General features: G+C 63.1%; 92 protein-coding genes and 1 riboswitch (1 of these 93 running past the window's edge). Of the genes, 32 read left to right on the top strand and 60 right to left on the bottom strand.

Translation table 11 applies throughout. The features are described 5' to 3' along the window. The 5 genes from GT019_RS15705 to GT019_RS15680 all read right to left on the bottom strand — a co-directional run. A partial coding sequence (locus GT019_RS15705) for a glycosyltransferase (RefSeq protein ID WP_161744128.1) occupies window positions 1-1750 on the bottom strand: 1750 nt, incomplete at its 3' end. A 6-nt stretch (window positions 1751-1756) separates the two neighbouring features. Beyond that, complete coding sequence (locus GT019_RS15700) at window positions 1757-3679, bottom strand: glycosyltransferase (protein ID WP_161744127.1); 1923 nt, start codon at window positions 3677-3679, stop codon at window positions 1757-1759. Beyond that, window positions 3636-5912: a glycosyltransferase family 2 protein gene (locus tag GT019_RS15695; RefSeq protein ID WP_161744126.1), complete on the bottom strand. Its 2277-nt coding sequence runs from the start codon at window positions 5910-5912 to the stop codon at window positions 3636-3638. Before GT019_RS15695 ends, GT019_RS15700 begins: the two co-directional genes overlap by 44 nt. A gap of 17 nt (window positions 5913-5929) precedes the next feature. After that, entirely contained in the window at window positions 5930-7294 is a 1365-nt protein-coding gene (locus GT019_RS15690) for a DUF6385 domain-containing protein (protein ID WP_235948238.1), read from the bottom strand. A gap of 53 nt (window positions 7295-7347) precedes the next feature. Next, on the bottom strand, window positions 7348-7788 hold the full coding sequence (locus tag GT019_RS15680; RefSeq protein WP_161744125.1) for a DUF6385 domain-containing protein: 441 nt from the start codon (window positions 7786-7788) through the stop codon (window positions 7348-7350). 198 nt (window positions 7789-7986) lie between these two features. On the opposite strand from GT019_RS15680, the gene GT019_RS15675 reads away from it, so the two are divergent. Further along, the gene (locus GT019_RS15675; protein WP_161744124.1) at window positions 7987-8520 is read left to right on the top strand and encodes a hypothetical protein; all 534 of its coding nucleotides are present in this window, start codon (window positions 7987-7989) and stop codon (window positions 8518-8520) included. A 4-nt stretch (window positions 8521-8524) separates the two neighbouring features. Then, window positions 8525-9106, top strand: a complete 582-nt coding sequence (locus GT019_RS15670; protein ID WP_161744123.1) for a hypothetical protein — start codon at window positions 8525-8527, stop codon at window positions 9104-9106. Between the two features lie 113 nt (window positions 9107-9219). On the opposite strand, the gene GT019_RS15665 is transcribed toward GT019_RS15670, so the two are convergent. From GT019_RS15665 to GT019_RS15650, 4 genes are all read right to left on the bottom strand, one after another. Continuing rightward, on the bottom strand, window positions 9220-9675 hold the full coding sequence (locus GT019_RS15665) for a MarR family winged helix-turn-helix transcriptional regulator (RefSeq protein ID WP_161744122.1): 456 nt from the start codon (window positions 9673-9675) through the stop codon (window positions 9220-9222). Between the two features lie 101 nt (window positions 9676-9776). After that, window positions 9777-10283: a CcdC family protein gene (locus tag GT019_RS15660; RefSeq protein WP_235948234.1), complete on the bottom strand. Its 507-nt coding sequence runs from the start codon at window positions 10281-10283 to the stop codon at window positions 9777-9779. A gap of 97 nt (window positions 10284-10380) precedes the next feature. Then, window positions 10381-10860, bottom strand: a complete 480-nt coding sequence (locus GT019_RS15655) for a YhcH/YjgK/YiaL family protein (RefSeq protein WP_161744121.1) — start codon at window positions 10858-10860, stop codon at window positions 10381-10383. Window positions 10861-10865: 5 nt separating this feature from the next. Further along, on the bottom strand, window positions 10866-11075 hold the full coding sequence (locus tag GT019_RS15650) for a YwbE family protein (protein ID WP_161744120.1): 210 nt from the start codon (window positions 11073-11075) through the stop codon (window positions 10866-10868). Between the two features lie 172 nt (window positions 11076-11247). On the opposite strand from GT019_RS15650, the gene GT019_RS15645 reads away from it, so the two are divergent. Continuing rightward, complete coding sequence (locus GT019_RS15645; RefSeq protein WP_161744119.1) at window positions 11248-11472, top strand: DUF1450 domain-containing protein; 225 nt, start codon at window positions 11248-11250, stop codon at window positions 11470-11472. 112 nt (window positions 11473-11584) lie between these two features. Continuing rightward, entirely contained in the window at window positions 11585-12091 is a 507-nt protein-coding gene (locus GT019_RS15640; RefSeq protein ID WP_161744140.1) for a ferritin, read from the top strand. A gap of 124 nt (window positions 12092-12215) precedes the next feature. On the opposite strand, the gene GT019_RS15635 is transcribed toward GT019_RS15640, so the two are convergent. Beyond that, a complete protein-coding gene (locus GT019_RS15635; protein WP_161744118.1) occupies window positions 12216-12956 on the bottom strand; it encodes a WecB/TagA/CpsF family glycosyltransferase in 741 nt (246 codons plus the stop codon). Window positions 12957-13070: 114 nt separating this feature from the next. Continuing rightward, window positions 13071-13595: a hypothetical protein gene (locus GT019_RS15630; protein WP_161744117.1), complete on the bottom strand. Its 525-nt coding sequence runs from the start codon at window positions 13593-13595 to the stop codon at window positions 13071-13073. A 161-nt stretch (window positions 13596-13756) separates the two neighbouring features. On the opposite strand from GT019_RS15630, the gene GT019_RS15625 reads away from it, so the two are divergent. After that, the gene (locus tag GT019_RS15625) at window positions 13757-14599 is read left to right on the top strand and encodes a Gmad2 immunoglobulin-like domain-containing protein (protein ID WP_161744116.1); all 843 of its coding nucleotides are present in this window, start codon (window positions 13757-13759) and stop codon (window positions 14597-14599) included. A gap of 153 nt (window positions 14600-14752) precedes the next feature. On the opposite strand, the gene GT019_RS15620 is transcribed toward GT019_RS15625, so the two are convergent. Together GT019_RS15620 and GT019_RS15615 are read right to left on the bottom strand one after the other, a co-directional pair. Continuing rightward, window positions 14753-15121: a DUF4180 domain-containing protein gene (locus GT019_RS15620; protein ID WP_161744115.1), complete on the bottom strand. Its 369-nt coding sequence runs from the start codon at window positions 15119-15121 to the stop codon at window positions 14753-14755. Between the two features lie 359 nt (window positions 15122-15480). Further along, entirely contained in the window at window positions 15481-16248 is a 768-nt protein-coding gene (locus GT019_RS15615; RefSeq protein ID WP_161744114.1) for a sugar phosphate isomerase/epimerase family protein, read from the bottom strand. Window positions 16249-16756: 508 nt separating this feature from the next. On the opposite strand from GT019_RS15615, the gene GT019_RS15610 reads away from it, so the two are divergent. After that, window positions 16757-18319, top strand: coding sequence for a copper amine oxidase N-terminal domain-containing protein (locus tag GT019_RS15610; RefSeq protein WP_161744113.1), 1563 nt, complete (start codon window positions 16757-16759; stop codon window positions 18317-18319). A gap of 177 nt (window positions 18320-18496) precedes the next feature. Here GT019_RS15610 and GT019_RS15605 read toward each other — a convergent pair whose 3' ends face one another. The 4 genes from GT019_RS15605 to GT019_RS15590 all read right to left on the bottom strand — a co-directional run bounded on the left by GT019_RS15605 (window position 18497) and on the right by GT019_RS15590 (window position 23324). After that, window positions 18497-18895 carry a VOC family protein gene (locus tag GT019_RS15605; protein ID WP_161744112.1) on the bottom strand — a complete coding sequence of 133 codons (399 nt, stop codon included), beginning with the start codon at window positions 18893-18895 and terminating at the stop codon, window positions 18497-18499. 176 nt (window positions 18896-19071) lie between these two features. Further along, a complete protein-coding gene (locus tag GT019_RS15600; protein WP_161744111.1) occupies window positions 19072-19629 on the bottom strand; it encodes a GNAT family N-acetyltransferase in 558 nt (185 codons plus the stop codon). Between the two features lie 69 nt (window positions 19630-19698). After that, entirely contained in the window at window positions 19699-21747 is a 2049-nt protein-coding gene (locus tag GT019_RS15595) for a DEAD/DEAH box helicase (RefSeq protein WP_161744110.1), read from the bottom strand. Window positions 21748-22205: 458 nt separating this feature from the next. Then, window positions 22206-23324, bottom strand: a complete 1119-nt coding sequence (locus tag GT019_RS15590; RefSeq protein ID WP_235948231.1) for a nitric oxide synthase oxygenase — start codon at window positions 23322-23324, stop codon at window positions 22206-22208. A gap of 188 nt (window positions 23325-23512) precedes the next feature. On the opposite strand from GT019_RS15590, the gene GT019_RS15585 reads away from it, so the two are divergent. Further along, window positions 23513-24562, top strand: coding sequence for an NADH:flavin oxidoreductase/NADH oxidase (locus tag GT019_RS15585; RefSeq protein WP_161744109.1), 1050 nt, complete (start codon window positions 23513-23515; stop codon window positions 24560-24562). Between the two features lie 392 nt (window positions 24563-24954). Here the strand turns inward: GT019_RS15585 and GT019_RS15580 are convergent, their stop codons facing one another. Beyond that, window positions 24955-25941, bottom strand: coding sequence for a helix-turn-helix transcriptional regulator (locus tag GT019_RS15580; protein ID WP_161744108.1), 987 nt, complete (start codon window positions 25939-25941; stop codon window positions 24955-24957). A 150-nt stretch (window positions 25942-26091) separates the two neighbouring features. Between GT019_RS15580 and GT019_RS15575 the strand changes: the two genes are divergently transcribed. Together GT019_RS15575 and GT019_RS15570 are read left to right on the top strand one after the other, a co-directional pair. Further along, on the top strand, window positions 26092-26967 hold the full coding sequence (locus tag GT019_RS15575; RefSeq protein WP_161744107.1) for an SDR family oxidoreductase: 876 nt from the start codon (window positions 26092-26094) through the stop codon (window positions 26965-26967). A gap of 163 nt (window positions 26968-27130) precedes the next feature. Then, entirely contained in the window at window positions 27131-27919 is a 789-nt protein-coding gene (locus tag GT019_RS15570) for a hypothetical protein (RefSeq protein ID WP_161744106.1), read from the top strand. Window positions 27920-28094: 175 nt separating this feature from the next. Here the strand turns inward: GT019_RS15570 and GT019_RS15565 are convergent, their stop codons facing one another. Continuing rightward, the gene (locus GT019_RS15565; RefSeq protein WP_161744105.1) at window positions 28095-30098 is read right to left on the bottom strand and encodes a GTP-binding protein; all 2004 of its coding nucleotides are present in this window, start codon (window positions 30096-30098) and stop codon (window positions 28095-28097) included. Then, window positions 30082-30594, bottom strand: coding sequence for a metallophosphoesterase family protein (locus tag GT019_RS15560; RefSeq protein ID WP_161744104.1), 513 nt, complete (start codon window positions 30592-30594; stop codon window positions 30082-30084). The genes GT019_RS15565 and GT019_RS15560 overlap by 17 nt, the downstream gene beginning before the upstream one ends. A gap of 278 nt (window positions 30595-30872) precedes the next feature. On the opposite strand from GT019_RS15560, the gene GT019_RS15555 reads away from it, so the two are divergent. After that, window positions 30873-31343: a GNAT family N-acetyltransferase gene (locus GT019_RS15555; protein WP_161744103.1), complete on the top strand. Its 471-nt coding sequence runs from the start codon at window positions 30873-30875 to the stop codon at window positions 31341-31343. A 23-nt stretch (window positions 31344-31366) separates the two neighbouring features. Here GT019_RS15555 and GT019_RS31980 read toward each other — a convergent pair whose 3' ends face one another. The 6 genes from GT019_RS31980 to add all read right to left on the bottom strand — a co-directional run bounded on the left by GT019_RS31980 (window position 31367) and on the right by add (window position 42341). Beyond that, window positions 31367-34072 (bottom strand): helicase C-terminal domain-containing protein, encoded by a 2706-nt coding sequence (locus tag GT019_RS31980; protein WP_235948227.1) that lies wholly within the window; start codon window positions 34070-34072, stop codon window positions 31367-31369. A gap of 128 nt (window positions 34073-34200) precedes the next feature. Further along, entirely contained in the window at window positions 34201-37959 is a 3759-nt protein-coding gene (locus GT019_RS15540; RefSeq protein WP_161744102.1) for a response regulator, read from the bottom strand. 230 nt (window positions 37960-38189) lie between these two features. After that, on the bottom strand, window positions 38190-39275 hold the full coding sequence (locus tag GT019_RS15535) for an AI-2E family transporter (RefSeq protein WP_161744101.1): 1086 nt from the start codon (window positions 39273-39275) through the stop codon (window positions 38190-38192). A gap of 203 nt (window positions 39276-39478) precedes the next feature. Next, window positions 39479-39679, bottom strand: a complete 201-nt coding sequence (locus GT019_RS15530; RefSeq protein WP_025692494.1) for a cold-shock protein — start codon at window positions 39677-39679, stop codon at window positions 39479-39481. 298 nt (window positions 39680-39977) lie between these two features. Next, the gene (locus GT019_RS15525; RefSeq protein ID WP_161744137.1) at window positions 39978-41042 is read right to left on the bottom strand and encodes a ThiF family adenylyltransferase; all 1065 of its coding nucleotides are present in this window, start codon (window positions 41040-41042) and stop codon (window positions 39978-39980) included. Between the two features lie 276 nt (window positions 41043-41318). Then, a complete protein-coding gene (add, locus tag GT019_RS15520) occupies window positions 41319-42341 on the bottom strand; it encodes an adenosine deaminase (protein ID WP_161744100.1) in 1023 nt (340 codons plus the stop codon). Between the two features lie 232 nt (window positions 42342-42573). Here add and GT019_RS15515 point away from each other — a divergent pair, with 232 nt between their 5' ends. Then, complete coding sequence (locus GT019_RS15515) at window positions 42574-44886, top strand: bifunctional diguanylate cyclase/phosphodiesterase (protein ID WP_161744099.1); 2313 nt, start codon at window positions 42574-42576, stop codon at window positions 44884-44886. Between the two features lie 134 nt (window positions 44887-45020). Here GT019_RS15515 and GT019_RS15510 read toward each other — a convergent pair whose 3' ends face one another. Beyond that, the gene (locus tag GT019_RS15510) at window positions 45021-45911 is read right to left on the bottom strand and encodes a LysR family transcriptional regulator (protein ID WP_161744098.1); all 891 of its coding nucleotides are present in this window, start codon (window positions 45909-45911) and stop codon (window positions 45021-45023) included. 156 nt (window positions 45912-46067) lie between these two features. Between GT019_RS15510 and GT019_RS15505 the strand changes: the two genes are divergently transcribed. Together GT019_RS15505 and GT019_RS15500 are read left to right on the top strand one after the other, a co-directional pair. Continuing rightward, the gene (locus GT019_RS15505) at window positions 46068-46235 is read left to right on the top strand and encodes a hypothetical protein (RefSeq protein ID WP_161744097.1); all 168 of its coding nucleotides are present in this window, start codon (window positions 46068-46070) and stop codon (window positions 46233-46235) included. Window positions 46236-46508: 273 nt separating this feature from the next. Continuing rightward, on the top strand, window positions 46509-47873 hold the full coding sequence (locus tag GT019_RS15500; RefSeq protein WP_161744096.1) for an outer membrane protein assembly factor BamB family protein: 1365 nt from the start codon (window positions 46509-46511) through the stop codon (window positions 47871-47873). 306 nt (window positions 47874-48179) lie between these two features. On the opposite strand, the gene GT019_RS15495 is transcribed toward GT019_RS15500, so the two are convergent. From GT019_RS15495 to GT019_RS15460, 8 genes are all read right to left on the bottom strand, one after another. Then, window positions 48180-49205, bottom strand: a complete 1026-nt coding sequence (locus GT019_RS15495) for a LacI family DNA-binding transcriptional regulator (protein ID WP_161744095.1) — start codon at window positions 49203-49205, stop codon at window positions 48180-48182. 60 nt (window positions 49206-49265) lie between these two features. After that, window positions 49266-50717, bottom strand: a complete 1452-nt coding sequence (locus GT019_RS15490) for a CoA-acylating methylmalonate-semialdehyde dehydrogenase (protein WP_161744094.1) — start codon at window positions 50715-50717, stop codon at window positions 49266-49268. 49 nt (window positions 50718-50766) lie between these two features. Continuing rightward, on the bottom strand, window positions 50767-51768 hold the full coding sequence (gene iolC / locus GT019_RS15485) for a 5-dehydro-2-deoxygluconokinase (protein WP_161744093.1): 1002 nt from the start codon (window positions 51766-51768) through the stop codon (window positions 50767-50769). A gap of 3 nt (window positions 51769-51771) precedes the next feature. Further along, window positions 51772-52593, bottom strand: a complete 822-nt coding sequence (gene iolB / locus GT019_RS15480; protein WP_161744092.1) for a 5-deoxy-glucuronate isomerase — start codon at window positions 52591-52593, stop codon at window positions 51772-51774. After that, on the bottom strand, window positions 52590-53498 hold the full coding sequence (gene iolE, locus GT019_RS15475; protein ID WP_161744091.1) for a myo-inosose-2 dehydratase: 909 nt from the start codon (window positions 53496-53498) through the stop codon (window positions 52590-52592). The genes iolB and iolE overlap by 4 nt, the downstream gene beginning before the upstream one ends. 217 nt (window positions 53499-53715) lie before the next feature. Then, a complete protein-coding gene (gene iolD / locus GT019_RS15470; RefSeq protein WP_161744090.1) occupies window positions 53716-55575 on the bottom strand; it encodes a 3D-(3,5/4)-trihydroxycyclohexane-1,2-dione acylhydrolase (decyclizing) in 1860 nt (619 codons plus the stop codon). Next, window positions 55572-56609: an inositol 2-dehydrogenase gene (iolG, locus tag GT019_RS15465; RefSeq protein WP_161744089.1), complete on the bottom strand. Its 1038-nt coding sequence runs from the start codon at window positions 56607-56609 to the stop codon at window positions 55572-55574. Before iolG ends, iolD begins: the two co-directional genes overlap by 4 nt. A 55-nt stretch (window positions 56610-56664) precedes the next feature. Continuing rightward, window positions 56665-59253, bottom strand: a complete 2589-nt coding sequence (locus tag GT019_RS15460) for a DUF5054 domain-containing protein (RefSeq protein ID WP_235948277.1) — start codon at window positions 59251-59253, stop codon at window positions 56665-56667. Between the two features lie 574 nt (window positions 59254-59827). Between GT019_RS15460 and GT019_RS15455 the strand changes: the two genes are divergently transcribed. Then, on the top strand, window positions 59828-60031 hold the full coding sequence (locus GT019_RS15455; RefSeq protein ID WP_161744087.1) for a hypothetical protein: 204 nt from the start codon (window positions 59828-59830) through the stop codon (window positions 60029-60031). 56 nt (window positions 60032-60087) lie between these two features. On the opposite strand, the gene GT019_RS15450 is transcribed toward GT019_RS15455, so the two are convergent. The 3 genes from GT019_RS15450 to GT019_RS15440 all read right to left on the bottom strand — a co-directional run bounded on the left by GT019_RS15450 (window position 60088) and on the right by GT019_RS15440 (window position 62547). After that, on the bottom strand, window positions 60088-60840 hold the full coding sequence (locus tag GT019_RS15450; RefSeq protein ID WP_161744086.1) for an amino acid ABC transporter ATP-binding protein: 753 nt from the start codon (window positions 60838-60840) through the stop codon (window positions 60088-60090). 135 nt (window positions 60841-60975) lie between these two features. Continuing rightward, window positions 60976-61653, bottom strand: coding sequence for an amino acid ABC transporter permease (locus GT019_RS15445; protein ID WP_161744085.1), 678 nt, complete (start codon window positions 61651-61653; stop codon window positions 60976-60978). Between the two features lie 18 nt (window positions 61654-61671). After that, window positions 61672-62547 (bottom strand): amino acid ABC transporter substrate-binding protein, encoded by an 876-nt coding sequence (locus GT019_RS15440; RefSeq protein WP_161744136.1) that lies wholly within the window; start codon window positions 62545-62547, stop codon window positions 61672-61674. Window positions 62548-62883: 336 nt separating this feature from the next. Between GT019_RS15440 and GT019_RS15435 the strand changes: the two genes are divergently transcribed. Together GT019_RS15435 and GT019_RS15430 are read left to right on the top strand one after the other, a co-directional pair. Then, a complete protein-coding gene (locus GT019_RS15435; RefSeq protein ID WP_161744084.1) occupies window positions 62884-64131 on the top strand; it encodes a multidrug effflux MFS transporter in 1248 nt (415 codons plus the stop codon). A 192-nt stretch (window positions 64132-64323) separates the two neighbouring features. After that, complete coding sequence (locus tag GT019_RS15430; RefSeq protein WP_161744135.1) at window positions 64324-64749, top strand: VOC family protein; 426 nt, start codon at window positions 64324-64326, stop codon at window positions 64747-64749. Between the two features lie 186 nt (window positions 64750-64935). On the opposite strand, the gene GT019_RS15425 is transcribed toward GT019_RS15430, so the two are convergent. The 7 genes from GT019_RS15425 to GT019_RS15395 all read right to left on the bottom strand — a co-directional run bounded on the left by GT019_RS15425 (window position 64936) and on the right by GT019_RS15395 (window position 70937). After that, window positions 64936-66075, bottom strand: a complete 1140-nt coding sequence (locus tag GT019_RS15425) for a glycosyltransferase WbsX family protein (RefSeq protein ID WP_161744083.1) — start codon at window positions 66073-66075, stop codon at window positions 64936-64938. A 167-nt stretch (window positions 66076-66242) separates the two neighbouring features. Beyond that, window positions 66243-67160: a helix-turn-helix transcriptional regulator gene (locus GT019_RS15420; protein ID WP_161744082.1), complete on the bottom strand. Its 918-nt coding sequence runs from the start codon at window positions 67158-67160 to the stop codon at window positions 66243-66245. A 16-nt stretch (window positions 67161-67176) separates the two neighbouring features. Beyond that, window positions 67177-67965: a sulfite exporter TauE/SafE family protein gene (locus GT019_RS15415; protein ID WP_235948274.1), complete on the bottom strand. Its 789-nt coding sequence runs from the start codon at window positions 67963-67965 to the stop codon at window positions 67177-67179. A gap of 291 nt (window positions 67966-68256) precedes the next feature. Further along, complete coding sequence (locus GT019_RS15410) at window positions 68257-68562, bottom strand: hypothetical protein (protein WP_161744081.1); 306 nt, start codon at window positions 68560-68562, stop codon at window positions 68257-68259. A 393-nt stretch (window positions 68563-68955) separates the two neighbouring features. Further along, the gene (locus GT019_RS15405; RefSeq protein WP_161744080.1) at window positions 68956-69234 is read right to left on the bottom strand and encodes a hypothetical protein; all 279 of its coding nucleotides are present in this window, start codon (window positions 69232-69234) and stop codon (window positions 68956-68958) included. Window positions 69235-69307: 73 nt separating this feature from the next. Beyond that, a complete protein-coding gene (locus tag GT019_RS15400) occupies window positions 69308-70303 on the bottom strand; it encodes a quinone oxidoreductase family protein (RefSeq protein ID WP_161744133.1) in 996 nt (331 codons plus the stop codon). Window positions 70304-70376: 73 nt separating this feature from the next. Further along, entirely contained in the window at window positions 70377-70937 is a 561-nt protein-coding gene (locus tag GT019_RS15395; protein ID WP_161744079.1) for a glutathione peroxidase, read from the bottom strand. Between the two features lie 318 nt (window positions 70938-71255). Here GT019_RS15395 and GT019_RS15390 point away from each other — a divergent pair, with 318 nt between their 5' ends. Together GT019_RS15390 and GT019_RS15385 are read left to right on the top strand one after the other, a co-directional pair. After that, entirely contained in the window at window positions 71256-72092 is an 837-nt protein-coding gene (locus GT019_RS15390; RefSeq protein WP_161744132.1) for a futalosine hydrolase, read from the top strand. Continuing rightward, window positions 72092-72925, top strand: coding sequence for a 1,4-dihydroxy-6-naphthoate synthase (locus tag GT019_RS15385; protein ID WP_161744078.1), 834 nt, complete (start codon window positions 72092-72094; stop codon window positions 72923-72925). The genes GT019_RS15390 and GT019_RS15385 overlap by 1 nt, the downstream gene beginning before the upstream one ends. 349 nt (window positions 72926-73274) lie before the next feature. Here the strand turns inward: GT019_RS15385 and GT019_RS15380 are convergent, their stop codons facing one another. Continuing rightward, a complete protein-coding gene (locus tag GT019_RS15380; RefSeq protein ID WP_161744077.1) occupies window positions 73275-74114 on the bottom strand; it encodes an MBL fold metallo-hydrolase in 840 nt (279 codons plus the stop codon). Between the two features lie 279 nt (window positions 74115-74393). On the opposite strand from GT019_RS15380, the gene GT019_RS15375 reads away from it, so the two are divergent. Beyond that, entirely contained in the window at window positions 74394-75371 is a 978-nt protein-coding gene (locus tag GT019_RS15375; RefSeq protein WP_235948218.1) for an NAD(P)/FAD-dependent oxidoreductase, read from the top strand. Between the two features lie 140 nt (window positions 75372-75511). On the opposite strand, the gene GT019_RS15370 is transcribed toward GT019_RS15375, so the two are convergent. The 10 genes from GT019_RS15370 to GT019_RS15325 all read right to left on the bottom strand — a co-directional run bounded on the left by GT019_RS15370 (window position 75512) and on the right by GT019_RS15325 (window position 87108). After that, window positions 75512-76213: an SDR family oxidoreductase gene (locus GT019_RS15370; RefSeq protein ID WP_161744076.1), complete on the bottom strand. Its 702-nt coding sequence runs from the start codon at window positions 76211-76213 to the stop codon at window positions 75512-75514. A 415-nt stretch (window positions 76214-76628) separates the two neighbouring features. Beyond that, window positions 76629-78086, bottom strand: coding sequence for a DEAD/DEAH box helicase (locus GT019_RS15365; RefSeq protein WP_161744075.1), 1458 nt, complete (start codon window positions 78084-78086; stop codon window positions 76629-76631). A 164-nt stretch (window positions 78087-78250) separates the two neighbouring features. Further along, window positions 78251-79036 (bottom strand): GNAT family N-acetyltransferase, encoded by a 786-nt coding sequence (locus tag GT019_RS15360; RefSeq protein WP_161744074.1) that lies wholly within the window; start codon window positions 79034-79036, stop codon window positions 78251-78253. A gap of 216 nt (window positions 79037-79252) precedes the next feature. Continuing rightward, on the bottom strand, window positions 79253-82273 hold the full coding sequence (locus tag GT019_RS15355; protein ID WP_161744073.1) for an alpha-mannosidase: 3021 nt from the start codon (window positions 82271-82273) through the stop codon (window positions 79253-79255). Window positions 82274-82429: 156 nt separating this feature from the next. After that, window positions 82430-83677 carry a GntR family transcriptional regulator gene (locus GT019_RS15350; protein ID WP_161744072.1) on the bottom strand — a complete coding sequence of 416 codons (1248 nt, stop codon included), beginning with the start codon at window positions 83675-83677 and terminating at the stop codon, window positions 82430-82432. 32 nt (window positions 83678-83709) lie between these two features. Beyond that, the gene (locus GT019_RS15345; protein ID WP_161744071.1) at window positions 83710-84081 is read right to left on the bottom strand and encodes a hypothetical protein; all 372 of its coding nucleotides are present in this window, start codon (window positions 84079-84081) and stop codon (window positions 83710-83712) included. A gap of 186 nt (window positions 84082-84267) precedes the next feature. Next, the gene (gene greA, locus GT019_RS15340) at window positions 84268-84735 is read right to left on the bottom strand and encodes a transcription elongation factor GreA (protein ID WP_161744070.1); all 468 of its coding nucleotides are present in this window, start codon (window positions 84733-84735) and stop codon (window positions 84268-84270) included. A gap of 200 nt (window positions 84736-84935) precedes the next feature. Further along, window positions 84936-85205, bottom strand: coding sequence for a hypothetical protein (locus GT019_RS15335; RefSeq protein WP_161744069.1), 270 nt, complete (start codon window positions 85203-85205; stop codon window positions 84936-84938). 79 nt (window positions 85206-85284) lie between these two features. Next, entirely contained in the window at window positions 85285-86346 is a 1062-nt protein-coding gene (rlmN, locus tag GT019_RS15330; protein ID WP_161744130.1) for a 23S rRNA (adenine(2503)-C(2))-methyltransferase RlmN, read from the bottom strand. Between the two features lie 183 nt (window positions 86347-86529). Further along, on the bottom strand, window positions 86530-87108 hold the full coding sequence (locus GT019_RS15325; protein WP_161744068.1) for a DJ-1/PfpI family protein: 579 nt from the start codon (window positions 87106-87108) through the stop codon (window positions 86530-86532). A gap of 226 nt (window positions 87109-87334) precedes the next feature. Between GT019_RS15325 and GT019_RS15320 the strand changes: the two genes are divergently transcribed. Both GT019_RS15320 and sigJ read left to right on the top strand, forming a co-directional pair. Then, the gene (locus GT019_RS15320) at window positions 87335-88651 is read left to right on the top strand and encodes a phytoene desaturase family protein (RefSeq protein WP_161744067.1); all 1317 of its coding nucleotides are present in this window, start codon (window positions 87335-87337) and stop codon (window positions 88649-88651) included. Between the two features lie 56 nt (window positions 88652-88707). Further along, window positions 88708-89655 (top strand): RNA polymerase sigma factor SigJ, encoded by a 948-nt coding sequence (sigJ, locus tag GT019_RS15315; protein WP_161744066.1) that lies wholly within the window; start codon window positions 88708-88710, stop codon window positions 89653-89655. Between the two features lie 347 nt (window positions 89656-90002). Here the strand turns inward: sigJ and GT019_RS15310 are convergent, their stop codons facing one another. Both GT019_RS15310 and GT019_RS15305 read right to left on the bottom strand, forming a co-directional pair. Continuing rightward, the gene (locus GT019_RS15310; RefSeq protein WP_161744065.1) at window positions 90003-91784 is read right to left on the bottom strand and encodes a methyl-accepting chemotaxis protein; all 1782 of its coding nucleotides are present in this window, start codon (window positions 91782-91784) and stop codon (window positions 90003-90005) included. 254 nt (window positions 91785-92038) lie between these two features. Beyond that, the gene (locus GT019_RS15305; protein WP_161744064.1) at window positions 92039-92920 is read right to left on the bottom strand and encodes a hypothetical protein; all 882 of its coding nucleotides are present in this window, start codon (window positions 92918-92920) and stop codon (window positions 92039-92041) included. Window positions 92921-93133: 213 nt separating this feature from the next. Here GT019_RS15305 and GT019_RS15300 point away from each other — a divergent pair, with 213 nt between their 5' ends. Beyond that, entirely contained in the window at window positions 93134-93640 is a 507-nt protein-coding gene (locus tag GT019_RS15300; protein WP_161744063.1) for a Crp/Fnr family transcriptional regulator, read from the top strand. Window positions 93641-93717: 77 nt separating this feature from the next. Here the strand turns inward: GT019_RS15300 and hmpA are convergent, their stop codons facing one another. Beyond that, on the bottom strand, window positions 93718-94935 hold the full coding sequence (hmpA, locus tag GT019_RS15295) for an NO-inducible flavohemoprotein (RefSeq protein WP_161744062.1): 1218 nt from the start codon (window positions 94933-94935) through the stop codon (window positions 93718-93720). Window positions 94936-95173: 238 nt separating this feature from the next. Here hmpA and GT019_RS15290 point away from each other — a divergent pair, with 238 nt between their 5' ends. From GT019_RS15290 to thiE, 7 genes are all read left to right on the top strand, one after another. Then, entirely contained in the window at window positions 95174-96172 is a 999-nt protein-coding gene (locus GT019_RS15290; RefSeq protein ID WP_161744061.1) for a globin-coupled sensor protein, read from the top strand. Between the two features lie 189 nt (window positions 96173-96361). Then, window positions 96362-96465, top strand: a riboswitch (TPP riboswitch). A gap of 94 nt (window positions 96466-96559) precedes the next feature. Continuing rightward, on the top strand, window positions 96560-97342 hold the full coding sequence (locus tag GT019_RS15285; RefSeq protein ID WP_161744060.1) for an ABC transporter ATP-binding protein: 783 nt from the start codon (window positions 96560-96562) through the stop codon (window positions 97340-97342). Next, window positions 97317-98108: an ABC transporter permease gene (locus tag GT019_RS15280; RefSeq protein ID WP_161744059.1), complete on the top strand. Its 792-nt coding sequence runs from the start codon at window positions 97317-97319 to the stop codon at window positions 98106-98108. Before GT019_RS15285 ends, GT019_RS15280 begins: the two co-directional genes overlap by 26 nt. Before the next feature lie 91 nt (window positions 98109-98199). Then, window positions 98200-99240, top strand: a complete 1041-nt coding sequence (locus tag GT019_RS15275; RefSeq protein ID WP_161744058.1) for an ABC transporter substrate-binding protein — start codon at window positions 98200-98202, stop codon at window positions 99238-99240. A gap of 13 nt (window positions 99241-99253) precedes the next feature. Then, entirely contained in the window at window positions 99254-100057 is an 804-nt protein-coding gene (gene thiM / locus GT019_RS15270) for a hydroxyethylthiazole kinase (RefSeq protein WP_161744057.1), read from the top strand. 99 nt (window positions 100058-100156) lie between these two features. Then, window positions 100157-100990: a bifunctional hydroxymethylpyrimidine kinase/phosphomethylpyrimidine kinase gene (thiD, locus tag GT019_RS15265; RefSeq protein WP_161744056.1), complete on the top strand. Its 834-nt coding sequence runs from the start codon at window positions 100157-100159 to the stop codon at window positions 100988-100990. After that, entirely contained in the window at window positions 100974-101663 is a 690-nt protein-coding gene (thiE, locus tag GT019_RS15260) for a thiamine phosphate synthase (protein ID WP_161744129.1), read from the top strand. The genes thiD and thiE overlap by 17 nt, the downstream gene beginning before the upstream one ends. 658 nt (window positions 101664-102321) lie before the next feature. On the opposite strand, the gene GT019_RS15255 is transcribed toward thiE, so the two are convergent. Continuing rightward, a complete protein-coding gene (locus GT019_RS15255; protein WP_161744055.1) occupies window positions 102322-103371 on the bottom strand; it encodes an NAD(P)/FAD-dependent oxidoreductase in 1050 nt (349 codons plus the stop codon). A 192-nt stretch (window positions 103372-103563) separates the two neighbouring features. Here GT019_RS15255 and GT019_RS15250 point away from each other — a divergent pair, with 192 nt between their 5' ends. The 3 genes in view from GT019_RS15250 to GT019_RS15240 are tightly spaced (at most 4 nt apart) and all read left to right on the top strand, a layout consistent with a single transcriptional unit that may run on beyond the window. Further along, window positions 103564-104568 (top strand): iron-hydroxamate ABC transporter substrate-binding protein, encoded by a 1005-nt coding sequence (locus GT019_RS15250; RefSeq protein WP_161744054.1) that lies wholly within the window; start codon window positions 103564-103566, stop codon window positions 104566-104568. Between the two features lie 4 nt (window positions 104569-104572). Further along, window positions 104573-105583: a FecCD family ABC transporter permease gene (locus GT019_RS15245; RefSeq protein WP_161744053.1), complete on the top strand. Its 1011-nt coding sequence runs from the start codon at window positions 104573-104575 to the stop codon at window positions 105581-105583. Next, window positions 105580-105685: the 5' end (the start) of a FecCD family ABC transporter permease gene (locus GT019_RS15240; RefSeq protein ID WP_161744052.1), read on the top strand. 905 nt of this gene lie beyond the right edge of the window; only the first 106 of its 1011 coding nucleotides appear in the window; it begins with the start codon at window positions 105580-105582; its stop codon lies beyond the right edge, outside the window. Before GT019_RS15245 ends, GT019_RS15240 begins: the two co-directional genes overlap by 4 nt.

Below are 105685 nucleotides of genomic sequence, written 5' to 3'. Positions count from 1 at the left end.
CGCCCAGCAGCAGCGCCGCGAGCCGCAGCGGCGGCACGGCGCGGAGGATCGGCCGCGCCGAAGCCCCGGTCGTGCCCGCATGGAGGCGCAGCCATGCGCGCACGGCCCCGAGGCGAAGCAGCGCCGCCGCGAGGGCGCTGCCGGCCGCGTCCAGCGGCAAGGCAGGCTCCGCGCCGCCGTCGCCTGCCGCGAGCGCCGCCCGGGCGGCGTCCGCTTCGGCGCCCCCCATCCGCGCCGCCAAGAAGCGCGCGCGATCCGTCTCCCCATCGCGCAGCGCCAAGGCAAATGCATACACCGCGAGCCGTTCCGTATCGGTATCGCCTGTTTCGCAAGCAGACTCCCAGAGCCGCCGCCCCGCCTCCGTTTCGCCCCGCTGGACAAGCCATAACCCGGACGCCAGCGGTCCCGACGAGCGCCCGCCCGCCGCGCCGCCCGCAAGCGACCAGACCGTCTCGGCTTCCGCCGGCAACCGCAGATCGCACAGCCAATCCGCCAGCTCGCGCTCCAGCAACGACGGCCGCGCTGCGGTCGCCAAGCCCGCGCCGCGCAAGCAACGACCTAACGTCTCCGCCGCATCCCGCCACGACGGACGAAACGACGCATCCAGCTGCCCCAGCAGCAGCAGCCGCTGCCAAGCCGGCGCGTAATCCGGCCGATGCCCGATCGCGGAACCGTACGCCGCCGCCGCCTCGTCGAACCGGTACATCCGCTCTAACGCGGAACCGGCCAATCCGAACGACCGGTATGTCCCCGCTCCCTCGGCGGTGGAATAACAGTCCGGCGCCGGGCCGGCCGCCAGCGCGTCGGCTGCGCTTCGCAGCGCGGACAAGGGCTCGTCAAGCGCCAGCAGCGCTTCGCCGCGCGCCTCGTGCAGATCCGCGAAATCCCCGTAGCGCAGGGCGGCCCTGGCGGCGTAACGAACCGCGTCCGCCAGCCGACCTTCCGCCCGGCAGGCATGAACGATTTTGAGCATGGCATCCGAACCGTAGCCGGGATCGCGTTCCATCGCGGCCAGCGGCTCCAGCCAGGTCAGCGCCGCCGCGTATTCGCCGGACGCGAACAGCTCCGCCCCCGCGGCGTACCGCAGCGCCGGATCCTCCGGGGCGATCGCCAGCGCCCGCTCCAGCAGACGACGGTTGCGCGCGAACTTATCCCGTTCCGCGATGACGTTGTCCCGATAGCCTTCATGCGCGATTTCCATCCCTTTCGCGTAGCCGACCGCCCCGTCCCCGAAAGCCTCGTAGACGGCGGAGGCCGCCTCCTCGTGCACCAGTCCGCGAAACCGCACCCGCGCGTCGTTGCGGAACAAGCGGCACACCGCGTCCGACACCGTTTCCCCGCCGCTTCCGACCCGGCTGTTCACTTTGACGAAATAGCCCCCTTTCGCGCCGTCTGCGAGCAGAGCCGACCATGCCTCCGCGCTCGCGACAACCAGCCGTTCATCAGCGTCGAGCACCAGGATCCACGGCTGGACGGCAGAGGCAAGCGATAGGTTCCGGGCCGCGGCAAAATCTTCCTCCCAGGCCGCATGGATCACCTTCGCCCCGCAGGCTACGCCGATCGCGGCCGTATCGTCCGTCGATCCCGTGTCGACGACGATCATCTCCGCGACAAAGGGAGCCGCGGACCGCAAACAATCCGCGAGGAACCGGCTTTCGTTCCGCACGATCATGCAAAGCGACACCGGCAGCGGTGAACCACCGGGACCGTTGGACCCGCTCTCTGTCTCGCTATGTCCGGCCGCCGTCATTCGCATTCACCCCCTGCCGGAGAACGGCAGCGACAGTCGAATGCCTTGGACGGCCAACGCAAGTCCGCTCGCGCCTTGAACCTGCGCCAAATGCCGATCCGCGAGCGCGTACAGCGCCTTTGCGCCGACGAGGATCCCCTCGCGGGCCGATTGATGCGCGGCCGCATCCTCCGAAGGGCGGCCGTCGAGCAGGGTGCCGACGACCGCTCTGACCCGCTGCGCGGCAGCCGTCGCGTCCGAACTCCGTCCGGACAGGAGCAGCGGCAGCCAGTCCCGCGACGCAGGAGGCAGCGCTTCGTCCCCGTTCCCGCCTAGCCATTGCTCGGTCCGCCGCAATGCCTCGAGCCGTATTGCGCCCGGATGATCCGCTCCATCCGTATTCGCCGTCTCCGTCCGATCGCCGGAAGCCGCATCGCTCGCTGCGAGGCCTATCCCTCCCTCTCCTGTTAATGCCGTATCCATCATGAACCCATCGCCATCCGCCGATTCTAAAGCGTCCTCGCCCACCGTAAGGCCCATCCCCGCAAACCCGGACGATGCCGCATCCTTCGTCAAGTCAGCGGCTCCCCTGCCGACTTCGTGCGACTCCGTCTTTCCGGCAGACCCGGACAGGCGGGCGCAAGCATCCGCAAGCTCCAGCCATGGCCGCAGCTTCGCGCGCTCCCCGTCTCCCGCCTGCCGCAGCCGCTCCTCCAGCCACAGGCTCAGCGCCTCGTAGCAGCCGCAGTCGAGCAGGATGCCGGCGAGCTTCTCCGCCGCCTCCGGCGACTCCAGGGCGAAGCGCGACCCGATGAACCCGGCCAGCGCTTCCGGCCGCGCGGAGACGTTCATCATGCGGCAAAGCCGGTACAGCGGCGCGAGCAGGCTCCCCCGGTATCGCACCGCTTCCGCATACCAATGCGCCGCCGTGTCCGCGTCCATTTCCGCTTCGTGCATCATGCCGAGCCAATACGCCGACTGGTACGTGCCCATGCCGTCCTCCGTATGATACAGCGCGGGCGCCCGCCCGATCGCGATCGCGGAGGCAAACGCCCCGGCCGCCTGTCTCCTTCGTCCGAGCGCGGCCAGGCTGACGCCTTTGGCATGCCACAAATCCGGATATTCCGCATACCACGCAAGTCCCGCCTCGGCGCTTTCCAGCGCTTCCTCCCAGCGGCGAAGCACCTGCAGGCAGCTCGTTTCATGCTTCACCAACAGATGCGCGTAGCTGACCGCCGCATAGTCGATGCCCTCCCGCGCCTTTCGGAAGGCCGCAAGCGCCTCCTCCACCTCGCCTGCCCGGAAATGCTCGACACCCAAGTTATAATAGTTGAACCGATTCCCGGGCTCCTCGCGAATGGCCTGCTCCAGCAGCGTCCGGTTGCGGTTCACCTTGTCCTTGGCGGCCACGACCTCCCGCCGGTAGCCGTAATGATGGACAATGACGTCGCTGAGATGAAACCGCGCCTCCGGCGTATGGCGCATGATCGGCGCCGCGATCTGCTCGTGAATCCGCCCCTCGAACCGATATCGCCGGTCGTTGCGGAACATCCGCAGCACGGGATTGATCGTCGCCCCTTCGCCCCCGTCCCCGGAATAATTCCACACGTTCAGGAAGAAGCCCGTGATCTCCCGGTGCAGCGCCATCGTCCGCAGCTGGTCCCGCGTGCCGGCATCCAGCTCCTCGTCGGCATCGAGAAACAAGATCCACTCGCCCTCCGCGTGGACGAGCCCTTTGTTCCGGGCGCCGGCGAAATCCCCGTTCCATTCGCTGCGCAGGACCGCCGCCCCGAAGCTGCGCGCGGCCTCCACGGTGCCGTCGGTCGAGCCGGTATCCACGACGACGATTTGGTCCACGACGCCTTTAACGCTTCGCAGGCATCGCGGCAGGTCGCGGATTTCGTTTTTAACGATCATGCAGAGCGTGATCAGCTTCGTGTTCGCCAACATTCATGCGCCTCCTTTGCACGGCCGTCCACGGCGTCCGCCAGCCCGTCGCTTCCGTGCGGATGATCGCCAGCTGCAGCTGTTCCAAATCGGCCAACGGCCAGCCGCCCCCGAATTCGGCCGTCGCGCGTTCCGCCCATGGCAGCAGCGCTTCCCGGGCCAGCGCGAGCGAGCAGAAGGCCGCCCCAAGCTTGGCGCGCGCGCCCACCCCTTCATCCGGCATCGCGGCCTCGAACATCGACAACGCCTCGCCGTACAGCCCTTTCAGCAGCAAGATCTCGCCGAAAGCAAAGCTTTCCTCCGCCCCCGGCGCCCGCTGCTCCATTCCGCGAAGCAGTCGTCCGGCCGCAGCCTGCGCGTAGCCGTGCCGATACAGCGTTACCCCGTAACGTTCGTTCAGCGCGGGAGCCGCCTGCGCGAGCCTGCCCGCGAGCCGCGGCAGCCCCAGTTCCAATGCCCGTTCCAGCAGCAGCCCGACGAACGGCAGCCACTCTGGCAGCCCCGCATCCGCGCCCGGCGTCCGCGCCGAACGAACCGCCACGTAAGGCGCGGCATACCGCTCCACCGCAGATAACCGCTCCGCCAGCTCGCCATGCGCACTCGCCAGCATTTCGCGCAGCGTTCCGCCGAGCGGCATGCCCGCCTCCCAGCCGCAGAGCGCGGCGTCCGCGCAAAGCGCGGCGAACAGCGGATGTTGCTGGCGCGCAGTCGCAGGTGCCTGCGTTTGCATCTGCGTAACCTTCTCCGCCATGGCTCCGGCTGCCAATTGCTGCGCGATGTCCGCCGCTACCCCTTCGCGAGCATGCTCGAAGCCTGCATCCGTCTGCCTCCGATTTGCAGCCGTTCCTTCGACTGCCGCCGCTGTTTCGGTCTCGGCTGCTCCGACTGACTTCGCTGACCGTGGCGCTTCAAGCCACCCCAGCAGCAGCGCCCGGGCGGCGCCCGCATCCCCCGCGCCGGCAAGCGCCGCCGCATAGGCGCGAATCTCCGCCGGCGCGAGCGGCTTCGCCTCGCGCCACAGCGGCAGCGCGGCGGCATAGGCGCCGATGCCGCCAAGCACCCGGGCGAGCAGCGCCGCATCCCCCGGCGCCGCTTCGCCCAAGCTCGAAGCCAGCGCGGCGCGGATGGCTTCGTCGTTCTCGCCCACGGCCTGCAGCTGCTCCGCCCAGCCGGCCAGGGCCGGCCCGTAGCGCGGCGCCTCCGCGGCCGCCGCCGCATAGGCGCGCAGCGCGTGCTCGGCGCGGCCGAGGGCGGCCTCCGCCGCCGCGATCCCGCAGCGGGCGCGGAAGCTGCCCGCGCCCGCCTCGCGCACGGAGCCGCCGGCGGCCGCGCCTGCCGCCAGCGCGGCTTCGTACGCGCCGCGCGCTTCCAAAGCGCGGCGCTGCGCCATCAAGCTGTCGCCGTACGCCAGCTGCACGTCCGGACAGTCCGCGTAGCGGTCGACTTCCCGGTGCAGCATGGCCGCGGCGCCGTCCGCATCGCCGATCGCCAGCAGCGCCTTAGCCCGGTCGCGGACGAGCGACGCCCGGTACGGCGCATCCGCCGGCGCAAACAAAGAAGCCAAAGCAAACGCCGCGCAGGCATCCTTTGGCTTGTTCAACTGGCAGAGCGTAACGCCCCTATTGTACAGGTGAAACGGATGGTCCGGCTCCTCACGCAGCGCCTTGCCGATCAGCCGAAGATTGCGCTCGGCCTTTGCCTTTCGCGCCATCATCTCCGGCAAATATCCGTCGTGCCGCAGCCGCAGTCCGCACAGCGGCCCATCGACCGCAATCTTCCTTGCGCCCGGACGGACAAGCTGTTCATGGATCGCGCCCGCGTAGCGCAGCCCGCAATCCGCGCGGAAAAGACGCATCGCTTCATGCGATAGCGTCTCGTTCGCTTCGTGGCCGTACCGGCTCTCCATCCGCACGGAGAAGCCGTCCTCCTGCGCCTCGCGCAGCATGCGCCGCAGGCTGGTCCGGTCATAACCGGCCTCCAGCCATTCGTCCGCGTCCAGCACGAGCACCCATACCGTACGCGCCGCTTCCAATCCCGCATTGCGGGCAGCGGCAAAATCATCCTCCCACGCCGCCCGGACGATCCGTGCCCCGTACGCTTTTGCAATGTCCACGGTCCTGTCGCCGGACCCGGTATCCGTCACGACGATTTCGTCCGCAAGCCCCCGTACGCTCTGCAAGCAGCGACCAAGGACATCCTCTTCGTTGCAGGCCAGGACATGTATGCCGAGCAGCATGGAATCACGCTCCCAAATTAAGTGCCTTGCGCGTTAAAGTACACGTCGACGGTCGTCGAGTTTCCCGCGGCGGACGATCTGTAGGCCAGCCGGGTGTATTTCAGGAACCGCTGCGGTACGAGAACATCCACGCTGCCGGCGGAAATCCCCGTCGACGTATCCACGTCCGCGTACCAGTTGGTGCCGTCCGCGCTGATTTCTACGCGGGCGTCCGCTTTGTTCGTGCCCGGTCCCCGGTTGTAGACGAAGAAGGAATACGTGCCGAGCACGCTCGTCGTCACCGGATTAAGCGCCGTAAACGCATTGGCCGTCACAAGCGCCGTATTCGCCTGCTCGACAAAGCTTTTCTGCGAGATCGACGTCAAGCTGCTGAGCGTTCCCCCCGTGATCGTCGCGCCAAGCACGCTCGTGATCGTGCCGTTCAGCAGATTCGTCAGCGTTCCTGCCGTGATCGTCGCGCCAAGCACGCTCGTCAACGTTCCATTGAGCAGGTTGTCGATCGTCCCTACGCTCACCGTTCCGCCCGAGATCGCTACCGTACCGGCGGTGATCGTCGCGCCCATCACGCTCGTAATCGTACCGTTCAGCAGGTTCGTCAACGTTCCTGCCGTGATTGTCGCACCAAGCACGCTGGTCAAAGTACCAGCCGTAATCGTCGCACCCATCACGCTCGTCAACGTTCCATCCAGCAGGTTGTCGATCGTCCCTACGCTCACCGTTCCGCCCGAGATCGCTACCGTACCGGCGGTGATCGTAGCACCCATCACGCTCGTAATCGTACCGTTCAGCAGGTTCGTCAACGTTCCTGCCGTGATTGTCGCACCAAGCACGCTTGTCAGCGTTCCATTCAGCAAGTTCGTCAGCGTTCCCGCCGTGATCGTTGCGCCCATCACGCTCGTGAGCGTGCCATCCAGCAAGTTATCGATCGTACCAGCCGTGATCGTCGCACCCATCACGCTCGTCAATGTTCCGTCCAGCAGATTGTCGATCGTGCCGACGCTCACCGTTCCGCCCGAGATCGCCACCGTACCGGCGGTGATCGTCGCGCCCATCACGCTGGTGATCGTACCGTTCAGCAGGTTCGTCAGCGTGCCCGCCGTAATCGTTGCGCCGAGCACGCTTGTCAACGTTCCCGCCGTGATCGTTGCGCCCATCACGCTCGTAATCGTTCCGTTCAACAGGTTGCCGATCGTGCCGACGGACACCGTACCGCCCGTAATCGTCACGCCGGAGATGCTGCTGATCGTACCATCCAGAATAATATTCAGTATATGGCCGGCCGTATCCGTTGCTACCGGCTGCGGCGTCAGCGTATCGTCCTGACCGAATATTAACGTGCGCAGTTTGTCTGGATTCGGGTTAAAAGAAGAAAAATTCGGCATCGTTCCTCACTCTACTTTCACTAGATAGTTCGCTCACTTCCGGTTCTCATGATTTAGGTGATCCTTTGCGACTGAAAATAAACGGTGACTCCCGTCGGCTTGCCCTCGTGCATGGATTTCACGAGCAGCCGGGTAAACGCTTGAAAGCGTACCGGCACGACCACGGCCGTTTGCCCATTCGGCACGATTTCCTCCACGTCCACCGTGTAATCCCTGCCGTTGGGGCCGATTTCCACCTGCGCTAGCGCAGGCTCGCTTCCCCGATTGACGACGGCATACGAATACACGGATTTATTCGAGGTATCCTGTGCGGGCAGCGCGACGAAATCGTCCGTCGTGGAGACCTCCAGAAAAACCTGTTCCGAATAGATGCTGCTTGCCGGCCGGCTTTTCTTTCTTTTGCAAGGATGCTTCGATGCGCCGTTCTTGTTGCAACGCAGGGGAAAGATGCTGCTTCTCTCCTGCTGGTGACAGCGCCGGGACTTTTTTTTCATATCATCTTCCCCTTAGCGTAACGCTTCTCTACTTTATGTTTTCAACTCTTCCACGGAAACGGCAGCTGTCCGCGGGTTGAGAGGCCCCTTTTTGTCGAATTCCATATTTCCCCATGTCGGTAAAGGGAGCATGCCCCATATACTGCATAAGAATACCTTGCCACGCGGCAGGCCGACTTGACGAGAAAGAGGTGCTGCATGAACAATTACAACGTGTTTAATACCGAACATAATCCCGTCTATATGCAGCAAAACAACGTCTTTACCGCGCCCGGCATCAACGGCCCCCCTGAACTCGACGCCGCCAAGAGCGGCTTTCTCTTCCTATTGAATACCGGGAGCGTCGCCGTCGGCGCCGGCAACTCGCTGATGCTTCAGGCGACCAATCCTTCGGGCAGCGGAAAAAGGCTCTATATCTCCCGTATATCCGGCGGCACGACCGCCGCGGCGACGCTGGCGATCGCCTCCGGCGGCACGATCACGGGCGGCACGACGCCTGTCCCGTTCAACGCTTTATTCGGCAGCGCCACGACGAGCGTTGCCACGACCCGACAGAATACGGGCACGCTCGGCGGCGCGCCCACGACGGCCATGGTCATGCAGATTACGGCAGGGATGTACTTAATCGACTTCGCGGGCGGTCTCGTCGTGCAGGCGAACCAGACGATTTCCATGACGCTCGGCACCGTCGCGCTGACCGGCTCGATCAATCTCACCTGGTGGGAGGCGTAGCGGCGTGCCGAACCATTTTATATTCGACCAAAGCAACAGCAATTTCTTCGGACGGTTGGTCAATACGTACGCCGCGCCGGGCGTGGTCGCCCCGCCCGACAACAACGCGACCGTCAACGCGCGGGAATACATCTCCAGCTTCTCCACCTCGTCTTCGCTGGGACTGCTCGGCGGCTCCGTCGTCGCGGCCATGCAGGTCTCGAATCCCGCCGGCAGCGGCCGGAACCTCTACGTCTCTCGCATCACGGGCGGCGTCGGCATCTCGCTCAGCCTGCTCTCTTCCTTCAGCGGATCGCTGACGCTCACGCGCGCCGGAACGATCGCGTCCCCGTCGACGCTGACGCCGTTCAATACGCAGTTCGGCAGCGCCGCGACAAGCGTCGTGACGGCGAGATCCTCCACGAGCGCGATCACGGCCGGCACGAACTTCCTCGAATTCCCGCTCAACCCGGGCATGTTCAGCTTCGATTACGGCGGAGGCCTCATCGTCCCGCCGAACCAGAACATCTCCATCACGGTCAGCGCGGCGCTCAGCGTAGCCGGCGTGCTCGCCTCCTTTACCAACATGATATGGTGGGAAGGCTGACGTCATTGGCCGCAGGATACAAGTTTCGAAACGAGCGCAAACAAACAGCGGCTGCCCCGTCGAAAACGGAAGCAGCCGCTGTTTGTTTGCCATATGCGATTGACGGCCGAAGCCTATAGCCCGGCGTCGCAGGATTGCGTGTGCGCTTCGACCGTCAACTTGCGCAGCTGATCGCGCAGCGATTCGATCCCCTCCGGGGTGAGGCTCGTCTGGCAGAAGACGCGCTCCGGAATCTCCGCGGCCCGCTCCTTCAGCGCCCGCCCTTCGGGCGTCAGACGGACGATGACGCTGCGCTCGTCCTGCGGGTCGCGCTCGCGCCTGAGCAGCTTCAGCCCTTCGAGCTTCTTGAGCAGCGGCGTCAGCGTGCCCGAATCCAGGTACAGCCTGCGCCCAAGCTCCTTCACGGCCACTTCGTCCTTCTCCCACAGCGCGAGCAGGGTGACATACTGCGTATACGTGATGCCAAGCTCATCCAGGAATGGACGATACAGCTTCGTTACCTCGCGCGAACAGGCATAGAGGGCAAAACAGAGCTGATTGTCCAGCTCAAGCAGCGCGCTCTTATCCATCTTGTCTATCCCTCTTTCCGCAGCATTCGTCTATCGGCTTGTGAATGCAATTTAATTGCATGCAATTTATGTGGTTAGAATATCAGCTGACGGTAGGACTGTCAACTGTATTCCGCGGCGGTTTCCCGCTTCAATTTCATGAATTCCCGCAGCATGGCCACGCGCCATACGACGATCATGCCGAACGCCAGCACGAAGAACAGCGCCCCCGTCTGCGGAATCGACACCTTGGACTCCACCGCGTCATGGACCAGCAGTCGGACGATCAATAGTCCGAGCAGGATGAACACGAACATTTTGGACCGTTTCAGCACGATCTCGTCCCCGATCCGCTCCAGCTTGGACGTCCGGATCAGCGGATAGGCGAAGACCGTGGCGCCCGCGGCGAACGCGATCAGCGCCCACGTCCACGGCACGTGCGTCATCGGCGCGACGAACATGAGAAACCCAGTGGACATGCCGAGCGGCGGGATGATGATTTTGCGCATCGTCGTGGGACGATTGCTCGCGCGAAGCCGCAGGAACATGACCGCGACGCCGGAAAGCAGCGTGACGACGATCGACGCGACATGGCCGAACGATACGGAGTTCGGAAGAAAGCTCATCATGGGCGCACTCCTTTAGAGCAATGGCTTGGTCGATTCGACAACTTCTCTCTTATCCTACCTATTTTGCGCCGCCGTTGCAAACGCCGCCAATCGCGGATCAATCGCCGGCGAGCGCGTCCCGGTGAATTTTCACGACCGCCTTGCGGATCGGCATGTCTTCTTCCGCCGAGCAGTTCGGGCGGTGGATATCCGTCGGGAACAACACGACGAAATCGCCCGGCCGCAGATAGAGCGCGTTCTCGCCCAGCACCTCGTCGTAGAACGCGATATCCTGCGCGTCGTAACGGTTGTCCGTGACGATCTGATCCTCGGATACTTTGGCGACGCGCATCTGCTCGCGGCCCTGCAGCAGCAGTTGGATATCCGTATGCAGCAGATGCGTCTCCGGCTTGACTTCCCGCCACGGCCGCGTCTCCGGTTCATTGATCAGCAGATGCATGCCCGGTTCGCCGAACTCGTGCCGCCCTGCGGGCAGCGCGTCCAGATCCGTGCTTTGCAGCCGCTCGATCGCGCGCCTGACGGCCGCGGGAAACGTATGCTTTTCCCGTTCCCAATTGTTCATATCGCTGAAAATCATCGCATTTAGCCTCCCTCGGGAATGATCGCCTTGACCCTGCCTACGTCGCCGCTCTGCAGGCGTACCTTGATGCCGTGCGGATGGTTCGGCGAATTCGTCAAAATGTCCTTGACGACGCCGCGGGTCAGACGGCCCGTCGCCTGGTCTTGCTTCAGTACGATATCGACCGTCAAGCCCGGTCTAATGTTGGCGCGTTGTTGTCCGTTTAAGCTCATGCGGAGAGTACTCCTTCTCGTTTGCGTTTTTCTGCTCCCCATCATAAGCCAGCGGGCAAGGGAAGTAAAGGATGGGCAGGCGCGCCGATTTTTCGATTGACAGTGAGAATGAGAATTACTATCATTAGAAATAGAAAAGCGCGCTTCAAGCAGAGAGGCAGGTTCCGGACGCATGAAGAAAATCAAATACTGCTGCCGCAACTTCAAGCATGGCTCCAAATCCGTGTTCAAGTCGCTGAAGCAGGAGTTCCCCGATTTGAAGCAGAAGAAGAAGGACTGTCTCGGCAACTGCAGGCTGTGCGCCAAGCAATGCATGGTTCTGATCGGCAAGACCGAAGTCGTCGTCGCCCCGACCGCGGACGTTCTGTATGCGAAGCTGAAGCATCGGATAGGCTAATATGGAATAGTATGGTACGATAGGAGAAGAAGCGCCGGATCGCCAGGATCCGACGACCTTCTTCTCTTTGCGTTTACCTGCGACCATATTGAAAAGGGAGGTGCGGCCGATGATGAACGAAACGCTCAGCGAGGCTTTGAACGAGCAGCTGAACTTCGAGTTTTATTCCGCGCACGTGTATCTGGCGATTGCCGCCTATTGCTCCGGCGAAAGCCTGGACGGCTTCGCGAATTTCTTTATCGTGCAAGCCGAGGAAGAACGTTTCCACGCGATGAAAATGTACAAGTATCTCAATGACCGCGGCAAGCGCGTCAAGCTGGACGGCATGGGCACACCCAACAATGACTATAGCTCCGTTCTCGAGGCGTTCGAGCACGCCTATCACCACGAGCAAGAAGTCACCAAGCGCATCTATCATCTGTCGGATCTCGCCATGAACGACCGCGAGCATGCGACCATCCAGTTTCTGAAATGGTTCATCGACGAGCAGGTCGAGGAAGAAGCGATGTTCGACAGCATCATCAACAAGCTGAAGCGCATCGACACGGACAGCAACGCGTTCTTCATGCTCGACACGGAGTTCGCGGGACGGACGTTCGTGCCGCCGACCAACGCGTAACGCTTCGAATCCAATGCCAAACGCACGAAAGGACAGCCCCCGGGGGCTGTCCTTTTTGCATGCCGTTAGACTTCTTCCCGGCCACGGTCTGCCGTCCTCAAAATCCGCATCTATCCTGCAACGATCAGCGGCGGCGGGTCATCAGAATGGTAAGCGCGAACTTCGGCAGCACCAGCTGGCGGCGCCAGCGCGAAGGCTGCTTCAGCAGCCGGTACAGCCACTCGACGTTCAGCTTCTGCCAGATGACGGGCGCGCGCTTCACCTTGCCCGCGATGACGTCGAGGCTGCCGCCGACGCCGAAGGCGACCTTCGCCGACAACCGGCTCTTGTGCTTGTAGATCCAGCGTTCGGCATTCGGCGCGCCGAGCGCGACGATCAAGAGATCCGGCCGCTTCCGTTCGATATCCGCCACGAGCTCCTCTTCCTGGGCACCCTTGAAGTAGCCGTTCTGCCGGCCGACGATCTCCACGCCGGGGTACTTCGCCTCGATGATGCCGACGGCCTTCGCGTTCGTCTCCTCGTCCGCGCCGACGACGTACAGCGAGAAGCCGCGCGTCGCCGCGCCTTCCAATAGACGAATCAGCAAATCATAGCCCGTCACGCGCTCCGGGATCTGCGTGCCCTGCCACTTGGCCGCGAGCACGACGCCGATGCCGTCCGGCGTAATCAGGTCCGCCGCGTCGACGATCCGCCGCAGCTCCGGCTGCTGCTTTGCCGCCATCACGATCTCGGGATTGGCCGTAATCAGATGGAACGGTCCCGGCTGCGACCTATGTTCGCCCGCGAGCTCCCCCTGCAGCAGCTTCACCGTATCCGAAAGCGTCATTTTCGAGAATGGAACGCCCAGAATCTTGACGCTATCCATGCCTTCACCTTCCTCTTCACACTCATGCTGTCCCTTATTGTAGCATAAAGGCGGGCGGGCTCGCATGCCGGCGCCCGTTCGCGCGCAGTTCCGATCGTGCGTGCCGGAATAGCCCTATTGGAACTTATCCGCCAGCCAGCGGATGAAATCCCCGACGATCGGCACGAGGCCGAAACCGTGATCGCCGATGGCGACCAAGCCGTAGACGCGCTCGCCGATCGCCACGGCACCGATGACATGCTCCCCGATGGCTACCGCGCCTAACGCGTTCTCGCCGATGGCGACGGCCCCAAGCGCGGACTGTCCGATGGCCACCGCGCCGAGGGCCAGGTCGCCGATCGCTACCGCCCCGCCGGCAAAGCCGCCCGAGAGCGCGACGGCCCCAAGCGCCAGCATGGCGCCGATCGCCACCGCGCCGAACGACAGGATGCCCACCGCTACCGCGCCGCCGGCGACAAGCCCGACCGCGATATCGCCGAGCGCGACGAGGCCGAAGGCGACTTTCGGTTTTCCCCTTCCCGCGCTGGTGCGGATGCTGATGACGGGAAACTTGGAGCTTGGCCATTGATAGTCGATCTCGTGACGTCCATTATTCCCCAAATAGCGGTTGAATCGAAGCAGCCGGCTCCACTCGAACATGACGCGCCATCACTCCCTCTCGGTCCCATGGGTGATTCAAACCTTTCTTTCAAGCGTATACTAAATGCAAGAGCGCAGGCAACCGTAAGAGCCTGTCGATGAGAGATTTATTTCGCCGCGGGTACGCGGATTCGCATTCCAGAAAGGCAGGTGGATGCTAGATGACAAGAAAACTTGCATTTCCGATCGGAGCAATCGTCCTCGTGCTGGCTTTGACCGTTCTCGCGGGTTGCTCCGGCAAGCCGCGCAACGTCGCCGACACCTCGGGCAGGGAGCCTGCGGTCATTCAAGCAAGCGGCGCCGAAGCGGCGACGGCCGCGCCCGATTCTTCGATCGCGGGGAACGCCGGCGGCTCGGTCGATAGAACAGGACCGGAAATCGGCGGGCCGATCGATAAATCAGACAAGGGAAACGGCGGGCCGATCGCTTCGCCGCCCGAACAGTCGGATGGTAGCGGAGCTACCGGAGTTGGATCTAACGCCGGCGCGGGCACGAAAGCCGGAACGGGTGACGCAACGAATGCAGAGAAGAAACCGGACACGAAGCCGGTTGATGGCGGAGCTGTCGGAGTCGGATCTAACGCCGGTGCGAGCACGAAAGCCGGAACGGGTGACGCAACGAATGCAGAGAAGAAGCCGGATACGAAGCCGAAGATCGCCGCGGCAAACGAGGCATTTCGCATCTACGCGCCTACGGAGGACAGCGTGGTCGGCAAATCGTTTACCGTGAAGGGAGAGGCGCGCGTATTCGAAGCGGCCTTCGGCTACACCTTCGAGGACGGGCACAACGTGCTGGCCGAAGGTCATGCGATGGCCGACCAGGGCGCGCCGGAATGGGGGAATTTCGAGCTCAAGATTGCGCTGAACGACCTGCCGACCAGTCCGACCGGCGTGCTGACGATCTATGAATCAAGCGCCAAAGACGGCGCCCATGTCCATGAACTGCATATTGCCTATACCTTCGAGAAAGGGATATTGAATCTCGGAGCGTATGACGCGGCCTGACGGTGCAGACGAAGCTTTCCCGCCGCCGCTTCGCAGCTCCCTCCGATCTGCTTGATTAACTGCCCGCATCCTCGCCGCAGGTCGGCATCGGAACAACGACAAAGGCGGCTGCCATCCGGCAGCCGCCTCATTGCCGTCCGCGCATCGGCGCAGCTAATCGGCGCCATGCAGCGCGTCGAGCGCCTCCGCGGTGTCAGCCAGGAAAAAGAACTGCTTCCCCTGGTTGCACTCGTAAATGAAATCCCGCAGGCTCTTGCTCTCGTACCCGCCGAAATCGCCGACGACCGCGAGCTTGACGCGGTAATTGGTATACTTCTGCAAAATCTCCCCGGCAAGCTTCGTCCGAAGCTCGAAGAAGTCCTCCGCGATATTCTCTTTGCGGATAAGCAGCTTATGAGCGCCTTCGGCATAGTTGACCGAAGCCATCATATCTAGCGCGTCCTGCACGTCGCCGATGACGATGCCGTCGCTTGCGATGACGGCGACTTTGGACGCGCCCCTTTGATCGATCGTAATGTTCATATTGCGCCTCCTGTCCGTGAACGTAATGGACCTGCCGGTCCGATTGCATACCCCTGCTCCTCGTCCCTGCGAGCTTAGTTCTATCATAGCGTCGGCGTCCGCCGGATGAAAGCCGTATTTTCGTCCCGCGGTTTCGCGAGCCGGCGATCCGGCTTTCGATATCGGCCTTTGCGGCGGCGCGCCGTTCGTGCCTATCCGCCATATGGCCGATGGAAAACAAAGACCGGCGATCGCTCGCCGGCCCTTTATCGTTGATTTGCTGCCGCGATTCCGACATTCGCGCTTCGGACGATCGCATTCCGCTTGCACGGCTTCGTTGCGCGCTTCGGCACGGACGCTTCTCCGCTGACGTTCGAACATCAGCCGCCGAGCAGCCCCGCTTCCTTCAAATTCAAATAGCTGGCCATGATCGTTTCGACCGGCGACAAGTTGCGCAGCCGATCCTGCTCGACGATCATCCATTCCACTCCGATCTCGCGGGCTTTTTGAATCGCGGGCGCGATGCGGACGATGCCGGTACCGACGGCCGTCCAGCGGTCCGGCTCTTGGATCGTCGTCACGTCCTTCACGTGGATGGCGGGCACGCGGCCGGCCATGCTGCCCAGCACGCGCACGGGATCGGCCCCGCCCATCGTGATCCAGGCGATATCGAGCTCGAAATGGACCGCTTTCGGATCGGTGTTCTCGGCCAACATCTCCATCGCGCATATGCCGTTCCACGACGTCTTGAACTCATGGGCGTGGTTGTGATAACAGAGCTTGATGCCTTCCGCGGCCAGCCTGGCCCCCGCCGCGTTGTACAGCCCTGCATCGCGCAGCAGCTCCTCCTCGGAGTCGCACGGCCCCCACCAGACGGAAACATGGGAGGTTTGGATCGCCGCCGCATTCGCGATCAGCTTGTCCAGCTCCCCGCGCAGCGATTCGCGGCTCGCGCTGAGCGTGACCGCATGCAGCCCGAGCGCCCGGAACCGCCGCATATTGCTGCCGACGTCGCCTTCAAGCAGCCACCGTTCGGCGCCTTCGATCCCCTGGTAGCCGATCGCGGCCGCCGTGCTCATCGCGCCCCAGAAGTCGGCCTTCGCCTCCTCGGTCAAGATCCCGATCAACCCAAGCTTCGGGTTCGTCATTACGTCATTCACGCTCCTTGCCCCGCTTTCGGCGCGGAGTGGCCGGCTTCCGAATGCCGACAAAACGGTTTGTCCGGCAGGGCCGCGTCGCGGGGCAACGCTCTATTCCCGCCGATGCAGGCCTCGCAATCGATCGACAAATTCTCAGCCCCTCCGCATCATTCATGCAAGCGTACCACAGGATCGGGCAATGCCGGGATAGACGGATGTACGCATGATGTAAGAATTTTGTACGATACGGCCAAGCGGGTATGTCGCAACGGTCGCGGTGCCGGCCGAGCACCGTTCGGAAACGCCTGCAATCGCGCGGGCGTCACGGGCGCGGGGCATAGGCCATCAGCCATGCGCCGCAATCATCCGGCGGCAGCGGCGTTGCCAGCCCGAACGCGGAATGCCTGCACGGCGAATCGTGCGGAAATATGGAAAACTTTCGCGAACGCATTGAAACTTTCATCTTGTCTATGTAGTCTAAATAGGTACATGGATGGCGCTACGAGGAGGTTTTCGCGTGAAATTGCAATCGTTAATCGCGGCAGGGCTGACGGTCCTGACGACATTCGGCATCGGCGGAGCTCCCGCAGGGGCGACCGCGGCCATACCGCTCGCGCATACGGTCTCGGCCACGCCGGCCGCGACCGACGCGGAGTCGGACGAAGCCGCCGTGCCGGCTGCGCCTGCCCTGCCCTCCGGCGGCATCGCGGCCGCCGACATCGCGCAGGTGCATTTCCAGCAGGCGGATGAGCTCTTCGTCCCGCTGTTCCGTTCGCGCGAGGCGGATTCGGCCGCCATCGCGAAGACGGCGGCGGTCGTGAACCGGTTGATCGGGAAAGCGGAGCTCACGAAAGAGCGGCTGGACGGCGACCAGCATTTCTTCGCCATGAGCGCGGACATCCAGCTGGACGGCGGCATGGACGTGTCGCTGGAATTCATGGACAAACAGAACGTGCTCTTGTATTACGGGCCGGACGTATATCTGGCTACGGACGGCATGGCCATGGATGAGCTGAAGAAGCTGATGATACTCCCGCCGCGCACGACGATCAACACCTTGCGGCCCGCCATCGGGAGCATGGTCGCCATCAAGGGCAGCGACGGATACGGGCAGAGCGGCATCGTCAACGTGTTCGTCGAGACGGCCGGTTCATCCGGCGGCTACTCGACCCCGAAAGGCACGTATTTCCCCTCCAAACGGGCGCTGCTCGTCTATTCCGCGCCGCTCAGCGAGGCGCGGTACGATTTTCATTTCGTCATGCCGGCCTACGGAGAGGCCATCGACGGCACTTTCAAGCCGATCGCGCCGGGCCAATACGACCTGGACTTGATCTCCGACACGGGCGGTCCTACGTTCGACATCGACGTGGCGGTCCCGGCGTCGCCGCAGCTCGCCATCAACGGCGTGCCCGTCGCCAGTCCGGCCTTGAAACCGATCATGCAAAACGGCGTCATGCTGCTGCCGATGCGCGCGCTCGCGGAAGCGTTCGCCTGGAACGTGACCTGGGACGCGGCGCATAAAGCGGCGATGATGACGTCGCTGCCGAAGACGCCGGCCGTTCATCTTGACGGAGGCAGCTCTCTCGCGATCTGGGTCGACGGCAAGCGCCTGACCGGCGAGAACGCGGCTCCCGTTATCGTAAAAGGCAGCGTCTATCTGCCGCTGCGCGCGACGGCGCAAGCCTTCGGATTCCAGCTGACGTGGACGCCGAGCGTCAACAGCGCGCTGCTCGCGTTCGAGCCGCGTCTGCTCGACGAAAACGAATATGCCGGCGACGCGAAGAAGCTGGCTGCCGCGAAGCTCATCAACGACTACGTCGGCGCGCTGAACGGGCGCGACGGAGCGGCGCTCGAGAAGCTGTTCGCCAAGGAAAGCGTGCCGTCTCCCCCGTTCGGCGCGATCGGACAGCGGCTGATCACGGGCATCCGCTCCGTGACGTTCCAGGACCGCCCCGGCGGCGCGCTGCTCGCGAATACGACCTTCTCGTATCTGTTCGATCCAAGCGGCAATCGGACGGGCGGCGCCGGGATCGTGCTGACGCAGGAGAACGGCAGCTGGAAAATCGCCGACGTGGATTAGGCAGCGGATTCCGAGAAGCCGAGAGAGTCCGCGCGCATCTGTTCGGCGTAGCGAACTGACAAAAAACGACAGCCCTGGATGCGCGTGTCCGGGGCTGCCGCTTTGTTTTGATGACGTCGACGATTAGGCAGCGCATTCCTCACCTGCAAGGAGATGGCGTTGCTTGGCCCTTCGCGGCTATTGCCCCTCCGGCGCCGTGGCGATCTGCCAGCGCACCCCGTACGGGTCGATCAGCCGCCCGAACATGCTGCCCCAGAACATCCGCTCGAACGGCATAAGCACCTCGCCTCCCGCCGCCAAGTTGTCGAACGCCCGCTCCGCGGCTTCCGCCGTCTCGAACTCCAAGGTAAGATCCAGCCCGTTGCCGCGCTCGACCGGCCCGGCATCGGCCAAGAAGAAGGTCAATCCCGCCGCTTGCAGAACCAGATGCATCACGCGAGCATTATCTGCCGGGTTGCCGCCCGGCATCTCGCCGAAGGTTTGCACGCTCACGATCTCGCCGCCAAGCGCCTTGACGTAGAATTCCGCTTGCCGGCGGGCATTGCCGCTATACAGATAAGGGGTTAACTTGGCCATCGCGATTCGCTCCTTGTCTCTACCGATTCATCCTGCGACTTGCTTGGCGTCGGTTGCGCCGATGCCGGGGTATGCGGCTTGTCCGTGTCGAAGCTGGCATCTCGTCCTGCGGCTGCGCGGTTAAAGCCGTCCGCCTCCCGGATTCCGGCATCGGGAGATCCGCCCGCAGCGCCGGTTTACGGCTCCCGTCGAATCCGGAAACGCTTGACGACATTGCCGTTCCCTTCGGTGAATTCGGAGTCGAACTGCCCGCCATTGCCGCGGATCGTCCGCTCGGAGCCGATATTGCCGAGGTCGCAGACGACCAGCACTTCCCGAAGGCCGAGTCGGTCCGTATGCTGAAGCGCCTGGGCGAGAATGGTTTTGGCATAGCCCCTGCGTCTCTGCGAAGGCACGATGCCGTAGCCGATATGTCCGCCGCTCTCCTCCAGCTTCCGGTTCAGACGGTGACGGATATTGACCGCCCCGACGATTCGCCCCGCTTCGTCCGCGAGCCAATACGTCGAGTGCGGCACCCAGCCTTCCTGCATGTGCGCCTCTTCCTCCGCCTCCAGCAGGAAAGCGACGTAAGCCGGAAAATCGGACGGGTCCTTCTCGACGACCCAAGGCACGATGTCCTCGCCGCTTGCGATCCATTCCTCGTAAAAAGCCATATAGGCGGGCCGCCACCCAACCTCCGGCCTCACTAGACGCACGCCGGCACTGCCGGCTGCCGTTTCCGATCTGTCTGTCATGCCTGCTCATCCTCCCCGAAAAAAAGGCAAGGCATCAGTACGTTCGCTGCTGCCTTGCCTTGGTTGCTTTTAACGCGTGCGGCTGCGCTGCGGCCTGCCGCCGGCGCCTTGCTTGCCGCCCGGGCGGCCGCCCTTGAAGCCGCCGGACGAACGGCCGCCGGAAGCCGAGCGGCCGGAACCGCCGCTGCGCGGAGCAGAAGCCCCGCGGCCGCGCGTTTCGCCGCCGCCGCGCGCGCCGTACTCCGCGCCCTGCCCGGCGCCGCCGCGGCTCTTATCGCCGCTGCCGGGGAACTGCGGCGCGCCTGCGCGCCCCGCTCCGCCGCGCGCGGGAGCCGACGCTCCGCGGCCGCGAGCCTCACTGCCGCCGCTGCGCGCGCCATATCCCGCTTCACGGCCCGCTCCGCCGCGCGCGGAACCCGATGCTCCGCGGCCGCGAGCCTCACTGCCGCCGCTGCGCGCGCCATATCCCGCTTCGCGGCCCGCTCCGCCGCGCGCGGAAGCCGATGCTCCGCGGCCGCGAGCCTCATCGCCGCCGCTGCGCGCGCCATACCCCGCTTCGCGGCCTGCTCCGCCGCGCGCGGAACCCGATGCTCCGCGGCCGCGAGCCTCACTGCCGCCGCTGCGCGCGCCATACCCCGCTTCGCGGCCCGCTCCGCCGCGCGCGGAACCCGATGCCCCGCGGCCGCGCGCTTCACCGGCAGCCTCGCCCGCCGGCGTGCTGTACCGCGTGCGCCCGCCCCGCGGCGCGTCCGCGCGGCCGGCGCCCCATTGCGGCTCATCCGTGCCCGAGCCGCGTTTTGCCGCGGCCGCATACGCGCCGGCCGCCCTGCCGCCGCCTGCGGCGGTACGTCCGCCGCGGCCGGCTTGCCCGCTGCGGCCGCCCTGCGCGCCGCGCCCGAACCCGCCGCCGGAGGTCGCACCGCGGCGACCCGCGCCGCGGCCGCCGCTTGGACGGTCGGTATCCGTCCGTCCGCCCGATTCGCGCGTCGCCCGCGCCGGCGCGCCGCCCGCGCGTCCTTCGCGCGGGATCGACATCTGGATGCCCCGTTCGATGGCAGCCAGCTCCAGACGGTCATGCGGCGAGACGAGCGTGATCGCGAGGCCCGATTCGCCCGCGCGGCCCGTCCGTCCGATGCGGTGGATGTAGCTCTCCGCGTTCTCGGGAATGTCGTAGTTGAACACATGCGTCACGCCTTCGACGTCAAGCCCGCGCGCCGCCACGTCCGTCGCCACGAGCAGATGCAGCTTCGCGTCGCGGAACCGCTTCATGACCTGCTCCCGCTTCGCCTGCGACAGGTCGCCGTGCAGTTCGTCGCTGTTGAAGCCGTTCTCCTGCAAATACTCGTTCAGCGCGCTCGCGCGCTTCTTCGTCCGGCAGAAGATCACGCCCAAGTAAGGGTTATGTTCCTCCAGCAGCCGTTTCAGCTGCTCCTGCTTGTTCTTCGCGTCGACCTCGACCGACAGCTGGCGAATGCCCTTCACCGTCACCTGCGGCGCGCGTACCGTAATGTCCTTCGGCTCGATCATGAACCGCGCCGCGAGCGAGCGGACGCCTGACGGCATCGTCGCCGAGAACAGCATCGTCTGCTTGCGGTACGGCATCTGCGTCAGAATCTCCTCGACCTCGGTCAGGAAGCCCATGTGCAGCATTTGATCCGCTTCGTCGAGCACGAGCATCTTCACCGCGCCGAGCGCGATCGTGCCTCTGCGGATGTGATCGAGCAGCCGTCCCGGCGTCGCCACGACGAGATGCACCCCGCGCTTCAGCTTGCGCAGCTGCGACTCGACGTCCTGCCCGCCGTATACCGCGAGCACGCTGAACTCTTCCTTGTCCGCGAGCCGGTTTTTCAGCTCCGTCGTAATTTGCAGCGCGAGCTCCCGCGTCGGCGTCAAAATCAGCCCTTGTACGTTGTCCCGGTCCGCGCGCGTCTTCTCGAGCATCGGCAGCAAGAACGCAAGCGTCTTCCCCGTCCCCGTCTGCGCCTGGCAGATCACGTCGCTGCCCTGCATGATGACCGGTATCGCGCCTTCCTGGATCGGCGTCGCTTCCGTGATGCCCTCGTTCCGGAGCGATTCCGCCCGTTCCTTCGCGATCCCTAACTGTTCAAAACTTGCCAATTGTTCCACCTCATTCAATTATAAAAGCCATCCCGTCTCTTCAACCGGTATTCTTATACTACCACATTCGCGCGCCTCTCATGTACCGAATGTTCCCAGCCGCCCCGCGGGGTGGGGATGTCGACCCGTTCTCTACCTCTTCTATCGGCCTTCGCGCACATTCGCTATACGCTTATTTTAACCAGATTATCGCATGATTAAGTAGACAAGCCGCAGGAAAGCGGAAAATAGCCCAAAAGGGCATTCGATGCCGCGTACTTTCATCCCGTTCGTTCTCGTTGCCCGGTCCATAAGATCGAAGCCGCCGATTCTCGCAAGCGAACCAAAGAAAGCCGCCGAACCGGTCATCTTGCCCTGACCGGCGGCAGCTCCTGCTGGACTCGCGCGCATATCCGATTCGCAATATAGGTTGCATCCGCCGCGGATCGCTTAGATCGGCAGCATCGCTTCAATCCGACTCAACCTCCCAAGGGCGCCGGCTGGTAGAAATAATTCGGCTTCTTCTCCGTATCGTCGTAACGCGTATGGAAGACTCCCGTCGTCGCCGGCGACAGCGGCGGAATCAGCCACGACCAGCGGCCCGTCGGCGTGCGGCCGCGCTGCCGCTCCTTCTCCGCGAACAACGCGAATTGCTTGCTCGCCGTATGGTGGTCGACGATCGTCACGCCCTTCGCCTTGAACGAATGCAGCACCGCGACGTTCATCTCCACGAGCGCCCTATCCCGCCATAACGTGGCTTCGCGCGACGTGTCCAAGCCCATCAGCGCGGCCAGCTTCGGCAGCATGTCGTAGCGGAAAGGGTCCGCCAGATTGCGCGCGCCGATCTCCGTGCCCATGTACCAGCCGTTGAACGGCGCCGCGGTATAATGCAGGCCGCCGATCTCGAGCCGCATCCCGGACACGAACGGCACGGCATACCAACGCAGTCCCAGTTCGCCGAAGGAAGGGAGATCCGGATGGACGAGCGGCACCTCGAGCACGCTGTCCCGGGGCACCTCGAACCAGCGCGGCGGGCGGCCGTCCGCCTGAATTACGAGCGGAAGCACGTCGAAGGCCGTGCCTGCCCCGCGCCAGCCCAGCCCTTCGCAGGTCGCCGTCAGCTCCGCCGAGACCGGGTCTCCGATGACGGTGCCATCCGCTTGGCGATAGCCGGCGTACCGGATCAGCTGCTCGTTCCAGATCCGGATCCGCGGCCGCTCCGCATCGGCCGAAGGCGCGAAGATCGTGATCGTCGGCAATATTTTCCCGCCGTTGGTGGCGTAGTCGATATGGCGAAATACGGCGTCCGCGATCTCTTCTTCCGTCGCCGCCGCGCGCGCGTCCTGCACGATCAGCGACTCCCAGAACAGCCGCCCGATGCAGCGATTGCTGTTGCGCCAAGCCAGCTTGGCGCCGTACGCCAGCTCCTCGGACGTATGCGTATACGTCCCGGTTGCTTCGAGCTCGGCCTTGACCTGCGCGATCCGCGCTTCGAGCTCGGCGCTCGGAACGCCGAGCTCGCCGCCGTACTGATAGATAAAATTTTCGGCCTCTTGCAGCAGCGCGCGGCAGCTGACGGCCATCGATTGATTTCGCATAGTTGTAATCCCTGCCCGCTTCGTTGATCATATGATCTATTATACCGGATTCGCCGGATGATTTCTCGGTAAGTAAGCGATTTAATTATTTATACTTTAAATTCGTAAGTAACAAGGTTTATAATACCGGATAGATGGCCCTTTCAGCCATGCGAATACAAATCGGGACGATAAAGGAGTGACGCGGCTTGAATCGAAACCGGCTTTACACCCCCTATGAACTGAAAGGTTTGTCGCTGCGCAATCGAATCGTGATGGCCCCTATGTGCCAGTACGCGGTCGAAGCTGAGGACGGCATTCCGAACGAATGGCATTACGTGCACTATGTTTCCCGCGCCGTCGGCGGCGCCGGCCTTATTCTAATAGAAATGACGGACATCGAGCCGGACGGCCGCATCACGGACAACTGTCTCGGCTTGTGGTCGGACGCGCATACGCCGGCTTTCGCCCGCATCGTCTCGGAGGTCCACAAGCATGGCGCGAAAGTCGGCATTCAGATCGCGCATGCCGGACGCAAGGCCCAGGATGCGCCGCAGCCGGTCGGCCCGTCCGACATCCCGTTCAGCGCGTCTTCTCCCAAGCCCCGAGCGCTGAGCACGGAGGAAGTCCGCGCCATGGTCGGCAAGTTTAGAGACGCCGCCCGCCGCGCGGTGGAAGCCGGCGTCGATACGATCGAGCTGCACGGCGCCCACGGCTATCTCATCCACCAATTCCATTCGCCGCTCGTCAATAACCGCGCGGACGAATACGGCCGGGACCTCGCGCTGTTCGGCAGCGAAGTCATCCAAGCGGTCAAGAGCGTCATGCCGCCGGATATGCCCCTCATCATTCGCGTCTCCGCGGCGGAATACGCCGAGGGCGGCTACGACCTGGCCCGCGGCCTTGAAATTTTCCGCCGCTACCGGGATGCCGGCGCCGATCTGTTCCATGTCTCGAGCGGCGGGGAAGGACCGGTCGGCGCTCAAGGGTCGGCGGTATATCCCGGCTATCAGGTACCGCTCGCCCGCGGACTGAAGGCCGCGCTGGACGTGCCGGTCATCGCCGTCGGTCAGCTCGACGACGCGAAGCTCGCCGACGCCACGGTGGCCCACGGCGACGCGGATCTCGTCGCCGTCGCACGCGGCATGCTGCGCGACCCTTATTGGCCGCTGCATGCCATCCAGGCGGTCGCGGCGGACAAAGAAGCCGCTGCGGGATCGGCCGAGCTTATTCCTCGCGCCTACAAGCGCGGGTATTAATCGCGCTGGCAGCTGCCCCCGCAACTGACAAACGGAACGAAGCGGATATCCTCCGCCTCGTCCCGTTTTTTTTGAGTTGCCGCTTTCATGCGGCCCTCTCGGTGCATCCGGCCTCGCCGACAACCACCTTCAGGTAGTAGACGAGCGCGGACTAGGATTTTCCGCGCGCTTCTCCCGGCGTGCTTTATGGCACCGAAGAGCCGTGCGGCAACGCGCGGAACGCTGGCGACGATCCCGAGAGTTGCCCGTTCGGTCAGCTTCGGCCGGAACGCTGACGCCGCGGTCGCGGACATGATCATCCCGGGCGAAATGTTCAGTATCATTCGCGATCTGTCATGGCCGCATAGCTTGCCGCGTCGCGGACATGATCGTCCCGGGCGATATGTTCAGGATCATTCCCGACCTGTCATCGCCGCATAGCTCGCCGCGACCGCCCGGGCTTCTTCGGCGATTCGCTCCCGCAGCTCCTGCGGCGCGAGCGCTTGCGACTGCCTCCCGTACCCGAGCATAATCTGGACGGCCGATTCCAGCGTATGGAATGCCGCCGCGGCTTCCACCCAATCGTCCCCTACGTCCGCATGGAATTCAATCGTAACGTACCTTTCTTGGCTGAACCGGTTCCACGCGGTGGCCGCGATACGCACGTTCGCCTCGTAACGGGGAAGCCTGTCGCGAAAACGAACCAGCGATGCGTCCCACGCGGCGGCAAGGTCAAAGCTCCGCGGACGCTCGAACGATTCGGGCGACAGCCGCGCCTCCCGCATCCGGGAAACCCGGTACGTCCGCATCTCTTCCTCCGGCCCGGATAGCGCCATGACATACCAGACGCCCGACTTCACGACGAGGCCAAGCGGATGGATAAGCTTATCCGTGCCGGGTCCCCCGTCGTTCGGCCGATAGACCATGTGCAGCTTTCTTGCCGCCCAGACCGCCTCCTGCACGACGGCCAGATGCGCGCTTCCGGTATCTCGCGGCCCCGTATTCCGCCAACCCGCGCCGTCGACATGGATGCGCTCGCGGGCGATTTCCGCATCGCGGCGAATATCGGGCGGCAGCGCGGACATGAGCTTGTTCATCGCCGTGCGCGTGCTGTCCGCCAGCCCGAGATCCTGCACGACGCTCGTCGTTTGCATGAACAGCAGCGACGATATTTCCCCCGCCGTCATCCCCGTCAGCCGGCTGCGATACCCCTCCGGCAGCGACCAGCCCCCGCCGTTCCCGCGGTCCGCGATCACCGGTATGCCGGCTATGCCGAGCGCCTGCATATCCCGATGGATCGTCCGTTCGGATACCTCGAGTTCCTCCGCGATTTCCTTCGACGACATTTTGCCGTGCGCTTGAAGCAATGCCAATACCGCCAACAGCCGATCCGCGCGCATGCTCCGCCTCCTTTCCGATTGTTTTTCATTGTAGCATGCGAATAAGACAATAGCTGTCATGTTTGAAGGCTATACTGGAAACGTCTTGAATATGTCATGCATGCGGCAACGATTCATCAAAATTCATTGTTCCAAGGAGGCAGCCTAACCATGAAACCATTAGCAGGCAAAGTCGCCGTCGTCGCGGGCGCGACGCGCGGCGCCGGAAGGGCGATCGCCATGATGCTGGGCGCCGCGGGCGCGACCGTATACGCCACGGGCAGGAGCGTGCGCGGCAATCCGTCCGATCTCGGGCGCGGGGAGACGATCGACGAAACGGCGGAGCTCGTGACGCAGCAGGGCGGACGCGGCATCGCGGTACGGGTCGACCATACCGTCCCGGAGGACGTGAAGGCGCTGTTCGAACGGGTGGACGCGGAGCAAGGCGGACGGCTGGATATTCTCGTCAACGACGTGTGGGGCGGCGAATCGCTGACCGAGTGGGGAACGCCTTTCTGGGAGGGCTCGCTGGACAAAGCGCTGCTGATGCAGCGGCGGGCCGTGCATTCCCACATGATTACCAGCCGTTACGGCGTACCGCTGATGGTCCGGCGCGAATCGGGGCTGGTCTTGGAAATCACGGACGGCTTCGACTACCGGTACCGCGGCAACCTGCCGTACAGCCTGGCCAAAATATCGGTTATCCACTTGGCCGTGGCCCAAGCGGCGGAGCTGCGCCCGCACGGGGTTGCGGCCGCGGCGGTCACGCCGGGCTTCCTGCGCTCGGAGGAGATGCTGGATCATTTCGGCGTTACCGAAGCGAATTGGCGGGACGCGGCGGCCCAGGACCCGCATTTTCTCCAATCGGAGACCCCGTTCTTCGTCGGGCGGGGCATCGCCGCTTTGGCCGCGGACCCCGATCTGATGGGCAAATCGGGCCGGATCTTCACCTCCTGGGGCTTGTCCGACGACTACGGCATCGAAGACGTCGACGGACGCAAGCCACATTGGGGCCGCTACGCGGAAGAACAGGGATTTTATAAATAAGGCGCGCCTGAAGGCTCCGCGGTCATTTCAATCATGACCGGGGAGCCTTTTTCATCTCTTGGAGCGATTCTCTTTGCCTCGGTCCTCCCGCCGACATTCGCATTGCCGGCAAAACATGATAAACTGGTGCTAATCACATCGAATCGGAAAGGCTGGGTATCGGATGGAACACAACTTTACGATCGAGCCGGGCGCCTTCGACGCTTTCGCGGACGAAGCGGCGCTGATCGAGCAATGCAAGGTATGGGGACTGCTGTCCGACAAGGCGGTCAAATCCAAGGCGTTCGTCTATAAACGGGGCAGCGGCAGCATGCCCTGCGCCATTATCGGCCTCGTCGATTTCATGACGGCGGTCATCGAATTCGAGAACAAGCAGCGGCACCTCATCCACCCTTCGCTGCTGAAAGAAATGCAGGCGTCCACCTACGGGCAGCGCACGTCCTCGGCGACGGATCAGCGCAGCGCCGAGCCGGATGAGTCCGGCCCGATTTCGGAAGGAACGGCCGCGAGCGCGGACGGAGATGCCTCGAGCGAAGCTGGCGCCCCCGCGGCTGCGGTCGCGGCGGCTCCGGCGGAGACCGCGCCGGCGGACAAGCCCCGCGCGGCCGCTCAGCCCGCGTCGCCCGCGGACAAGCCCGCCAAGAAAAAGTCCTCCAAGCCGCAGCTCCCGGAGGAGAAGGTCAAGCTGACCGCGGTCGTCAAGGAATTCACCACGGTGCCGAACCATTTCGCCGAGGAAGACGACGAAGTCATCATTTACGGGAACGTCGCGATGGCGGAGCCGGAGCTCGAGCTTGGCGACGCATGGTCCAGCTACAGCAACACGCTCAAGAAATTCGAGCTGGAGGTCGGCGACACGCTCACGTTCGAAGCCAAGATCGTCGCGAAGAAGCTGACCAAGCATCCGGTGCCGTATAAGATCAATAACCCGAGCAAGATCGCGAAGGTTTGACAGGAGCTCGGCGCGGCCGCCATACGCGACCGAATCGTACACGAAAAAGCGACAGCCAAGGATGCCAGTTCATCCATTGCCGTCGCTTTTTCGTTGGTTCTGCGAACACGCCTCCGCGAAGATGCTTGCTTAACCTACGGCATTCGTTCGCGTAACCCCGGCGCTGCCGGAACCCTTACCCGCTCATCGCATTGCGCACCGCCAAAATGTACTTCGCTTGGTCCAGCGGGTTGACGCCGCGCCGTTGGCGCGAGACGTCGACGTCCGGCGGGCACTCGCGGTAGCCGGCGAAGAAGGTCGTAAGCGTGCCGCGGCCTTTCGTCATGGCCCCGAGCCGCGCCGGGAAATCCAGCGTCGTCGCGACGGGCAGCAGGCCTTCCAGCTCCATCCGTTCCTGGCGCAGCACCGGCGCCTCGAACTCGCCGCGCAGGACGACGAGCTCGTTCATGATCTTGCCGCCGAATTCCTCCGGCACCGACATGCGGAAGCGGAGCATCGGCTCCAGCAGCTTCGTGCCGACGTTCGCGAGCCCGTTCATGATGCCCATCGGCGTCGCGATGACGAAGTCGAGCGGGTGGGTGTGCCAGACGTGGTGCTCGCCCTCCGCGAGCGTCACGGACAGATCCGTCACCTCCCAGCCCCGCAGTCCCTGCTGCAGCGCCTCCGGCACGCGCCGCGCCACCTCGTTCTGGTAGCTCTCCAGCAAACGCTCGTTCCGCTCGAGCGACTTGTACACGAGGCCGCTGCCCCGTTCGCCGGGTTCGATGACGAACCGCAGGATCGCCCAGCACGGCTTCGGCGCCAAGTACGCGACGAACCCTTCGCCCGCCGAGGCCGGCGTTTCCTTATAGATGACCGACGGCGCGCCGAAGGACACCGCGAGCTTGAAGCGGCTCAGCAGAATCGAGGTCAGCACCTCCATCTGGATCGGCCCCATCACCTTCAGATGCAGCTCCCGCTCGTCCTGCAGCCACTGCAGATCCAGCAGCGGATCCTCGTCCGCCAGCTCCTGGAAGGCCGCGACGACGGCAGGATAATCCGCCTCGCTGGCCCACTGCACCTGCACGGTCAACAGCGGCACCGCGAGCCGCTTCTCTCCGGGCACGCCCTCCGGCGAGCCCAGCACGTCGCCGATGCGCGCGCGGCTCAGCCCGTACACGGCCGCGATGTCGCCCGCTGCCAGCACGCCGATATCCTCCGACTTCTGCCCGTGCACCCGGCGAATCTGCGTAACCTTGTCCTGCGCGTCGCGCGAATGGTTATGCAGGATATCGCGGTTGCGGATAATGCCTTCGTACAGGCGCACGTACGCGATTTTGCCCATGACGGGATCCCGCTCCATCTTGAAAATGACGCCCGCGACCGGCGCCGACTCCGATCCGGAAGGCGCAGGCAGGTACGTCACGACCGCATCCATCAACTCCCGCACCCCGATGCCGCGATTGGAGGCGCCGAACAGCGCCGGGAACAACGACGAACCGCGCGCCCCCGCCGCGAGCGCCTCCGCGATCCGCCCGTTATCCAGAGGACGGCCCTCCAGGTAAGCTTCAAGGAGCGCTTCGTCCTGTTCCGCCGCCGCTTCCAACGCTTCTTGCCGATAGGAATCCGCCCAAGGATTCGCGGCAACCGCCTGCAGATCCAGCAGATCGATCGTCCCCGCAAATTCCGCTTCCGCGCCGATCGGCGCCGCGACCGGCACGATCCCCGGCGACAGCAGCCGGCGCAGCTCGGCGAGCACGCGCGCGGCGTCCGCGCCGATGCGGTCCATTTTGTTCACGTAGATCAAGGTCGGAATGCCCAGCTCGCGCAGCGCCTGCCAGATGATCTCCGTCTGCGCCTGCACGCCCTCCACCGCCGAGACGATGAGCACCGCGCCGTCCATCACGCGCAGCGAACGTTCCACCTCGGACAGAAAATCGACATGCCCCGGCGTATCCACCAGATTGATCGGCGTGTCCTTCCAAGCAAAACGCGTCACCGCCGCGCGCACCGAGATGCCCCGCTCCCGTTCCACGTCCATCCAATCCGTTTGCGCCGTGCCCGCGTCGACGCTGCCGAGCGCCCGGATATGCCCGCTCTGGTACAGCATCTGCTCGGTCGTCGTCGTCTTGCCCGCGTCGACATGGGCGAAGATGCCCACGTTGCGCAGCATTCCCGCATGTTCAGCTTTTATCGTCATAGTAGATGTGTTCCGCTTGAACCAGCCGGCCTCCCGTTATCGTAAAAATGCCGAAGGAATACTTCGGCTGCCTGCGCTTGTCCGCCGCCGACCCCGGATTGAACATCAGCACCCCGTCCCGCTCGCGTTTGACCGGCACGTGGGAATGGCCGAAGACGATGACGTCGACGCTCCCGCGGGGAAACGATTTGAACGCGTTCGTCTCCGTATCCTCGCGCTTTCCCGTCCCGACATGCCCGTGAACGAGGCCGATCCGCACGCCGCCGAGCGTGACGACCTTGCGGTGGCCGAACTTTTTCTCGATATCCGCCCCGTCGTTGTTGCCTGTCACGCCGTCCGTGTCCGCGTAAGCGCGGAGCATGTCCCAGACCGCCATCGTCATCCAATCGCCCGCGTGCAAGATGGCATCCGCGTCCGCCAGCTCCCGAACGAGCCGATCGGGCAGCTTCTTGGCCATCCGCGTCATATGCGTATCGGACACCACGACAACCTTCATGGCAGCTCAACTCCTTCGCCGTTTCGCCGTGAAGCGCCGTCCTTATCCGACCGGCGCCCATGGCGCTTATTAGCTTCATTATTGTGCAAAAACGTCCCCGGTTCAATAGAAACCGTTCTCATGGACAAGACCTGACACGAATTTACCATCATTAGCGAACCGAACGCTTTTCAACCACCTGCATACGGAAAAATCATTCCCTCACGCGGAAGTATATGTTAGATTATATTACATAATATCGTATTCACCCATTCCGGCACAGTGAAGGAGAGATTGCGATGCTGAAAATCCGCCGCTACTCCACCGCGGACCACGACGACCTCTGGAGACTGCATCTGCTCGTGATCGCCGCCGCGGGCGTCGAGCCGACGCATCAGCATTACCACGATATCTTCCATATCGAGGAGCAGTATTTATCCGGCGGCGGCGAATTTCTCGTCGGCACGACGCAGAACGGCATGGTCGTCGCCATGGGCGGCCTCAAGAAGCTCGACTTCGATACCGCCGAGATCAAGCGGCTGCGCGTTCATCCCGATTTCCAGCAGCGCGGCCACGGCCAGCAGCTTCTCTCCAAGCTGGAGGAACGGGCAGGCGAGCTCGGCTTCCGCCACATTTACCTGGATGCGCTGACCAACCAGCTCGGCGCCAAGAAGCTGTTCCTGAACAACGGCTACGCCCACAAAGGCGCCTCCGTCATCGACGGCTTCTGGGTCAACGTCTACGAGAAGTCGCTGGCCGAAAGCGAGTAGCGGCTGCATGCTGCGCGCCGCCCTTATACGATCGTGTAATCCAGCCATTCCTGCGGAAGCAGCCGCTTGTACGGGGTCTGCAGGTAGCGGTCGTCGATCAGCAGCAGGACGCCCCGGTCCCGCTCCGAGCGAATGAGACGCCCGCCCGCCTGCAGCACCTTGTTCATGCCGGGAAACAGAAACGCATAATCGAAGCCGTTGCGCCCCGTCCCGTCGAAATACGCCTTCATGATATCCCGCTCGAACCCGACCTGCGGCAGCCCGACGCCGACCACGGCGACGCCCGTCAGCCGGTCCCCGACCAGATCGATCCCCTCGGCGAATATGCCGCCCATCACCGCGAATCCGATCACCCGCTGGCTGGAGCCGCTTTGGAAGGCGGCCAGAAACCCTTCCCGTTCTTCTTCCGTCATGCGCGCGGCCTGAAGGATGACCTTCGTTCCTTTGCCGTCCTCGGCTTCCGGCCGCAGCGCCATGAACCGCCCGTAAGCATCCTCCATGTACGCGTAAGAGGGAAAAAACAATAAATAGTTGCCCGCCCGCTCCGCCGTGATCCGGCCGAGCAGCGACACGATCGGCTCCTTCGTCCGCTCCCGGTCCTGGTACCGCGTCGACATCGGGCTGATGAACACGTCCAGCTGCTCACGCGAGAACGGCGACGGAATGACGACGGAATAATCCGCCTCGCCGTCGCTTCCGAGCATGTCCATGTAATAGGGCAGCGGGGTCAGCGTCGCCGAGAAAAACACCGTCGAGCGGTAGCCTTTGCCCATCGTCCGCAGCAGATGCGACGGATCCAGGCAGAACAGCTTGACCCGCACCTCGCTTCGCGCGCATTCGATATACGTCACGTACCGCTCGTCGTACAGCTTCGACGCGCGGACGAAATTTTGGCTGGCGAAGTACAGCTCCAGCAGCTCCGGACCGCCCGGGACGGGGCTTGCGCCGATGCCGACGGCGAGTTCCGCATGGTCCGCTTCCTCTCCCCCGCTTGAACCGTCCGCCTCCCCGGAGCTCCCGCCTGCGCGAACCGGGGTACCGCCGCGATCGACGGCGCCTGCCGCTTCGGCCCGGACATGACTCGCATCGTCCGATTCACGGACGAACTGGCTTGCATCGTCCGGTTGGCGGACGAGGAAGCCCTCGGAGCGCGAGCCGCGGGCACCGGCCTCCCCTGCCCGACGACCGCCGCGCTCAAGCCCGTCGCCACCGGCGGCATCGCCGGCCTCCGAAAGGCTCACGCTCTCCTCCGTTTCCAGCAGATCGCCTTGACTCATCGTCCCCTGATACCGCTGCTCGGATGAAGCGATCCCGGCCGGCCCCGCGCCTCCCGATCCCGTCAGCACGCGCTCCGCCTCGGCGACGAACGCCTCCACCAGCGCCGCGAGCTCCGCCGGCTGCTCCGCGACCGCTTCCCGCTGCGGTTCGCCGATCCGCTTGCGCTGCGCGAGCAAGTAATCGTTCACGGCCTTGGCCGAACGATGAACGCCGGCATGCACGCCTTTGCTCGCGCGCTGCACCTCCAGAAATGCGCGTTTCTCCAGCTCGGCGGAATACATGTCCCTCGCCCGGTCGACCAGGTTATGCGCCTCGTCGACGAGCACCGCCGTACGCCGCTTCTGCTCGTCGAACATGCGCTTCAGATTCACGCGCGGATCGAAGACGTAATTGTAATCGCAGATGATCGCGTCCGCTCCGTAAGCCGCGTCCAGCGAGAATTCGAAGGGGCATACCCGATGCTTGCGCGCATAGGTCTCGATCACGCCCCGCGTGATCAAGGTCTCGTTGGCGCGCAAATCGAGCAGCGCCGCGTTGATCCGGTCGTAATACCCGTCGGCGAACGGACAGTGCTCCTTGCTGCACCGGACCTCCTCGCGGAAGCAGATCTTCTCCTTGGCCGTCAGCGTGACGACCTGCAGGCGCAGCCCTTTGTCCTGCAGCAGCGCATAAGCGTCCTCCGCCGCCGCGCGGGCGATCGTCTTCGCCGTAAGGTACAAGACGCGCTGGAGCAGCCCTTCCCCGATGGCCTTGACCGCGGGGAAGATCGTCGAGATCGTCTTGCCGATGCCCGTCGGCGCCTTCGCGAACAGCTTATGCCCGTCCGCGATGCTCTGGTACACCGCGCCCGCCAGCTTGCGCTGTCCCTCGCGGTACGCGTCGAACGGAAACGGCAGCTCCTTGATGCTGCGGTCCCTCGCCTCGGCATGGCGCGCCTGCTGCAGCGCGCTGGCGTAATAGGCGCGGAGCATCTCGTCCAGGAAGCGCTCCAGCTCCTCCCGCGTCCAATCCTGGCGGAAGCGGCGCTCTTCCTCGCTCTGCACCTGCACGTACGTCAGCTGCACGGTGACGGCATCCAGCCCGCGATCCGCCGCGATCATATACGCATAACATTTGGCCTGCGCCCAATGGACGGGATACGTCTCCGCCATCCCGTCCGGCAGCCGGCCGGAGGTGGACTTGATCTCGTCGACGACGACCGCGCCTTCCTCGCCGCCCGCGAGCAGCCCGTCGCAGCGGCCGTCCACGACAAAGAGGAGATCGTCCATGACGATCTCCGCGCTGACGTATACTTCCCGCTCGTCCTGCTCGCCGTACTGCTTCTGCACGCGCTGATGCGCCTTCGTGCCTTCGGTCAGCGCCGTGACCGCCCGGAAGCCGGATTCGATGTCGCCGCTCCGGTACGCGTATTCCACCAGCGCGCGCACCGAGAGCTGGATTCTAGGATTCATCGCGCGCCTCCACCTCCCGCCGGAACATTCGTTCCTCTATTGTACCAGCAATCGCGTCCGGGATGAAGTCCCGCCGTAGCCCGCCGCGAGTTCGCTTGGCGTGCAATCGTTTCGGCGGAGGCCGCGGTTTACGTGTACAGCCATACCTTAAGCAGGGAAAGCAGCTTCTCGATCTCGATCGGCTTGCTGATGTAATCGGAAGCGCCGGCATCCAGGCAGCGCTGGCGGTCTTCCTTCATCGCTTTCGCGGTCAGCGCGATGATCGGCAGCTTCTCGAAGCGCGGCATGGCGCGAATCGCCCTCATCGCCTCGTAGCCATCCATGTCGGGCATCATGATATCCATCAGAATCAGATCGAAATCCGGCTCCCGCTCCAGCAGCTCGAGCGCCTCGCGGCCGCTCTCGGCGAATGAAATCCGCATGTTGTACGATTCAAGGACGTTGGACAAGGCGAAAATATTCCGGATGTCGTCCTCTACCAGCAATAGCTTCTTGCCTTCGAAAGCCGTCTCGTTGTCGTACAGCCGCTCCAGGATTTGCCGGCGGTCCTCCGGCATGTTCGCCTTGACCCGGTGCAGGAACAGCGCCGTCTCGTCGAAGAGCCGCTCCTGCGACCGGACGTTCTTGATGATGATGCTCTCCGCGTACTTCTTGAGCTCCAGCTCCTCGCGCATGTCCAGCTCTTTGCCGGTATAGATGATGATCGGCAGCTGCTTCAGATGCTCCGACTTGCGGATGGTGTCGAGCAGCTCGAAGCCCGAGATGTCGGACAAGCCCAGATCCAGCACCATGCAGTCGAAATGCTCCCGCCCCAGCTCCGCGAGCGCCTTCGCGCCGGTCGCCACGGCGGTAATCAGCACGTCGTCATGTCCGATGAGCTCGACCATGCTGTTCCGCAGCACGTCGTCGTCCTCGACGATGAGCAGCCGTTTCAAATCGCGGTCCATGAACGATTCCACCCGGGAGAGCGCCTGTTCGATATGCGTCTTGTTCACCGGCTTCTTCAGGAACGCCAGCGCGCCCATCGTCAGCCCCTTCTGCGGCTCGTCGACGACGGTGATGACATGAACCGGAATATGCCGCAGCTCGGAATGCTGCTTCAGCCGCTCCAGGATGGACCAGCCGTCGATGACCGGCACTTGGATATCGAGCAGGATGGCATCCGGCTTGTACGCGTTGGCGAGCGCGAGGCCCTTGTCGCCTTCCAATGCGACCAATGCCTTGAAATGCCGCGCGCGGGCCATCTCGAGCAGGATCTTCGCGAACCGCACGTCATCCTCGATGATCAGCAGCACGCGGTCCCCGGTTTGAATGGCATCGCGGTCGTCTTCCAGCGAGGATGGCATCAGCAGGTCGGGGCTCGTCCATTCGATGCTCGGCGCGAGCAGTTCTTCCTTCTTGGCGGCTTCCGGCTTGACGGCCGCCTCTCGCGTCTCGGCCGCGGCTCCGGCTTCCGCCAGCTCCGGACGAACGCCAACCTCCGATTCGCCGAATCGTTCGGGCAGGTACAGCGTAAATGCGCTGCCCGCCCCTTCCTCGCTCTCGATCGCGATATGCCCGCCGATCAGCGCGGACAATTCGCGGCTGATCGTCAGCCCAAGTCCCGTCCCGCCGTATTTGCGGCTCGTCGAGCCGTCGGCCTGCTGGAACGCCTCGAAGATGATTTCTTTCTTCCCGGCGGGAATGCCGATCCCGCTGTCGATCACGGAGAAGGCGACCACGCCGCCCGTTTCGTCCGAACCGTCCGGTCCGCTCGGCCGGAACGCAGCATCCGGACCGGCTATTCCCAAGGCGCCTTCCGTGCCGCCGACGGCAGACGCCGGCGTACCGTGCGATTGCGGCCGGTGCATCCGCAGCGTGACATGGCCCCGATGCGTGAATTTGAACGCGTTGGACAGCAGGTTCTTGAGAATTTGCTGCAGGCGGTGTCCGTCCGTGAAGACCGACGCCGGCAAATCGCGCTGGATGTCCACTTGGAAGGCGATGCCTTTCTTGGCGGCCAGCGGCTCGTAAGCGCGCCGCATGCTTTCCCGGATATCGCTCAGGTACACCTGCTCCATCTCGATCTTCATCTGTCCGGCTTCCACCTTGGACAGATCGAGGATCTCGTCGATCAGGCGAAGCAGGTCGGTGCCGGAGGAATGAATCGTATGCGCGAATTCCACCTGTTTCGGCAGCAGATTGCCCGGCTTGTTGTCCGCCAGCATCTGGGACAGGATGAGCAGGCTGTTGAGCGGCGTCCGAAGCTCGTGCGACATGTTGGCCAGGAACTCCGATTTGTACCGGGATGCCGTCGCCAGCTCGTTCGCCTGCTTGGCCAACGTCGAGTTCTGCTCCTCGATCTGGACGTTGAACGCCTCGGCACGGCGCATCTGCGCCTCCAGGCGCCGCGAACGCCTCGCCAGCTCCGTGTTGCTTTCCTCGAGCTCTTCCTGCTGGCGCTGCATCCGCTCCTCCGAGCGCTTCAGCGCGTCGTTCGAGGCGCGCAGCTCTTCCTGCTGCGCGAACATTTCCTCGGACTGCGTCTGCAGCTCCTCCGACTGCTGCTGCAGCTCTTCCGTCTGCGCCTGCAGCTCCTCGGTGAGCATCTGCGATTCTCGCAGCAGCCGCGCCACTTCCATCTGCGCCTTGACGTTGTTCAGCGCCGTGCCGACGTTTCCCCTGCTCCGTTCGATCAGCTGCACGTGCAGCGGCGAGAACGGATGCAGCGAAGCGAGCTCCACCACGCCCTCGACCCGTCCGTCGAATTCGATCGGAAAGACGAGAATGCTCGCCGGCTCGGAGTCGCCGAGTCCCGTCGTAATCCGGACATGGCGTTCGGGCAACCCGTCCAGCAGGAACACCCGGTTCTCGAACGCGCTTTGGCCGACGACGCCTTCGCCCATGGCAAATTGTTCGGCGCCGAGCGGCGAGCCGTCCGCGGCGTACGAGGCGCCGCGGATCAGCTTGTCGCCCTCGCGAACGTAGAAGACGCCGTAGCTTGCGCCCAGCAGCAGCGCCGTCCGCGCCATGAACGCCTGCGCCAGCTCGTTCACGTGCGAGGCGCCTTGGCTGGCGACGGCAATCTCGGCGATGCCGGATTGAAGCCAGTTCGCTTTCTCCTGCGTCTCCAGCAGCCCGTTCGTCGCCTCGCACAGATCCCGTACTTCGTCGCGCGTCCTGACCTCGATCCGGTTAAGCTTCTGCCTGCTGTCGGAGGCCGCGATATCGTTGATCGCCTTGATGACCTGCTTGATGCTCCGCACGATCGTGCCCGATATCACGAGGGAGACGACGACTGCCAGCACGGTGACGATGAACAGCACGATATACAGGCCGATCTTGAAGCTGCGGTTCTTCTCGTCCAGGTCGTCGATCCGCTGCTGCGTCAGCCCCTTCTCGACGTTCAGGAAATCGCCCAGCTGAAAGCGCAGCGTATCGATGATCTTCTTGCCCTCGTCCAGCTTGAAAAATTGCGCGACCTGCGCCGTGTCGCCTTCCTTCTTCGCCGCGATGACGGGGTCGCCGGCGACCTCGATCCATTTCTCCACGTTCGCCCTGATCGCCCGCAAATTCGCCTGCTGGCCCGGGTTATCGGCGACCAGCTGGTACAGCTGGCTGTAAATCTCCATCCACTCCGCGCGGGACGTCGTGTACGGATCGAGATAGGACTCGTCTCCCGTGATGACATACCCGCGCTGCCCCGTCTCCATGTCCAGCACGCGGCTGTCGATCTGATTCGCCAGATCATGCACCGCCATGTCGTGGCTGTTGATGAAATCGATCTCCCTGTCCATCGAGTTCATGCGGCCGTCCAATATGGCAATCGATATCCCCACGCTGATCAACACGACGAGATATCCGAGAATGATTTTGGATCTTACCGTGAATCTAACTTTGTTCCGCATTACCTTCGCCCTCCAGCGTCTTCACTGCAATTAGCATGGCTATTGTTTGTATGCTATCAATTCTAGCACAATCGATTCTAGCGGAATACACGCCGGTTGAAGGCTTGCGAACGCGCTCAATAGGCAGCCGATCCATGCACGAATCGCGCTGCCGCCTCTACGGCTCCGCTCCGCTCCGCGCGCAAAAAAAGCAACGGTCCATCGTACCATGAACCGTCGCTTCAAAGCCGCTAATCGACCAACTCTTCTACCTTCTCCGCCAGAAACAGCCGATAGACGCGCACCACGATGATCTTGACGACCATATACGCCGGGATCGCCAAAATGATGCCGAGAAAGCCGGCGATCTCGCCCGCCACCAAGAGCAGCACGATCGTCGTCAGCGGATGGATGTCGAGCCGTCTGCCGTAGATGCTCGGCGACAGCACGTTTCCTTCGATCTGCTGCGCGATCAGCGTCACCACGACGACCCAGAACACCATCGTCGGCGACACGGTGAAGGCGACGATGATCGTCGGGATCGCGCCCAAGAACTGCCCGATGTACGGAATGATGTTGAGGAAGAACGCCGCGATCGCCAGCAGCAGCGAATACGGCAGCCCGATGATCAGAAATCCGACGTACAGCATGATCGCGAGCAGGCACGTAATGATGACGCGCCCGACGATGAAACCGCTGAGCGCCGAGTCGATATCCGCCAGCACGTCCTTCCCGTCCTTTCGGTACCGCCGCGGAATGACATGGAGGATCGAAGTGGGGATATGGTCGCTTTCCTTCAGCATATAGTAGAGGATGATCGGCACCGTCGCGATGATGATGAAAAAATTGGTCACGATCGACACGATGTTCGACACGTAATTGGAAGCCGCCGTGATCGCGTCGTTCAAATATTCCGACAGCTTCGCGCTGACGTCCGTGTCCTTGTCGACGAACGAGGAGAGCATGCGGTTGTCCTGCAAACGGTCCAACTGCCGCTGGAAGCTCTCGATCAGATCCGGCGCGCCTTTCACGAAATTCTCCACCTGCGTCTGCAGCGTCGGCCACACGACCGCGACGAACAATCCCAGGATCGCGGCGACCAGCACGTAGATCAGCAATATCGAGAATACTTTGTTCAAGCGCCGCCGCACCATCGCGTTCACGATCGGGCGCAGCAAATAATAACAAAAGCCCGCCAGCATGAACGGCACGATCAGGATGTTGAAGATGGTCAGCAGCGGGTGAAAGATAAAACTGATCTTCGCCGTCAAATATACGATGAGCAGCAGGGCGATAATCCCCAGGCATACCCGGAAAAACCCTTTCTGAACCGACATGGCCAAACCTCCCGGCATCTATCCCCACGGACTGCAATGCATTACCCCTTTATTAAACGCTTAAGCGATGGATTGAAACAGGTATCGGCCATTCGTCGATTTCTTTGTGGAGTTTCATTCTATGCGGTTTCGATTCGGCTCATGTCCGGGCAAAACAAAAAGCCCTGCGCAAGCGCAGGGCTTTCTGAAAGAAAACGGTAAAACTACAGTTTTACAACGTTTTCTGCTTGTGGTCCACGGTTGCCTTGAACAACGTTGAACTCAACGCGTTGGCCTTCGTCAAGCGTTTTGAAACCGTCGCCTACGATTGCGGAGAAATGTACGAATACATCGTTGCCGCCTTCAACTTCGATGAAACCGAAGCCTTTTTCTGCGTTAAACCATTTAACTGTTCCTGTTTGCATGGGGAATTACCTCCAAAATTAAATTAACATGTACTTTTTATTCGTGTTTGCGAAATAAAAAAATCACACATTGAAAAAGGTACCATTCACAAAATGACAACCCTTTTCAATATGTGAATTCAGGTTCTTTTATGACTAAGGCCATAGTATCATATCTAATTTTGAATTGCAATGAGCTTACAAGACTTTACATAAATTTGATGTTTCTTCCGTTATTCGCACGGAAGCCAACGACCGCTTGCTTCTGCTATTATACACGACCGTTGGCATTTATATACACCATTCGCCAAAATTTGAATCACGAGCCGACGTAACGATCGTACAGCGACTGCGCGCGCGCCAGATCCTCCGTGCCCTGCACGAGCACGCGCCCGTCGGGGAAGATCACGAGCCGCTCGCCTTCGGGCAGCTCCGCCCTCAGCAGGTACGGATTCGATGTCAGCGCGCAGGAACGCGCCAGCTTCTCCTTCAGTACATCCAGATCAAGCCCCCGGCGCCCGCCGATCTGCACCGTCTCCCGGCCGCACAGCGTGACGGGCAGCGCGGCGTCCGCGGCGTTCAGGGACGGATACTGCTTGAGCCCGCACGTCGGGCAGGTCGGGCTCGGCGAAGGCAGCTTCATGTCGAGCGTGCCGTTCCGCCAGATGTCCATGGACAGCAGGCCCTGCCGCCTCGCGGAGCCGGCGCCGACGAGAAGCTTCAGCGCCTCCACCGCCTGCAGCGAGGCGACGATGTCGACGATCGGCGAGATCACGCCCGCCGTGTCGCACGTATCCCCGGCGCTGTCGCCGCTGCCGAGCAGGCAGCGCAGACAGGAGGTCTCGCCGGGAACGAATACCGCGCTCATCCCGTTCGAGCTGACGGCCCCGCCGTAGATGAACGGAATTCCGTGCTTGAAGCAGACGTCGTTCAGCAGCAGGCGCGTGCCGAAGTTGTCGGTGCCGTCCAGGACGAGATCGGCGCCGTCCAGCAGTTCCTCGGCGTTGGCGGCCGTTAGATGCGAGACGATCGGTTCGACGGCGATGCCGCCGTTGATCCGCTTCAGCCTCCGCTCCGCGGCGATGACCTTGGGCCGAACCTCCAAGACGTCGTCCTCGTCGTACAGCATTTGCCGCTGCAGATTGCTCCGCTCGACGTAATCCCGGTCGATGATCCGCAGCCGCCCTACGCCCGCCCGGGCCAAATGATTGGCGATGACGGTGCCGAGCGCGCCCATGCCCACGATCGCGACCTGCGCGGCTTCGATCCTGCGCTGCCCGCTCTCGCCGATCGGCGCGAACAGCATTTGCCGCGAATAGCGTTCCCGGCGCGCCCGATCCGCCTGCTCCTCGCTTTCCCGCAGCTCCGCAGCGGATGTATCCATGCTCATCTTTCCCGCAGCTCCTCTCCCTCGCCCGGCCGGACGATCCGGCCAAACCGAATGGTTCTTTTCCGTAAGTATAAAGGAGAAACGCACTCGAAGTCGACCGGACGGCCCCTGCTTGCCAAGGAAGTTTCCAGCGCCGGCACTCTCAGATCCTTGGCAGCGCCGCGAATCGAAGAGGTTGCGATTAACGTTGCGATGGTGATGGTCAAAAGCTGCGTTCTTGGTTGCCTACGGTTAGCGTTACGGTTGCGCGGCGCGCCATGCCGCTTCTTGCTATAGATTCAATGCCGCCAGCTCCGCGTCGATGCGCCGAACCAGCGCTTTCTTCTCCGAGTCCTCCAGGAACGCCGCTCCCGCTCCGTTGCGGATCAGGACGGCCAGCTCCCGGTCGGTGAAACCGAACTTCTCGGCGACGATGCGGTATTCCCGCGTGATATCCGTCCCGGAGACGCTCGGATTGTCCGTGTTCAGCGTAATCGACAGACCTTGCTCGAAGTATTCCCGGATCGGATAGGCATCCCAGCCCGACACCGCCTTCGTCTGGATGTTGCTGACCGGGCACATCTCGAGCGGGATGCGCCGCTCCAGCACCATACGCAGCACGTCCGGGTTCTCCCGCAGTCGAACGCCGTGGCCGATGCGCGACGCGCCCAGGTGCTCGACCGCCTCGTAGACGTTGGCCGCTCCGCCCGCTTCGCCCGCATGGATGGTGACGGGCAGCCCGCGCTTATGCGCGAGCGCGAAGACGTCGCGGAACAGCTCCGGCGGATACGACGACTCGTCGCCCGCCAGGTCCACCGCCGCCAAGCCGCGTCCGGCGTATCGGGCCGCCGCTTCGATCACGGCCAAATTATCCGCGCGGTCGTGGTTGCGCATGCAGATCGCGATCGCCCGTCCCTGAATATCGAACTGCCGCTCCGCGCGCTTCAGCCCTTCGATGACGTGATGGATGGCTTCTTCCGCGTGCAGCCCATTAAGCCGGTGCAGCTGAGGGGCGAAGCGCACCTCGATATAACGGCAGTTGTGCGCGGCCGCCTGCTCCAGCGTCTCGAACGCCACGCGCTCCAGCGCCGCGCCGGACTGCAGGAAACGGGTCGTAAACGCGAATTTGCTCAAATACTCCGGCAGGCTGCGGCATTCCTCGTCCACCTGCATGTAGGGAATGAGCTCCGCCTCGGTCGAGACCGGCAGCCCGATGCCTTCGGCCTCGGCGATCGCGAGGACCGTATCCGGCCGCAGGCTTCCGTCGAGGTGAACGTGAAGGTCGACTTTGGGCAGCAAATGCCACTGATTCATTGGCGGCTCACTCCTTTATTCGCGAAGATTATCTCTTCTATTCGCCCGCGGGAAGGCGGAAACCTGCCGGGAATCTTTTCCGGCCGCAGCCGTTAGCGTAGTCTTGGCCGGCTTTTTCAACTCGCGCTTGCCGAATCTAGCAATCCTTGGAGGAATTTGTCGATTTATGCCGAAATAGTACCAAGAGCCGATCATTTCCAGAACTTTCCGTTTGTTTGAAAGGAGCCCGCACATGCACGGTTGGCCCAAGGCGTCCCAAGCACGCTTCACGCATCCCCGCAAAATCCGATTGATTTTGCTCGTTGTCACGCTCGTCGTCGGCGTCTGTTTCTGGTGGATTACGGACGCCTATAACCATATGCTGCGCAAGGAGGTCCGGCAAGAGACCTCCGCCATGCTGAATACGCATGCCGCCTCGCTCAAGCTTACCTTGGAACGCCGCCTGCTCCTCGCGGACGGCCTCAAGGCATACGTCAACGCCACGCTCGCGGAAGGACGGACCTTGGATCAAGCCTGCTTCGATACTTTTGCCGGCAGCTTCATCGGCTCGACGACCGGCGTGCGGTATTTGGCCATGTATCCGGACGGCATCGCGAAGTTCATCTACCCGCTCGGATCGAACGAATCGGTGCTCGGCATGAACCTGTTCGCGAGCCCGGACCCCGCCATCCGGCAGAACGCGGACCAGACCAAGGCAAGCGGCGGCCCGTCGGTACTCGGCCCCATGACATTGAAGAACGGCGGTCTCGGCATGATTTCCCGCCAGGCCGTCTTCGACGAGGGCCGGTTCTGGGGCTTCGTCTCCGTCGTGCTGGACATCCCGCCGATGCTGGGCGACGCAGGCCTTGCAGGAGACGGCGGCATCGACATGGCCGTCCGAGCAGGAGACCGACAGATCTTCGGGCGGAGCGATCTATTTGCCGATTCGTCCGTGCATGCGGCGATCGAAGTGGCCGGCAGCCGCTGGGAGCTCGCCGCGCGGCCGGGCAAGGCCAAGCTGAACGCCATCGATGCGCGCGTGCGGATTACCGCGCTGAGCGGTTTGCTCGTGCTCGTATTGCTGAATTACTTGCTGTATGTGCTGCTGACCAAGCGCCAGAACCTGCAGCGGATGGTCAAGGACCGCACCGTCCACCTCACCGAGGCCAATCAGCGGTTGGAGGCCACTTACGGGGCGCTGATCGCGACGGAGGACGAGCTTCGCCAACAGAACACGCTGCTGGAGCACAGCGAACGGAAGCTTCGGCAGGTCGCTTACCGCGATGCGGTGACGGGGCTGTACAACCGGACGTACTTTCAGGAGCGGCTGGAGGAGACGATCGCGCTGGCCCGCAGCCAAGGCCAATCGTTCGCGTTGCTGTTCCTCGACCTGGATCAATTCAAGCTGATCAACGACACGCTCGGCCATGCCTGCGGCGATTTGCTGCTGCAGGAGGTCGGCTGCCGGCTGTCTGGCCTGCTGCACGAGGACGAGCTGTTCTCGCGCATCGGCGGCGATGAATTCACGATCATTCTGCCGGCGATCGCGGACGCCGCCCAGCTGCAGGAGGCCGCGCAGCAGGTCGTCGACCTGTTTCAGCAGCCTTTCGTCCTGAACGATATCGACTACTTCGTCACGGCCAGCATCGGCGTCACGCTTTTCCCCGACCACGGGGATGACGCCGCCCAGCTGATGAAATACGCGGATGCCGCGATGTACCGGGCCAAAGAGGAAGGCAAAAACAATTTTCGCCTCTACGACGACTCGCTGATCGCGAACGCCGACGAGAAGATCTACATCAAGAACAGCCTGCGGCGCGCGCTCGACAACGGCGAATTCGAGGTCCACTACCAGCCGCAGATCGAGATCGAGAGCAAACGCATCGTCGGCCTCGAGGCGCTCATCCGCTGGAACCATCCCAAGCGCGGCAGCATCCCGCCGTCGCTGTTCATCCCGATCGCCGAGGAAAGCGGGCTTATGGAGCCGATCGGCGAATGGGTGCTCCGCAGCGTATGCCACCAGAACAAAGCGTGGCAGGACGCCGGGCTGCCGCCCGTGCGGACCGCGGTCAACCTGTCCGCGCGCCAGTTCGGCCAGCGCAACCGGCTGTCCGACCAGATCAAGGGGATTCTCGCCGAGAGCGGACTCGATCCCGCTTATCTGGAGCTGGAGATCACGGAGAACACCGCGATGCGCGACGACAACTCACTGACGCTGCAGGAGCTGCGCAATTTGGCGATCACGATCTCCATCGACGACTTCGGCACCCACTACTCGTCGCTTAACTACCTGAAGCGGCTGCCCGTCGACAAAATCAAGATCGACCGCTCGTTCGTGAACGGCATCCGCAAGGAACCGAAGGACGAGGCGATCATTCTCGCCATGCTGCTGATGGCGAGCCATCTGAACCTGACCATCGTCGCGGAAGGCGTCGAGACGCAGGAGCAGCTCGATTTCCTGCAGGACAACCGCTGCAACGACATTCAAGGCTACCTGTACTATCCGCCCCAGCCGGCAGCCGCGATGGCGCGGATTTTGCGGGAGCACGGGCCGAACGCGGCGTAAGGACGGCATCCCCGGCAAAGCGAAAGGGTTCCTCCCCGGACGTTGGCCGACTTGTTGACATTGAATAGAAGCAGCTTCGGCAAGAACAAGAAACCGCCCTCCGTGGGGCGGTTTCTTCATGCGAACGCGCAGGCTTAGGCCAGCTGCGTCTGCGGGCTTTCCGTCAGCAGCTGGATGAGGTATTTCATGGACGGCGTCATGTATTTGCGCTTGTGATAGACCAGCTGCGTGTAGAAGGAAAGGTTCTCCATGCGGAGCGGCAGCGTGCAGAGCAGGTCTTTCTCCAGTTCGGCCAACACGGCGATTCTCGGGATCAACGCGATTCCGAGCCCATAATAGACGCACTGCTTGATGGCTTCCATGCTGCCGAGCTCGAAGGCGCGCCGGTACGGAATCTGCCTCGTCCTGAGCTCCCGCTCGAACGTGTCGCGATAGGTGCAGTCTTGCTCCGTCATGACGAACGACTCTCCGCTTAGATGCCCCCACTCCACAACGTCCCGCCCCGCGAGCGGATGGTCTTTGTTCGCCACGACGACCATCTCTTCCCGACGAATGATGATGCTGTCCAGTTCCGGGTCCGACAACGGTTCATTGAGAAGGATGCCCATGTCCGCCTCGCCATCCCGGATCGACTGCTTGACGCGCTCCTCCTGGGCCGGTTCAAGCATAACCTGAATATTGGGAAACACCTGCCGAAACCGGTGCAAATACTTCGGAAGCAAGAAGGCGGCCATCGTTTCGATGGTCGACAGGCATAACATGCCGCCCTCCTGCTTGCCGATAACCGACTTGGACTCCCGGAACAAATCGGAGATTTGGTTGGCATAAACCAGCATTTGCTCGCCGGATTGGGTCAAGCGCATCCGCCGCCCGAACCGCTCGAACAGGACGACGCCGTACTCCTGCTCCAGCTTCTGAATCTGCGTCGTCACGCTTGATTGCGCATAGCCGAGCTGCTCGGCCGCTTTCGTGAAATTCTGCCATTTGGCCACCTCGCGGAACGTAAGGAAATGCTGAATGTCCATGCCCGTCAACTCCGTTTCTAGCATCGGAAAAACCGATTGCAATCATCGATTATTATAGATAACTGCTATGCCGAAGTACATGATAATATTTCTTTGGCAGTGAAAGACAATGAGTTCCAGATCTGCAATAAAACTTTCTGTGGAGCGTGAACCGCAATGATGAACCATTACGTGCATCAAAACCTGGCCGACATGAAGGAAAAACAACTTCAAAAATTGGCCGCCGAGCAATGGAAACTGGAAACCCCGAGCAAGACCAGAGCAATCAGTCATAAAGGCATGATCAAGCGCATGCAAGCCTTAATGACGGCATTGTTCGCATGAGCAGCCGCCGAAGCCAAAGCATCGACCGACGCCGACAACGCCGCTTAGTATCAGATGAATAACGCCGCTTTCCTGTACGGGACGTACACGGGAAGCGGCGTTTTCTGCGTTTTCAGGGCCATGGCGCCATGACGCCCGAATACGGATGCGCTCTGCGGATGAACGATTTCCCTTTTCTTGCAACATATTACAACAGCGTACCGTCTATATAAGCATTTCCGGGCTACCGGCCCTCTCCCATAATGCCAAAACTTATAAAATGGATGGTGCATGATGCGAAAAAAACGACGATCAACCCCGATAACGGCCGCCGCGCTTAGCGTCGCCGCGGCCATTGCCTTCGCCTTCCCACCGGCCGGCCCGACGGTCGCGCATGCGGAACGACCGGTCTTGAGCAGCTCCACGCCGATCTACGGAGCATCCGTCCCCGCGCCAGCGGTAAAGCCGCTGTGGCAGGTACGGCTGGCCCAATTCGAACAGGACGGCAGACCCTTCACGTCGGCGATCGCCGAGGAAGGCCGCGTGTTCGCGCTCGCGGACGGCGGGCAGCTCGCCGCCTACGACGGCGCGAGCGGACGGAAGCTGTGGACCTACGGCGCCGCGCTCAAGCCGCTGCTCGCCTACGGGCAAGGCGTCCTCTACGGCCTGACGAAGGACGGCGCCGTCTATGCGGTCGGCACGAACGGCGGCAAGAAATGGACGGCGCCCATCCGCGCGGACAAGGCGGAGAGCATCGCTCCCGTCGGCGATACGGTCTACGTGACGCAGAACCTGACGCTCTTCGCGCTGGACCGGGCGACCGGCAAGCTGCTCTGGAAAACGATGGAGACCGCTCCCCAATACGAAGGCGGCTTGAACGGCGTGACGGAGACGGACGGCGTCGTGCTCCGCAGTTACGCGGTGCAGGGCGCGCTGTCTTCGACGCAGATCAACGCCTACGACAAGAAGACCGGCAAGCAGCTGTGGACCTCGTTCCGACAGCTCGCGCCCCTCGCCGTCAGGGACGGGCTAGTCTATTCCGTCATTGATGAATATATGGTCGGCGACAACGATCCTGCCAACAAGCGGCTGCGCATCGCCGCGCTGAGTTTGAAGTCCGGCGCCAAGAAGGGCGAGCGCGTGTACGCATGGACGAACACGCTCGCTACGCCCGGCCAATACCAGTTCGGCGGCGCAAGCGGCTCCGCGTTCTTGTACGGCAACGACCTCTATATCTATCAGGATCAAGCCGTTGCCAAATACGACTTCGCGGCCTACAGCGCGAACGGCAAACCCGCGCAGCGCTGGGCTTCCCCGAACGCGCGGGATTATCAGCCGCTCTATGCGGTCGACGGCGGACGGCTGCTGTATCAGAATATCCACGATAACGGCATCGGCGTGCTCAAGACGGCGAACGGCCAATTCGCGGAATTCCCGAACGGCGTCCAACCGGTGCAGACCGACCTGTACGGCAAAGGCCTCTACGTCGCCCGCGCCGACGGCACGCTGGACGCCTACGATTTCGCGTCGTTCAAGCCGGTCTTCAGCGTCAAGCTCGGCTCGCGCGCGTTCGAAGCCACGCTGCAATCCGGCGGGATGATTTATATCCGCTCCGGCGGGACGCTGTACGGCGTGAAGCTGCCGGCGAGCTTGAAGTAATCCGGCAGGGGCTGCTGCGGCTGAGCATGCCTTGCTAACCCGCCTGGGCGCTTCAATCGCTCTATGCGGACACAAATTCCGTTATTTCGGCCGATTAGGCGGCTTGCCGTATTGAGCGGCCACAGTAAACCCCTCGGTCTTGCCAGAGCGCGGCCGAGCGCGCATTTCATGCCAAAGAAGACCCTCCGCGTGCCGCCTGCCGGCGGCCATGGAGGGTCTTCTCGTCTTTCGGCGCGAATCGGGCCGCTCTTCAGCCATTCGCGACACAGCAAAGGCGTTCAAGGGCCGATTGCGCCTGCAGCGTCGTTACTTAACGGCGCTCGTCCGTTCGAGCGGCGGCTGCGTCGACGCCCGCACGACCAGCTCGGGCAGCAGCACGACCCGCTGGCGGGCTGGCTCCTCCCCGCTCATCTGCTTGTGCAGCAGATCCACCGCCTGGCGTCCGAGCTCGCGGATCGGCTGGCCGACCGTCGTGAGCGCGGGATCGATGATGCCGCACAGGAACGTATTGTCGAAGCCGACGACGGACAGCTCGCCGGGCACCGGAATGCCGCGAGAACGGGCGGCCTGGATCGTGCCGATGGCCAGCAGGTCGTTGCAGGCGAACACCGCCGTCGGGCGGTCCGGCGCGTCCAGGATGCCGCCGGCGATTTCCATCCCCGAGGCGACCGTGAAGTCGCTGACCGCGACCCGCTCGGCGTGGAACGCGCAATTATGCTCCTCCAGCGCCGCCCGGTAGCCCTTCAGCCGCTGGCGGGAGCTTTCAAGATCCATGCTCTCGACGATGATCGCGATCTCCCGGTGGCCGAGCTCCAGCAGATGCGACGTCGCCAGGAAGCCGCCCATGAAATCGTCGACGAGCACGGTGTTCACCGGCGTACGCGGCACTTCGCGGGCGATGACGGTGATCGGCAGCTGCCGGTCCGTGACCAGGCCGAGCGACTCCGGGTGGGCAAGCCCGGTCGCGAGCAGGATGCCGTCGACCCCTTTCTGCTGGAGAAAGGTCAAGTATTCGCGTTCCTTGTCCACGTGATTGTCGGTGTTGCAGATCACGATATTGTAACTCAGCTCATGCGCCCGGTCTTCGATATTGCGCGCGAGCTCGGCGAAATAAGGGTTCGATATGTCCGGAAGCAGCAGGCCGATCATGAACGTCTTCTTGCTCGATAGCGCCGTCGCCACGAGGTTGGGCGCGTAGCCCATCCCTTCCATGACGGCCGCGACGCGTTCTCTCGTTTTCTCGCTGATTTTGCCGGTCCGATTGATGACCTTGGACACTGTGGCGATGGATACGCCCGCCTCCCGGGCAACGTCGTAAATCGTCGGCTTCATGCTCATGTCTCCCGCTTTTTTATGCCCATCGTATCATAACCCGAATACGGTCTGCTACGACTAGTAACGGGCCACGATCATTTTCTTGCGCGTGTAGAACTCGACGCCGTCCTTGCCGTTCGCGTGCAGGTCGCCGTAGAACGACTTCTTGAAGCCGGAGAACGGGAAGAACGCCATCGGCGCCGGCACGCCGACGTTGATGCCGAGCATGCCCGCGTCGATCGTCTCGCGGAACTGGCGCACCGCGGAGCCGCTGCCCGTGAACAGGCAGGCGCCGTTCGCGAATTCGGACGCGTTCGCCCAGGCGATCGCCTCCTCCAGCGTATCGACGCGCACGATCTGAAGCACCGGCGCGAAGATCTCGTCCTGCCAGATCGCCATGTCCTTCGTCACGCCGTCGAAAATCGTCGGCCCGACGAAATAGCCCGCGCCCTGCGCCGCGGCGGCTTCCCGGCCGTCCAGCACGAGGCTCGCGCCCTGCTCGATGCCTTTCTGGATATAACCGAGCGTCCGGTCCTTATGCGCGCCGCGGATGACCGGGCCGAGGAAGACGCCTTCGTCCAGGCCGTTGCCGATGCTGAGGCTCTCGGCGCGTTCCTTCAGCTTGGCGACGAGCGCGTCGCCCGCGCCGCCGACGGCCACGACGACGGAGCACGCCATGCAGCGTTCCCCGGCGGAGCCGAACGCGGCGTTCGTGATTTCCTTGACCGTCAGGTCCAGATCCGCGTCCGGAAGGACGATGGAATGGTTCTTCGCGCCGCCGAGCGCCTGCACGCGCTTGCCGTGGGCGGCGGCGGTTTTGTACACGTATTCCGCGACGGGCTGGGAGCCGACGAAGGAAATCGCTTTGACGTCCGCATGCTCCAGCAGTCCGTTCACGACGTCATGCGCGCCGTGGACGACGTTGAAGACGCCGTCCGGCAGGCCGGCTTCCGTGAACAGCTCCGCCAACCGGTTCGCCGTGAGCGGCGTGCGCTCGGACGGCTTCAGCACGAACGTGTTGCCGCAGGCGATCGCGAGCGGGAACATCCAGGACGGCACCATCATCGGGAAGTTGAACGGCGCGATGCCGCCGATGACGCCGATCGGATAGCGGTACATCGCGGATTCGATGCCCGTCGCGATGTCCGGCAGCACGCTGCCCATCATGAGCGTCGGCGCGCCCGCCGCGAATTCCACGCATTCGATGCCGCGCTGCACTTCGCCGTACGCCTCGCCGTAGCTTTTGCCGTTCTCGAGCGTGACCAGCTTCGCCAGCTCTTCCCAATGCTCCACGAGCAGCTGCTGGTATTTGAACAGGATGCGCGCCCGGCGCGGCACCGGCGTTTGGCTCCAGGCCGGATAGGCCGCCTGCGCCGCTTGCACCGCCGCTTCGAGATCGCCGCGGGTCGACAGCGGCACCTTCACGAGCGTCTCGCCCGTCGCCGGGTTCGGCACGTCCTCCGTGCGTTCGGATTGGGACGGGACGAAGCGCCCGCCGATGAAGTTGGATACCGTTTGAATGTCAGCCATTAGTCTTCACTCCTAGTTTCGGGATGTCGTTCATGCATGATGTATGAGGTCAGGCTTCCAAAGCGCCGACCGACCGCAGGACGTCCTCGACCTGCGCCCGCGTCGGCATGGCGTCCGAGCAGCTGTGGCTCGATACGACGATATGCGCGGCCGCCGCGCCGTAATCCTGGCAGCGGGGCACGTCCCAGCCTTGCAGCAGGCCGTACAGGAACGCGCCGGCGAAGGAATCGCCCGCGCCGAACGTCTTGACGACGTTCGCGGGGAACGTGCGGCCCGGATACGCGGAGCCGTCCGCGGTATAGGCGACCGAGCCGTCGCCGCCGCGTTTCACGACGACCAGCTGCGCCTTGCGGCCGAGCCAGCGGGCGGCGACCGCCGCTTCGTCGAACGGCGCGTCCGTCTTCGGCTCGAGCAGCGAGAACTCCTCGATGCCGCCGAAGATCACGTCCGCCTGCTCCGCCGCGAGCGCGCAGTACACCTGGATCTCGTCGCGGTTCGCCCACGTATACGGACGGTAATCGATATCGTAGATGATCTTCGCGCCATGCTTGCGGGCATAGCCGATGGCGGCGAACACCGCTTCGCGGGAAGGGCTCGCGGCCAGCGCCGTGCCCGACACGACGAGCGCCTTGGCGGAGGCGATCAACGATTCGCTGACCTCGCCGGGCTCGAGCTTCAGGTCCGCGACGTTGTCGCGGTACATCAGGATGCTGCAATCCGTCGGCGACTTGATCTCCGTGAAGGCAAGCCCGGTCACCGCGCCCGTCGCGTCGTCCACGACCGATGTCGCGTCGATGCCCGTTTCTTCCAGATAGCGCCGAATGAAGCGGCCGAAGCCGTCGTTCGCGATTTTTCCGATAAAGCCCGTCTTCGCGCCCAGCCTCGCCAGCGCGACCGTGATGTTCGCGGGCGAGCCGCCCAAGTAGCGGGTAAACGTAACCGTCTCCTCGAGCGGACGATGAATCTCGTTGGCGTTCAAATCGATGCACAGCCGTCCGATGCTGACGAAATCCAGCGCGCGATCGGCCGGGAAGTTCACTCCGTTGCCCATGGTTTACGCCTCCTCCTTCGGTTTCGGAAACAGCCATTCATGCGCCGGATCGTTGTGGAACTTCCATGTCCGGACCGGACCGGCCATGACGTTCAGGTAGTAGCTGTCGTAACCCGGCGCCGCGGATACGGGATGGTAGCCCCGCGGCACGAGGACCGCTTGCCCGTCGCGCACCGTCAGCGTCTCGTCAAGCGAGAGGTCGTCGGTATAGACGCGCTGCACGGCGAAGCCTTTGCCGGGGTTGACCCGGTGATAGTAGGTTTCTTCGAGGTACGACTCCGCCGGCAGGTTGTTCTCGTCATGCTTATGCGGCGGGTAGCTGGACCAGTTGCCGGCCGGCGTGAACACTTCCACGACCAAGAGGCTGTCCGCGGCTTCCCCTTCCGGCAAAATGTTCTGCACCCGGCGCGTCATGCTGCCGTAGCCGCGAGGCTCGACGCCGACTTGTTCCGGCGCGATCAGCCGGGCTGGATGCCCGCCGCCGAGTCCCGGGGCCAGGCATACCGCCAGCTCCACGTCCGTCAGCGCCGTGATGCGGTAGCTTTGTTGTTCGGGCACGTACACCGAATACGGCGGGGTGCCTTCGAAGACGTCCATGCGTCCGCCGATGCGGCTCCAGCTGGAGCCGCCCGCTTCCGCGTCGGCCAGACCGCTCAGGAGCACGAGGCATGCCTCCATACCCTCCGTCTGCCGCTCCAGCGTTTGTCCCGGCTTCAAGCGGTACACTTCAAACCCGACGTATTGCCAACCCGCGGATTCCGGCGTGATGCGCAGCACGTTGCCTTCTTCATCCGGTTGCCCCGGACGTACGATCAAGTCGCTCATGCCGGCACGCCTCCTTCGCCGAACAGGGCCAGCAAATGCGCCTTGCCCTTGGCCGCGTAGCCGACGGGCTCGGCCACGGACGGATCCTGCTCCGCTTCGAGAATCATCCAGCCTTCGTAGCCGTTCTCGTCCAGCTGCCCGAGCACCGCGGCAAAGTCGACGCAGCCGTCGCCCGGCACCGTGAACACGCCTTGCTTGACACGCGTCAGGAAGTCCCAGTTCTCGCGGCGCGCCTGCTCGAGCACGTCCATGCGAACGTCCTTCAGATGCACGTAGGCGATGCGGTCCTTGAACTGCTTCGCATAGACCGCCGGATCGCCGCCGCCGTATACGGCATGCCCCGTATCGAGCAGCAGGTGCACGAGCGACGGATCCGTCAGCGCCATCAGGCGTTCGATCTCCTGCGGGCCTTCCACGACCGTGCCCGCATGGTAATGGTAGACGAGCTTCATGCCGAGCTCGCGGGCGATCTCGCCGGCGGCGTTCAAGCCTTCGGCCAGATGGCCCCATTGCTCGTCGCTCAGGATGACCCGTTCCTTGAATGCGGGATCCGCATGCGGCGCGCCCCAAACTTCGCAGGTCACGATGTGGCTCGCGCCCGCTTCCTTCAGAAACTCCGCGTGGCTGCGGTACGCCGCGAGCTCTTCCTCGCGGTAAGCCGGGTCCGCGAACCGGACGCCGCGCCACCAGGACCCCAGCTGCAGGCCGTGCGAGCCCAACGCCTCGCGGACGCCGGATGCCGTTTGCGGAAATTTGCGGCACATCTCCGTGCCCTCGAAGCCGAGCGACGTGAAGTCGCGCATCAAATCCTCGAATGTGTAATGGTCGCCAAGCTCGTGCATATCCTCGTTCACCCAATTGATGGCGGAAATGCCGAGCCGTACCCGTTCTGCGATCGGACGCATGTATCCCTCTCCCTTGTCGTATGCGGAATGTAAGCGCCGCGGCCGCGGCCGTGAAGGCGCGGCGCGGCGAATGGACGGTTAGCTTCGCGCGGCTCCCGAAGCGAGACGCTTGGGGGGCGCGTGATTGCGATGCTGCCGACTGCGATGGACGGCAGGCTTGTATGGAAATCTCGACGTTTCCAGCCACACGGCGCACAGCCCCAAGCCGCAGCGAGCCTTAGATCGGCCGCGCGGTTCCGCGGATTTGCGCGTTGGCCTTAGCCGCTTCGACGACCTTCGGGCTGACGGACACCGTCGCGCCGTCGACGCGCCACCACGATTCGTAGCCGTCCGTGTTCGTGCCCGGCAGCACCGCGATATGCACGAGCGACGAGCGCTCCTCCGCCGCGGCCTTTCCGAGCGCCTCGCGGAGCGACTCCGCGTCCGTCGCGGAGAAGGACGCGCAGCCGAGGCTCGCGGCCAGCCCGCGGAAATCGATCGGCAGCGAATCGCCGGCGAGGACGCCGTCCTGCTTGTAGCGGAATTCATTGCCGAAGCCGTCGCTGCCATGGCCGCGCTGCAGGTTATGAATGCACTGGAAGCCGTGGTTGTCGAACAGCAGCACGGTGATCTTGCGGCGCTCCTGCAGGCTCGTCACGAGCTCGGAATGCAGCATCAGGAAGCTGCCGTCGCCGACCAGCGCGTAGACTTCGCCTTCCGCGCGGGCGAGCTTCACGCCGAACGCGCCGGATACCTCGTAGCCCATGCAGGAGAAGCCGTATTCCATATGGTAGGTTTGCGGCTTGCCGGGACGCCACAGGCGGTGCAGGTCGCCGGGAAGGCTGCCCGCCGCGCACACGACGACGTCGTCCTCGCCGATGAAATCGTTGATGACGCCGAGCACGCGGGTCTGCGTCAGACCGTCCTCGCGCTCCAGCGCGTACAGCGCATCCACTTCCGCGTTCCATTCCGCTTTGCGCGCGGCGAGTCCCGTGCTGTCGTGGTCGGCGCGATAGCCTTGCTGCGCGAGCACCCCGGTCAAGCTCTCGAGCGCGAGCTTGGCGTCGGCGAGCAGCGGCGCGCCTTCGAGCTTATGGGCGTCGAGCGCCGCGACGTTGATGCAGAGCAGCTCCGCTTCCGGATTCGCGAACGCCGTCTTGGACGCGGTCGTGAAATCCGATAGCCGCGTGCCGACCGCGATGACGAGATCGGCTTCGGCGACGGTGCGATTCGCGGCGAGCGTGCCGGTGACGCCAACGGCGCCCAGGTTCAGCGGGTGATTCCACGGCAGGGCGCTCTTGCCGGCCTGCGTCTCCGTCACCGGGATGCCGAACTGCTCGGCGAACTTGCGCAGCGTATCCGTCGCGAGGGAATAATGAACGCCGCCGCCGGCGACGATGACCGGGCGTTTCTTGCCCGCGATCAGCTTCGCGGCCCGCGCCAGCGCCGAGGCTGCCGGCGGACGGCGGTCGATGCTGTGCACCCGCTTGCGGAAGAAGGCTTCCGGGTAGTCGTACGCTTCGGCCTGCACGTCCTGCGGCAGCGCGATCGTGACCGCGCCCGTGTCGGCGGGGTCCGTCAGCACGCGCATCGCCTGCGCCATGGCGCTCATCAGCTGCTCGGGACGGGTAATCCGGTCCCAATACCGGCTGACCGGCTTGAAGGCGTCGTTGGCCGAGATCGTGTAATCCATCGGATGCTCCAGCTGCTGCAGCACGGGATCCGGCTGGCGGTCGGCGAAGATATCGCCCGGCAGCAGCAGCAGCGGAATCCGGTTGACCGTCGCCGTCGCGGCGGCCGTGATCATGTTGAGCGCGCCCGGTCCGATGGACGAGGTGCAGGCGTAGATCGCGAGCCGGCCGCTCTGCTTGGCATAAGCCGCGGCGGCATGCGCCATGCCCTGCTCGCTCTTGCCTTGAATGAAATCGAGCGAGCCGCGGCCGCGCTCCAGCGCTTCGCCGATGCCCGTCACGTTGCCATGGCCGAAGATGCCCATGACGCCCGTGACGAATTTGCGTACTTCTCCGTCGATCTCCACGTACTGGGCGTCCAGGTAGCGCAGCAGCGCTTGCGCCATCGTCAAACGAATCGTGCTCATTGGGCAGAAGCCTCCTTCAGGGATTCGGTCACTTCCGAGATCTTCACCGGACGGCCTTCCAGCAGGGAGATGCGCGCGGCGCGCGCCGCCAGCTCCGCCTGCAGCCCGTCGCGTCCTTGAACGGGCACTTCGCGTTCGCCGCGGACCGCGGCGATGAAGTCTTCGATTTCCTGTACGTAAGAGGCGCTGTAGCGCTCCAGGAAGAAATATTTCGGTTTCTCGCTGTGAATGCCCGTGCCGTCGGAAACCCGGACGTTGTTCGGGTATTCGTTATCCGCCGTCAGACTGCCGCCGGCGCCGAACACTTCCACGCGCTGGTCGTAGCCGTAGCAGGCCTTGCGGCTGTTGTCGATGCTGCCGAACGCGCCGTTCGCGAACTTCAGGGAAATCATCGCGGTGTCGATGTCGCCCATCTCGCCGATCGCCGGATCGATGAGCACGCCTCCCATCGCGTATACTTCCGTGATCTCGCTGCCGCTCAGGTAGCGGGCCATGTCGAAATCGTGAATCGCCATGTCGAGGAACAGCCCGCCGGACGTCTTGACGTAATCCGGGGTCGGCGGGTTCGGGTCGCGGGACGTAATCTTGACGGAGTGGACGTCGCCGATGCGGCCTTCTTCGATAAAGTCCTTCACTTTGCGGAAGTTCGGGTCGAATCGGCGGTTGAAGCCGATCTGCAGCGGCACGCCCGCGCGTTCCGCCGCTTCGATGGCCGCGTAGGTGCGCTCCAGCTCCAGCGATACGGGCTTCTCGCAGAAGATCGCCTTGCCGGCCTGCGCCGCTTCCGTGATGATGTCCACGTGCGTGCCCGTCGGCGAACAGATCAGCACCGCGTCGATCGACGCGTCCTGCAGCAGCTCGCGGTAATCGCCGCTTACCTTGGGAATGCCGATGGAGGCCGCCCATTCTCTTGCCGGCTCCGGGAACAAATCCGAGATCGCCGCGATCCGGACGCCGTTCATCCGAACCAGATTTTCCGCGTGCAGGCGGCCGATGCGCCCTGCGCCGATAATGCCGATTTCAATCGGTTTCATGTTGTTTACCGCACCTCTCATTAAGTAGTGTCGCGAGCGCGCTCGCGTTCGGCCCTTAGGACCGGCAAAGCTTCAACGTGACGATTTCGTAAGGCCGCATCGCAAGCGTCACGCGGCCGTCGCGCACCTCCAAGGGCGCGATCTCCCGCTCGACGCCGCTGCAGCGGATGACCGCCGCGTAGTCGCCGTTCAGCGCCAGCGTCGTCTCCCGGCGCTCGTCGGTCGCGTTCATCCAGCGGATCACGACCGCGTCCTCGCCGCTCTCGGCGGTCTTGACCGCGAGCCAGCGCACGTCGCGAAGCGGCTCGCGCAGCAGCGGCCGGTTCGCCGCGGCTTCCCCGCGCGCCGCGATCAGCGGACGTCGCAGCTCCTCCGCGGCCGCTTCGAGGCCGGCCGCTTTCCAGTCGCCCGCGTGGGGCTGCAGGCGGAAGCGGTATGCCAGATCGCCGCCGATCCACTGCGGGAAGTTCGTGCCCCACTGGTTATTGAACAAATTGAAGAACAGGACGGGCTCCTCGGGCACGTATGCTTCGTCGTATTGGAAGATGCCGGGCTCGCCGATGGAGCAGAGCGGCGTATCCAGCGGGAACACCGCGAGGCCGCTGCCGTCTTCTCCGGTCACGTCGACCCACTGGTCGACGCAGTGCAGCCGCGTGTTCGCGCCGCGGGCGATGTCCCGGACGGGATCGACGACCGCGCCCAGCTTCTGCAGCCGGTACTGCGGACCTCCGACGTTCAGCGGCAGCACGAAGTACCCCGCCTCCGCGAAAGCCGTCTCCCGCTTGCCGGCGAGCTTCCACTCGAAATCGGCGTGGGACGCTTCGCCGTCCAGCGTCACGACGAGCTCGGCCGTCGCCGCGTTGCCGAATTCGCCGCGGCTCTCGGGATCCGTGCCGTAGAGAATCCGGATCTGCTGCCGGCCGCCCTCGCGGATCAGCTCCGTGCGCGCGTCGCCGTTCTCGAACAGGCGTCCGCCGATGCGCGGATAGCCCGGCTTGCCGAAGTCGTTGACGTACCAATCGCGCAGGTCGTACGCGTAGCGCTTCACGAAACGCAAAATATCCGTTTTCCCGAATACCTCGTACTGATACTCGCCGAAGCCGCCTTCGGCCGCCCACTCCTTGCCGGCGCGCTTATCGTAGAAGCTGACGATACGGCCGCTCGCGCCATCCGCGCGGATGCGCAGCGACCCGTTCTCGATGAGCGCTTCGGCCGCCCCGACGCGCTCGCGGAACGCCGTATCGCATGCCGAAAGCTTGGCTTCGCCGGAAGCTCCCGCCTGCCACAGCAGCGCGCGCGTCTCGAGCGGCGCGATCTCGTCGATGACCGCGCGGCCCGCGGCGTCGACCGGGTACCGCTTCTCCGTCGCCGGATCGACCAGCCGGCCGCCGGCCAGCGCCTCGCCCAAGTCGACGACAGCAAACTGCCGGGCCCGCGGCAGCGGATTATGCACGGTTACCGCCATGCCGTCCGCCGCATCCGCGCCGGGAGCCGGCACCGCCGCGGCCAGCTCGCGCCGGGCCGTCCGCACGTAGTCCCGCTGCTCCTCCCAGGATTGCTCCGCTTTCCGATAGCTGTCCGGGAACGCCGCCCGGTCCTTCGCGATGTCCCTCGTCCAGAACGCGCGGCCGTCGGGACGGCCGGGCAGCAGATTGGATTTCACGTCGATGCCCCAGGTGTGCTCGCCGAAGAGCAGGGTCTGCTCGTAGCCCTTGGCGATGTGCCGCATGGCTTCCGCGTCGTCCGGCTTCGGCTGCGTCGCGAGCAGGCTCTCGGCCGACGCCAGGTCGTACCGGAGGCCGCGCACCTGCGCGACCTCCGGCGGATACGTGCCGACGCCGTGTATCCACGAATCCGCCAGATCCTTGGCGATGACCGGAATGTCGTCGTAGCCCCGCGCGATGAAGTCGCGGGCGAAATCGTCCATCGTGCCGATATGAACCTCGGCATCGGGGTATTTCGCGGCGACGTCGTCCAGCAGCTCCTGCACGACGACGCTGCTTTGCGGCCCGAAGTTGTCGTGGGTCTGCAGGAGCGCGAACCAGATCGGATACTCCCAATCGTCCGGCGGCAGCAGGCTCGTGCCGTATTCGCCGGCCGAATACCACGTGAGGACGCGGCTGCCGTCCGGCCCTTCCCACCAGAACAGGCGGGGCAGCTCGACCGGCGCCGAGCATGCGTTGACGCCCAGGTGAAGGAACCGGACGCCCGCCTGGGCGAGCAGCGACGGCAGCATCCAAGCGTGGCCCGGCACGTCCGTCATCTTGGCCGCGATGACCTCCCTGCCGTACTTCCGGTTCAGCTCTTCGCTCATGTACAGGCCGCGCATGTATTCCTCCACGCCGCAAAATTCCGTATGCGTGGTGAAAGGCAGCGCATGCCAGATCAGCTGGCCGGCTTGAACGAGCTGCTCGAGGCGCGCGCGGCGCTCCGCGTCCGGTTCGTCCAGGCATTGCTGCAGCATCCAGGCGGGCAGCGTCCACACGTAGCGATGGCCGGGCGGATTGGCCGCGGTCGCCTCGCAGACGTTCAGCACGTCCTCCATCATGCGTTCCTTGTACTGGCGGACGACCCCGCTCGGCAGGTCCGTAAAGCCCAGATCGACATGCGTTTTGAACACGACGTAAATTTTCTCGGGTTTCATCGTCAACGAAGTTCCTCCCCGGGCGCGGATCCCACGCCCCAGATGATGCGATACTAAGAGAAAACGGTTTCCTTCTTAATGCCATAATTCCAACTAAATCGATGAACGGAGCGCCTTGGGCACATTTCCCTAACAAACGATAATATGTGCTGAAAATGTCGAATAATCGGCGCTAATTTCGAATCGGGCAAACGATGCGCCCTGCCGCTTAACGTAAGGTTAAGCGCTTACCCTATTATTCAAACATGAAAGCCCTTTCTCTGTCAATCACTTCTCTGCTTGCATGCCGCATTTTCTCGAAATGCAGGGTGTCGCCTTCCGGCGCAAGCCGTCCCTCCTTCCCGAGGGCTTCGATCTCGGACGCCGACTCCAAAAACCAACCGACGCCCGCGCATATGCCGTCCGTCCGGCGATAACGGCCCAGCATGCAAAAAAGAGCCCTTGCCACTATGACAAGGACTCTCGAATCGCTCCGAATTGCCGGCCTCCTCCGCTGATTAGCCAAAGCGCCTCGGGGGTAATACATTCCTGCAAGACATGGCCGTACCGGCCGTACAAAGGAGTCGTTTCACGCATGAATGACAAGGATTTTGCGTTTATCGTGCATTTCAACCATGTGATGACCTTCGGCACGCTGGCGCCGCTCGTCCAGACCCGCGGCGCGGTGCTCGAGCTGATGAAGCACCGCCTTCAGCGGGCAGCCGGCTCAGGCGCGCTTCAATCTCGCCGACCCTATACAGGGCGCGCGATCGGAACGGCCTGCAGGCCGATTTCGTAACCGCCGCCCGCCATGCGAAAAGCCGCATCCCCGGAAGGGATGCGGCTTTTCGGCATTCAGAAGCTCCGCTCCATGATCAATGACAGGAACTGACGGGTCCTCGCTTCGCGGGGCCGTTCGAACAGCTGCTCCGGCGGCCCTTCCTCCACGACGGCGCCGCCGTCGAGCAGCATGACGCGGTCGGCCACCTCCCGGGCGAACTTCATCTCGTGCGTGACGATCATCATCGTCCGCCCTTCCTCCGCCAGCTCGCGGATGACCTTCAGCACCTCGCGCACGAGCTCGGGGTCGAGCGCCGAGGTCGGCTCGTCGAACAACAGCAGCTCGGGATCGATCGACATCGCCCGCGCGATGCCGACCCGCTGCTGCTGCCCGCCGGAGAGCTGGTGCGGATAAGCGTCGGCCCGGTCTGCCAGCCCTACCTTCGCGAGCAGCTGCATCGCCTTCGCCCGCGCCTCGCGCTTCGGCGTGCGCCGCACCGTGAGCTGTCCCTCCATCACGTTCTGAAGCGCGGTGAAATGCGGAAACAGATGATACGCCTGGAACACCATGCCCGATTGGCGCCGCAGCGCGAGCACGTCGGCGAGGCGCGGCTTCGCGTCCGGCCGGAATTCCAGCCGGGCCTTCCCGATCGCCACCGTGCCCGAGGTCGGAACCTCCAGCACGTTCAGGCAGCGCAGCAGCGTCGACTTGCCGGACCCGGACGGGCCGATCACGACGAGGACGCTGCCCTTCTCCAGCGTCAAGTCGATGCCGCGCAGCACGGACGTTTCGCCGAAGGCTTTGGTCAAGCCGCGGACTTCGATCATGCGGACGATTCCTCCTTTCGCGATGCTCTCCCATAGACTTCCGCTCCGTTCGGACGGCTTTCTCCGTACCGCCGTTCGCGAGCCGGGTCGACAGGTTATGGATCCGGCTTCGCCGCCTCCCGCGACGCGCGGCGGCTAGACCGAGGAGTACCGGTCGAAATACCGTTCCAGCTGCCGCTGAAGCGCCGCCAGCACCGTGCAGAAGATCAAATAAATCAGCCCGACCTCGCTGTAGACGAGCAGCGGCTCGTAGACCGCCGCCGTGATCTGCTGCCCCTTCTGGAACAGCTCCGTGACGGTCACCGTCGCCGCCAGCGACGTATCCTTCACGAGCGAGATGAACGAATTGGACAGCGGCGGCACCGAGACGCGCGCCGCCTGGGGCAGGATGATCCGGCGCAGCGCCTGCAGCCGCGTCTCTCCGAGCGCGTACGCCGCTTCCCATTGCCCTTTGGGAATCGAGACGATCGCCGCGCGGATGATCTCCGAGCCGTAGGCGCCGACGCTGAGCGTGAAGCCGATGACCGCCGCCGGGAACGCGTCGATGAGGATGCCGAGGCTCGGCAGCCCGTAGAAAATGATGAACAGCTGGAGCAGCAGCGGCGTTCCGCGGATGATCCAGACGTAGAACCCCGCGACCCAGGCCAGCGGGCGGAATTCCGACAGCCGCGCGAGCGCCGTCAGCAGCGCCAGCGCCAGCCCCAGCGCGAAGGAGATCAGCGTGAGCGGGACGGTAAACGCGATCCCCGCGCGCAGCAGGGGCAGAAACGAATCGGTGAAGATGTGAAGGAGCCGCTCCGATTGATCGCTCATGATGCCAACCCGCCTTCTTTACTTCGAGACATCCTCGCCGAAATAGGTGTTGGAAATTTCCAGGTACCTGCCGTCCGCCTTCATGTCCGCCAGCGCCTTGTTGGCGGCGGCGACGAGCTCGGGGTTGCCTTTGCGGAAGAGCAGGCCGCTCCGCGACACGTTGTCCGTCTCCGCCACCACCTTGATCGGCACGTCGGGACGCGCTTTCTTCAGGTCCAGGAAGGACAGCTTGTCATTGATGGTCGCGTCGATGCGCCCGGACGTGAGCAGGTCGATCGCCTGGTTGAAGCCGTCGACCTGGACGAGCTGCGCGCCGTTCGCTTTCGCGATGTCGCCGAGATCGCTCGTGAGCGACTGGCCGGATTTTTTGCCTTTGAGATCCGCCAGGCTCTTGATGCTCGTGTTGTTCTGCTTGACGATCAGCACCGCTTTCGAGAGAATGTACGGATCGGAGAAATCGTACTTCGCCTTCCGGTCGTCCCGGATCGTCACTTCGTTGGCGACCATGTCGAAGCGCTTGGCGTCCAGGCCGGCAAGCATGCCGTCCCACTTCGTCTCCATGAATTTCGCCTTGACCCCGATCCGCTTGGCGACCTCCTCCGCGACGTCCACGTCGAAGCCGGTCAGCTTGCCGCTCTTGTCATGGAAAGTGAACGGCGCGTACGTGCCTTCCGTGCCGACCGTGATCTCGCCGGCCGACTTGATCGCCGCAAGCGAATTGCCGGCAGCCGCATTGCCGCCCCCTTCCGTATTCCCCGTGCCGGCGCCCGCGTTGCCCGTACCGTTGCCGGCATTGCCCTTACCGTTGCCGGCATTCGTGCCGTTATTCGCGCCGTTGTCGTTGTTTTTGGCGCCGCATGCCGTCCCCGCGAGCAGAATCGCCGCGGACAGCATCGTGACGCCGATGCCTCGCTGCCAAGTGTGCATGGCAAATCCCTCCTTTAAATTCGAGGCTAGTATGCCAGCTTTTCCTTTGGACTATCCGCCCGGCGCCGCGCATGGGCGCGCGCCCAACCTCCGCGCGCGAGAAAATCCCCCGGGCTTCGCCCGAGGGGATCAATATTGCGACTCCATGCGAATTCTTGCTCCTTCCGCGCGATAGAAGCCGCATCCCAATGCCCGTCCGTTCGTTGACAGTCCCGCCAAGACGTCCCTATAATGATGACAGCTTTTCAAACGACACCTGTAAAACGCGTCTTTACGGCGTTTTCACGGAAAGGAATCCTTCCCATGCATTCCTCCTCCCCCTCCGGATTGTCCGCCGCGATGCCGCGTTCCAGAAGGCTCTGGACGGCCGGCGTGCTCGGCTCGCTCAGCGCGTTCGGCCCGCTCTCGCTGGATATGTACCTGCCGGCGCTGCCCAAGCTCGCGGACGATCTGCATGCCAGCACGTCGCTGGCCCAGCTCAGCCTGACGGCCTGCATGATCGGCCTCGCGGTCGGCCAGCTGTTCGCGGGCCCGATCAGCGACGTGCGCGGACGCCGCGGCCCGCTGCTGATCGGGCTGCTGCTCTATACCGTCTCTTCGCTGCTCTGCGCGCTGGTGCCGTCCATCGGCGCGTTCATCGCGCTGCGGTTCATTCAAGGCCTCGCCGGCTCGGCGGGCATCGTCATCTCGCGAGCCATCGTTCGCGATCTCTACAGCGGGACGGAGCTGACGAAGTTCTTCGCGCAGCTCATGCTGGTGAACGGCATCGCGCCGATCGCCGCGCCGATCGTCGGCGGGCAGCTGCTTCATTTCACGGATTGGCACGGCGTCTTCATCGTGCTCGCGGCGATCGGCCTCGCCATGTTCGCCGCGGTGCTGTTCGGATTGCCCGAGACGCTGACGGCGGACCGCCGCTCCAAGGGCGGCATCGGCAATACGCTGAAAACCTTCCGCGGACTGTTGACCGACCGGGCGTTCATGGGCTACGCGCTCGCGCAGGGCTTCGTCATGGCGGCGATGTTCGCCTACATCGCCGGATCGCCGTTCGTGCTGCAGGACGTTTACGGCGTCTCGCCGCAGACGTTCAGCCTCTGCTTCGCCGTCAACGGACTCGGCATCATATTCGCCAGCCAGATCGCGGGGCGACTGGCCGGACGCTTCGACGAAACGAAGCTGCTCGTGACCGGTCTCGGGATCGCGGCGGCCGGAGGCGTCGCGCTGCTCGTCACGCTGCTCCTGCATGCGCCGCTCGGCTTCGTGCTGCCGCCGCTGTTCTTCGTGGTCGCCAGCGTCGGCATGGTCACCACCATGGGCTTCTCGCTCGCGATGCGCAACCAGGGCAGCAACGCGGGCAGCGCCTCCGCGCTGCAGGGGCTCATGTCGTTCATCTTCGGCTCCGTCGTGGCACCGTTCGTCGGCATCGCCGGCAGCGGCACGGCCGTGCCGATGGGCATCATCATCGCCGCGCTCGACGTCGGGGCGATCCTGCTGTTCGCGCTGCTGGTCGGCCGCGGACGCGGCGCGGCTCCGACGGAATCGCGGACGCTTTAATGTCCCTTCGCCTAAGCCGGAAGCCATTGCGGCGGACGCGCGGACGATTAGACCTCCTGCGGGAGGTTTTTTGCACTCGCTATTGCGAACATGTGTTCGATCCTATATACTGGGTATTGTGGCGATACTGGATTAGGGTTGCGCACCTATTGAAGCCCATACCAATCTCAAGATCAGAGGAGCTGTTTAGTGATGTCTTTGCGCCTGACCCCGTATTTCGTAATGAACGGCAATACCCAAGAAGCGATCGAATTCTACGAGCGCGCGCTTGGCGCGACGCTGCTGTTCAAGCAATCGTTCGGCGAGATGCCGTCCAATCCCGACTTCCCGCTTCCGGACTCGGCGAAGACCTTGATCGGCCATGCCATGATCCGGATCGGCGAATCCGACTTGATGTTCTCGGATACGTATCCCGGCCAAGACGTCCAAAGTGGCAATCAAGTGACGGTCTGCATCACCACGAACGACGTCGAAGAAGCGCATCGCATCTTCAACGCGTTGTCCGACGGCGGCAAGATCGACATGCCGATTCAAGAGACCCACTTCAGCCCTGCTTACGGCATCCTGACCGATAAATTCGGCATTCCGTTCCAAATTTTCTCCGAAGGCAAGATGTAAGCACGCGACCATAGACAAAAGGAGCTGTCCACGTCATCCGGCATGACCGTGGACAGCCCCTTCGCATACGCGGATTCCCGCGCCCGTCTATGCATAGCCCGGAATTCCGGTTTAGGCTCGCTCCCGCTGCGCGGCGGCTTCAAGCCCAAGCGGGCATTACGCCCGCACGCAGCATCCCTCGGGCGGCTAAGCTCCGAAAACCTCCTTGATCGCCTCCAAATAAGCCAAGCCGTGCTTCGTGTCCGGCTCCAGATAGCTGCCTTCCGTCCATTCGTTCCAGGCGTTGACCGTGAACGCGCGGAAGCCGTTGATATCCCGCTCCAGGAACCGCTTCATCCGCTCCAGCGCCAAGCGGAACTGCTCCGGCGTATTCTCCGAAAGCATGCCCATGAACGGATAACCGAGGTTATCGAACCGGTCCGACTGCACGGTGCGCGGCGAGGAATCCCAGCCCATCGTCACGTTCGGCAGGTAAGGCAGCGCGTACTGGCGGGAGAACTTCTCCCAATCCTCCGCCGATCTCGCGCTGACGTCGGCATAGGGCGTCTCCGGAAACGACGGCAGCTCCTGATGGTGAATCCAGACGTACGAGGACACGCTGTCGATGCCGAGCGCGGCCAGCAGCTCGCCTTCGTTGGCGATCTTCTGCTCGCCCGGCAGAATCTGCACGCCCCAGACGACGGCGTTGACATGCAGCTCGCCCAGTCCCGCCGCGCGCACGCGCGCCCGGAAATCCTCCAGCGCCTCGCGCGTCGCCTCTACCCCGCCCAAGCCCTTCACCAGGCTCATCAGCTCATACACGGACAAGTACAGCTTGCCGTCGATCCGCCAATAGTTCGGGCGCTTGAAATACGCCGCGATCATATGATCCGTCGCCCGCGCGAACGCCTCGCGGCTTACCGTGCCCTGCGCCAGCGTGTTGTACGGCTTGTTTCTCGGCGCCGGATGGATGTCAATCCAGTCATGGTTCGCCCACATCAGCGAGAATTTCAGCCGCTCGTTGTTGGCCGCGCCGAGAAAGCCCTCCTCCAACGCGCGCTCCAGATACGGACCGTCCTCGTACCAGTACCAGTCGAAAATAAACGCGTCCACGCCATGATCCGCCGCCGCATCGATTTTCTGCGCCATCGCGGCGGGATCCGCTTCGTCCGTATACCCCCACAGCGGCACCTTCGGCAGATCGTGGCCGGCAAAGCGCGGCGTCGCCCGCTTTACCAGCTCCCACTCCGTCCAACCCTCGCCGTGCCAAGCTTCGTTGCGTGTATCGACATGATAATTCGGAAAATAATAGACCGCGACTTCGTACGGCTTGTTCGTTTGCGTCATGCGCTGCCAGCCTCCCGGGGATTGGATTCAACCTGTCAGCTTCATCCTACCCCGGCGGCGGCGGTCTTGTATTTGGAGCGGAGGCGGCGGCTTTTGCACAAACAGCGAAAGCGCGGCGCATGCGCCGAACGCCGGAAAAGCCGACTGCGATCGCAGTCGGCCTTTGCCTATGACGAACCCCGCAGGGAATCGCCGTACGCCCGCGGCGGCAGGCCCTCCAGCTTCTTGAACAGCCGGCTGAAATAGTGGAGGTCTTCGTAGCCGCACCGCTCGGCGATCTCGGCGATGGACAAGCCGCCCTCGCGAAGCAGCTCCTTCGCCCGTTCCATGCGCAGCCCGGTCAGGTAGCGCGTCCATGACAGGCCCGTCGCCTGCTTGAACAGCGCGCGCGCATACTTCGGCGTCATGCCGTACCGGCGCACGACGAGCTCCAGTTCCGCCTCCGGCTCCCCGCCGCCGTGCAGGATCGCGATCATTTCCGTGATCATCGGCTTATGCGGGCTGTCCTGGCGGATGCCCTCCGCCGTATGCGTCTCCTCCAGCAGCAGACCGACGATATCGAGCAGGCAGGCGCGCATCCGGGCCTGATAACCGAACGGCCGGCGTTCGAACAGCGCCAGCAGGTCGGCGAAGCGCTCGCCGTACTTATGCGAGGCCACCGTGCGAACGAACGCGGGCAGCTCGAAATCCGCGAACGTCTGCACCGGCCGCTCCAGCAGTTCCTCCTGAACGGGCACCTCGGGCAAATTCGCGTAATCCACCCGCACGTAGACGTCGTCGGAGAAATCCAGCTCGAGTCCCATATAGAGCAGATCGAAGTGGCAGGCGTAATACGCGAACGAACCGCCCTCCGGCACCCGGCAGGCATTCGGCGTCAGCGGCGGGATGACGTGCAGATCGCCCGCTTTCAACTGCGTTTCTTCCTCGCCGAGCGTAAACAGGGCACTCCCGCGGACAATGTAGATAAACTCGTAGTCGTAAATGATTCGGCGCGGCACGCGGTAGCGTTCGTCGCCCTCGTTGTAATGAACGTACCGCACGTAGGGGGCCAACTGCTGCAGCCCGATCGGAATCGTCGCGGACATGCGCGCCCGCCTCCCTTCAGGTGATGATCATCCGGAGCGCGAACAGCAGCAGCGCCCCGCACATGATGCGGATCAGCAGCACGCTGCCGATGCGCCGCGAGACGCGCGCGCCGACCCAGCCGCCGAGCAGCGCGCCCGGCGCCAACGCCAGCACGAGCAGCCAGTCCCACTCGCCGCGCGCGAGATGCATGCCGCTGCCGAACAACGCCGAGACGAAGATGACGGCCATCGACGTCGCGGAGGCGATATGCGGCGGGAAGCGGAACAGCAGCACCATGGCCGGAATGAGCAGCACGCCGCCTCCGATGCCGAGCAGGCCGGCGATCAATCCGACGACGCCTCCGATGATCAGCGCGGGCAGCGCGTTAAACCCGTATTCCCGCGGAACGCCGGCGGCATCCGCATACGTCCGCACGTACCGCCATCTGCCCTGATACGGCTTGATCCGGTTGCGAAACAGCAGCAGGACGACCATGAACAGCATGAAATACCCGAACGCCTTGCGAAAGGCGTCCGGATCGAAGAGCGACGTCAGGCTCGCGCCGACGACCGACAGCGGGCCGCTGGAGATCGAGAAAAACAGCGCGCTGCGCAGATCCGCCTTGCCCTCCCGGACGAACGTCAGCGTCGAGGTGAGCGACGTAAATACGAGCGCGCCGAGCGAGACGCCGACCGCCAGCGTCGTATCGATCTCCATGCCGAGCATGGAGGGGCCGAGCAGCAGCAGCGCCGGCACGATGATGACCCCGCCGCCGAGGCCGACGATGGCGCCGAATGTCGAAGCGGCCAATCCTAGCACGAACATCACAAGCAATGCGGGAACATCCCACGTCATAACCGCTGGAAACAAGTTTGTCGCACCTCATGTCGCATTCGATTGAAAGCCGTTGATTTCCGTCAAATTCCGTTCCTTTATGTACATGTTCCATTATAGCTAACCCGGCCGCCCGTTTCACGGGGGTCATGCAAGATTCCCGTCCCGCCGGCGGGGTTCCGCCCTCGCCTGCCGAATAGTCTGCCCAAACTAAAATAAGGGCCTCCCGCGTCCTGTTCAGACATCGGGAAAGCCCTCACCGTTTATGCGAAATGATGTTTATCATGATTCCGATTCGTCTTCCTCCGCCTCCTCGGCGGCCTCTTCGGATGCGTCCGAATCGTCGGCTTCTTCAGCTGCTTCTTCGGATTCATCCGCTTGGATGGCTTCCTCTTCGGACGCTTCCGCGTCTTCCGATGCTTCTTCTTCCGACGCTTCTTCCGCTTCCTCGGCGGCTTCTTCGGCTTCCTCGGATGCTTCCGAGTCGTCCGCCGCTTCTTCGCTCGCCGCAGCGATCTCTTCCACCGCTTCCAGCTCGTCCGAAGCGGCTTCGGCGTTCACCTCGACAATCTCCTCTTCATGGCTCATAGTACTCACCTCCTAGGCTGTGATTACTATAATTGTAGCGCTTTCATAACAGGAAGCAAGAGTGTAAAATGTCGTAAAATGCTGCTTCCGAACTTTATTTTTCGACTTCCCGCCCGTTCGCCGAAACACGGCAGGATACGACAAAAATCCGCCTCGGAAGCCTGCCCGCATGCGGTTGCCGCACTCGCGGAACGCCGTTCCGACCGTGTCCGGACGGCGCGCGTCCGTCCGATCGTTCATGCAGGTTTTGCGATCCGCACGCGCCTCCCGGCGTGCAGTGGCATCGCGGCACGCGATGCCCGGACACAAGTCGGCGGTCGCACCTGCCGTGCCCGGAAGAACGCAAAAAAGGACAGCATCCCTGCCGTCCCCCATGCCAATCCCGGCCAATCCTCAGTCGATGTAGCCCGCGACGCCTTTGTCCATTAGATAGTCCATTTCCGCGTCCAAAATGTTCTCCACGGTCAGCTCGTCCGACTTGAGGCCCGGGCGGCTCAGGATATAGTCCGTCAGCTCGTCGCTGTCGATGTTCACTTCGCCGTTCTTGTCTTCCTGCGCGTTGTTGATGAACGTCTGTTCATGCTTCAGCACCTGCTCGATCAGCTTGGCATCCGCGTTCGTCTTGCCGGCGATGAACTGCACCAGCTCGATCATGTTGATTTGCTCGCTCACTTCGGTTACACCCCTATGCTCGTAATTGCGTAGTGCCATTGTAACATAGAGACGCCCGCGCACTCAAAAAAGCTTACGGAATCAGCAATATCTTGCCCGTGCTCGCGCGGCTCTCGATCCAGCGATGCGCCGCCGCTCCTTCCGCCAGCGGGAACGTCTTCGGCGGCTCCAGCTTCAATCTGCCGGCCTGGATATCCGCGAACAGCGACTCCGACCGCCGAATGCGCTCGTCCGCCGTCGTGACGTGGTTCCAGAGGTCGCCGCCGGTCAAAGTCTTGCTCGTATCCATCAGCATGCGCGGATCCACCGGCGGCGGATCGCCCCCGGCCATGCCGAAGAACACGACCGCGCCGCGCGTCCGAACCGCCTTGAAGCTGTCCGGCAGCGTCGCGCCCACGGAATCGTAAGCAACGTCCACGCCGGCGCCGGCGGCGGGTTCCTCGCCGCTTGCCGCGTCTGCCGACCAACGGAGGACGCCGCTCACCCAATCGCCGCCGTACAGCAGCACCTCGTCCGCGCCGGCGGCAAGCGCCGCTTCGCGCTTCGCCGCGCTGGAGGTCAGTCCGATCACGCGCGCGCCCTTGGCCCGGCACAGCTGAACAAGCAGCTGGCCGACCCCGCCGGCGGCCGCATGGACCAGCACCTTGTCGTCCGGCCGCACCTTGTAGCTGTCGTTCGCCAGGTAATGCGCGGTCAACCCTTGCAGCAGCACCGAAGCGGCCGTCTCGAACCCGATGCCGTCCGGCAGCGGAACGATCCGGTCCGCCGGCACCACGGCGAGCTCCGCGTTCGCGTGCGGCGCATCCGCGAAGCCGACGCGGTCGCCGACCTTGACGCCGCGCACGTCCGGCGCCGTTTCCTCCACGATGCCGGCGCCTTCGTAGCCGAGAATATACGGCGGCTCGCCGACCAGGTGGTAGCTGCCGCGCCGCCGGTAGACATCCGCGTAATTGAGCCCGATCGCCCGCATGCGGACTTTGACGGAGCCCGGGGCAAGAACGGGCTCGGCGATCTCCGCCAGCTTCAGTACCTCCGGTCCGCCGAACGTATGGAAAACCAATGCTTTCATCGTTGTCACCCTTCCCTTCGCCTCCTTCCTAGTCTAACCGATTTCGGCGTAAGGAACGTCCGAGGCGCATCGTTTACTTCGAATCGGCAAGAAGCGCTTCGATATCGGATGCCATCGACAGCGGCTCGACCGTCGACTCGTAGCGTCCGACGACTTGGCCTTGGCGGTTCACGAGGAATTTCGTGAAATTCCATTTGACGGAGTCGTCGCCGAGCCAATGCGGCAGCTTCTCGCTCAGGAAGGAATGGAGCATTTTGCCGCTCGGCTCGCTCGTGTCGAAGCCGCGGAACGGCGCCTGCTCCGTCAGGTAGCGGAAGACCGGATTGGCGGTCTCGTCGCGCACGTCGGATTTGGCGAACAGCGGGAAGCTGACGCCGTAGTTGATCTGGCAAAAGCTCTGCACGTCGGAATCGGTGCCCGGCTCCTGCTCGCCGAATTGGTTGGAAGGGAAGCCGAGCACGCGCAGGCCTTGATCGGCGTATTGCTCGTGCAGCTTTTGCAATTCCGCGTATTGCGGCGTGAACCCGCATTTGCTGGCGGTATTGACGATGAGCATCACGTCGCCCGCGTAGTCGGACAAAGCTTTGTTCGCGCCTTGCGCGGTCGCGGCTTGCAGGTCGTATAACGTTGTCATGGATAAGTCCCTCCGTATTATGAGCAATTTAATTGCATACAATTTAATTCTAATTTATCAGTCCGGCCGGCTCTCGTCAACCTCGAATTCCCGGCTTCCGCCGGACCGAACGGCTCTGCAGGTTGAATGTGTCGGATGACAGCGGTACAATAACTAACGATTAAGCGACTAGGCGAGTACGTGCGGATACTTGCCCGGCACCTTCAAGCCGCGCATCCTCGACCGGCAGGATCGCGGACGGACGGACAAGCCGTAAGCAAATGACCGCAATGGATGCACGCGTACTTGTACGCTTCAATATGCAAAGGAGGCTGCGCTATGAGGCTAACGGAGAACATCATCCGCGGTCGCGTGCTGGTCGTGACCGCGGTCGACGCGGAACGCGAAGCCGTGCTGCGCGGATTGGGGCATGACGACAGGTTTCATGTCGTCGCCGCAGGGGTCGGCCCGGCGGCGGCGGCGGCGGGCACGGCCTTGGCGCTGGCGGCAGGCGGTTCCGCCGCCGGTGACGCGACAGACGGCGACGCGGCCGACACGGCCGAGGATCGCCCGGGCGGCGTGGAATGGCTGCTCGGCAGCACGGCCTTCTCAAGCCTCGAGGCCGCAGGCCTGGCCGCTCCCGCAAGCGCCGATAACGGCGCCTCCCGCGCGCATGCAGGCGCGGGGTACGCGCTCGTGGTCAGCGCCGGCATCGCGGGCGGCTTCGCCGGGCGGGCGCCCGTGGGGTCGCTCGTCGTGGCCGGCGAGATCGTCGCGGCCGACCTGGGCGCCGAGACCGCGGACGGCTTCGCGAGCGTGGACGAGCTCGGCTTCGGCTCGGCCCGCGTCGAGGTCGACGCCCGCCTCGCGGGCCCCTTGGCCGCGGGAATCGCCGCGGCCGGCCTGAAGGTGAGCACGGGACCCGTGCTCACCGTATCGACCGCGACGGGCTCCGCCGCGACCGCCGCGGAGCATGAACGGCGCGTGCCGGGCGCGGCGGCCGAAGCCATGGAAGGCTTCGGCGTCGCGACGGCCGCGAAGCAATTCGGCCTGCCCGCGCTGGAGCTGCGGGCCATCTCCAACGTCGTCGGCCCGCGCAACCGCGACGCCTGGCGGATCGGCGACGCGCTCAAGGCGCTGGAACGCGCAAGCCAGATTTTGAAAGAGGTGCTCTGATGAAAATCGCGTTTTCCCCTTGTCCGAACGATACGTTCGTTTTCCACGCGCTGGTTCACGGGCTCGTGCCCGGCGCGCCGGCGTTCGACGTGACCTATGCCGATATCGACATCACCAACAACTGGGCCGCTGCCGTCGAAGGCCCGGAAGTGCTGAAAATCTCCTTCGCCGCCCTGCCCTGGGTCATGGACGACTACACGCTGCTGCCGTGCGGCGGCGCGCTCGGCCGCGGCTGCGGGCCGCTTGTGCTGACCAAGAACAAGATCGCGAATCCCGCCGAGCTTGCGGGCAAGCGGGTTGCGGTGCCGAGCGAACGGTCTACCGCTTATCTGCTCTTCCGCCTCTGGGCGGCGCAAAACATCCCGGACGGCAATCTCGACATCGTCGTCATGCCGTTCCATGAGATCATGCCCGCCGTGCGAGACGGCGCCATCGATGCCGGCCTCGTCATCCACGAAGCCCGCTTCACGTACCAGAACTACGGCCTCAGCCTTCAAACCGACCTCGGGAGCTGGTGGGAAGCCGATACCGGCCTGCCGATTCCGCTCGGCGCCATCATCGCCCGCCGGTCCCTGGACGCCGCTTCGCTGACGAAATGGATCCGCGCTTCGGTGGAATACGCCTGGGCGAATCCCGAGGTTTCGCAAGCCTACGTCATGGAGCACGCGCAGGAGATGTCGCCGGACGTTGCCAGGCAGCATATCGCGCTGTACGTCAACGAATTCAGCGCCAACCTCGGCGCCAGCGGCTACGCGGCGATCGATGCGCTGCTCGGCCGCGCGATGAAGGAAGGGCTCGTCCCGAAATTCGATCTGGCCAAGCTCCGCGCATAAGCGGCTATCCATGGCGGCAATATGCCCGACCGACAATGGCAGCCAAAGACGCGTTATTCGCGTCTTTGGCTGCTTTTTTCTGCGGTCCGGGCAAGATAGCGCCTAACGGAATGTTCAGAAAGAATAAGTAGCACGGGGTCTGGCATCGCCCCAGCAGCCCTCGGCGCAAACGCTAAAAATAGGCGCTGCATCACGGAAGCTTTCGGCGTATACCGCAAACAGAAAGGAAAGGGCTCCGTGTCACAAAATTTTTCGGCGCGCAACGCCAAAAAGAAGAGGCTGTCCTGCCCCTTCTTTTCGGTGTCTCCGCCCTGCCGATCGCCCCGCTTCCCAGCGCAGCGCAGCATGTTCACTCCCCCGCGGCCAGTTCCCGTTCGAACAGCGCTTGGTTCCCCCGATGGAACTTTCGCAGATTGCGCGGGAACCGGCAGCCCTCGATCAAGGCGTCGATCGATGCCTGGTCGCCCGCCCGCACGGCCGCCCGCATCGCGGCGATATAGGCGTAATCCGCCGCCTGGCGTCGCTTCATCTCCGCCTTGTCCGTCGTGGACGCGCCATGTCCCGGGATGAGCCGCGCGATGTCATGCATCCCTAACATCGTGTCCAGCTTCGCGAGCGCGGTTTCGTACAACGCGCTGCCGTGGTAAATATACGGAAACTCGATGTCCGACCAATAGTCGCCGGCCAGGAGGAGCCCGAGCGGTTCCACGACGGTGAACAAGCCGTCGTCATTATGCCCCGGGGACTGGTAGCAGGTCAGCCGCAGGGAGCCGGAATCGCCGAGCGCGAGCTGCTGCCCGTCCCGTTCCATGCGGTGCGCGACCTCCGGATACCGAATCTCGTAAGGCCGCTCCAAGTAATAGTCGTCGTCGAACGCGAGGATCTGCTCGACGATCTTCGCCTTGGCCGCTTCGTCCTTGTCCGCGAATGCGGCCGACGCGATGATTTCCGCGTCCGGAAACGCGCCGTATCCGATGATGTGGTCGAAATCCGAATGCGTGAACAGCACGTACTTGCGTTTTCCGTTCACGGCGGCATCGTCGGCGTATCGCCGGATCTCCTGCACCTCGTGGGGCAGCCAGCAGGGGTCGACGATCAGCACGGCATCCTCGCTTTGGATGACCGTGGACGTCGTTTTGTAGAGTGCGCTTTCGAATATCGTCAGCGCGCCTTTTCGCAATTTGATCATGGTTGCCGCAGCCTCCGTACTCCTTAGTAATCGTGATACGCTCCGAATCCACGACGGGGCCGAGTTCTTCCCCTTCCGCGCTTACCTACACCTTACCGCGCCCGCGTTCAAAATTCCAGACCCATTTGCCTGCACGTCGCATTCGACGAGCCGGCCGCCTGCCCTCCAGGCGCCGCAAACCAAGCAAACCGCGGACAAGCCGCCATAGCCGACGGACAAGCCCGCCCGCAGCACACATAGAACGGCGCATTCCCGCCAAACTAAAGGAGTGGAGACCGCATGGAAAAATTCGCAAACCTGACCACTTCAGAGAAGAAGGAGTTCCCTATGACCTACGACTGCATCATCGTCGGCGGAGGCCTCGCCGGCATGCAGGCGGGCATCCAGCTCGGCCGGTACGCCTCGCACAAAGTGCTCGTCGTCGATTCCGAGGACGGCCGTTCGACGCTGTGCCGCAATTACCGCAACCTGCTCGGGTATCCGGGCGGCGTGTCGGGCGAAACGATCCGGCAAGCCGGCCGCAAGCAGCTCGGCGACTATGGCATCGAGCTCGTACGCGACCGAATCACGGATGCCGAGCATCTGACGCACGACCGCGGCTTCCGGCTGCGCGGCGCGGACGGCGCGATCTACGAGACGCGCACGGCGCTGCTCGCCACCGGGGTCATGGATCGGCTGCCCGACTGGCCCGGCCTGCTCCCCTGCCTGGGACTGAGCGTCTTCGTCTGCCCCGACTGCGACGGCTACGAGATCCGCGGCCGCGAGACGCTCGTGCTCGGCTCCGGCGACGTCGGCGCCAACATGGCGCTTACGCTGCTGCAATGGACGGATCGCCTGCTCTATCTGCGGCAAGAGGACGCCGAGCACCCGCTCAGCCCCGAGCTGGCGCAGCGGCTAGCCGCCGCCGGCATCCCGCACCGGGTCGCTCCGGTCCGCGCCGTCATGGCCGCGGATGACGGCGCCATGACAGGCGTTGTCCTGCAGGACGGCACGGAGCTTGCCGCCGGCCGCGCATTCGTCGCCTTCGGCGGGAACGAGGTGCGCTCGCAGCTGGCCGGCCGGCTCGGCGCCCGGCTTCACGAGAACCGCCATGTCTGGAGCGACCCCCGCACCAAAATGACCAGCGTGCCGCGGCTCTGGGCAGCCGGGGACATCGCGTTCCACTCCGAGCAGGCTACCGTCGCCATGGGCGAAGGCGCGCAGGCCGCGATCTGGATCCACAAGGCGCTGCTGGAAGCAAACGAAGCAGCAGAATAAGGGCGGAGGTCATCTTTTATTCACGTGCACGGGAAGACAATCTTACAATCGCGTAGAGCTTTCAGATTACATCCGGGCACAAAAAAATGAGCAATACAAAGCGCTTTTCCGCCCTCTGTATTGCCCATCGCGTCGTTATCTTATTTCGCAAGCTGCGGGTAAATCGCGGCCACGCCGCCGGAGAGAACGCTTTGAATCCCGCGGCTCGTGCCGTCTGCAAGAATTTCAAAGCTATCGGACTCTATGCCGTCGATGGCGATTTTCGCAATATCGGCAGGGTTGGCTTTCGGAGCCTCGATACCCGCCGTCATGTCGGTCTCCATATAGCCGACATGCAACCCGGCGACTCTTACGTTTTGAGGGTACAATTTCAAGCGTAAATCGTTCGTCAGTGCCCACTCTGCCGACTTGGCCGCCGAATAACCGCCTGAAGCTCCCACGCTAAACCAAGACAATGCGGAGAGAATATTAAGGATGGATCCTCCCCCGTTATTAATGAGGACAGGCGCGAAAGCGCGAACCATGGACAGCGTGCCAAAGAAGTGCGTGTTCATTTCCAACTGGATTTTATCGAGATCGCCGTCAAGCAAGGAAGCGCCCGTGGACGAGCCTGCATTGTTAATCAGAATCGTAACGTCCTTGGCGGCCGTTGCCGCCGCGGCTACCTCTTCAGCGTTGGTAATATCGAGCTTGATGGGGATCACGCCCGGAATGCTGATGGATTCCGGATTTCTTGCGGCAGCATATACCTTGACCCCTCGGGATACGAGTTCCTGCGCAAGGTGACGACCAAGACCTCGATTCGCGCCAGTGACCAATGCGACCTGTTCAGAAAGTTTCATTTTTAATTGCTCCTTTTGGGGTATTTGGGCGGGTTACCTATATAGAATTCTCTTTTATGGCTGCAGGATTCACGCACAGTTTAAGAACGTTCGTTCCAAAACTAGCGCAAACAGCGATTGATTCTTTATTGTGCCCTCCCGGCAACAATATAACATATTGAGAACGATCGGTAAAGAATAAAAATTAACCGATTGTTTCTCTGCGCCAATCGCTTCGCGGCTCTGGGCGGCCGGGGACATCGCGTTTCACTCCGTGCTGGCTGCCGACTCCGCCATGGGCAAAGGCGCGCAGGACGCGTTATGGATCCGCATGTATCTGCTCGAGCAATTGAAGCAGCAGAAAAGGAGCGGGGGTGATCGTCCGCTCCTCTTTGCGTTTATCTATTCGGATTGCCGGCTACGGTGCCGAAGCGGGTCACTTATTCGCTTCGTGCACCTTGAGCAGCTTGCCCTTGACCGTCGTCGTCTTCATGGCGCGCAGAACGAGCGGGCCTTTGCCGTTCAGGATTTCCACGAACGTCGCGTTGTCCTGCATCGCGATAATGCCGATATCCTCCGCCTCGACGCCCTCCAGCTTCGCGATCGTGCCGACGAAATCCACGGCGCGCAGCTTCTTCTTTTTGCCTCCGTTGAAATACAGCTTCATGATATCCCGGCTGAGCAGCTCCCGCTTGTCCGGCCGCGGCGCCTCCGCGGTCTCCAGCTTCCGCCGGAACGCCTCCCGCGCCGATTCCACCGCTTCCTCCGACGGCGCATCCGCGCGGGGGAGCTCGAAACCGAGGTAATGCTCGATCTCGGCCAGCCGCCGTTCCTCGCGCGGCTCCGCGAACGTGACGGCTTCGCCGGACAGCCCCGCGCGGGCCGTACGCCCGATGCGGTGGACGAATTTCTCGCTGTCCATCGGCAGGTCGTAGTTGATCACGTGCGTCACCCGCTCGATGTCGATGCCGCGCGCCGCGAGATCCGTCGCCACCAGGAAACGGAACTCTCCCCGCCGAAAAGCATGCATGACCCCGAAGCGGTCGTCCTGCTCCATGCCGCCGTGGATTTTGTCGCACGGATAGCCGCTGCGGCGCAGCTCGCGATTCACCGCGTCGACGTTCTCCTGCGTGGAGCAGAACACGATGCAGCTGTCCGGATTCTCCGTCGCCGTCACCGCTTTGAGCAGGGCGGGCTTGTTCCGTTCCTCCACGATGTAGAGCTTGTGCGCGATCCGGTCCACCGCGACGCCGGTCGATTCCATCTCGATGTGCAGCGGGTTCCGCAAGTGCTTCCGGCACAGCCGCTCGACGTCTTCCGGCAGCGTCGCGGAGAACAGCAGCGTTACCCTATCCTTCGGCAGTGCTTCGATGATCGCCTCCACCTGTTCGATGAATCCGCGATTCAGCATCTCGTCCGCTTCGTCGATGACGAGGAAACGAATCCGTCCCACGTCCAATGTGCCGCGCCGGATGTGGTCCAGCACGCGGCCCGGCGTGCCCGCGACGGCATGCACCTTTTGCTTCAGCTCGATCTTCTGCGCGGCGAACGGCTGCTGGCCGTAGATCGCGACCGTCTTGAGGCGCTTGAAGCGGCCGATGTTGATCAGATCCTCCTTGACCTGCCCCGCCAGCTCCCGCGTCGGCGTCAGCACGAGCGCCTGCGGACGGTTCTCCGCCCAATCGACGAGTTCGCAGAGCGGAATGCCGAACGCCGCCGTCTTCCCGCTCCCCGTCTGCGCGCGTACGGTCAAATCCCGGTGCGCCAGCACCTGCGGAATGACCTCCCGCTGCACCGGCGTGGGGTCCGCGTAACCGAGGCTGCCGATCGCGCGAACGATCTCCTCGCTGAGCCCGTAAGCGCGAAACTGCCCTTCTTGTTTCTCCACTGCCATCGCATGCCAATCTCCTTCGCGCGCTCGCTAGCGCCTTTTCGCTTTGCCTCTATCATAACAAAAAGCTGAGTCTTGGATCGTACCAAGATCAGCTTTGGGCTCGGAAATTAAACGGCAGTCGCCTTTTCCCGGCGCATCCGTTCAACCTATATGGATATCGAAGCTCAACCCGCGTAGATATTGAATGTCATTTCTTCCTTGAAGCCGACCTTCGGATACACGCTTGCTCCCATTGCAGTCGCGTGGATAACCGCCCATTCGGCGCCCTTCGCCTGCACGTCGCGCACGACATGGTCAAGCGTCGCCCGGGCTAGGCCGCGTCCGCGATAAGCTTCCAGCGTCGCGATGTTATAGATGCCCGTTACGTCCCCCTGCGTGAAAGTCGTGATCGTCGTGACCGGATTCCCGTCCAGGTAGGCCAGATAATGCTGAATGACAGCCGTATCCGCATTGGGTCCGTCCACGAAAACCTGGGAAAAGAGATCCGCCATCTGCTCGGGAATCCCGAAGCCTGCCAATATCACCTTGCGGTATTGCGCGATCTCGCGCGGTTCGCGGATGGCCCGAACTTCCAAGCCCGGAATGCCGGCCTCTTCGGAACTCCAGTTCTCCAGCGACAGCGCCATGCCCGAGATGCTGTCCACCTGCTTGAAATCGTTGGCGGCCAGCGCTTTGTCGATAACGTCGTCCGGCTCGTGCGAATACGTCACCCAGGCCAATTTCCGGCCGCGTTCGCGGTACAAGTCGGCCAGCGACTTGATTTCCTCGGCCGGATCCGCTTCCCCCGAATAGGTATACGTAAACACGCCGTTGAACAGCCCGAAAGGGATATCGGATTCGAATCTTTGCACGCGATCCGTCTGCACGAACGTGGATTTTCCGCTTAATGCGCCCAGCCTTTCGTAAGCCAAAATCATATTGTCCCGAATCCTATCTTGTACGATCGACATGAATAATCCTCCACATTGTGAAATTTTTCCCATAGCAGTTCATACGATACCGTCTGCACTTGCCCAGCCCGTTAGCGGCATGGCTGCATGTCCATTTTAACGTACGGGGCAGACTTCGTGTCAAGCGGCCGCAGACCCGTTTCTAATGGAAAAAGCCCCGGCCCTCCCCTGATGGGAAGTCCGGAGCCTGCCGTATTGTTGCCCTTGCTCGATCGTTTATAAATGCACCTTCACCGTCTTGATCTCGAACGGCGCGAACCGCAGCTCGTACCCGCCGCCCGCATCGGCCGCGGACAATACGTCCGTCTCCTGCTCCATCAGGTCCGCCAAGGCAGCCGATGCATGGTCCAAATTCACCTGCAGCGACACCGCGGCGCTTGCGCCCGACGTCTCGTACAGGCGCACGACGAGCGCGTTCTCGTCCTCCGCCTTCTTCACGGCCTCGATCATGACGCCGGCGCCTTCCAGCGCGATCGCGGAGAACCGCTCGGCCGGCAGCTTGCCGCCCTGCGAACCGCCCGTTTCGACGACGGCAAGCGGCGTATTGAATTCATAACCCGCTTTGTACACCTCGGCGGCGATGAAATCCCCCTCGTGCGGCAGCAGCGCGTAGTTGAAGGCGTGCCGCGCGCGATCGCAGGCCGGATCCGGGTACGACGGACTGCGCAGCAGATGCACGCTGATCGTATGCCCGTTCGCGCTGTAGCCGTATTTGCAGTCGTTCAGGATCGCGGCGCCGAAGTCCGGCTGCGACAGGTCGATCCATTGATGCGCGGCAACCTCGTCCTTCGCGTAATCCCACATCGTGTTGCGGTGCGTCGGGCGTCTCAGATGCCCGAATTGGATCTCGCAGTTGACCGCTTCCGTGTAGACGTTCAGCGGGAAGATCGCCCGGAGCATGCGTTCGTCCTCCTGCCAATCCGCTTCCGTGGCGAAGGTCACCTGCTTGCTGCCCGCCGTCAGCGAGATGCGCTGGGTCAAGGTCGATCGACCGTACGCGTACCGCTGCTCGACGACGGCTTGCGGCCCGTCTAGGTACGCATGCGACTCGGTCAGCGTCATCTGCGCGTAGCCCGCCGCTGCGTAATCCTCGGGGAAATCCCACGCATCCCCGTCGTCGTGATAGATCGCCAGCACGTTGGCCCGCTCGCCCGGAGCCAGCACGTCGCGGCGAAGCGCCTTGTCGTAGACGGATCCGATGCTGCCGTCGGCAAGGAACGTCACCCGCACGAGGTCGTTCTCCAATAGCTCCGCGGACGATATCAGCCCGAAGTCCGGCAGCGCCGGCCGCGAGGCCGTATCGATCACCGCGTAGCCCGCGGCGGGAACGGCGACCTCCCGCCATGCCCCGTCCCCCGCCGCGTTGATCCATTCCTTGCGCTCCCAAGGGAGCGAGTTGAACAGCACCGCCGGCCGTTCCGCGCCGGAAGGAGCCATGGCGGACGCCGCGTCCTGGTATGCCGCGGCCGTCAGCTCTTTCACCCGGCCCAGCAGCGCCTCGTACCGCGCCAGCGATTCGTCGAAGACGCGCGTGATCGACGAGCCCGGCAGAATGTCATGGAATTGGTACAACAGCATTTCTTTCCAGATCGCGTCCAGTTCCTGCGCCGGGTAACTGCCCGTTCCCGCGGCGAACGCGAGCGAAGCCGCGAATTCCAGCTCGCGCAGCGCCTTCTCGAGCTTCCGGTTGAATCGCTTGTTGCGCGCCTGGCTCGTAAGCGTGCCTTGGTGCTTCTCCAGGTAGAGCTCGCCCTTCCACGTCTTGTATCGGCCGGCGTTCGCGTTCAGCTTGTCGAAGAAGTCGATGGCATGCTCCTGCTTCACGGGCATGAGCCCTTGCAGGTTCTTCACCCGCGCGAGCCGCTCCAGATGCTCCTCGCCCGGACCGCCGCCGCCGTCGCCGATGCCGAATACGACGAGCGCGTGGTCGGAGACGTTCTTATCGTAATAGTCCCGCTCCGCCTTCAGGATGGAACGCGGCAACGCCGGGCCGTTGTACGTGTCTTCGGGCGGCAGATGCGTCAGCACGCGGCTGCCGTCGAGGCCCTCCCAGAAGAACGTATGATGCGGATGGTCGTTGTGCACGCTCCAGGACAGTTTCTGCGTCATGACGTAGTCGACGCCGGACTGCTTGAGCAGCTGAGGCAGGGCCGCCGAGTAGCCGAAAATATCCGGCACCCACAGCATCCGCATGTCGAGGCCGAACTCCTGCTTGAAGAACCGCTTGCCGTGCAGGATCTGACGAACGAGCGCCTCGCCCCCGGCGATGTTGGAATCCGGCTCGACCCACATCGCGCCCTGCACTTCCCAGCGCCCTTCCGCGACGCGCTGCTTGATCTGCGCGTACAGCTTCGGATGCTGCTCCTTCACCCACTGATACAGCTGCGGCTGGCTGGCGCCGAATACGTAGTCGGGGTATTGCTCCATGTTGCGGAGCACGGTCGCGAACGTCCGCGCGCCCTTGCGGTACGTCTCGCGGATCGGCCAGAGCCAAGCAAGATCGATATGCGCGTGGCCGACCGCCGACGCCGTCATCGTCGGATCGCCGCCCCGCTTCGCGAGCTCCAGGCCCAGCAAGCGCCGCGATTCGGCGACCGCCTCGTCCGACGGATTGCGCAGCAGCAGATGAACCTCGTAGAGGGCTTGTTGGATCCGCGCCGTGCGCGCCGATTGATCGCCGATATGCTCGACATAATCGAGCAGCACTTCATAGTCGTAGTACAGCTGACGAATCTCCTCGTGGCAAATCGCGACGTCCGCTTCCTTGACCGTTCCGCTGCGGTAGAAGCCGAACAAATCGTTGTTGCCGGCATCGGCCCACAGGTCGATCGTCTCGCCGCCGGCCGCCCGTTCCGCGAACGGGAATACGCGCTTGCCCGGCAGACCCAGCGTCAAGTCGAACTCCGAGTTGACGTTCGTCAAGCCCCGCACGGGCGTTCCTTCCTCGTCGAACACGCACAGCTCGCCGTTCACGTCGATCAGCAGCACGACCTTGCGGCCGGCCGCGGATTCCGGCACAAGACCGCGAAAGTGAAACCATGCGCAATCCCACCGCTCGCCCCATTTATCGCCGGCTCGCAGCTCCAGCCGTTCGCCGGACTGCCGCTCGGCGAAGCCGACCGGTTCTTTCGTGGCGTAAGCCGTCATGTCCAGCGACGCAATCGTTGTATAGATTCGCGACTCGATCCCTCGCAGCGTTTTGCGGAGGACGTCCATTTTAATCGGGGTATGCGGCATCTTATTCCGTCACCATCCTTCAGCTCTAAGTAGATATGACATAATAATATATTATATATGTACAATAGATCAATTGATTTACGAAAATAAAAACATGCCCCGCCCGGAGCATGTTCCATCGTTCCCTCTATCGACCTTCATAAGTCATGCCTTCACTCAAGGGGAATCCGCGGTCTTTTCCTTCTCGGTCGCCGGCGATTTCCTGGAGACAGCGTCCGGCGCAGCCCCCGTCGTTCCGCGCACGATAAGCCTCGGCTCCATCACGATCCGTCTGTACGGAACGAGCCTGTTTTTCTCCCCGTTCAGGATTTCCAGGATCAGCTCGCCGGCACGGCGCCCGATCCCGCCTTCGTTCTGGTCGATGTACGTGAACGTGCCTTGCTCGTCCAGCGAGCCCCGGCTCGGATTATCGAACGTCACGATGGACAAATCCCGCGGCACCTCGAGGCCGGTCGCCTTGGCATGCGCCGCGATATGCAGGCCGAGCGTGCTGTTCAGCGCGATGTACGCCGTTGCCGCGCGGCTTGCGATGGTGCGCACGAGCGGATGCCCGGGACCGGCTTCGGCGCCGTTCACCTTGAAATCCGTCAGCAGCAGCGCCGGATTGATCATCGCGCCCTTCGCGGCCAGCGCCGCCATGAACCCGTTCACCCGATCGTCGACCGAAGCTGTCGATACCGGCGTGTCCGCGCAGATCGCGATGCGCCGGTGACCGAGATCCCACAGATGCTCGACGGCCAGCTTCGCCGCCAGCGCGCCGTCCGCGTGCACGGTGTTCGTCTCGACGCCGGGCAGATAGCGGTCGATCAGCACGAAGGGGTAGCCGTTCATCTTGAGCGCGATGATCTCCTCGTTGTAGACATCCGCGTCCACGGGGAAAATAATCAGCGCCTCCACCATATCCCTCAATTCGCGGATCAGTTCCTTCTCGCGCTCCTTGTCGTTGAAGGTAAACATCGCGAGCAGCGTGTAGCCGGCCTTCTGCAACGCTTCCTTCATGCCCGTGAGCAGCCGTATGGCGAAATAATCGCCGATGAACGGGATGACGAGGCCGATTCTCGGCCGCACGCCCCCGTCCGCCCTCTCCGGTTCCGGTTCCGGCACGGCCGCGGCGGCCTGGGCGTCCGCGGCGATCTCGACGACGTCGGCTTTGGGCGGGAAGCTCCCGCCAAGCTCGCCGGGAATGCCGCGCACATAGGTGCCGCGGCCTGGGATGCGGTGGATCCACCCCTCCCGCGCCAGCTCCCCGAGCGCATTGGCCACCGTGATCCGGCTGACGTCGAATTGCTCCAGCAGCTCTTTCTCCGTCGGAATTTTATCGCCTTCGCGCAGTCGCCCGGCGCGAATGGCATCCTTGAAATGATTCTGAATGCGTACATATAACGGCTCTCTATCCATGCTCATGGTCGTTATCCTCCGCGATTATTTGATCATATTCAATATATCATATATGTAATAATTTTGTTTGCCAATTTATTTCCATCCACATTCTGACAATTCGCCGTCGCCGGGTGTAGAATAAGCTCGTAAATCAGCGAAAAAGAGGGAGGGCATGTCAGGTTTGACGCGATGAAAAGCTTGAACGGCAATAAAAAGACCGCCGATGGGTGATCGGCGGTCTGAAGGTCGATGCTGTCGAGGCCGGGGCGGATGTTGAAGCCCGCGGCCGGTTGATGAAGAAGGACGGTGACGTTGGGGTGCACCGGCGTGCGCTGGATGTTGGGTGTTGGACAAACAGCGTGCGTTGGATGATGGACAAACAGCGTGCGTTGGATATCTGGTGGACCGGCGTACGCTGGATGTTCCACAAATAGTGTCCGTTGGATGTTGAATGAACCAGCGTACGTTGGAAGTCGTGTATTCCGGCACCGGCATACGTTGGATAGCGATTAACCGCTGCCGTGATGGTGGAGGAACTGCCCCGAACGACGATACGGCGGCCAAAGTCAGCCTAGATCGTCATGCTCGCCACGGGTAGCCCAGACGGGCAGACGCTATTTGATTTCCAGCAGCTTGTATTCGATGACGCCCATCGGCGCATTGACGCTGACCCGGTCGCCGATCCGTTTGTCGAGCAGCTCCTTGCCCAGCGGACTCTCGTACGATATTTTATTGGCCGCTACGTCCGCTTCGGCCGGCGCCACGATTTGGTACTCGATCTTCTCGTCGAACTCGACGTCATGCACCACGACGGTCGTCCCGATCTGCACGTGATCCAGGCTGCCGCCCTCCACGACGCGCGCGGTGGCGAGCATTTTCTCGAGAATGAGGACGCGCGTCTCCATGAACGCCTGATCCTCTTTCGCCGAATGGTATTCGCTGTTTTCCTTCAAATCCCCGTAGCTGATCGCCAGCTTGATCCGCGCCGCCAATTCCTTGCGTTTGACGTACTTCAGGTCGTCGAGCTCTTCCTGCAGCTTGTCGAATCCTTCTCTCGTTAAAATCACTTGCTCTTTCGACATCTTCAACCGCTCCCATTTCTTACGCTAAGATAGCTCTATCTTACCTTACTTCCGGCCATATGTCCGGGAAATCCCAACATTTACTTTCATTCAGCAAACAGTGTTGACCAAAACGCGGCCGCCTATAAGAGCGCCATGCAAAAAAGGCATCCGCGGAGGATGCCTTTTCTTCTCGCTCGAGCGCGCCGGGCCGGCACGGCTTAAATATCCTTCGCCAGATGCGGCTTGCTGTAATGGCTGGTGCCTCCGCCGCCGACCCATACCTTGCCGCCTTTCTTGAAGATCAGCAGCTTGGAGGCGCCCGTCGCAAGCAGCACCGTGACGGATGCCCCCCCGCGGAGCGCGGTGTAGACGAAATACCCGGACCGGGTGATGGACGACCGCCAATGCCGGTCGAACTCCGAGCGCACCACGCGGCTCGAGTACACCTGATTTTCCAGCCTCGTTGCTTTTGTTCGCGTTCTTGCCATACGCTGCCTCAGTCCTCTCGTGGGAAGAATCTAAGGCAGTTTATTCGGTGCGCGTTCGAACGGTCTGGACCGCTCGGCCTCAGCCGGAGGCTTTCATCTGCTTGCTTCGCAGCTGGCCGCAGGCCGCGTCGATGTCGGTGCCGTGCTCCAGGCGGACGCTGACGCTGACGTTCTGCTTCTTCAGCGTATCGTAGAAATCCCGGATGGCGGTCTGTTCGCTTCGTTGGTACTGGCTATGCTCGTCGACCGGATTGTACGGAATGAGATTCACGTTCACGCTCGGGCGGCGATCGCCGATCAGCTCGGCCAGCTCCAGCGCATGCTCCTGCCGGTCGTTCACGTCCCGCAGCAAAATATATTCCAGCGTGATGCGGCGCTTGTTCTTGCTGATGTAATAGTCGATCGCAGCCATCAGCTTCTCGATCGGAATCGCCCGGTTGATCTTCATGATCCGCGTGCGCAGCTCGTTGTTCGGCGCATGCAGCGAGATCGCGAGGTTGACGCCGAGACCGCGGTCGGTGAACGCGATGATCTTGTCCGCAAGGCCGCTCGTCGAGACGGTGATGTGCTTGGCGCCGATCGCCAGTCCTTTGTGGTCCTTGACGATGTTCAGGAAATCCACGAGGTTCTCGAAATTATCGAACGGCTCGCCGATGCCCATGACGACCACATGGCTGACGCGCTCGCCTTGGCCGGCGGCATCCAGGTAGAACTGCACCTTCATGATCTGCTCGGCGATCTCGCCCGCCGAGAGGTCCCGGCTCTTGCTGATCAGCCCGCTCGCGCAGAAGCTGCAGCCGATGTTGCAGCCGACCTGCGTCGTCACGCAGACGGACAAGCCGAATTTGTGCCGCATGAGCACGGTCTCGATCAGATTGCCGTCGTGGAGCCTGAACAGGAATTTCACGGTGCCGTCCGAGGACTCCTGCTTCGTATGCTCGGTCAACGTCTCGAACGCGTAATGTTCGGCGAGCAGCGCGAGGCAGTCCCCGTTCACGTCGGTCATCGCCTCGAACGAGGCGGCCCGCTTCCGGTACAGCCAATCCCACGCCTGCAGCGCCCGCGATCGTTTATGTCCGCGCTCCTGCAGCCAATCCGTCAGCTGCGCGAGCGTCAATCCGTATATGGAAGGTTTGGTCATGTTCATGTTAAGTCCTCTTTTCGCGTGCGATACTTCTACTCATTCTCGCAAATATCAAGGGGGAATACAAGGTCTCGGAGCATTTGCCAACGTCACGGCTGCCGCGCCCCGCCCCTGCCCGATTACAGCCGCAAAAGCCCCCGAACCGGCATCCTCCGTGCCCGGCTCAAGGGCTTCTCTTCATCATATGGGCCCGTTCCCGAAATAGTACGGGTATTCCATCTTCTCGGCCACGCGCCGCGCGAATTCGCGGTCGGTCAGCGACTCCACCGCGAACAGGCCGAGATCGAGCGAGGACGAGACGCCGCCGCCCGTGAACACGTCGCCGTCCCGGACGCAGCGCTCCAGGACGACCTCGCCGCAATACGGCGCGAGCAGCTCGCAGGCGGAAACGTTCGTCGTCGCCCGCCTGCCCCGCAGGAAGCCCGCCGCGCCGAGCAGCAGCGCCCCTGTGCAGACGGACGCCTTATACCGCGCGTTCTCCGCGGTTCTCAGCCAGGCGACGTACGCCTCGTCGAACCGCAGCCGGCGCGTCGGCCAGCCGCCCGGCACGAACACAAGGTCGTAGCCGGACAAGTCCGGCTTCACGCGCGCGATGTTCATCGAGAGTCCGCGGTCGTCCGTGATTTGCGCCTTGTCCGCGCAGAAATCCCAGCTCAGGCCCTCGTCCGCGCCGAGCAGCTTCATCCAGGTCACTGCTTCGTAGAACCCCGAGAAATCCAGCAACGTCATGCCGTCGAACATTATGAACGCGATCTTCATCCCGCACCTATCCTCTCCATAGCTCGATTATGATTGCAATCCTAGTTCGACATTAGGAAGAAAAACCCTTTTCGTTTCGCGACCGGGCGGGAACCGCCTGAAGTTATGGTACATTAAGGATACGAACCCCGCGGATCGAAACCGCGAAATCTTTTTTTGCGAAACTGTCACAGCCGCCGGCCCCTCCCCGTCTTGTAGGTAACTTGAACAAGAGGAGGCGGTTGCCATGCAACGCGCGGAAACAATCGTAATCGGCGGCGGATTGTCGGGACTTCTGGCAGCGATCGAGGTGGCGCGGGCCGGAAGGAAGGTTATCCTGCTCGAAAAGTCGGATCATGTGGGCGGACGGGGGATATCGGTCCGAAAGAACGGCGCGCTGCTGAATCTCGGCGGGCATGCGTTATATCGCGGCGGTACGGCTTTCGCCACGCTTCGGCGGCTCGGCGTTCGGCTCGAAGGCAGCGTCCCGGGCACCTCGGGGACGGTTATCTGGAAGAACGGACTCTCCCCGCTGCCGGCCGACCCGCTGCGGCTGATCACCTCGAAGCTGTTCCGGTTCTCCGGCAAAGTCGAGCTCGGACGTCTGCTCGGGCGTCTCGGCAAAACCGATTTCACGGCGCTCGGCGACGTGTCGCTGCGGGAATGGGCCGAGCAAGAGGTGCATGACCCGATGGTCCGCCATCTGTTCTATGCGCTCAGCAGGACGGCCACCTACAGCTGCGACATCGATTATCAGCTCGCCTCGCCCGTCCTCAAGCAGGTGCAGCTCGCGCTGAAGGACGGCGTGCTCTACCTGGACGGCGGTTGGCAGCGTATCGTTGATCAGCTTCGCGATCTGGCGGTGCAAAGCGGCGTCGAGATCCGGACCGGCGCGGGCGCAACCGGCATCGCGCATGAAGACGGCGCGGTGCAGGGCGTGCTACTCGGCGACGGGGAGCTGCTGCGCTCGGGGAGCGTCATCAGCACGCTGCCGCCGGGCGACAGCTTCCGACTCACGCCCGGGGCGGAACGCACCGCGCTGCTGCGATGGAAAGAAGACGCCCGTCCCGTTACGGCGGCTACCCTCGATTTGGCACTGAATCGGCTGCCCGTGCCGGGGCGGGATTTCGTCCTCGGCCTCGACCGGCCGATCCTCTTCTCGAATCATTCGCGGGCGGCGAAGCTGAGCGATAACGGCAGCATCGTGACGCATTTGATCCAGTACCACGTTCCCGGCGAGAACCGGGCCGACGAAGCGCTGCTCGCGCGAACGATGGATTTGCTGCACCCGGGCTGGCAGGAGGCGGCCGCGGCCAAGCAGTTCCTGCCGAGCATCACGGTCGTGCACGACTGCCCGCACAGAGGCCGCCGGGACCGCAAGCCCGGACCTGCCGTGCCGGAAATTCGCGGCTTGTACGTCGCCGGCGACTGGGCCAGCCACGGCGAGATGCTCGCCGACGCGGCGGCGGCCAGCGCGGTCCGCGCCGCCGCCCAAGCGATCCGGGACGCCAAAGCGGTCCCCGGCGCCGAGCCTGCGCTGGCCGGGCATGCAAGCCGCGCTTAATCGTATCCGTGCCGCGAACGAACGCGGCCATGGACTTCAAGGAGGCGCTCCAACGCATGGAGAACGAGAAGATCTTGATAACGGAAGAGCTGTACGCGTCGTACAAGACGCTGTTATTCACGCTCGCCTACCGCATGCTCGGCAGCGTCATGGATGCCGAGGACATCGTTCAGGAAGCCTTCCTCTCCCTGCAGGGCAAGGAAGCGGAACGGATCTCGAACGTGAAGGCGTACCTGTGCAAAATCGCCACGAACCGCTGCATCGACCGGCTTCGGTCCGCGCAGCGGCAGCGCGAGGTCTACGTCGGTCCCTGGCTGCCGGAGCCGCTCGTCGCGGACTGGGCGGGCGACGTGGAAGTTTCCGCCGGCTCCGGCTTCGGTTCCGGCAGCCTGGAGGACGATCCCTACCAGGCCTATGCCCGGCATGAATCGGTCTCCACGGCGTATTTGCTGCTCCTGCAGCAGCTGTCCTCGGTCGAGCGCGCCGTGTTCCTGCTGCGCGAGGTGCTGCAGTACGACTACGACGAGATCGCGGACATCGTCGGCAAGAGCAGCGCGAATTGCCGTCAGATCTTCCACCGCGCCAAGCGCGGCATCCAGCCGGAGGAAGAACGAAACTCGCCTTCGGCCGGAGTGCCCGCCGCGCCCGGCCATCAGCAGCTGGTCGAGCAGTTTACGGCGGCATTGACGAACGGCGATATCGGCAAGCTCTTGCACCTGCTCTCGCCGGGCGCCGCCCTATTGTCCGACGGCGGCGGAAAAGTAACCGCGGCCGTCAACCCGATCATCGGCGCGGCGCGCATCTCCGGCTTCCTGCAAGGCGTGCTGAAAAAGTTGGATCCCGCCAGCTTGTCCTACAGGCTCGCCCTTGTCGGCGGACAGCTCGGCCTCGTCACGTACACGGACGGAACGCCATCCGGCGTCTTCTCGTTCCGTGCCGAGCAAGGCCGAATCGCCAATATCTATGTCGTGGTGAACCCCGACAAATTAACCGGCGTGACCTGAGGCTGCCCGCGGGAACGCCGCGCCGGCAGCCGCGTCGCGTCCGAAATCCGCATGCGGATTCGCGCCTATCCGAACCGGGCTAGAACCGCGCAAATTCCATACCGGGCGAAGTCCGCGCAAGGAACCGCTTTGCGTTCAATGATCCCGTCATTCGCCGGACAACAAGAAGCCTCCGAATCACGCTCAGCGTCGATTCGGAGGCTTCTTTTCATTGCGGCTGGATCGGAACCGTTGACACCTCCGCGCCGGCCGGCGGAGGCGGCTCGCTTCCTGCCGCCGACATCGCCGCAACGGCGGCCAGACCTACCGGCACGGAACCAGCCTTGCCGGCGCAGGGCAGCTTGCTTTTACACCTTGAACCGCGACACCGCCTGCTGCAGCTCGCCGGAGATCCCGCCCAAGCCGTCGGCGGTGCGGGATACCTGCGCCATCGCGCCCTTCTGGGTGGCGGCTGCCGCCGTAATCGTCTCGGCCAGCTCCGTCGTCTGCCGCGACAGCTCCGCCAGCTCGGCGATCGAGGCCGATACCTCCTGCGAGCTCGCCGACATCTGCTCGGAGATCGAATAGACGTCCAGCATCTGCTCGGCGACCTGCTGCACGGAGCCGGACAAATCCCGGAACGTGCCTCCCGTCCGTTCGGCCCCCAGCTGCAGCGCCGTGACCTCGCCCAAGCCATGGTCGATCGCGGCCACGGCCGACCGCGTCTCGAGCTGCACGCGTTCGATCAGATCCGCGATGCGCTCGGTGGACAGCTTGGACTGCTCGGCCAGCTTGCGGATCTCGCCCGACACGACGGCGAAGCCCCGTCCGTGCTCGCCCGCGCGAGCCGCTTCGATGGACGCGTTCAGCGCGAGCAGGTTCGTCTGCTTCGACACCGTCGCGATCATCAGCGTCACGTCTCCGATCTCCTCGGACATGACGCGCAGGCGCTCCATCGCTTCGACGGCCCGCTCGACCGTGGCCACGACGTCCGCGATTTGTGCCATGCTGCCCTGCATCTGCTCGTTGCCTTCGCCCGCGCGCGTCCGCGCGAATCCGGACGCATCCGAGGCTTGGCCGGCCGATTCCGCCACCCGGCCGATGCCGGCGGCCATCTCCTCCATTGCCCGGCTGCTCTCCTGCGTGCCGTGATATTGACGGGCCGAATGGCTGGACAGCCGCTCCATCGCGCCGGAGATCGACCGGGAGGATTCCTCCGAGGCGTGCACGCCCGACTGAAGCGTCTCCGAAGCCGCGGTCACCTGGCGCGAGGTCTCGGCGATGTGCTCGATCAGCGCGCGCAAGTTGCCGGTCATGTGGTTGAAATGCTGCGCCAGCAGTCCGATCTCGTTGCGCGAGCGAATCTCGAGCGTGCCGGAGAGATCCCCTTCGGCGGCTTTCTCCGCCAGCGCGCCGATGCGGCGAAGCGGACGCAGGAACAGGCGGACCGACGCCGCGATCACGGAGATGCCGACGAGCGCGGCCAGCAATCCGATGAGCGAGCTGCGGTACAAGTCGCGCTTCAGCGTCTTGGTAATGAACGCGTTGTTGAAGTCCAGCCCCGCGTAGGCGACCAGCTTGCCGTTCGAATCCTTGATGGCGCTGACGACGCTGATCCACACGCCGAAATCGTCCTTATAGGCGTCCGTGCTGCTGACGCCGTCCTTCTCCGCCCGCTCGAGCGCAAGACGCAGCGCTTTCTTCGGCACGTACGGCGTGGCCGGCTTCTCGTCCGCGTACAATTCCGCGTTCGAGAGCAGGTTGAGCAGCGCGGGTTCGCCGTCCTGCTGGGTCCAGTCCGGATAGAACAAGTATGCGTTCTCCACAAGCTCGGAAGCCGCGGCGCGGTCCATCTCTTCCTGCACGTGCATGACGTCCGGAATCGTTTTGTACGCTTCCTCGTCTTTCTTCAGCGCCGTCTTGGACGTCTCGATCTCGTCCAGCTCGAGCATCAGCGGCGAATGGAACATGCTCTCGAGCGCCAGCAGCTCGTCCATGACATGCTGCTTCTGCTGGTAATAGGATACCGCCGTGAGCATGACGCAAAGCGCCAAATAACAAACGCCGGCAATAAAGGAAATTCTGAAGGCCAACGAGCGGAAATAGCCGACGGACGATTGGCCGCGCTTAACCTGCTGCGAGTATGACATGGTACGAAAGCACCTCCGGGTATCGAATCATCTGAGTCTTGCCTACTATTCGAAAGATACCCGATAATGGTAAGTTGGTCAATTATGCCAGAATAATTTGTCGAAAACAGCAAAATACTGCCGAATTCCGCCAAGCGACAATCAGTCGAACCAACGACCGGCGGAACAAAAAAAACGCATCGCCGCCCGCCGGAACGATAGTCCTGCAAAGCCCGATGCGTCCAAGCGGCAAGCGCCGTGCTTGCCCGCCGCCGTCAATCCCCGAAACGGTACGTCCGCGACCAGGCCAGCGTCTCTCCCGGCGCGATCCGGACGGGCGCGAACATCTCCGGCGATACGTTGTGCGCCATGCCCCAGACGGCGATCAGCTCCACGCCGAAGCCGCAGGCTTCGCTCATCCGCAGGCCCGACGGACGGTGCGTCAGCGTCCAGCCGCTTGGCATCGGGGCGCCTTCCCCGCCCGGATGCAAGCGCGCGTAGAAATCGCGTTCCGGCACGCTGCCCCATTCCAGCCGGTCCGCTTCCGCCCGGATATCGCCGACGTGCACTTTGAATTCCGAAGAGCGCTCTCCGGCAAACGCAAGCGCGTAATCCGGTCCGACCGTCTTCCCGTCAAGGCAGACGAAATTATGCGCGTATTCGTTGGTCTCGATCGGCCGCGCGCCCGTATTGACCAGTTCGTAATCCACGCGAAGCGCATGGTGCTCGACCGTCAGGGATTTGCGATACCGCACCGCATAGCCGAGGCATTCGTCCGGATGGACGGCGAACGTTACGCTGCCGGCGTCCGCTTGCTCGACGTCGATGCGATAAGGCCGTACTTCGTACGCCTTCATGAATTGATACGGCGCCTCCGATTCGCGGCGCAGCAGCCCCACGCCGAGCTTCGGAAACCATTCTCCCGGCTTCGCTTCGTCGTAGCCCAGCTTCATCTGGTTGTCGAATTCGCCGCACAGGCCGGCTCCCTTGGTCGGATCCCATATTCCCGGCAGCTCGTACGCGCAAAACGCGTGCGCATCGTCCAGCGTAACGCCCGTGACGAACCCCGTCCGGTCGAACCGGGCGCCGCCCACCTCGCTCGGATGCTTGACGGCTACGGCCAGACGGCCGCTGCGCAGTACAATGTCCTCCATCATGAATCGCTCCCCCTTTTCCGGTCATCCTAAGAACAATCGATTCGCGGGAAAATGGCCGATTCCTGCCGGCCGGGCGGCGATCGGACGCAAAAACTCCATTCCGCCGAAAAGGAATGGAGTAAATCGGAACCGCATAGAACCGGAATGGAGCGGAACCGGTGCAGTTTGCTATACTGAAGCCATTCATGCACGATTGCGAAGGAGCTTCTGTCCATGCTGTTAAACAAAGGCGAGATTCTGTTTCGCCAAGGGGAATCCGGTCCGCTCTTCCGCCTGCGCGGCGGGCTGCTCAAGATTCTGCGCATTCACGCGGACGGCACGCCGTTCCTCGTCAATCTCATCACGCCGGGGGAAACGATTCCCCATCATTCCCTCATCAGTCCGAATCCGTACTTCGGCACGGCCGTCGCGCTCGTCCCGTCGGAAGCGGAGGTCATCTCCGCGCCCGAATGGTACCGGCAGATGGAGGACGATCCCGCAAAATGCCGGGACGTCGCCCTGCAGCTGCAGGACAAGCTGCGCATGATGCAGCAGCGCATCGACCAGCTTACGCAGGTGGCGCCCGCCGATAAGCTGCGCAAGCTGCAAGCATGGCTCCGCCTCTATATCGGGCCGGCCCAGCTGACGGACGTGCTGACGCAGGACGAGATCGGCCAGCTGATCGGCCTGCGCCGCGAGACCGTCAACCGGCTGCTTCGGGCGCAGCGGGCCGAAGGCTGAGCAGGGCAGGGCACGTTCCGGGAAGATCACTGCGGGGAGGCCTGCGCCGCGAGACCGCTAGGCGCGATTCTCGCGAATCAGTCCAATCCCCCGGCCGGGCCGAAGAATTCGTAATGAATATCCTCGGCCGGCACGCCCCATTCCTTCAGCGCCAGTTTGACCGTCCGCATGAACCGCTGAGGACCGCAGAAGTAGAACCCCGCATCGCGCGTCCCCGCTGCCTGCTTCAGCCATGGCAGGTCGACGTAGCCTTCCTTGTGGAATGCGCCCGTTTCCCTGTCCCGCTCCGTCGGATTCGCGTACACCCAGTATGCCTCGAAGTTCGGGCGATCTTGCACGAGGCCGTCCACCTCGTCCTTGAGCGCGTGCATCCCGCCATGCTGCGCCGCATGGATGAACGTCACCTTGCGCTCCGGCTGCATCTCCGCGATCGCGCGCAGCATGCTCACCATCGGCGTCAAGCCGACGCCGCCGCTGATCAGGACGACGGGGCGCGCATCGCCGCGGTCGAGCGTGAAGCTGCCGGCCGGCGCCGAGACCGGCAGAATGGCTCCTTCCTCGATCTCTTCGTGGAGATAGACCGAGACCCGGCCCGCCGGACGGTCCGGCACGGTATTCTCCCGCTTCACGGAGATCCGGTAATGTCCTTCGCCCGGCGAGCCCGACAAACTGTACTGGCGGATGTGCGTATGCGCTTCGCCCGGAATGGCCAGCTTCACGCTGATATACTGCCCGGGCTCGAACGCCGCGATCTCCCCGCCGTCCGCCGGCACCAAGTAGAACGATGTAATGACCTCGCTCTCCCGCTCCTTGCGCGCGACTTTGAATGCGCGGAAACCTTCCCAGCCGCCCCGCTGCTTCTCCGCTTGCTCGTACATTTCCTTCTCGACGCCGATGAACGCGCCGGCGATTACCCCGTAGGCTTCGCCCCAAGCGCCGATGATCTCGTCCGTCGCGGCGTCGCCGAGCACTTCCTTGATCGCGCCGAGCAGATGCTCGCCGACGATGGGGTAATGCTCCGGCTTGACGCCCAGACTGCGGTGCTTATGGGCGATGCCCTTCACGACCGGCAGGATCGACTCCAGCTTGTCGATGTTGGCCGCGGCCGCGTATACCGCGTTCGCGAGCGCCGTCTGCTGCCTGCCCTGCTTTTGGTTGGCGTGATTGAATATATTCAGCAGCTCCGGATGGCTTTCGAACAACCGCTCGTAGAAGCGCTTCGTGATCGTCGTGCCGTGAATCTCCAGCACCGGTACCGTGGATTTGATGATGGCGATCGTTTCTCGGTTAAGCATCGTGATTCCCCGCTTTCTTGTCGCTTGGATTTGATGTCTCCAGTATACGGTCCGGAGGATCGCTCCCGGTGTGATTGCAATCACAGCGATTTGGGCGAATGTGTGACTAGACCGGATAAACTTCCCCGCATCGGCGAACCGGCGTAAATATTTTCCATTCCCACAGGAAATGACGCGTTTTTTGTCGAAATAAGCAGGTAAAATGCTATCGAACTCATAACCCAAGGAGAATGCAGCGATGATCCAAGTAAACGAAGCGCGCAGGAAACAAATCGCGTACACCGGCATCACGGAACAGGACCTGGCTTATTTGCGGAGCAACCGGCCGCTCTTCGAGCAAATCACGAGCCTGGTCGTCGACCAGCTTTACGAGAAAGTCGCGGCGATTCCCGAGCTGCGGGCCATCATCGACAAGCACAGCACGCTGGAGCGGCTGAAAGAGACGCAGCGCCGGTACTTCCTGTCCATGACGGACGGCGTCATCGACGACGCGTTCATCGAACGCCGGATCGTCATCGGCCACATCCACTCGCGGATCGGCCTGACGACGGAGTGGTACCTGGGCACGTACATGCTCTATCTCGATACGGCGGTACAGAATTTCCAACGCATCGCGCCGGACTCGTGGATGACCATCATCCTCGCGCTGTCCAAAATGTTCAATCTCGACTCCCAGCTGGTGCTCGAAGCGTACGAGAAGGACGAGAAGGATAAAATCCAATCGCTCTCGGACGCCAGGCAGTCGACGCTGACGACGATCAGCCGCATCGTCCAGGAGCTCTCCGCCATGATCGTGGAGCTTGGCAGCAGCAGCCAGTCCGTCGCGGATTCGGCCAGCCATACGGCGGACATCCAGGATCAGGCGAACCTGAAGGTGCGCGAGCTGCAGTCCAAGATCGGCGAGATCGACGGTATCGGCTCGCTGCTGCAGGAGATCTCCGACCAGAGCCAGCTGCTCGGCATCAACGCCGCCATCGAAGCGGCCCATGCAGCGGACCACGGCCGCGGCTTCGGCGTCGTCGCCGGCGAGATTCGCAAGCTTGCCAGCCATTCCAAGGAATCGCTCGTCACCGTGCGGGCGAAGCTGCAGGAGATCTCGGGCGTCATCGGCGAAGTCATGCGCGACGCCGAGCGGACTTCGATGCTGGCGCGCGACCAAGCGGCCAGCTCGCAGGAGCTGACGTCCTTCGTGCAGATGATCGAGACGATCACGCTGGAGCTGGAAAGCATTCAGTAACGCTGGAAAGCTTCCAGTAACGCTGGAAAGCTTCCAGTACGCCGGAAAGCTTCCAGTAACGCTGGAAAGCTTCCAGTAACGCTCGAAAGCTTCCAGTAGCGCTGAAAAGCTTCCAGTAGCGCCGGAAAGCTTCCGGCAGCTGGTAAGCTTCCAGTTGCCGTGCTATAGTTAGGCTAACCGAATACCTTGTTTATTCACTAGGGGAGTCTGACGACTGAGACGCGGAACCGATCCGCGGACCCTTGGAACCTGATCTGGGTGATGCCAGCGTAGGGAAGTGGATGGAACCCGACCAAGACGCGCCATGCCGCGTTTCGAGGCGCCCGCCCCCTTCCTTATTCGGAAACGGGGGCGGGCTTTTTCTATTGCGTCGAAGGAGGTGCGCTGATGGCGGCCCTATTATCCCTGCACGATGTCTCGTTCGCGTTCGGCCGCGGCCGCGCGGGCGGCGCCCGGCTGTTCGAAGGCCTCTCGCTGGAGGTGCGCGAAGGCGAATTCGTCTCCGTCGTCGGCGCCAGCGGATCGGGCAAGAGCACGCTGTTCAAGCTGATCGCCGGGCTGCTGGAGCCGGCCGGCGGCGAGATTTTCCTGTACGGCGAGCGCGCGCCGCGCCGCCTTGGCCGAATTGCCTACATGCCGCAGCAGAATCTGCTGCTCCCGTGGCGCACGGTCATGGACAACTGCCTGCTGCCGCTCGAGCTGACGCCGCGAGGCCGCAGCGCGGACGGCAGGGGCGAGGTCCTCAAACTGCTGAAGCTGCTCGGGCTCGAGGGCTGCGAGAACGCGTACCCCGCCGAGCTGTCCGGCGGCATGAGGCAGCGCGCCGCGTTCCTGCGCACGCTCATGGCCGGGCAGCCGCTCCTGCTGCTCGACGAGCCGTTCGGCGCGCTCGACGCCATGACCAAGCGCGAGCTGCACCGCTGGCTGCTCGGGCTGTGGGGCGATCTGAACAAGAGCGTCCTGTTCATCACGCACGATCTCGAGGAAGCCATCCTGCTGAGCGACCGCATCTACCTCATGCCCGGGGCCGGCAGCGGCGAACAGGCGCTGGAGCTGCGCGTCGATCTCCCGCGGCCGCGGGATTCCCGGATGAAATACGAGCCTGCCTTTATTCGGTTCAGGCAAGAATTGGAGCGGCTGCTGGATGACCAAACGCAAACCGCTACTTAACGCGCTGCTCGCGCAATACGGACTGTTCCTGCTCCTGCTGCTCGCGCTGCTCGGCGCCTGGGAATGCGGCGTCCGGCTGGGCTGGGTGCCGTTCTTCATCCTGCCCGCCCCGACGACCGTCGCGGGGGCGCTCGGCGAGGACGCGCATCTGCTGCTCGGCCGGCATCTGGCCGCCACCGTCGCGGAATCCGCCCTCGGCTTCCTGCTCTCCGTCTGCGTCGGCTCGCTGCTCGCGATCGGAATGCATATGTACCGGACCCTCGACAAGGCGCTGTATCCGTTCATTATCGTGAGCCAGACGATTCCGCTCATCGCGCTCTCGCCGGTCTTCATCTTATGGTTCGGCTACTCGATCTGGAGCAAGGTCGCCGTCGTGTTCCTGACCGCCTTCTTCCCGATCGTCGTCGGTGCGTACGACGGGCTCGGCAAGGGCGATGCCGGCTACAGGGACCTGCTGCTCACGATGGGCGCCGGCCGGTGGGCGATCTTCCGCAAGGTGCAGGTGCCGCTGGCGCTGCCTTCGTTCTTCTCCGGCCTCAAGCTGTCGGTCGTCTACAGCGTCGTCGGCGCGACGATCGGCGAATGGCTCGGGGGCAGCGAAGGGCTCGGGTATTTTAGCCGCCGCATGTCCGGCAGCCTCCAGACGGATGCCATGTTCGCATCGGTGTTCCTGCTGTCCGCGCTCGGCGTCGTTTATTTCTTGATCGTCGCATGGCTGGAGTATTGGCTGCTTCGCAGGAAGCGGCGGCGATCCGCTTATCGATAAGCCGCAACGAAGATTTTCCCATTCATAGGCAAGGGAAGGATGCCTCGAGAAGCTCCTTCCCGCGCTTTCACACAAAAAGGACGGATCGCACATGAAAAAGCACGCCCCTCTGATCGCATTGCTCGCCGCGTCGCTGTTCGTACTGCCGCTCGGCGGCTGCGGCTCGTCGAACGGTAATGCCGGGACGAATGCCGGCGCCGGTACCGGCGATAACACCCCGAGCGCGCCGCTGCAGAAAATCACGCTAATGCTGGACTGGTACCCGAACGCGGTTCATTCGTTCCTCTACGCCGCGCAGGAACAAGGCTACTTCGAGAAGGCCGGCCTCGACGTCGACATTCAGATGCCCGCCAATACGAACGACGCGCTCAAGCTCGTCGCCGCCGGCAAGATCGATCTCGCGCTGACGTACCAGCCGCAGGTGCTGATGGCGCGCGGCGAGAACATTCCCGTGAAATCCATCGCCGCGATCGTGCGGCATCCGCTAAACCACCTGATGGTTCCGGAGGGAAGCGGCGTGCGTTCGCCGAAGGACCTGGCCGGCAAGACGGTCGGCTTCTCCTCGATTCCGCTCTACGAGGCGATGGCGCGCACCATGATCAAGCAGGACGGCGGCGATCCCGACAAAGCGAACATGATCGACGTCGGCTACGACCTCATTCCCGCCGTCTCCACCGGCAAAGTGGACGCCATCATCGGCGGCTTCATCAATCACGAGCAGCTGATCCTGGAGAAGGAAGGCCATCCCGTCGAGTCGCTGGATCCCGCCGCTTACGGCGTGCCGGACTACTACGAGCTCGTGCTGGCCGCAAGCGACGACGGGCTGCAGGCGAAGAAGGACGTCTTCGCCAAATTCGTCGCAGCAGCGACGGAAGGACAGCAATACGTGGCGGAGCATCCGGACGACGCGCTGAAGACGCTGCTCGACCACGAGGACGGGAACTCCCCCCTCGATGCGGACATCGAGGCGAAGAGCCTGCGGATCCTGCTGCCGCTCATGACGGACAAGGACCAGCCGTTCGGCTCGCAGGATCCCGCGTCCTGGGACCGCGTGAAGACATGGCTCGTCGCCAACGACCTGCTCCCCGCCGCAGCGAAGGCCGAGGATGCCTATCAAAATTTGAAACCCTAGGAGGAAGATGACGATGTCCTATCTTGACCTGGTTCGTTCCCGCAATCCGCTCGTGCACAACATCACCAATTGGGTGGTGACCAACTTCACCGCCAACGGGCTGCTCGCCCTCGGCGCATCGCCGATCATGGCTTACGCGCACGAGGAAGTCGAGGACGTGGCGCGGATCTCCGGCGCCGTGCTGCTGAACATGGGCACGCTCGATCCGGCCGTCGTGCAGGCGATCCTGCTTGCCGGCAAAGCGGCCAACGCGCAACGCGTGCCGGTCGTCTTCGATCCCGTCGGCGCCGGCGCGACGCCGTACCGGACTGCCGCGGCGCGGCAGATCGCGCAGGAGGTGCGGTTGACCGCGCTGCGCGGCAACGTGGCGGAAGTCGCCAACGTCATCGGCGAAAGCTGGTCGATCAAAGGCGTCGATGCCGGCGCGGGCGAAGGCGACGTCGTTGCCCTCGCCGCGCGCGCGGCGCGGAAGCTCGGCTGCCTGGTCGTCGTGACCGGCAAGGACGATATCGTCACGGACGGCGAGACGACTCAGGTCGTCAGCAACGGCCACCCGATTCTGACCCAAGTGACCGGCGCGGGCTGCCTGCTGGGCTCCGTGATCGCCGCTTTCCTGGCCGTCGCCGGGGATGGCCGCGGGGCGCAGGTCGCCGCCGCCGCCGAAGCGCTCGCGTTCTACGGCGTCGCGGCGGAGCTCGCGTTCGCGGCGACGGAAGGCCGCGGACCCGGCAGCTTCCAGGTCGAGTTCCTGAACCAGCTGGCGCTGGTCACGTCCGATACGCTGCGGCAGCGGGCGATTATCTCGCAGCCCGTTTGAAGAGCTTCGGACGGGATGAATTGCGCTCGCGGAGCGATCGAACGATTGAATGGCCCGTCGCGCATTGAAGGGCGAAGCAGCGAAGGAGGAACCCCACCCATGACCAATATTTATAAAGCTTTGACGATCGCGGGCTCGGACAGCGGCGGCGGCGCCGGGATTCAAGCCGACCTGAAGACGTTCCAGGAGCTCGGCGTCTACGGCATGTCCGCGCTGACCGCGGTGACCGCGCAGAACACGCTCGGCGTCCATGGCGTCTACCCGATGGAGCCCGCCGCCGTCGCCGCGCAGCTCGACGCGCTCGGCGCGGACCTGCCGCCGGACGCGGTGAAGACCGGCATGCTGTTCAGTTCCGAGATCATCCGCGTCGTGGCGGAGAAAGCGGCGCAATACGAATGGCGCCGCCTCGTCATCGACCCCGTGATGGTCGCCAAGGGCGGCTCGCGGCTCCTGCTGCGCGAGGCGGTCGACGCCCTCGTCGCGCGGCTGCTTCCGCTCGCGCTCGTGACGACGCCGAACATTCCCGAGGCCGAGCTGCTGACGGGCATGCGGATCGCGAGCCTGCAGGATCGCGAGATCGCCGCGAAGACGCTCGTGGAGATGGGTTCCCGCTATGCGCTCATCAAAGGCGGCCACGGCGCGCCGGACGAACCGATGGTGGACCTGCTGTACGACGGCAAGGAATTCCGCCATCTCGAAAGCAGGCGGGTCGACACCCGGCATACGCACGGAACGGGCTGCACGTATTCCGCCGCGCTCACGGCCGGGCTCGCGCAGGGCCGGACCGTCGAGGAAGCGATGGACACGGCCAAGGCTTTCATTCAGGCGGCGATCGAGGACGGGCTGGGGATCGGCGCAGGGCACGGGCCGACGAACCATTTCGCTTACCAACGCAGACGAAGGAGCGAGACGCATGATGCTGCGCAGGCTTGAAGAGGACGTGCGCCGGGCGCTGCGGGTGTACCTGATCATGGGGAGCACGAATTGCCCGGCGGGCGTCGACCCCGCGGAGCTGCTGCGCGAAGCGATCGAAGGCGGGGTCACCTGCTTCCAATTCCGCGAGAAAGGCCCCGGCTCCCTTGCCGGCGAGGCCAAGCTGGAGCTGGCCAAGCGGCTTCAGGCGGTATGCCGGGCGCGCGGCGTCCCGTTCATCGTCAACGACGACGTCAGCCTGGCGGCCGCGGTTAGCGCCGACGGGATCCATGTCGGGCAGGACGACGAGCCTGCCGCGTCCGTTCGGGCTCGGGTCGGCGCCGGCGCGATCGTCGGCGTATCCGCCCATACCGTGGATGAAGCGCGCCGGGCGCTCGCGGACGGCGCGGATTATCTCGGCATCGGGCCGATCTTCCCGACCGGCTCGAAGCCCGACGCCGCAGCGCCGCAGGGCACGCGGCTGCTCCGGGATCTGCGATCCGCCGGTATTGCGGCGCCGCTCGTGGGCATCGGCGGCATCGCGCCGGGCAATGCCGGCTCCGTGCTGGCCGCCGGGGCCGACGGCGTGTCGGTCATCTCGGCGATCACGCTCGCGCCTTCGCCGCGGGAAGCCGCGCGGCTGTTGGCTGGCGCGGGGACGGCATGGGACCGCTCCCGCGACAAACTTTCGTAGAACGATAGAAGCCAGCAAGCATGCGGCCGCCGATTACGCCGCGCTTGCTGGCTTTTCGGTTAATCGGTTTTTGCCGTCCCGCGAATGCCGCCGCTTTTTGCCGGCACATAAAACAATTGAGCCGTAAATCGAATTATTGCAAATCTACAGCAAGTTCGCTTCTCACCGAACGTTTGCGCATAAAATACTGCGAATCTGCAGCAAATCCGCCCCCTACTACGCATGGAATCGCTAACTACCGTTTCATTGATGCAGATTTGCATCAATTCTACCCGCAATCCAGGCTGACTTCGTAAATTACTGCCTGTCTGCAGCAATTTCACCCTTCAACCTATGAAACCGAAGCATACCGCTATATTTGAAGCGGATTTGCGGCTATACGACCTGCAATCCGGAACACCTCCACAACATGCGGCAGATTTGCAGCATCCCGACCGTTATCCAAACCGGCTCGCCACTTAAAATACCGCATGTTTTGCAGCATTTTCACCCACCGTATCTTAAAGCCGCCACCTCAAGCAGCCAGACGCCGCAAGCAGTCCCTCCATAGCCGTCGGACAACCGTACAAGCGGGCGCGCCGCGCCCCAATACGAAAGCCCCGGCCGCATTCCGCGCCGGGGCTGACCGTGCCGCTATTCGACAGGCGCCGAGCGCGCCTTACTTCATCAATTGCTTCACCAGCTCGCGGTTGCGTTCCTTGAACCGGTCGTTATGGGACGATACCATGCCGTACTTCTCGGCGTCCGGCTGGATGAACTGCTTCGCCTTGTTCACGGCGTTCGCCGCGTCCTGGAAAGCGCCGGCGATCAGATGGAGCTTGCCGTCGTGCATCAGGATATCGCCCGCCGCATACAGTCCCGGCACGGACGACTCGCTCGTGACGCTGCCGGATACGTAGAAATCCTCCAGCATCTCGATGTTCAGCTCGCTCGACTGCAGCAGCGTGGAATCGCGGTCGTAGCCGTGATTGATGACGATCTCGTCGGCCTCCAGCGTGGAGATCTCGCCGGTCTCGTGGTTCGTCAGCTCCACGCGTTCGATCGTCTCGTGGTTGCCGCTCGCGTACAGCTTCGTGATCGAGGAGTGGAACACGCACGCAGCGGAGCTGTTCAACAGCTGCTGCACCTGCGCTTCATGCCCGGACAGCGCGCCTTTGCGGTGAACGACGACGACTTGCTTGGCGATCGGCTCCAGCTCGTTGGCCCAATCGACGGCAGAATTGCCGCCGCCGGACACGATGACGGTCTTGTCTTTGAACGTACGCAGCGATTTGACCGTATAATGCAGGTTGCCGACCTCGTACCGCTCCGCGCCCTCGATCGCGAGCTTCGTCGGCTTCAGGATGCCGCTGCCCACCGCGACGATGACGGTCTTGGAATAATGCACGGTCCCGGAGGCCGCGCGCAGCTCGAAGATCCCGGATTCGTTGCGCCCGATGGCCTCCACTTTCTCGTTCAGCACGACCTCGGGACCGAAGGTCAACCCCTGCTCGACGATCTGCTCGATCAGCTTCGCGCCGGGGAGCGGCGTCAGCCCGCCGATATCCCAGATCATTTTCTCCGGATACACATGGACCTTCCCGCCGAGCTGCGGCTGAAATTCGATAATCTTCGTTTTCATTTCCCGAAGTCCGCTATAAAAAGCCGAGTATAGCCCCGCCAGGCCGCCCCCGATAATCGTCATATCGTATACATCCGCTGCGTTCATGGCCGATCGCCCCTTTGCTATGTACTGACGGTGATAATCATTCTCAGTTAGTATAAATATACACGGACCCGCCGCTTATTTCAAGAAGCTATTGACAATCATTCTCAATGCCCGTATCTTTATCAATGGCGATAGTGATAATCGTTATCAATGAAATCTCATCATATTCTATTTAAAGGAGTTTTTCCCGTCATGAAGAAAGCATTATTCCCGGTTCTTGCCTTACTGCTCCTCATCCTTAGCGCTTGCGGCAATGCCGCGAACAACGCCAACAATGCCGCGGAGGGAAATGGTGCCGCCGCGAACAACGCGGCCACCGATACCGCGCCGGCCGGCAACAATGCGGCGGCTGACAATGCCGCGGCGAACGATACGGCAGCATCCGGCACGATCACCTACCAATCCCAGACCGGCCCCGTCGAAGTGCCCGCCAACCCGCAGCGCGTCGTCGTGCTCGCTTCTTACGCGGGCGACCTCATCTCGCTTGGCGTCAACATCGTCGGCGCGGATGCCTGGTCCATGAAGAACCCCCGCTTCGCGGACGCGCTGAAGGGCGCGAAGGAAGTGACCGACGAGGACCTGGAGAAAATCATCGAGCTTAATCCCGACCTGATCATCGGCCTCGACAACGTCAAGAACCTCGATAAGCTCAAAGAAATCGCGCCTACCGTCGTTTACACGTACGGCAAGGTCGACTACCTGACCCAGCATCTCGAGATCGCCAAGGCGGTCAACAAAGAGAAGGAAGGGCAAGCCTGGATCGACGACTTCAAGACGCGCGCCGCGGAAGCCGGCAAGGAAATCAAAGCCAAGATCGGCGAGAACGCGACCGTGTCCGTCATCGAGAACTACGACAAGCAGCTGTACGTCTACGGCGACAACTGGGGCCGCGGCACCGAGATCCTGTACCAGGCGATGGGCCTGAACATGCCGCAGAAGGTCAAAGACACGGCGCTCAAACCCGGCTACTACGCGCTGTCCACGGAAGTGCTGCCGCAATTCGCGGGCGACTACGTCATCCTGAGCAAATTCAGCGATACCGACAATTCGTTCCAAAACACCGACACGTACAAGAACATTCCGGCCGTGAAGAACGGTCACGTGTTCGAAGTCAACGCCAACGAGTTCTACTTCAACGACGCCAACACGCTGGACTTCCAGCTCGACTTCTTCAAGAAGAGCTTCTTGGGACAATAAGGCGATGGCAGGCAATCCCTCGCGCTCCATCCCTTTTGCCTGCAAACTGGCGGCGGGCATCCTCATTCTCATCGCGATGTTCGCCGTCGCCATGGTATTCGGGGCCGCCCATACTTCATTGAACGACGTCTGGCTCGCGCTCACGACCGACCGGTCGGGCGAGAACCTCTCCGTCCTCCGCGAGATCCGACTGCCGCGCGAGATCGCGGCGATCTTCGTGGGCGCGGCGCTCGCCGTGTCCGGATCGGTCATGCAGGGCATGACGCGCAACCCGCTTGCCGATCCCGGCCTGCTGGGCCTTACAGCCGGTGCTAACGCAGCACTGGCTTTTACCGTCGCGCTCGTGCCGTCGGCCAACTATTTCTGGATCACGATCGCCTGCTTCATCGGCGCGGCCGTCGGTTCCCTGCTCGTGCTCGGCGTCGGGGCCGCCAAGAAGGGCGGCTTCTCGCCGCTGCGCATCGTCCTGGCCGGCTCGGCCATCTCGGCGTTCCTGTATGCGGTCGCGAGCGGCATCGGCCTCGCTTTCAAGATCTCGAAGGACGTCTCCATGTGGACGGCCGGCGGCATGATCGGCACCGATTGGGGACAGCTGCAAGTGATCATCCCGTTCATCTCCGCCGGCATCCTGATCGCGCTGGCGCTGTCCCGGCAGCTGACGATTCTGAGCCTGAGCGAGGACGTCGCCGTCGGACTCGGCCAGAAGACCGCCGCCATCAAGGCGGTGCTGTTCCTCGTCACCGTGCTGCTCGCCGGCGCTTCCGTGGCGCTGGTCGGCAATCTGACGTTCCTCGGACTCATGATCCCGCATATCGTGCGGGCCATCGTCGGCACGGACTACCGGTTCGTCATCCCGATGTCGGCCGTATCCGGCGCCGCGTTCATGCTGCTTGCCGATACGCTCGCCCGAACGCTGAACGCGCCGTACGAAACGCCCGTCGCCGCGATCGTCGCCGTCGCGGGCCTGCCCTTCTTCCTCTACATCATGCGCAGAGGAGGTCTGGCGATCAAATGATCCGTCCCGCACTCATCCGCAAGCAGCGGATCATCCTGCTCGCGCTGGTCGCGCTGATCCTGCTGACCGTCTTCGCCGGGATGGGGCTCGGCTATTCCAAGC

Origin of the sequence: Paenibacillus glycinis (assembly GCF_009909185.1) — a bacterium.
GTDB lineage: Bacteria > Bacillota > Bacilli > Paenibacillales > Paenibacillaceae > Paenibacillus_Z > Paenibacillus_Z glycinis.
The sequence above is the reverse complement of the archived record's forward strand: the minus strand, read 5'-3'. Positions and strand labels throughout refer to the sequence as shown.

Excerpts from the sequence above, each read along its gene's own strand:
- GT019_RS15275 (WP_161744058.1), top strand. The coding sequence starts at position 98,200 with ATGAAAAAGCACGCCCCTCTGATCGCATTGCTCGCCGCGTCGCTGTTC.
- thiM (WP_161744057.1), top strand. The coding sequence starts at position 99,254 with ATGTCCTATCTTGACCTGGTTCGTTCCCGCAATCCGCTCGTGCACAAC.
- GT019_RS15255 (WP_161744055.1), bottom strand. The coding sequence starts at position 103,371 with ATGAACGCAGCGGATGTATACGATATGACGATTATCGGGGGCGGCCTG.
- GT019_RS15565 (WP_161744105.1), bottom strand. The coding sequence starts at position 30,098 with ATGACGATAAAAGCTGAACATGCGGGAATGCTGCGCAACGTGGGCATC.
- GT019_RS15515 (WP_161744099.1), top strand. The coding sequence starts at position 42,574 with ATGCACGGTTGGCCCAAGGCGTCCCAAGCACGCTTCACGCATCCCCGC.
- GT019_RS15370 (WP_161744076.1), bottom strand. The coding sequence starts at position 76,213 with ATGAAACTTTCTGAACAGGTCGCATTGGTCACTGGCGCGAATCGAGGT.
- GT019_RS15640 (WP_161744140.1), top strand. The coding sequence starts at position 11,585 with ATGAACGAAACGCTCAGCGAGGCTTTGAACGAGCAGCTGAACTTCGAG.
- GT019_RS15350 (WP_161744072.1), bottom strand. The coding sequence starts at position 83,677 with ATGAGCATGGATAGAGAGCCGTTATATGTACGCATTCAGAATCATTTC.
- GT019_RS15660 (WP_235948234.1), bottom strand. The coding sequence starts at position 10,283 with ATGATGAGCTTTCTTCCGAACTCCGTATCGTTCGGCCATGTCGCGTCG.
- GT019_RS15600 (WP_161744111.1), bottom strand. The coding sequence starts at position 19,629 with ATGACAGACAGATCGGAAACGGCAGCCGGCAGTGCCGGCGTGCGTCTA.
- GT019_RS15425 (WP_161744083.1), bottom strand. The coding sequence starts at position 66,075 with ATGACGCAAACGAACAAGCCGTACGAAGTCGCGGTCTATTATTTTCCG.
- GT019_RS15695 (WP_161744126.1), bottom strand. The coding sequence starts at position 5,912 with ATGCTGCTCGGCATACATGTCCTGGCCTGCAACGAAGAGGATGTCCTT.
- iolG (WP_161744089.1), bottom strand. The coding sequence starts at position 56,609 with ATGAAACCGATTGAAATCGGCATTATCGGCGCAGGGCGCATCGGCCGC.
- GT019_RS15245 (WP_161744053.1), top strand. The coding sequence starts at position 104,573 with ATGGCAGGCAATCCCTCGCGCTCCATCCCTTTTGCCTGCAAACTGGCG.
- GT019_RS15380 (WP_161744077.1), bottom strand. The coding sequence starts at position 74,114 with ATGATCAAATTGCGAAAAGGCGCGCTGACGATATTCGAAAGCGCACTC.
- GT019_RS31980 (WP_235948227.1), bottom strand. The coding sequence starts at position 34,072 with ATGAATCCTAGAATCCAGCTCTCGGTGCGCGCGCTGGTGGAATACGCG.
- rlmN (WP_161744130.1), bottom strand. The coding sequence starts at position 86,346 with ATGACCAAACCTTCCATATACGGATTGACGCTCGCGCAGCTGACGGAT.
- GT019_RS15285 (WP_161744060.1), top strand. The coding sequence starts at position 96,560 with ATGGCGGCCCTATTATCCCTGCACGATGTCTCGTTCGCGTTCGGCCGC.
- hmpA (WP_161744062.1), bottom strand. The coding sequence starts at position 94,935 with ATGCTTAACCGAGAAACGATCGCCATCATCAAATCCACGGTACCGGTG.
- GT019_RS15615 (WP_161744114.1), bottom strand. The coding sequence starts at position 16,248 with ATGACGAACCCGAAGCTTGGGTTGATCGGGATCTTGACCGAGGAGGCG.
- GT019_RS15675 (WP_161744124.1), top strand. The coding sequence starts at position 7,987 with ATGAACAATTACAACGTGTTTAATACCGAACATAATCCCGTCTATATG.
- GT019_RS15490 (WP_161744094.1), bottom strand. The coding sequence starts at position 50,717 with ATGGCTGACATTCAAACGGTATCCAACTTCATCGGCGGGCGCTTCGTC.
- GT019_RS15335 (WP_161744069.1), bottom strand. The coding sequence starts at position 85,205 with ATGGCAAGAACGCGAACAAAAGCAACGAGGCTGGAAAATCAGGTGTAC.
- GT019_RS15455 (WP_161744087.1), top strand. The coding sequence starts at position 59,828 with ATGAATGACAAGGATTTTGCGTTTATCGTGCATTTCAACCATGTGATG.
- GT019_RS15625 (WP_161744116.1), top strand. The coding sequence starts at position 13,757 with ATGACAAGAAAACTTGCATTTCCGATCGGAGCAATCGTCCTCGTGCTG.
- GT019_RS15680 (WP_161744125.1), bottom strand. The coding sequence starts at position 7,788 with ATGAAAAAAAAGTCCCGGCGCTGTCACCAGCAGGAGAGAAGCAGCATC.
- GT019_RS15440 (WP_161744136.1), bottom strand. The coding sequence starts at position 62,547 with ATGCTGTCCGCGGCGATTCTGCTCGCGGGGACGGCATGCGGCGCCAAA.
- GT019_RS15445 (WP_161744085.1), bottom strand. The coding sequence starts at position 61,653 with ATGAGCGATCAATCGGAGCGGCTCCTTCACATCTTCACCGATTCGTTT.
- GT019_RS15410 (WP_161744081.1), bottom strand. The coding sequence starts at position 68,562 with ATGAGCCATGAAGAGGAGATTGTCGAGGTGAACGCCGAAGCCGCTTCG.
- GT019_RS15435 (WP_161744084.1), top strand. The coding sequence starts at position 62,884 with ATGCATTCCTCCTCCCCCTCCGGATTGTCCGCCGCGATGCCGCGTTCC.
- GT019_RS15415 (WP_235948274.1), bottom strand. The coding sequence starts at position 67,965 with ATGTTCGTGCTAGGATTGGCCGCTTCGACATTCGGCGCCATCGTCGGC.
- GT019_RS15365 (WP_161744075.1), bottom strand. The coding sequence starts at position 78,086 with ATGGCAGTGGAGAAACAAGAAGGGCAGTTTCGCGCTTACGGGCTCAGC.
- GT019_RS15300 (WP_161744063.1), top strand. The coding sequence starts at position 93,134 with ATGCTGTTAAACAAAGGCGAGATTCTGTTTCGCCAAGGGGAATCCGGT.
- GT019_RS15290 (WP_161744061.1), top strand. The coding sequence starts at position 95,174 with ATGATCCAAGTAAACGAAGCGCGCAGGAAACAAATCGCGTACACCGGC.
- GT019_RS15540 (WP_161744102.1), bottom strand. The coding sequence starts at position 37,959 with ATGCGGAACAAAGTTAGATTCACGGTAAGATCCAAAATCATTCTCGGA.
- GT019_RS15420 (WP_161744082.1), bottom strand. The coding sequence starts at position 67,160 with ATGTCCGCGACGATTCCGATCGGGCTGCAGCAGTTGGCCCCCTACGTG.
- GT019_RS15560 (WP_161744104.1), bottom strand. The coding sequence starts at position 30,594 with ATGAAGGTTGTCGTGGTGTCCGATACGCATATGACGCGGATGGCCAAG.
- GT019_RS15280 (WP_161744059.1), top strand. The coding sequence starts at position 97,317 with ATGACCAAACGCAAACCGCTACTTAACGCGCTGCTCGCGCAATACGGA.
- GT019_RS15570 (WP_161744106.1), top strand. The coding sequence starts at position 27,131 with ATGGAACACAACTTTACGATCGAGCCGGGCGCCTTCGACGCTTTCGCG.
- GT019_RS15525 (WP_161744137.1), bottom strand. The coding sequence starts at position 41,042 with ATGGATACATCCGCTGCGGAGCTGCGGGAAAGCGAGGAGCAGGCGGAT.
- GT019_RS15620 (WP_161744115.1), bottom strand. The coding sequence starts at position 15,121 with ATGAACATTACGATCGATCAAAGGGGCGCGTCCAAAGTCGCCGTCATC.
- GT019_RS15690 (WP_235948238.1), bottom strand. The coding sequence starts at position 7,294 with ATGCCGAATTTTTCTTCTTTTAACCCGAATCCAGACAAACTGCGCACG.
- add (WP_161744100.1), bottom strand. The coding sequence starts at position 42,341 with ATGAATCAGTGGCATTTGCTGCCCAAAGTCGACCTTCACGTTCACCTC.
- thiE (WP_161744129.1), top strand. The coding sequence starts at position 100,974 with ATGCTGCGCAGGCTTGAAGAGGACGTGCGCCGGGCGCTGCGGGTGTAC.
- GT019_RS15530 (WP_025692494.1), bottom strand. The coding sequence starts at position 39,679 with ATGCAAACAGGAACAGTTAAATGGTTTAACGCAGAAAAAGGCTTCGGT.
- GT019_RS15430 (WP_161744135.1), top strand. The coding sequence starts at position 64,324 with ATGTCTTTGCGCCTGACCCCGTATTTCGTAATGAACGGCAATACCCAA.
- GT019_RS15635 (WP_161744118.1), bottom strand. The coding sequence starts at position 12,956 with ATGGATAGCGTCAAGATTCTGGGCGTTCCATTCTCGAAAATGACGCTT.
- GT019_RS15375 (WP_235948218.1), top strand. The coding sequence starts at position 74,394 with ATGGAAAAATTCGCAAACCTGACCACTTCAGAGAAGAAGGAGTTCCCT.
- GT019_RS15630 (WP_161744117.1), bottom strand. The coding sequence starts at position 13,595 with ATGTTCGAGTGGAGCCGGCTGCTTCGATTCAACCGCTATTTGGGGAAT.
- GT019_RS15450 (WP_161744086.1), bottom strand. The coding sequence starts at position 60,840 with ATGATCGAAGTCCGCGGCTTGACCAAAGCCTTCGGCGAAACGTCCGTG.
- GT019_RS15505 (WP_161744097.1), top strand. The coding sequence starts at position 46,068 with ATGATGAACCATTACGTGCATCAAAACCTGGCCGACATGAAGGAAAAA.
- GT019_RS15460 (WP_235948277.1), bottom strand. The coding sequence starts at position 59,253 with ATGAAACCCGAGAAAATTTACGTCGTGTTCAAAACGCATGTCGATCTG.
- GT019_RS15655 (WP_161744121.1), bottom strand. The coding sequence starts at position 10,860 with ATGATTTTCAGCGATATGAACAATTGGGAACGGGAAAAGCATACGTTT.
- GT019_RS15500 (WP_161744096.1), top strand. The coding sequence starts at position 46,509 with ATGCGAAAAAAACGACGATCAACCCCGATAACGGCCGCCGCGCTTAGC.
- GT019_RS15395 (WP_161744079.1), bottom strand. The coding sequence starts at position 70,937 with ATGACAACGTTATACGACCTGCAAGCCGCGACCGCGCAAGGCGCGAAC.
- GT019_RS15250 (WP_161744054.1), top strand. The coding sequence starts at position 103,564 with ATGAAGAAAGCATTATTCCCGGTTCTTGCCTTACTGCTCCTCATCCTT.
- GT019_RS15355 (WP_161744073.1), bottom strand. The coding sequence starts at position 82,273 with ATGCCGCATACCCCGATTAAAATGGACGTCCTCCGCAAAACGCTGCGA.
- GT019_RS15590 (WP_235948231.1), bottom strand. The coding sequence starts at position 23,324 with ATGCGAAATCAATCGATGGCCGTCAGCTGCCGCGCGCTGCTGCAAGAG.
- GT019_RS15535 (WP_161744101.1), bottom strand. The coding sequence starts at position 39,275 with ATGTCGGTTCAGAAAGGGTTTTTCCGGGTATGCCTGGGGATTATCGCC.
- GT019_RS15700 (WP_161744127.1), bottom strand. The coding sequence starts at position 3,679 with ATGTTGGCGAACACGAAGCTGATCACGCTCTGCATGATCGTTAAAAAC.
- GT019_RS15580 (WP_161744108.1), bottom strand. The coding sequence starts at position 25,941 with ATGCGCGCGGATCGGCTGTTGGCGGTATTGGCATTGCTTCAAGCGCAC.
- greA (WP_161744070.1), bottom strand. The coding sequence starts at position 84,735 with ATGTCGAAAGAGCAAGTGATTTTAACGAGAGAAGGATTCGACAAGCTG.
- GT019_RS15360 (WP_161744074.1), bottom strand. The coding sequence starts at position 79,036 with ATGTCGATCGTACAAGATAGGATTCGGGACAATATGATTTTGGCTTAC.
- GT019_RS15665 (WP_161744122.1), bottom strand. The coding sequence starts at position 9,675 with ATGGATAAGAGCGCGCTGCTTGAGCTGGACAATCAGCTCTGTTTTGCC.
- GT019_RS15645 (WP_161744119.1), top strand. The coding sequence starts at position 11,248 with ATGAAGAAAATCAAATACTGCTGCCGCAACTTCAAGCATGGCTCCAAA.
- GT019_RS15305 (WP_161744064.1), bottom strand. The coding sequence starts at position 92,920 with ATGATGGAGGACATTGTACTGCGCAGCGGCCGTCTGGCCGTAGCCGTC.
- thiD (WP_161744056.1), top strand. The coding sequence starts at position 100,157 with ATGACCAATATTTATAAAGCTTTGACGATCGCGGGCTCGGACAGCGGC.
- GT019_RS15400 (WP_161744133.1), bottom strand. The coding sequence starts at position 70,303 with ATGAAAGCATTGGTTTTCCATACGTTCGGCGGACCGGAGGTACTGAAG.
- GT019_RS15650 (WP_161744120.1), bottom strand. The coding sequence starts at position 11,075 with ATGAGCTTAAACGGACAACAACGCGCCAACATTAGACCGGGCTTGACG.
- GT019_RS15320 (WP_161744067.1), top strand. The coding sequence starts at position 87,335 with ATGCAACGCGCGGAAACAATCGTAATCGGCGGCGGATTGTCGGGACTT.
- GT019_RS15605 (WP_161744112.1), bottom strand. The coding sequence starts at position 18,895 with ATGGCCAAGTTAACCCCTTATCTGTATAGCGGCAATGCCCGCCGGCAA.
- GT019_RS15555 (WP_161744103.1), top strand. The coding sequence starts at position 30,873 with ATGCTGAAAATCCGCCGCTACTCCACCGCGGACCACGACGACCTCTGG.
- iolB (WP_161744092.1), bottom strand. The coding sequence starts at position 52,593 with ATGAGCGACTTGATCGTACGTCCGGGGCAACCGGATGAAGAAGGCAAC.
- iolD (WP_161744090.1), bottom strand. The coding sequence starts at position 55,575 with ATGAGCACGATTCGTTTGACGATGGCGCAAGCGCTGCTGCGCTACCTG.
- GT019_RS15385 (WP_161744078.1), top strand. The coding sequence starts at position 72,092 with ATGAAAATCGCGTTTTCCCCTTGTCCGAACGATACGTTCGTTTTCCAC.
- GT019_RS15575 (WP_161744107.1), top strand. The coding sequence starts at position 26,092 with ATGAAACCATTAGCAGGCAAAGTCGCCGTCGTCGCGGGCGCGACGCGC.
- GT019_RS15310 (WP_161744065.1), bottom strand. The coding sequence starts at position 91,784 with ATGTCATACTCGCAGCAGGTTAAGCGCGGCCAATCGTCCGTCGGCTAT.
- iolC (WP_161744093.1), bottom strand. The coding sequence starts at position 51,768 with ATGGGCAACGGAGTGAACTTCCCGGCCGATCGCGCGCTGGATTTCGTC.
- GT019_RS15325 (WP_161744068.1), bottom strand. The coding sequence starts at position 87,108 with ATGAAGATCGCGTTCATAATGTTCGACGGCATGACGTTGCTGGATTTC.
- GT019_RS15510 (WP_161744098.1), bottom strand. The coding sequence starts at position 45,911 with ATGGACATTCAGCATTTCCTTACGTTCCGCGAGGTGGCCAAATGGCAG.
- GT019_RS15495 (WP_161744095.1), bottom strand. The coding sequence starts at position 49,205 with ATGAAGCCGACGATTTACGACGTTGCCCGGGAGGCGGGCGTATCCATC.
- iolE (WP_161744091.1), bottom strand. The coding sequence starts at position 53,498 with ATGCGTCCGATCGCAGAACGGGTACGGCTCGGCATTTCCGCCATCAAT.
- sigJ (WP_161744066.1), top strand. The coding sequence starts at position 88,708 with ATGGAGAACGAGAAGATCTTGATAACGGAAGAGCTGTACGCGTCGTAC.
- GT019_RS15390 (WP_161744132.1), top strand. The coding sequence starts at position 71,256 with ATGAGGCTAACGGAGAACATCATCCGCGGTCGCGTGCTGGTCGTGACC.